Raw genomic sequence first — 115,343 nt, forward strand, 5'->3', positions numbered from 1 at the left:
AATGCCCACTGCGGGTCTTTCAGCCCGTGCCCGGTGACCGTCAGCACACACGTCGACCCTGACCGGATGTCCCCGGCTTCCGCTCGTTCCAGAAGACCGGCCACGCTGATGGCGGATGCTGGTTCAACGAAGATCCCCACTTCGCTCGAGAGGATCCGCTGGGCGCGGAGGATGTCGTCGTCGTCGATCGCTCCGAAATAGCCGCCGGTCTTCGCGCGAGCTGCCGTTGCGAGCTCCCACGACGCCGGGTTTCCGATGCGGATCGCACTGGCGATGGTCTCGGGGTTCTTCACGACGGCGCCGTTGACGATCGGCGCGCTGCCCGAAGCCTGGAAGCCCAGCATGCGCGGAAGCTTCGTCGATTCTCCGGCCGCGACCGACTCGGAGTAGCCGCGCGTGTACGCTGTGTAGTTTCCGGCATTGCCGATCGGCACAATGTGGACGTCCGGTGCGTCGCCGAGCACCTCGACGACTTCGAACGCCGCCGTCTTCTGACCCTCGATTCGATCGGGGTTGACGGAGTTCACGAGGTGCACGGGATACGTCGCCGACAGCTCGCGGGCGAGATCGAGGCAATCGTCGAACGTGCCCTGCACCTGGATGAGCTGACCGCCATGGGCGATGGCCTGGCTGAGCTTCCCCATCGCGATCTTTCCCTCAGGGACGAGCACGGCTGCCGTGATTCCCGCGTGGGCAGCGTAGGCCGCGGCTGATGCAGACGTGTTACCCGTCGACGCGCAGATCACAGCCTGGGCTCCATGTTCGATGCCCTTGGAGATCGCCATCGTCATGCCGCGGTCTTTGAACGAGCCGGTGGGGTTCATCCCCTCGTACTTGATGTACACAGACGACCCCGTACGCTTCGACAGCGCGGGCGCGGGGATCAGCGGGGTGCCGCCCTCCCCCAGCGTAATGATCGGCGTCGCGTCTGTGACGTCGAGACGATCGCGGTACTCGGCGAGGACTCCCCGCCACTGGTGTGCCATTACTGGGCTCCTTCAACGCGCAGGACGCTCACGATCCGATCCGTCGCGTCGGCGGTCTGAAGCGCCTCGACGACGGCACGCAGCGATCGCTCACGAGCACGGTGGGTTCCGATGATGAGACTGGCGAGCTTGTCTTCGTCGTCCCCGATGGACTGCTCGATCGTCTGCACAGACACCCCATGCTGCGCGAAGATGCCAGCGACTTCGGCGAGGACGCCTGGTCGATCGGTGACGCGAAGATTGATCTGTGCCTTCGTGATGACATCGTCGATCGGCAGAAGAGGCAGCGCCGCGTGGTTCGAGCCGTTCAGGCCGGGTCCTCCGGCCACATGACGGCGAGCCGCAGACACCACGTCTCCGAGGATGGCCGATGAGGTCTGGACGCCTCCCGCCCCGGCCCCATAGAACATGAGGGGCCCTGCCGCCTCAGCATCCACGAATACCGCGTTGTTCTCGGCGTACACCGAGGCAAGCGGATGCTCGCGCGGCACGAGAGCCGGGTAGACGCGCGCGGAGATCCCGTCTTCGCCGCCGGGGCCGGCGAGGCGTTCGGCAACCGCGAGAAGCTTGATCACGTAGCCCGCTGACTGCGCTGCCTGGATCTGCTCGGCCGTGATCTCGGCGATGCCCTCACGGTGCACCTTCGACGGATCGACCTGCGAGTGGAACGCGAGCCCGGCGAGGATCGTGACCTTCTGCGCCGCGTCGAAGCCGTCGACGTCGAGCGTCGGGTCCGCCTCGAGATAGCCGGCCTCGAAGGCAAGCTTCGACGCCTCTTCCATGGTCTCGCCGAAGCGGTCCATGCGATCGAGAATGAAGTTCGTCGAGCCGTTGACGATCGCCAGCACGCTCGTGATGTTGTCTCCGGCGAGGCTGTCGCGCAGAGGGCGAAGGATGGGAATGGCGGCGGCTACCGATGCCTCGTACGAGATCTCGGCGCCCACTTGCTCGGCCGCGGCGAAGAGCTCAGGCCCATGGGCGGCCAGGAGCGCCTTATTGCCCGTGACGACGTCGGCACCGGCGTTCAGCGCCGAAAGGATGTGTGACTTCGCCGGCTCGATGCCGCCCATCAGCTCGATCACAATGTCGGCGCCGAGGATCAGCGACTCGGCATCCGTCGTGAAGAGCTCGTGTGGCAGCTCGACATCGCGCTTCGCGTCGACGTCGCGGACGGCGATGCCCACCAGCTCAAGGTCAGCACCGGAACGCGCCGCGAGCTCCTGACGATTGTCAATCAGCGTGCGTGCCACCTGTGAGCCAACGGAACCTGCCCCGAGCAGGGCCACCCTGAGAGTGCGGCTGTCGATCATCGTCCATCCAATCCGGCGTCGCGCGCCATGAGGTCGGCTTCCGTCTCTCCGCGCACGATCACGCGTGCACGGCCATCGCGAACGGCCACGATGGGCGGCCGTCCCAGATAGTTGTAATTGCTGGCGAGCGACCAGCAATAGGCTCCCGTCGCGGGCACAGCGAGCACGTCACCCGGCTGTACGTCGCCCGGGAGGTAATCATCAGAGACGACGATGTCACCGGATTCGCAATGCTTGCCCGCGATGCGCACCAGTTCTGGCGCAGCATCCGATCGCCGCGACGCGATCCGCACGGAGTAGTCCGCGTCGTACAGGGCCGTCCGCGCGTTATCGCTCATGCCGCCGTCGACGCTGACGTACAGGCGGGTTCCCGAGCCGGCTTCCGAGTCAACGGAGACAGGCTTCGTGGTTCCCGCCTCATACAGCGTGATTCCGGCTCGCCCGATGATCGTGCGGCCCGGCTCGAACGCGACGTCGGGGATCGGAATCTGCAGCCTGTCGCATTCGTCTTTCACGATTCCTGCGATGGATGCTGCCAGCTCGGCGATCGGCGTCGGGTCGTCCACGCTCGTGTAGGCGATCCCGAACCCGCCACCGAGGTTGAGCTCGGGCACAGGGCCGCCGCTCAGCAGTTCCTTGTGGACGGCGAGAAGCCGCGCCGCGGACTCGGCGAAACCGCCCGCGCCGAAGATCTGCGACCCGATGTGGCAGTGCAGGCCGACGAACTCGAGTGTGTCTCGGGCGCGAATCTGCGCGACGGCATCGGTGGCGGCGTCCAGCGTCAGGCCGAATTTCTGGTCTTCGTGCGCTGTCGCGAGGAAGTCGTGCGTGTGCGCGTGCACGCCGCTGTTCACCCGCAGGCGGACCCGCTGTCGGCGTCCATGACGCTCGGCTGCCTCGGCGACGCGGTCGATCTCCTGGATGCTGTCGATGATGATCGTCCCCACGCCCGAGGAGACGGCCCTGTCGATCTCGTCACGTGACTTGTTGTTTCCGTGGAAGCCGATCGCTGCAGTGTCAACGCCAGCCGCGAGTGCAACGGCGAGCTCCCCGCCCGAGCACACGTCGATCCGGCACCCTGCCTCAACCATCCACTGCGCGACGATGCTCGTCAACAGCGCCTTCCCCGCGTAGTAAACGTGTGCCGTGGACCCGACCGCGGCGAAAGCATCCTCGAGCGCCTGACGCACTTCGGCTGCGCGGTCCCGCGCCTCGCGCTCATCGATCACATACAGGGGCGTGCCGAACTCGCGGGCAAGCTCGTCAGCGGACACGCCACCGACCTCGAGCCGCCCGGCCGCGTCGCGCACGGTGGTCCCCGGCCACAGCCCGGGCACGAGAGCGTTCGCGTCGGCGGGCGCGGTCAGCCACGCGGGGGCGAGTGGGTTATGCGTCACAGAAAGCCATTCGTGAAATGAGGGAGTGATATCGCAGGAAGTCTACCGAGAACGCATGCCCCGCACCGCATCTATCGGCTCCACCGCGTCATCCGGCGTCACAGCTTCCCCGCGAAGAGAAGTCCGGTCCGTTTCGAGGAACGTCCTGCGCCGAGAGCGTCAGAGTGAGTGCGTCCGGTGCCACAGCAATGTCATCGACGCTGATTCCCTCGGGAAGCGACGAGGCGACGCAGATGCTCACGGGCTCATCGTCGAGGAGCCGCGTGACGAGATCGGTGAGGTCGAGGCTGCCGAAGTCCGTCGACACTTCGACGTCGACCGGCTCGAGCGAGATCGAGTCGCCGTGTGCCACCGGCTCGGTCACGAGCGTGTAGCCGATGGACATTCCGAAAAAGCGTGTCGATTGCTCGTAGCTCAGTGTGCCATCGCCGAGGCTGAGGTCGGGATCCGCTCCGCCCATGACGAGCAGAGCATTCGCTGCGTCCTCTCCCCCGGTCACCCGGGCGGAGACCTCGTCGATGCGGGCGTTCTCGTCGACCGGCACCCCGTGCGCGGTCACAACGATGTCGAACGGGATGCCATCGGCCTCAGCATCCTCGGCGGTGACGGTCACCTCGTCGAAGCGTCCCGCGATCGCCTGAGGCAGAAACAACCCTCCACCGACGCGCACATCGATGTCGGCCGTGACCGAGGCGGGAAGCTTCTTCTCGATGGCGGTCTCCACGCCGTCTTGCGCGATGCCGCGCACGAGGCCGTCGACAAGCCAGGCGACGAGGGCGAGGAGCCCCACCACCACGATCACGATGATGAGGGCCGTCGCCGCCCGGCGTCCGCCGCTGCGGCGCGGGACCGGCTGTGCGTCCGGCAGCCCGGTCACATCACATCCGCTCGGGTGCTGAGACCCCGAGGAGATCGAGGCCGTTGGCGATCACCTGACGCGAGGCATCGTTGAGCCAGAGCCGGGTGTGGTGAACATCTTCAATCGGGTCATCGCCTCGCGGGATCACCCGACAGTTGTCGTACCAGCGGTGATACAGGCCGGCGATCTCTTCCAGGTACCGGGCGACGCGGTGCGGCTCGCGCAGCTCTGCTGCCTGCGCCACGACGCGGGGGAAGTCCTGCAGTGCTCCGAGGAGCGCTCCCTCGGTCTCGTGCGTGAGGGTCTCCGGCGCGAACACGCTGCGATCGACTCCCGTTTCGGCGGCGTTGCGCCGCACCGCACAGGTGCGCGCATGGGCGTACTGCACATAGAACACCGGGTTGTCGTTGGTGCGCTTGCGCAGCAGCTCGGGGTCGAGGGTCAGCGGAGAATCGGCGGGCGAGCGGCCAAGCGAGTACCGCAGTGCGTCCGTGCCGATCCAGGACTGCAGGTCGTCAAGCTCGATGATGTTGCCTGCGCGCTTCGACAGGCGGGCGCCGTTGATGCTGACGAGTTGGCCGATGAGCACCTCGATGTCGCGCTCCGGATCGTCCCCCGCGGCTCCCGCGATGGCCTTGAGGCGGTGCACATAGCCGTGGTGATCGGCACCAAGCAGATAGATCTTGTGTCGGAACCCGCGGTCGCCCTTGTTGAGGTAGTACGCGGCATCGGCGGCGAAGTAGGTGTAGACCCCGTTCCCGCGGCGGATCACGCGGTCCTTGTCGTCGCCGAATTCCGTGGTGCGCACCCAGATCGCGTCGTCTTTGTCGTACACGTGGCCCTGTTCGCGCAGACGGTCGACGGCGGCGTCGATGTCGCTGCGCCCATCATCGCCCGCCGCGTGCAGCGTGCGCTCTGAGAACCAGATGTCGAAGTGCACGTTGAACCGGGTCAATGATGCCTTGATCTCGTCAAGCTGCAGTCCGTACGCGATCTCACGCGCCGTGCGCACCGCCTCGTCCTCCGGCATCTCGGTGAGCACGGGAACCTGCTCGACGACGGCCTCGGCGAGATCAGCGATGTACGCTCCCGGGTAGCCGTCTTCCGGTGTCGGCTCACCCTTCGCTGCCGCGAGTACGGAGCGCCCGAACGTGTCCATCTGGCTGCCTGCGTCATTGATGTAGTACTCGCTGGCCACTTCGGCACCGGATGCTGTCAGAACACGCCTGATCGAGTCGCCGAGTGCTGCCCAGCGCGTGTGGCCGATGTGCAGCGGACCGACGGGGTTCGCCGACACGAACTCGAGGTTGATCGATTCACCCGCGAGGCTCGTGTTGTGGCCGTAGGCGACGCCGGCGTCGACGATCGTCTTCGCGAGCTGACCAGCGGCGGCGGCCTCGAGCCTGACGTTGATGAATCCGGGCCCTGCGACCTCGGCGGAGGCGATGCCATCCGTCTTCTGGAGCTGCTCCACGATCTCCGTCGCGAGCTCGCGTGGGTTCGCTCCGAGAGTCTTCGCCAACTTCATGGCGATGTTCGACGCCCAGTCTCCGTGGTCACGGTTCTTCGGCCGCTCGATCGTGACCATGGACTCGGTGATTTCGGCCGATGCCCCCTCGCGGCGTCGATCGGCGATGGGAGCGAGAATGCCGAACAAGACGCGCGAAAGATCAGTTGGAGTCATGGTCACCGATTCTAACGTGAGCGGGACGCTGTTCTCGCGCGCCGGCGCCCGCTGTCTCGCAGCGCTTGGTACGCTCATGTCGTCGTTGACGTGTTCGAAGGGAATCCATGTCCGCCAGCAGCTCCGCTCTCCGTCGCAGCGCCCTGATCGCCCTGGCCGCTGCAAGTCTGACGTTGACGGCGTGCGCGCCTCCCGTCGGACCTGACGGTTCGCCGTCCCCATCGGCATCGACGTCGACACCGTCTGATTCCGAGAGCGCGCCTCCGGATGAGCATCGGGAAGATCCCGGTCAGCCGACGGCTCCGCCGACGTCGACGACACGACCGGATGCGGGTGAAGACGTCGGTCTTGCCTGCGACGACGTCATCACGCTGCAGCAGATGTACGACTTCAACCCCAATGTCAGCGCGCTGGGTCAGTACACCCCGGAGGCAGGCACGCTCGGCGATACCGTTGTGTCGTACAACGGGCTCACCTGCCGGTGGAGCAACAACACGAGCGGCCGCACCATCGATGTCGCGATCGCCAAGCTCGATCCCGAAACCCTCGCCGACCTATCCGCCGACGCGGCGAAGTCCGCTGAACCCGTGTCTGTCTATGGCGACGAGGGCTACTTCGGCCAGTCATCCGGCGTAGGAACGGCCCAGATCTTCACGGGCAGCTATTGGGTTGTCCTGTCGTCGAAGGACTTCACGACAGCTCGAGGAGCCGAGCAGCTTGCCGGATATGTCGTCGGTAATCTTCCGTAGTTCATGCCCCGGCGCCTATGGGAGAACGACGGCGGAGAGCTGATCGTCGACGACCGGAGTGTCGCTCACAGCGTTGACGTCGACCGATGACAGCCGCAGCGAACCAATGTGGTTCGTGAGGAAGGCGATGTCTGAGGCGTCCCGGCCCGTCGATATACGCACGAGCGATTGCCGCGGCGCGAGGCGCGTGGCATCGACGACGTTCCACCGGCCGTCGACCCAGGCCTCGGCGACGGCGTGGAAGTCCATGGGCCAGAGACCGGGAGCGTAAACAGCGGCCACGCGGGCAGGGACGTCACATGCCCGCAGCATCGTCACGACAACGTGAGCGAAGTCGCGGCAGACCCCGTGCCCGGCAGACAGTGTCGTGCGGGCGCTGTCTGTGCCCCGACTGGAGCCGGGGACGTACTCCAGTGTCTCGTGGGTCCACGTTGCAACGGCGTTGACGAGTGCGAGCCCGGAAAGTCCGGCGAACATCGATCGTGCCTGCTGGTACAGCGCGTCAGACTCCGCGTACCGGCTGGGTCGCAGGTAGCCGACGAGGTCGATCTCGCCCACGGGTTCGATCGGGCGGGCTCCGGCCACGTGGGCGGTGTAGAACACGTCATAGTTGCCCGCGTCTCCGGTGAAGCGCAGAATCCGTGTTCCGTGCCTGTCCACGATCTCCCTGGGCAGATATACCCGGCCGTTGTTCGTGAAGGTGAACGACTCGGAGCGGATCGGGGTTCCCGCGGCCACAGCGATCTGAAACAGCAGATCGCTCTGCCCTCCGAGGCTGAATTGCAGGTGAGCCGTGACGGTGCGCTCCATGTCTTCATCCTCACACCAGTCGACGCAATTGGTCAGGGGGAGAACTCCCCTGCGCCGTCTTCACGGCTGATGCACAGCCCTCCTTCGCGTCGCTTTCCGAGTGGGGCCCGCTGGGTGCTAGCCTAGGTTCGCAGCGATGCGTGTCATCGTCTGTTTTGCCTCCGTAGCTCAGCGGATAGAGCGCCGGTTTCCGGTACCGTAGGTCGCAGGTTCGATTCCTGTCGGGGGCACAAAACTGCCATGTGGCGACGCCGGGCGCACGACGTCTCCCGCCGAATCAGACGTCGTCTGCTCAGCTCTGCGTAGTCCACGACACCGTTGACGTACCGCACTGCCGGTGTCTCGAATACGTTGCTCGAGCCGACTGCTGAGCGACCCGGGCGCGCGAGGATCGCTGATCAGGAGCTCCCTGCCGGTTCGGGCGCTGCCCGCCTCTCAGGGCGCTATTCTCTCGTTCGAGCGCTGCTTGCCCGTTCGGACCGCAGCTGGACTCAGTACGCGCCGTTGGCCCGCAGCCAGGTGAGCGGGTTCACGAGTCCGCCGTTGATGCGGATTTCGATGTGCAGGTGGTTCGCCGTCGATCGTCCCGTGCTCCCCACAAGGCCCAGCACCTGGCCGGCGCTGACGTGCTGCCCGACCGCGACGCGACGTGAACCGTATGTCATGTGCCCGTACGTCGACTTGACCGTCTGCCCGTTGATCTGGTGCTCCACGACGACGGCGACACCGTAGCCGCCGTAGCTCTCCTGCGAGACGACGACGACGCCATCGGCGACCGCGCCGATCGGTGTTCCACCGGCGATCAGGATGTCCACTCCCTCATGGGAACCGCCGCGACTCATGAAGCCGTCACCGATCGTTCCCGGGCCGGGAAGAGGCCAGCGCACTGCACCGTCGCCTGCGATGGCCGAACCGACGTCTCCGCCACCCGAATTGCTGTTCGCCGCGTCTTTCTTCGCCTGCTCAGCGGCGCGTTTGGCTGCGGCCTCGGCCTCAGCCTTCTTGCGCGCGGCGTCAAGTTCTTCCTGCGTCGTCGCGCCGTAGACATCGCGCACAAGATTCAAGGCTGGCTCGACGGCGACACCCGAGGCATCGAGGGTCTGAGCGGACGCTGTCGCGATGTCATAATTCGACAGCTCAGATCCCGCCGACTCAGGCGAGGCGTATGACGGGAGGGCCATCGTCGCGAATAGTCCGGGTACGACGAGGCCCACGATGGCCGTCGAGGCCCAGGACCGAGCAATGCTCTTTCCCGAACGCCGGGGCCGCGCAGACGTCGGCTGGGGCGCGGGCCGTGAGGCTGATGCCGTGGCGGTCGCCGACCGAACAGTGCCGCGTGCCGAGGCGCGGCGATTCTCCATCGCGCGTCGTTCGCGGCGGGTGGCGGGTGCGTTCGGAGTGTCGTCAGAGGCCTCGGGCCCCGTCTCGAACGAATCAGTCACCGGTAAATCCTCCACACATGACACCATGAGCCGCCGGTGTGAACATTAGGGAATTCACTCCGCGCGATCGGCTCCGCCATGTGGGGGTCACTGGCTGCCTGTCATGCGAACTCATCCGAGGATACGGGAAGATAACGATTTGTGCACCCTGTTTCTTGCGATTCACGCAGATTTTCAGGAAGGCTCGGTGACGAAATCAATGAGTTGTTCGACGCGGCCCAGCAGTGCGGGCTCGAGATCCGTATACCGGGACACTCTACTGAGAATCCGTTTCCACGCGCGAGCGATGTCAGCTTGGTCCTCATGCGGCCAGCCGAAGGCCTCGCAGATGCCGTGCTTCCACTCCATGCTGCGGGGAACTGTCGGCCAGGCAGAGATGCCGAGGCGTTCGGGAAGCACCGACTGCCAGATATCAATGTACGGATGCCCCACGATGAGCACGTTCGCTCCGTGAGGAGAGCGCGCGACCTGCTCGGCGATGCGGCTCTCTTTCGATCCGGAAACCAAGTGGTCGACGAGCACGCCGATGCGCGCCGTCCGTGTGGGCGCAGCATCCCGAATGATGGAATCGAGGTCATCGATACCGCCCAGATACTCGACGACGACACCTTCGGCCCGCAAGTCGTCGCCCCATACCTTCTCGACGAGCTCGGCATCGTGCCGCCCCTCGACGAAGATCCGGCTCTGCCGGGCGACGCGCGCACGCTGATCGGGGGCCGCGAACGACCCGGATGCTGTGCGAGACGGCCCCGTCGCGCGAGGCCGTGCCTTCACGAGTTCCACCGGGCGACCGTCGATCATGAAACCGCGGCCGAGGGGAAACGCCCGAACCGCTCCGGCGTAGTCCTCGAGCTCGACGGTCTGACCCTCAACACCGACGACGGCACCGCACCAACCGCTTCCGGCGTCTTCGACGACGAGTCCTGTCTCGGCCTCCACTTTCGTGTGGGTCGGTCGTCCGCGGTTCTTCCAGTCGCCCGCGAGCACATCGGTTCCATAGCGATCTTCACTCACTTGCGGAACCCTAACCGCAATCGCCTGTCGGGGCACGCAGGCACCCCGATCAGGCGGCCAGTTGCCTCAGTGCCTCTCGTTCGAGGCCGTCGAGCAGCCTTTCCAGCTGATCTGCCGGAGCCATCGGAGCCTCGGGGTGCCACTGCACGCCCGTGATGGGGAGGATCTCGTGTTCGACGGCTTCGATGTGCCCGTCGTGCGACCAACCGATCGCACGCAAGCCCGGGCCGGGTCGATCCACGACCTGGTGGTGACCGGACTGCACGGTGATGTGCTCGCCCAGGCGCAGTGCGAGGGTGCTTGACCGCTCGAGCGACACCGGATGCTCGACGAGTGTGTACTCGACAGGCAGGTCGGTGAGACGGTGTCCGGACTCCTCCATGTGCTGAACGAGTGTTCCGCCGAAGGCCACGTTGACGACTTGATGGCCGCGGCAGATTCCCAGGAGCGGGGTGGCGCGCAACGCTGCCCTGCGCACGAGCGCAAGCTGGGCAGCATCCGCTGTTCGATAGTGCTTGCCCTCGCCCTCGTATCCGGGCTGACCGTCGTAGAACTCGGGGGCGATGTCTTCACCCCCCATGATGACGATGGCGTCGGCGGATGCTGTCGCATCGAGGAGCCCCTCTGTGCCCAGCCGCTCGGCCGTATACAGGCGTGCGTCCCAGCCGAGTGCCGTCGCATCCGAGACTGTCCGTCTGGTCATGCCACGCGTGTAGGCGTCGTATGCAGGGGCGTGCGGGCGGGCGTCGGTCACTTCGACGACGGCCAGCTGCAGCGTCCGGTCTGTGGCGTCCACGGCTCCTCCTCTCGCGTCGGTCAATTCTCTCTCGCACCCGCCCGAACTGCGACCGCCAGTGTCACAGTCGGTCATACCACCCGCGAACCTCGCAGGAAATCAAAAAGTACTGGCACGTAGAATCGAGCCTGACACGAACGATGGCCGTTCCGTCGGCTGTGACGAGAGGGAGCACATGAGCAAGCAGACCATCTTCGGGCGCATCGCGCAGCTTGCCCGAGCCAACATCAATTCGATTATCGATTCTGCTGAAGATCCGCAGAAGATGCTCGATCAAATGGTTCGTGACTACACAAACAACATCGCCGAGGCCGAGAGCGCCATTGCCGAGACGATCGGGAACCTGCGCATGCTCGAGCAGGATCACAAGGAGGACGTCGACGCGGCCCGCGATTGGGGAACGAAGGCGCTTGCCGCCAGCCGGCGCGCCGATCAGATGCGCTCCGAGGGCGACACGGCGGGTGCCGACAAGTTCGACAACCTCGCGAAGGTTGCGCTCCAGCGTCAGATCGGGTCGGAGAACGAGGCACAGGCTGCCGAGCCGCAGATCGCGTCGCAGAACCAGGTCGTCGAGCAGCTCAAGAATGGCCTGAACGGCATGAAGGAGCGGCTCGAGCAGCTGAAGACGAAGCGCAATGAGCTCGTGGCACGCCAGAAGACCGCGCAGGCGCAACTCAAGGTGCACGATGCCATGAAGAGCATCGACATCATGGATCCGACGAGCGAGGTCAGCCGTTTCGACGAGAAGATTCGCCGCGAAGAGGCGAAGGTGCTCGGCCACCAGGAGCTCGCCGCGTCGAGCCTCGACGCGCAGTTCGAAGAGCTGGAGGATCTGGGCGAGCTCACCGAAGTCGAGGCACGCCTCGCGGCGCTGAAGAGTGGCGGGAATGCATCGCTTGAGTCCTGACCACGGCACGGCTGGCGGGCACCGGACTTTCCGGTGCCCGCCGTACGTTCGCGGCGGGCGAGAATTGGATGCTGTGGCCAGTGCCCCGCCGACGCATACTTGAACAATGACGGCTTTCATGGTGGTTCCGCAGTGGCAGGGTTCGTCATCGTCACGAGCGATGCAGCTGATCGACGGGGCCGAGGCAATCAGAGGCGATCTTCCCTCGCGTGCGACAACCGACATCGAGGTCCCGGCGGGAGCGGGAGATGCGCTCGACACCGGTATCAGCCGGTTCACCTCCCTCGTCACCGTACGTGAGCGGCTGCGCGAGCAACTGAGCGCAACGACCGACACGGCAGTCAGCATCGGCGGCGGCTGCGGCATCGAGGTCGCCGCCATCGACCAGGCAATGGAGCGCACGGACGAAGATCTGGCCGTGCTCTGGCTGGACGCCCACCCCGACCTGCATACTCCCGAGTCCTCCCCCACGGGTGCCTTCGACGGAATGGCCCTGCGTGCTGTGCTCGGTGAGGGGCACGACGTCCTCGCCGCATCTCACCCCATCGATCAGGAGCGCATCGTGCTTGGCGGCATCCGATCTGTCGACCCCGCCGAAGCCGAGTACCTCGACACGTCTGAGCTGCGGGCGCTGAACGCCGATGAGACGGACCGGATCGTCGACGCGCTGACCGATACCGGTGCATCACAGGTCTACGTGCATATCGACCTCGATGTGCTCGACCCGGCAGATATCGGCGGAACACACTGGGCCGAGCCCTTTGGGATTCCCCTTTCACAACTCGGCGATCTCATCGGACGTGTGCGAAACGCGTTCGCTCTCGCCGGAGCCGGGATCACCGGATTCGCCCCCGCCTCCCCCGCCGCGGCGACCGATGATCTCCCGGCGATCCTGCGCGTGCTGAGCGCCCTGACACGTCGCTGAGTCCGCCCAGGACCTGACGCGGGTAGTGTCGGATTATGAGTGAGTACGACGTCGTTGTCATTGGTGCGGGCCCCGTCGGCGAGAACGTCGCCGACTATGTGGTGCAGGCCGGTCTGACCTGCGTGATCGTGGAGCGCGAGAAGGTCGGAGGTGAATGCTCCTACCGAGCGTGCATTCCCTCGAAGGCGCTGCTGAGGCCGGGAGTGGCCCGCCAGGCCGCTCTCGACGTCGATGGTGCGGCCCAGGCTGTTACACGTGGGCTCGATGTGGCCGCTGTGCTTGCCCGGCGTGATTCGTTCACGGGGCGCGGCGACGACTCGGGTCAGGTCTCGTGGCTCGCTGACGCCGGCATCGACCTGGTGCGTGGCGCGGGGCGTCTCGTCGGCAAGCGCACCGTCGAGGTGACGAGCGCCGGGGGAACGACGACGCTCGAAGCAGGGGTGGCCGTCGCTGTCTGCACGGGATCTGACGCGCGGATCCCGGAGATTCCTGGCCTCGACGAGCTCGAGGTGTGGACGAGCCGGGACGCTACGGTCACCGAGGAGATTCCGGGCTCGCTCACGATTGTCGGAGGCGGTGTCGTGGCGTCTGAGCTCGCCACAGCGTTCGCCGCGCTCGGGTCGTCTGTCACCGTCGTCGCCCGCAACGGGCTGCTGAGCGGCCACGAGCCTCTCGCCGGTGATGCCGTCACGGCCCGGCTGCGGCACTCCGGCGTAACCGTACTGACCGCAGATGTGCAGAGCGCCGCGGCAACGCAGGACGGAGCCGAGCTGACATTGTCCACAGGCGAGACGGTCACTGCCGACCGCGTGCTGATCGCGACGGGACGCGCGCCCGGAACACGCGATCTCGGCCTCGAAACCGTCGGGCTCACACCAGGCGACTGGATCGATGTTGACGACACGATGCTCGCGACGGAGGCCTCAGCCGATTGGCTGTACGCCGTCGGAGACGTCAACAAGCGCGCACAGCTCACGCATCAGGGGAAGTATCAGGCGCGCGCGGCCGCCGCGGCCATCGTCGCGCGAGCAGCGGGAGACGTTCCCGATTCCCGAAACTGGGCACCGGCCGCAGCGACGGCCGATCACGCCGCCGTGCCGTCTGTCGTGTTCAGCAGCCCGCAGGTCGCATCGGTCGGCATCACCTCGCAGGCGGCTCAGGATGCCGGTGTGACAACGCGCACGATCGACATCGACCTGGGGTCCACCGCGGGCGGCGCGCTGCACGCCGATGGCTATGAGGGCACGTTCCGCGCGGTCATCGATCTGGAGAGGGATGTTCTGATCGGTGCCACGTTCGTCGGCGACGACGTGGCGGAGATGCTGCATGCGGCGACGATCGCCGTCGTGGGTGAGGTTCCGCTCCACCGTCTGTGGCACGCCGTGCCCGTGTTCCCCACGATGAGCGAGGCCTGGCTGCGAGTGCTTGAGGCGCTCCGGCAGCCGGAGAACTCGTGATGCGTCGCATCCTCACAAACTCTCCCCTCAGCCTGCTCGGCTACGCCTACGGCACGCTCGTTGGGCTCGTCTGGGGGTTCATCTGGTCAACGGGCCGCGTCGAACGGCGGGGCGGACTGTTCATCTTCCGAGGCATGCCGGAGTGGACGTTCGGGCGGGGTGGGGCGTGCGTAGGAGCCTGCTATCTGACGAACACGAACGTGACAGATGATGTTCTCGAGCACGAGGCCGTGCACAAGCAGCAGTGGCGCACATTCGGGCTGCTCTTTCCGATTCTCTACGCGCTTGAGGGCTTCAACCCGCTGACGAACCGGTTCGAGATCGAGGCGGGGCTTGAAAAGGGCGGCTATCTGCGGAAAACGCGAGGGTCACGCCGACAGAGCTGACCCAGCGTCGCACGTTCGTCGTCACACGGCAGCACAGCGGCGGGGACCGGGCCGGCGTCGCAAGAGCGGCATTCTCAGAGTGCGCCTTTTCGCCATTGCGACACGAGGAGCCAGCCGAGGAAGACTCCCCCGATCATCGCCGTCACAACCCCGACGGGCAACTGCTGCGGCAACGGCGAGAACTGCACGATGATGTCGGCGACGACCAGCAGGGCTGAGCCGGTGAGCCCCGCAACCACCGGAGACTGCGATCGCGCCACGACTCGCGCCAGATGCGGAGCCATCAGGGCGATGAACGCAATCGGCCCGCAGACGGCCACGCCTCCGGCGGCCAGCACGATGGCGATGATCACCGCGCCCGTCCGCGTCCGCGACGCCGAGGCGCCCACGCCATCGGCGATATCGTCCCCCATCTCAACGATGGCGAGACGCCGCGAGACCACGAGCGCTGCCGTGCCACCGACAAGGAGCACGACAGCGATGACGGCGACGTCCTGCAGATTCCGCGCCTCGAGACTGCCGTTCAGCCAGGTCGCCAGCACTGTCGCCTGCTCACGCTTGATGCGCGTCAGTACGAACTGCACAAACGACAGAGCGATGGCCTGCACACCGATGCCTGCGATGATCAGCTTGCCCGGGGACGAGAGCCCTGTGCCGGTCGCCACGGAGACGATGCCAATCGCGACGACCGCGCCGATGACTGCCCCGACAGGGAGCGGCACGATTCCCGGCCACAGTACGCCGAACCCCACAGCGCCCGCAGAAGCGCCGGCCGTCAGACCGATCACGTCGGGGCTTCCCAAAGGGTTGCGCGTCACGCGTTGAAAAAGCGAGCCGCTGACGCCGAAGGCCGCTCCCGCGCCGATGGCGACGAGCAGTCGCGGCCCGCGCAGCGTCTTCACGACAAAGCTGGCCGCACCCGAATCGGCGACGAGCGCCGACGGCAGTTCGGTCGGCGGGACCCCCAGATCTCCGAGTCCGAGCGCGAGAATGCCCAGTACGGCGATGAGCACCACGAGGACGGCCCCGACGAGGAGGGAGCGCGTGTGCAGGACCAGAGAGATTCGCGTGCCAATGCGCAGAGTGCGACGCCCCGTCATGCACGATCACCCCGCAGTCGGCGCAGGGCGATGAACAGTGCCGGTGCCCCGACGAATGCCGTCATCACGCCGACCATGATCTCGTCAGGCCGAGCGATCACTCGCCCGAGAACGTCGGAGAGCACGAGAAGCACGGGACCGAGCAGAACGCAGAGCGGGAGCAGACGGCGATGATCGGGCCCGGAGACGGAGCGGGCGATGTGAGGGACGGCGAGTCCGACGAAGAGCACAGGTCCGACGCCAGCTGTGGCTGCCCCCGCCAGAATCGCCACCGCCACACCGCTCAGCAACCGGACCACGATGGGACGCTGGCCGAGGGAGGTCGCGATGTCGTCTCCAAGAGCGAGCATGTTAAGACCGGGCGCCAGCAGGAACGCCAGCACGAGACCGACGATGATGAAGGGCAGGATCAGCCAGGCCTGGTCAAGACTGCGCCCGGCAAGCGAGCCGACGACCCAGAAGCGGTAGGCATCGAAGACCTCGGGAAGACTGAGCGATACCGCTTGCACGTAGGCCGAGAAAACGGCAGTCACGACGGCTCCGGCCAGGACGATGCGCGTCGTCGCGCTCCGGCCGTGCGCCGACCCCAGCGCGTACACAAGCACAACGGATACGACGGCACCGAGAAGCGCGAGCCAGATGTAGCCGGTGACCGTCGCCCCGAAGAACGCGATGCCCGTCACGATCGCCGCCGCCGCGCCGACATTGATGCCGAATAGGCCAGGATCCGCGAGAGGGTTGCGCGTCACGCCCTGCATGACACCGCCCGCGACAGCCAGCGCTGCGCCGACAAGCACGCCGAGCACCGTCCGCGGCACACGACTGGCCAGCACGGCGTCGACGTAGTCGTCTCCGTGCCTGGTCAGTGACGCAATGACCTGCTGCGCCTCGAGCGGCTTCGACCCGACGGCGAGGCTCAGAACAATAGCGAGGCCGAGCAGCACGACGGCGGCCGCCACGCCCCAGGCGTAGCGGCCGGCGCTGTGCCGTCGGCGCTCAGCCATCGACGTGTGAGACGCCCTCCGAGATCAACGGCAGGTACTCGTTGAGCGCCCACGGAACGCTGAGCGGAGTCAGAACGCTCGTCGCCATGCCCAGCTCTCTGTTCGAGATGAACTCGACGACGGCGCCCTGCTGCACTGCGGGAATCTGCTGCCAGAGCTCTTGGTCGACAACGCTCGCCTTCTCATCATCAGAGTTGTACCAGGTGAACAGCACATCCACATCGTCGAGCATGTCAGCGTTTTCGATCCCCAGCGTCGCCGTGAATGTTCCCTCGTCCGGCGCAAGATCGGCCACAGCGGGATCCAGTTCGAACCCGAGAGCTGTGAGAAGGTCCACACGCGGGTCCCCGTCCAGGTACACGGAGAGCTCCCCCGGCTTCCCGGCGTACACGTAGGCGAACGAGACACCGTCGAATTCTGGATGCTCGGACGCCGCGGCCGCGAGCTGGTCATCGATGTCGCCGATGAGCGTGTCAGCATCGTCGGCGCGGCCGAGCGCTGTCGCCACCGTGGAGATCTGCGTCTTCCAGTCGGTCTGCCAGGCAGCATCCGGGTAGGCGACCGTCGGGGCGAGCTCGGACAGGATGTCGTACTGATCCTGCGTCAGCCCGGACTGCGGGGCGAGGATGACATCGGGGTCTGCCGAGATGACAGCATCCATGTCGATCTCCGGGTAGACCGAGAACGTCTCGGGCACGGTGTCGCCGTTTTCTTCAATCGCGTCGCGCAACCACGGGAGGATGCCGTCGTCATCACCGGCCCAGGTGTCCTCCTCAATTGCGACGGGGGTCTCACCGAGCGCAACGACGATGTCGGGTGTTCCCCAGCCGATCGAGACGATGCGTTCCGGCTTCTCGGGGATCTCGGCTGTGCCCAGAGCACTGTCGATCGACACGGGGAACGCGCCATCACCCGAGGGGGCGTCATCGGCGGTGTCCGATGCGCTGGAGCAGCCGGTCAGGGCCAGGGCGACGACGGCGGCAGCAGCTGCGCCGCGGATCAGGCGATTCATCAGAGGTTCTCCAGTGCGTGATCGATGAGGGAGGTGTAATCGTCGAGGACCCACGGGACGCTCAACGGAGTGATGAGGCTGGCCGCCGTCACGAACTGGTGGTCGTAGATGGTGACATCCGAGCCGCGCTCGATGGCGGGAATCTGAGCGTACAGCGGCTGCGACTCGATTTCGGCCTGTGAGTCTTCATCGCTGAACCAGGTGAACAGCAGGTCCGTGTCGTCGAGAGCGTCGGCGTTCTCAAGTCCGAGTGTGCTGGATGCCGTGCCCTCGTCAACGGGCAGATCCTCGATGAACGGCGCCGGCGTGAGACCCATGAGCTCAAGAATCGCGACACGCGGCTCGTTCGGTTGGAAGACTCCGAGCGTTCCCGGCGTCGACGTGTACGTGTAGGCGAACGTGGTTCCGCTCCACTCCGGGTGTGCCTCGGCGACGGAGCCGAGGGTGTCGCGGATCTCCTGCGTGAGCGCGGCGGCCTCGTCCGCGCGTCCGAGCGATTCGCCGATGAGGCTGATCTGCTCGTCCCAGGGCGTGCTCCATGCCTGGCCGGGGTAGGCGACGGTGGGGGCGAGGTCGGACAGCACATCGTACTGATCCTGCGTCAGCCCGGACTGCGGGGCGAGAATCACGTCCGGATCCGCGGCGATGATCGTATCCATGTCGATCTCCGTTCCGGTCTCTATGAGTTCCGGAAGCGTGTCGCCGCGCTTCTCGATGGCTTCGCGCACCCAGGGCTGGTAGCCCTCGGCATCTCCGCCCCAGGGGTCGGATTCGATCGCCACCGGGGTCAGCCCGAGCGCCACGACGGTGTCTGCCGTCCCCTGCCCCAGCGTCACGATGCGTTCGGGCCGCTCGGGAATCTCAGCGGTGCCGAGGGCGCTGTCAATGCTGACGGGAAACGCTGAATCCGCGGATTCGTCCGCCGTCTTATCCGACGACGAGGCGCAGCCGGTGACGGCGGCGAGAGTGGCAGCCACGAGAAGAGCGCTGCCGAGCGCGCGCAATGAAGACACAGGTGTCCTTTCGAATGAGGGGTGTCTGGGCTCAGCCTTCGGCTTTGCCGAGCCGCCAGTAACCCATGAAGGCGACGGACCGGCGATCGAGGCCGCACTCAGAGACGAGATACCGGCGAATCGTCTTGACCGCGGAGGCCTCGCCCGCAATCCAGGCGTACATGTCCTCGGGTCCCGGCGCAGCCGTGACATCGGGAACGTCCCAGAGGATTTCGCGATTGATATCGACGTCGTCGAGGTCGACGGAGGATCCCGCCACCGCGCGCACATGCTCGCCCACCCAGTCACGGACGGCTGAGACGAGGCCGAGTCCGTAGTCACGATGCGGTGACATGCGCGGGATCCACTGGATGACCATGCCGGCCGGCGCATCGAGCGTCAAAATGTCGTCACGGCTCGGAACCTCGAGGAACACGCGCCCGACAGCTGAATCCGGAAGCTGCTCGAGAATCGCGCTGATGGCGGGAACGGCGGTTTCGTCCCCGGCGATCAGCAAGTGTCGGGCAGACCCCGGGTTCCAGGTCAAACCGGAGCCCCGCACGCTGCTGCGCGCGTCTGGTCCCACGATGATTGCGCGGTCGCCAACCGTGGCGTGCAACGCCCAACGAGAGGCTGGGCCGCCATCGCCGTGCGCGACAAAATCGACGTCGAGTTCGCGCTCGGGCACGCGGATGGCGCGAATCGAGTAGGTGCGGAAGTCGTTGCGCTCATGATCGGGCAGCGCGCGCCAGTCGGTGTACCAGTCCCGTCCCATCGGGAACGTCTCGAATCCTGTGTCAGGAAGTGGCAAGACGACTTTGATCCGCTGATCGAGGCCTTCGGTTCCGAAGTGCGCCAGATCGTCACCGGTGAATGTCACGCGCGTGAAGTGCGGGCTGAGTTCTCGAATCCTCCGGACGCGGAGGTCAAAGTTGCTGAACGCCGGGCGCTCCTGGGTCAGCTCTGCAGCATCCGTCGAGTGAGTCACCCTTCCAGTATGGGTTGCCTAACCTAAATCACGCAAGTGCGTTGGTGCTCACACGTCGCGCACATGGGGCGTCTGGCCTGCGCGCTCCCGATCCCCGCGAGCGATCGCGAGGTCTTCCGTTTGGGTCGCGGGCACCTCTCTACCGGTGACGATCGAGCGGATGCTGTCGAACATCGCCGACGCAGGACGCACGGGGTTGTCGTTCTCGAGCCGCCGCCTACGCGCGAACGCACCAGCGGCAATGTGTCGTCAGTGCTCAGAGTGACGTCAATGTTCAGTGTGACATCGGGCATCCGATGCGTCGCCAGCGCTCAGCGACTGAGTCCGTAGGCCACCGGCGCCGTGATGCTGTGGGGGTCCACGCCGAGGTCCGAGACGAGGTGCTCGTGCACAGCGGCGACGCCCCGATAGTGTCCCGCAAGCCAGATGTGCGGAGTGTCACTCGTGGCATAGAGCATCTCATCGGACCACGCGTTCACCGCTCGCCCGAGTGCTTCCCCGGCCGCGCACGCTGTGCCTGTGCCGGGAGCTCCCGATCGTGTCTGCCGAGTCAGCCAGGTGACGGTCATACGCGTCGGAACGTCGATGCTGCCAATGTCGGCACCCGATTCGACCTCAATGAACACTCGTCCGCGCGCACAGTACGGAACGGCCTGGAGTGCGGCCTCAAGCTCGGCGAGCGACGTCTCGTCTGCCGTGAGCAAGTACAGGTGCCCCAGGCCGCGAGGGTCGCGTCGCGCGTGCGCGCCGACGCCGCGTGTTCGAGTCTGCGTCATGATCTTCTTAGTATAGCCACACCTAACCTGGCTGCGGTTCGATGTCGTAGCGCCCAGTGATCGCAATGCGGTTGAACGAGTTGATCGTCACGATCACCCACACGAGGGCGGCATACTGTTCCGCGGTGAACAGCTCGGTGGCCTCGCGGTACACGTCATCGGGCAGCTGCCCGTCGTGGATGAGCGTGATCGCCTCCGTCAGCCTCAGCGCAGCGCATTCTCGCGGCGAGAACAGGCCGGCTTCCTGCCACGCAGGCAGAACGGCGACGCGCTGCGCGCTCTCGCCAAGCTTCGCGAGCGAGCGCGCGTGGACGTCAAGGCAGTACGCACATCCGTTGATCTGCGACGCCCGCATCTGAACGAGCTCGGTGAGAATCGGATCGATGCCCGCGTCAGACGCGATCGAGCCGACCGTTGTCGAGAGCTCTCTGAGCGCAGCGTATGCGTCGCGGTGCGTCCGTGACGGGTGAATGCGAGATGATGGGGCCATGCATCACTACTGTAGCCGCGTCGCGTGTGCACCGGCAGTGAAGCGTCGAGGATGTCGAGATGTGACGGGTCGGGTGCGTCATTCAACTCGACACGGGGCACAATGTTCACGAGGATGATCCCTGTGTATACGCTCGAGTCATCTCGGAGTCTCGCTCCGAACGTCACGGCTGCTCGTCGGCGCGTCGGGCACCCGGCTCCTGGGCACGACCGATGAGCCCGATCGAAAGGATCCACCGCGTATGAGAACCCTTTATGCCGCACTCGGCATTGCCGCGATCTCAGCCCTCGTGCTGAGCGGCTGCAGCGGCCAGGGCGACGAGTACAGCGGGTCAGAGGGTGAGTCTGTCACGGTCGGGCTCGTCCTCGAGCCGACTGACCTCGATATTCGGCGCACCTCCGGGGCCGCTCTCGACCAGGTTCTCATTGACAACGTGTACCAGGGACTGGTGTCGCGCACGCCGTCTGGCGATATCGTCGACACGATCGCGGCGTCGCACTCGATCAGCGATGATGGACTCACCTACACGTTTGACATCAACGACGGTGTCACGTTCCACAACGGTGATGACCTGACCGTCGACGATGTCGTGTGGTCACTCACGCAGGTGAAAGACGATGCAGAGCTGCGGGATCACGAGCTGCTGTCCGCGGTCACGAAGATCACCGCCACCGACGACGACACGGTCACCCTGACGCTCTCCGAGCCCGACTCCAATCTGCTCTGGAACCTCAGTGGACGCGCGGGACTCGTGCTCGATGAGTCAGCGGACAACGACCTGTCGACCACGGCGAACGGCACGGGCCCGTTCACACTCGAGGAGTGGAAGCAGGGTGACTCGATCACCCTCGCACGCAACGACGATTATTGGGGGGATGCCGCCAAGGTCGGCGAAGTCGTCTTCGTGTATATCGGTGACACCACTGCAGGAGTCAACGCGGCACTCGCGGGCGATCTCGATGTGCTGACGGCCGTCGACCCGAATCTGCAGACTCAGTTCGAAGGCACCGATTTCACGGTGCACGAGGGAAAGACGACGGATAAATACACACTCGCGTTCAACAACCAGCGCGAGCCTCTTGACGATGTGCGCGTGCGCGAGGCGCTGCAGCTCGCTGTCGATCACGCGGCGGTCATCGACGCAATCGGAGGAGCCGGCGTGGAGATGGGCGGCCCGATCCCGCCCCTCGACCCCGGCTATGAAGATCTCACATCGCTGCGCCCGTACAACCCCAAGAAGGCCAAGAGTCTCCTGGCCGACGCCGGAGTCGACGACCTCTCGCTGACGCTCACCGTCCCCAACATCTATGGCACAACCGTCGCCAACGTTCTCGTGTCGGCGTACAAGCAGATCGGGGTGACCCTGACCGTCGATTCCGTCGAGTTCTCGACGTGGCTCAACGACGTCTACACGAATCACGATTACGACCTGAGTTTCGTCGATCATCTGGAGCCGCGCGACTTCGGCAACTGGGCGAACCCCGACTACTATTTCGGCTACGACAACACAGACGTCCAGAAGCTTTACACCGAGTCAGTGCGCGCAACGGATCCCGAGACCGCCAACGAGAAGCTTGCCGAGGCAGCCCGCATCGTCGCTGAGGATCACGCAGCAGACTGGCTGTATAACGCCCTCACGCTGACGGCGATCCACGAGGGCATCTCGGGCTTTCCGACCGACTCCCCCAACGCCCGCCTCGATCTGAGTTCGCTGTCCGTGACCACGTGATTCGGTTCGTCATCACCCGCCTCGCCCTGCTTCTGCTGGGCCTGCTCGTCGCAAGCGCACTCATCTTCGCGACGCTCCGGATTCTGCCCGGCGACGTCGCGCAGGTGATCGCCGGTACGGACAGCACACCCGAACAGGTGGAAGCGATTCGCAGCTCAATGGGTTTCGATCAGCCGCTCCTCACTCAGTACATCGACTGGATCTCGGGCATCGTGACCGGCGACCTGGGCCATTCAATGCTCACCGGCGCCTCCGTCACATCGCAACTCGTCGAAAAAGCGCAGGTCACCTTTCCCCTGACGGTGATGTCGCTTGCGATCGCGCTGATCATCGCGGTGCCCCTCGGCATCCTGTCGGCGCTCAAACGCCGCACGTTCACGGGGTCGGCCATGAGCATGGTGTCACAGGCGATTGCCGCTGTTCCCGTGGTGTGGGCAGGGATGCTGCTCGTCGTCGTCTTCGCCGTCGGTCTCGGCTGGTTTCCACCGCAGGGCTTCCCGCGGGATGGCTGGGACGAGCCGGCGCGTGCGCTCTACGCGCTCATCCTCCCTGCGCTCACGATCGGCGTCGTCGAGGGAGCAGTGCTGCTGCGCTTCATCCGTTCGGCGGCCCTCGAAGCTCTCGGGCAGGATTACGTGCGCACCGCGGCCGCCAAAGGGTTGACGCGGACCCGCGCCCTCATCACTCACGGCATGCCCAACGTCGCGCTCACTGTCGTCTCGGTTCTCGCCCTGCAGATCGCGGGCCTCCTTGTGGGCGCTGTGATCATCGAGCAGCTCTTCACGCTGCCCGGAATTGGGCGGATGCTGGTGACCGACGTCGGCAATCGCGACCTTGAGAAGGTGCAGGGCGACGTTCTCGTGCTGACGGGCCTCGTGCTCGTCCTCGGAACCGTTGTCGACATCGTCGCCCGTCTGATCGACCCGAGGCAGCGAGAGGCGGCGGCATGACGACGACCGTTCCGATCGTGAGACAACGTGGGTGGGCGCGAACGTTCATCCGCAACCCGGCCGGAGTCTTCGGCCTGGTGACGACGGTGGCGCTCGTCTCGTGTGCCCTGCTGTCGATCGTGTGGACGCCGTATGATCCCGTGCACACAGACGTTCTCAGCAAATGGCACCCGCCCTCGTCAGCGCATCTGCTTGGCACAGACAATATCGGGCGCGACATCTTCAGCGTCCTGCTCGCCGGCTCACGAGTCACGCTGCAGGTCGCCGTCGGCTCCGCACTCGTCGCCGCCGTCGTCGGCGTCGTCTTCGCGGCGCTCGGTTCTCTCACTGCCCGCTGGTTCCGCGAGATCATCGCCGTGCTCATCGACATCCTCATCGCATTCCCGACCCTGCTCATCGCCATGATGCTCGCATCGGCGCTCGGCGGATCGATCATGGTCGTCATCGTCGCCGTCGGCATCAGCTTCGGAGTGAACGTCGGGCGGGTGTCGCGGCCGGAGATCCGACGCGTCTCGCGGTCGGAGTTCGTGACAGCGGGCATCGCCGCGGGGCTCGGCCCGGTGCGGAATCTCACACGACACACGCTGCCGAACGTCGCGCCTGTGTTCATCGTTCAGCTCTCGTGGTGCATGGCCGTCGCCGTCCTCGCTGAGACCGGGCTCTCCTATCTCGGCTATGGTGCCCCCGTCTCAACGCCGTCGTGGGGCCGCGTCCTCGCCGAGCTGCAGAGCTACATCGGCATCCACCCTCTTTCTGTCGTGTGGCCTGGGCTGGCGATCACCATCACGGTGCTGGGATTCAATCTGCTCGGCGACGGGCTGCGTGACGCAACGGATCCGCGGCTCGGTCGGCCGGAGGTGATCACCGCATGACGCTCAGGGCACGTGACCTGACGGTCAACATCGGCGGCAGGACCGTTGTCGATGCCGTTTCCTTCGATGTGGCAGACGGCGACCGGCTTGGCATCATCGGCGAGTCCGGCTCGGGCAAATCGATGACGGCACTCGCCATGCTCGGGCTGCTGCCTGACGGCGCGACGGCGACCGGCAGCATCCGGCTCGATGATCGCGAGATTCTCGGTCTGCCCGACCGTGAGCTGGCACGCCTTCGCGGCTCGCGCATCGGAATGGTGTTTCAGGAACCGCGCACCTCGCTCAACCCGATCCGTACGATCGGTCGCCAGATCATGGAACCTGTGCGCATCCACCAGCGTCTGGGCCGTGCGGAGTGCCGGTCGCGCGCGCTGGAGCTTGCGAAGCTTGTCGCGCTCAATGATCCCGAGACGTTGCTCTCGCGCTACCCCCACCAGCTCTCCGGCGGTCAGCGCCAGCGCGTCGGCATTGCCATCGCTCTCGCCGCCGAGCCGCAGCTGCTGATCGCGGACGAACCCACAACGGCGCTCGACGTGACCATCCAGGCCGAGATCCTCGAGCTGTTCGACCGCCTCGTCGATGCACTCGGCACCTCGCTCATCTTCATCACTCACGACCTCGCCGTGCTGCAGTCCATCGTCGCCCGCGCTCTCGTACTCGAACGAGGACAGGTGGCAGAATCGGGCAGCGTCGAGGATCTGCTCCGAGCACCCGCCTCCCCCATCGCCCGGCGGATCGTGGATGCTGCGCGCGCGACGAGCTGGCAGAAGCCGGAGGCCCCATGACCGCCCCACTCCTGCGTGTCTCCGAGCTGTCTCGCAACTACGCCGACAGGCGCGAGGCGCTGTTCGCGCCGCGCCGCGTCACGCACGCGCTCGAACCCACGAGCCTCGATATCCACGAGGGACGCTCACTGGGGGTCATCGGCGAATCAGGGTCGGGAAAGTCGACGCTCGTGCGGCTGATGCTCGCGCTCGACAGTCCGACGACGGGCACTGTGGAATTTCGGGGTCGGGCCGTGTCACGCGGTCGTCGCGCTGCCTGGTTCCGTCGGCAGACGGGAATCGTTTTTCAGGATCCGTACGCGTCGCTCGATCCGCGGATGACCGTCGGGCGCATCGTCTCTGAACCGCTCTGGGGCCTGCGCATTCCCGGTGACCACAGGCAACGCGTTCTCGAGGTTCTGGATCAGGTGGGCCTCGATGCCGAGATGGCGGGACGTTACCCGCACGAGTTCTCGGGCGGACAGCGCCAGCGGATTGCTCTGGCCAGGGCCATCGTGCACAAGCCGTGCATGCTCGTTGGCGATGAGCCCGTGAGCGCTCTGGACGTCACGGTGCGCGCCCAAATTCTAGAGCTGCTGGCGGGGCTGACCACCGAGCTGGGACTCACGCTCGTTCTGGTCTCGCACGACATCGGGGTGGTGCGGGATCTCTGCGAGGACGTCGCCGTCATGACCGACGGACGCATCGTGGAGCAGGGCGCGACCGCGCACGTGCTCGCTGCCCCGCAGCATCCGTACACGCGCCGGCTTCTCGACGCCGTGCCCGTCCTCGACATCCCGGATGCGCCGACGCACGAGTGATCCTCGCGGTGCCCGAGCTGTACAGGGTCATGAGTAGTTTTTGCGAGAACCGGTGAGCGTTTGTCTCATGGCATGGTCACGTGCGAAAGGGTCAGGGTTCGTGGCATGAGGTGGTCACGCGAGAGCGGGGCGGCGCTCATGCCAGCGGATGCGGCGCTCCAGCTGTGCTCCGAGCGCGAACAGCGTCGCCTCTCCACCCGGCTGACCGATCAGCTGCACACCCATCGGCAGCCCCTTGGCTGTCTGGGCAACGGGCAGCGTAATGGCGGGGAGTCCTGCGACGTTCACGAACGAGGTGTACGGCTCGTACTCGCACTGCTGGCGGAAGTTGTGCTCGGCGTCTTCCGGATCGAACCAGCCGAGCGGGCGCGGTGTGAGAGCGAGCGTCGGCGTCATCACGGCGTCGAATCGAGAGAACTGCGAGATGACGCTGCGCTCGAAAGCGTTGAGGGCGGCGAGCACGGCGATCAGCTCCCGTGCGGACATCGCGCGGCCCCGCTCCACCAGGTGGCGGGTCAGCGGCTCGAGCTCGATCAGCTGCTCGCCGTCGACCGGGAGCGACGCTGCCGACGCATGCCAGAGCGCCTGGAATCGTTCCGCGTAGCGGCCATCGTGTTCGAGCGCGAACTCCTCGACGCCGTGTCCCATATCGGAGAAGAATCGCACGGCCTCGTCAACCGCGGAATCTGCCTCCGGATCGACGACGATGTCGAGCTCGTCATCGAACGGCGTGTTCGTCATGACGCCCAGCTGAAAGCGCCCTTCGCCGCGCACCGCTGACCCGAGCAGCTCGCCCGTCACCTGCTCGGGGGCGCGCAGCGTGTCGTGATGCATGATCCGCCCGTTCACCCGACCGATCATGCCGTCGAGAAGCAGCGCCGTGTCGGCGACGGTGCGTGCCAGGGCGCCGCCCACAGACAGCCCGCCGAGGGAGGTGTTTCCGCTCGCCGCCGGGATCAGCCCGCGCGAGGGTTTGATGCCGACGAGCCCGCATGCCGCCGCCGGAATACGAATGGAGCCCCCGCCGTCGCTTCCGGGTGCGAACGGCAGAATCCGTGCGGCGACGGCCGCTGCCGCTCCCCCGCTCGACCCGCCGACGCCGAGAGAAGGATCCCACGGGTTGCGCACGGGACCGGTCGCGAGAGGCTCCGTATAGCCGGCGAGACCGAACTCGGGCGTCGCTGTCTTGCCGATGCTGACCGCGCCCGCCGCGTCGAGAACATCGACGAGTTCATCGGATGCCGCCGCCGCGACGCCCGGGAACAGCCGCGATCCGAAACCCGTCGGAACCCCGGCGCGGTTGACGAGGTCTTTGTCAGCGAGTGGGAGACCCCACAGCATCCCCGTGCTGTCCTGAGACTCTTCGACGTCTCGCGCGCGCTGCCTTGCAGCATCCGGAGTCAGTGTCGTGAGGGCGTTGATACGCGGGTTGAGACGCTCGGCTCGCTCAAGAGCGTGTTCGGCCACCGTCGTCGGCGTGGTCTCACCCCGCTGAAGCGACTGCCAGAGGTCCAGGGCTCCGAGGTCATGAAGTTCCGACATACACCGAGGCTACCCACTCCGGCTTCGCCGTGGCTCAGCCGACGCGCTGCCGTCCCTGTGACGCGCTCTGTCAGCGTTCGCACCCGGCACCGCGGTGCCCAGCCTCCCGTCGCTTGTGCGCCCCCAATGGCCATTTTCCGGTGCCACGTCGAACCGTTGGGGACGCAGGAATCAGGGGGCGACGCGCCAATCGACGTCAGCGGCGCCCTGCTGTGCGAGCAGTTCGTTCACGCGTGAGAACGGCCGCGAGCCGAAGAAGCCACGCGACGCAGACAGTGGGCTCGGGTGCGCGCTGGCAACGACGGGCGTCTGCCCCAGCATGGGCTGCAGATTCTGCGCATCGCGACCCCACAGCAACGCCACAAGCGGAGCATCGCGCTCGACGAGAACCCGAATAGCGTGTTCGGTGACGGCTTCCCACCCCTTGCCGCGATGCGACGCCGGGGACCCGGGCGTCACCGTCAGCACGCGGTTGAGCAGCATGACCCCGTTCCGCGACCACGCGGTGAGGTCGCCCGTCGCGGCTGGCGGGATGCCGAGATCGTCGTTCAGCTCACGGTAGATGTTCTGCAGACTGCGCGGAAGCGGTGACACGTCGGGGTCGACGGCGAACGAGAGCCCGATCGGGTGCCCCGGAGTCGGGTACGGGTCCTGACCGACGATCAGCACACGCACGTCGGCGAGCGGCTGCTCGAATGCTCGCAGAACCTGGCTTCCGCGCGGCAGGTAGCCGCGCCCGGCCGCGGTCTCGGCACGCAGAAAGTCCCCCATCTGCGCAATCGTGCCCGCGACAGGTGCGAGGGCCTCGGCCCAACCAGGGTCCATCGAACCGGATGCTGCCAGCTCTGGCAGCGTCATGGGGCTCACGATGCCGCCGCCGTCGACACGGTCACACCGTGCTCCCCGGGCATCACCTGCCAGATCGAGCCGGTTCCCTGCACATGCAGACCACCATCGGTCACGACAAGCGCTGTGTCCTCATCGATCGCGACGCCTCCTGAGACGAGCCCCGCTTCGGTCGCGGCGATAAGCCGTGAGACGGTGCCCCATTGAGCGGCGTGCACGTCGATCGTGATGTCGACGAGGCCGATGCCCTCGGCGATCTCGAGCTCAGCCGTGCCGTCGCCAATCTCTTCGGGAGCCACCGCGACACCACCGATGCTGTGCCCGGCGACGAGTGCTTTGTCCGCAGCAATGAGGGCGCCAGCCGACGTGCCGAAAAAGGGAGTGCCTTCGGCGACGCGACGACGAATCTCGCCGATGACGGGTTGCAGAGCGCGCAGATACTCCCGCGGATCTCCTCCCGAGACATAGATGGCATCGATGTCGACGAAGTCGGCGAGCGCTGCCTCCTGCTGCGCGTCGTACTCGCGCACAACCGGTTCGCAGGGGCCTGCGTCGCTGAGAGCATCGGCCACCTCGTCTGGAGTCGTCCGACGAAAGGCCCGCCCGGTGTAGATCACGGCGATGCGCGGCACGTCGGCGCCCCGGCGGGCGCTGCTGACCGCAGCATCCGCAATGAAATCGGCGAGCGGGGCATCGCCCCCTCCACTCAGATAGATGCTCATGCGGTGGCCTCCGCGTCATGGGCACCGGCGTTGACCGGCGGGAGCGCCGACCACGGGAACGTGATCCACTTATCGGTGCGGCGCCAGACGAAGTCCGGCTCGAGAACGGTGCGCGGCTTCGAGTAGAGGGTGACGGATCGCACGTCGGCGCCGTGCGTGCCGAGAAGCTCGACGACGAGCGCGAGTGTCTTGCCCGAGTCGGAGACGTCATCGACGAGCAGGACGCGTTTGCCGTTCAGGCTCGGCGCGTCGAGCGCGGGCGGGAGGACGACCGGTTCCGGAAGCGTCTCGTGGATGTCTGTGTAGAACTCCACGTTAATGCTTCCGCAGCTCTTCGTGCCGAGCGCATACGCGATCGAACCAGCGAGTAGCAGCCCGCCGCGCGCGACGGCGACGACGATGTCCGGTCGGTATCCGCCGTCGAGCACCTGACGAGCCAAGTCGCGTGATGCGGCACCGAAGTCGTCCCAGCTGAGTACTTCTCGTTCATCGCTCATGTGGTGACCTTCAATTCTCCTCTGACGAGTTTGTGCGGTGCCGCCTGGGCGACGGGTTTTACGGTGATCTGGTCGATGTTGACGTGTGCGGGCAGTTCGAGGGCGTGCACGATCGTCTCGGCGATGTCATCGGCGGTGAGCGGGTTCGGCACGTCGGCGTAAACAGCATCCGCCGCCTGTTTGTCGCCGCCGAGGCGCACGAGCGAGAACTCCTCGGTGTGCACGAGGCCGGGCGCTACATCGATCACCCGGATCGGCTCACCGGCGAGTTCGAGGCGCAGAGCCTGAAGCAGGGCGCGCTGCCCGAACTTGGCGGCGTTGTACCCGCCGCCCTTCTCATAAGCCACCTGCCCGGCAATCGAGGTGATGCCGAGAATGGATGCTGCGCGGCCCTGCTCGATGGAGCGACGCAGCACCGGCAGCAGCGCCGACACCACGCGCTTCGTGCCGAGGACGTTCACGTCGAACATTCGCGCCCAGTCGTCGACAGATGACTCTTCAACTGTCGCGAGCCCGAGGGCCCCACCCGCATTGCTGACGACGACGTCAGCACCGCCGGTGTCGGAGATGTAGGCGGCGAGCGCGTCGACATCCTGCTGGTTCGTGACATCGCACACGCGCACATCTGCGCCGGTCTGTCTCTTCAACTCGTCGAGCCGGTCTGCCCGCCGAGCGACGCCCACGACATCCCATCCGTGTTCAACGAGTCGGGCGACAGTCGCCCATCCGATTCCCGAGCTTGCTCCTGTAACGACGGCGCGGCGAAAGGTCATGCGTCAACCCTATTTGGTGCGGGGCGCACGCTCCACTCGCTCGCATGCCCACGCAAGCGCCGTCAGGCCCTCAGCGCGTTGGAATGCTCTGAGCGCTGGCATGAAGGGCGGAGCCGGCCGGCGTCCTTTGTCGAGAAAATGTCCGGCGAGTCCGGCGAGAACTGCGGTGATGTTCTCGACTGTGGCGTCAGCGAAGACCGGATGCTGCTCCAGCAGTGCGGCGGTATCGATACGCTCGCCGCGCATCCGTGCGTCGATCAGGTAGCCGAGGGCATCGAACCAGCCGCAGCCGATGCTCGCCCACGGCCAGTCGATGATGCGCACGGTGCCGTCCAGCTCGATGAGAATGTTGTCGTCTCTCGTGTCGACGTGCTGAAGCGACTCGCCTCGCAACGCCTCGGCCGCGCCGTCAGCACACTCAGCGAGAACCTCACGGTGCTGCTCGGCCCAGGGCGGCACGACGCCGCTCGGCGCATCGTCGAGGTGGTGCCAGCCCCGCATCGCCTCTGCCTCCGCCTCGGCGGACACCGGGAGACCGTGGTCATCGGTGAGCGGGGGCAGCGCGTGCAGAGCATCGAGCACGCGTACCGTGTCACCTGTGTGAGTGCCCGGATGGCGCCCCTCGATGTCTTCGACCACGAGAGCGAACCAGTCGGCGTCGTCCGCCGCGCCAATGAGCCGTGGAGCAACAGGGGCGAGGGGCAGCTCACGGAGGATCTCCGCTTCGCGACGATGCAGATCAACGGTGCCCGCATTCCGCCGGCGATCAGCCGCCTTGACGAAGGCCCGCCCGCCTGTCGATGTCGTCACGCGAGCAGCAACGCCTGTGGAGAAGCCTCGCGGCTGGCTTTCGGCCGAGACGACGTCGCCGATCAGAGCGCCGATACGCGTCGTGAGTGTCTCAGGCAGATCGGTCCAGAGCTGACGGGTCTGAGGTGTGGCGTCCATCGACGCATTCTACGAGAACCACGCACGCCAACATGACGTCATGTTTCAGCATCCCTTGGCCCGGGCCGCCCGGATGCGTACTCTCGGTGACAGATACCACTGGTCAAGCGACCCCACCCGACGACAGAGGAACATCATGACTGACGCACAGGCGAACTGGAAGTTCGAGACGATTCAGATTCACGCGGGGGCCGCTCCCGACCCCGTGACGAAGTCCCGCGCGACTCCGATCTACCAGACCACAAGCTACGTCTTCGACAACACGGAGCACGCGAAGAACCTCTTCGCCCTCGCCGAGTTCGGCAACATCTACACGCGCATCCAGAACCCGACGCAGGACGTCGTTGAGCAGCGCGTCGCAGCCCTCGAAGGCGGGACAGGGGCACTGTTGCTCGCGTCCGGCCAGGCCGCGTCAACGTTCTCGATCCTGAACATCGCCCAGGCGGGAGACCACGTCGTCTCGTCGTCATCGATCTACGGCGGAACGTACAACCTCTTCAAGTACACGCTCGCGAAGCTCGGCATCGAGGTGACGTTCGTCGAGGATCAGGACGACCTCGACGAGTGGCGCCGGGCCATCCGCCCCAACACGAAGGCGCTCTTCGCCGAGACCGTGGGCAACCCGCGCATCAACGTTCTCGACATTTCCGGTGTCGCAGACATCGCCCACAGCAACGACGTGCCGCTGATCGTCGACAACACGATTGCCACGCCGTACCTCATCCGCCCGCTCGACCACGGTGCCGACATCGTCGTGCACTCGGCCACGAAGTTCCTCGGCGGTCACGGCACCGTCATCGGCGGCGTCATCGTCGACGGCGGAAAGTTCGAATGGTCGAAGCACGTCGACAAGTTCCCCGGCCTCACCGAGCCGGACCCGTCGTACCACGGCGCGAGCTACACGACGGTTCTGGGCGACTCGATTGCCTACATCATCAAGGCGCGCGTGCAGCTGCTGCGCGACCTCGGTTCGGCCATCGCCCCGGCGAGCGCCTGGCAGCTCATCCAGGGCATCGAGACGCTCTCGCTGCGGATCGAGCGTCACGTGCAGAACGCGCAGGAGATCGCCGAGTGGCTTGAAGAGCACCCGGACATCGCGAGCGTCAACTACTCGGGTCTGCCGTCGAGCCCCTGGTATGAGAAGGCGAACACGTACGCACCGAAGGGCGTCGGCGCAGTTCTCTCGTTCGAGCTCAAGGGCGGCGTCGACGCGGGCCGTGCCTTCGTGAACAGCCTGCAGCTGTTCTCGCACCTGGCGAACATCGGCGATGTGCGCTCGCTCGTCATCCACCCGGCATCGACGACGCACTCGCAGCTCTCCCCCGAGCAGCAGCTCACCGCGGGCGTCACTCCCGGTCTGGTGCGCCTCTCCGTCGGCCTCGAAAACCTCGACGACCTCAAGGCAGACCTGCAGCAGGCATTCGACGCTGCGCGCGAGATCTCGCAGGCGACACGTTGACCTTCTGACGTGGTCACACGGCGGGGCGGATGCTGACAGCATCCGCCCCGCCGTCGTTGTTGACGAGTCGGTGCAAGAACCGTCGCGTAATAATGCCCGCTCATACCTCTCGTGACCGAGACAATGGCTGTATGGACTCCCAGCGACTCGACGACACCGTGCCGTGGAGCTTCATCACGGACGCAGACAGGCGCACGGTCATCGGCCGCCCACCGGCGACGGGCGCGTGGCGCGACGGCGACCCACCCGGAAGTCGCCTGTTTGCGGGCATTGGGGAGTTCACGTTCGAAGCAGGCGGACGAGTCCCGTTCGTGCGTCTCGCGTATGAGACCTGGGGAACGCTCAATGAGAACCGAGACAATGCGATCTTGATCCTCCACGCGCTCACCGGGGATTCGCATGTGCGCGGGCCAGCGGGTGCCGGTCACCCCACCGCGGGATGGTGGGAGGGCATTGTCGGCCCCGGAAAGGTGATCGATACCGATCGCTACTTCGTCGTGGCGCCGAACATGCTCGGCGGCTGCCAGGGGTCGACCGGGCCCGCCAGCTTCGCCCCGGACGGCACCGAGTGGGGATCCCGTTTCCCCTACACCACGATTCGCGATCAGGTCATCGCGCAGGCGCGCCTCGCGGATACCCTCCAGATCGACGCGTGGGCCGCCGTCGTCGGCGGCTCCATGGGCGGGATGCACGCTCTCGAGTGGGGGGCGTCGTTCCCGGAACGCGTGACACGGCTCGCCATCATCGCAGCACCGCCGGAGTCGACGGCGGATCAGATCGCTCAGAACACGGTGCAGATCGAGGCGGTCCGCACCGACCCTCACTTCAGCGGTGGCGCCTATTATGATGCGGCCGATGGGAATGGTCCGTATCGCGGGCTCGCGTTGGCACGGCGACTCGCGATGATCAACTACCGCAGCCCGCACGAGCTCAACGCTCGGTTCGCACGTTCCTGGCAGTCTGAAATCAGCCCACTCGGACGCGGCGGCCGTTTCGCCGTCGAGTCGTACATCGACTTCCACGGCAACAAGTTCACGCGGCGTTTCGATGCGAACAGCTACACCGTGCTCGTCGAGGCGATGAACTCGCACGATGTCGGCCGGGGGCGCGGTGGTGTCCAAGCAGCCTGCGCCCGCATCACGATGCCGACGCTCGTGCTCGGCATCGACAGCGACCGTCTGTTCCCCGTCGATGGCCAGGAGCTGATCGCCGCGCTGGCGCCCGGAAACATCGATGGCGACAGCCCGGCGGTCATTACCTCCGATTTCGGGCATGATGCGTTCCTCATCGAGAACGACCTCGTCTCGAGTCACGTGGCACGTCTCCTCAGCGTCTGACCAGGGAACCCATAAACTGAAGTCGCACTCGCGACGAGAGGCGAAGGGGTGAGGCGCATGGCCGTATGGCGTGAGATCGCCCCCTCGTCGCCGGGGAACCAGCAGCGCGAGTCGCTCGAGTATTTCGACACGCAACATGCCACGCTTGTCTCGACAACCGCGCTCGCGTTCAGTCTCATCGGTACGGCGATGTCGCTTTTCGCGATGCTGGTCCCCGGAACGATCGCCTCCGCGTGGGTTCCGATTGCCGTTGTCGCCCACCTGGGCCTCGCAGCGGCAGCGCTCTGGACGTGGCGTCGTCGTTCGGTGCTCACCCGCGGCTGCCTCGTCGGCGTCGGCGTCATGGTGCTGCTGATCATCACGGCTGCCGTCCCGCCACAGGGAATCAACTTCACGACGGGTGCCGCCCTCTGCGTCGTCGCAGGATGGAGCATCGGGTCACTCGCCGTTTCCTTCACCGCCAGCCGCGGGGGTGTACTCGCGATCGGCGCCGTCTTCATCACAACAGAGGCGATCTGTTATCTGCTTGCCGCCTCCATCGGACTCCCCGCGGGCAACGTCGCTGGACTCTTCGGGCTTGTCACCGTGCTCTGGCTGCTGTGTTTCGTCTTCGGCGTGTGGCTCGTCAGCAGCCGCGCTCGCGTGATCAGGCGCATCATGAGCATCGGGCGCGCACACAACATTGAACGCCGGGCAAGCGAGACAGAGGCCGCGCGCCTTCGAGATGCGCGGCTGCTCCACGATACGGCGCTCGCCACACTGTCGCTCCTCGCGCATTCCGGAGTGGGCGTGGATGCGGAGACGCTGCGGGCCCAGGCGGCAAGCGACAAAGAGCTGTTGGCGCGTCTGCGCCGGGGCGAGAGTCCCTCCCCTCGAGCATCCGGTCAGTACACGCTGACGAATACGGCCGAACTTCAGCTGGGAGAAACCCTCGAATCAGTGAAGAGTCGATTCAACGGCACCGAACTCTCAGTCATCTGGCACGGATCGGGGCAGCTGGGGCTTGAGCATACGAAGCTCGATGCTTTTATGCATGCCCTGACCGAGTGCATCGAGAACGTTCGTCGTCACGCACACGTACCCGACGCGCACGTGACGCTCAGCGACGACGGTGTCGTCGTTCGCGGTGTCGTCACCGATGCCGGTACCGGTTTTGACCCGACGCAGATTCCCGACCAGCACATGGGATTCCGCCAGTCCGTCGTCGCGCGTATCGAGGAGATCGGCGGCACAGTTCGTGTCTTCTCCTCCCCCGGCGCGGGAACAACGGTCGTGCTGGAGGTGACAAAGTGACGCTCCCCGAGCCCAGCGGCTCAGATCGCGCACGCCTCGCCGGACTGCGCGCCACGTCACAGGCCGCCCTCGGCACGGCACGGCTCGGAGTCGGTCCGGGGTTCGCCGGTGCCGTCATCGTGGTCTACTCGTTTGTTCGATTCATCAGCAACGCGGTCGCCTACCCGAACCTCGCTGTGAACATCGCCGTCTGGGGCATATTCGCCGCCACGCTCGCTGCAGCGATCTGGCATGTTCGGCGCACCGGATATCACCTCACCGCCCGCGCATTCTGGATCATCTCCCTTCCGCTGGCAGTCGTTGCCATCGTCAACGTCTCAGCCGTCTGGGGCGAGACGGAGTCCGGTATATTTCCCACCGCCGCGTGCGCGATCGGCGGAGCACTCATCGGGGCCCTGTCGCTGCGACCGATTCGAGAAGTCGTGATCTGCACGGCGGTGCTCGCCGTCATACTCATCACGGCAATCGTCTCCAGCGACCACGATCGCGCCGTCTCGCTCGGTGCCGAGCTGGTGATGTTTGCTGTCGCGATCGTTCCCCCGCTCGTCGGCTGTCTCGCAATGAACATGTACCGGTCAATCAGCCGCAAGGCGCTCGACCGGGTCATGATCCAGAGCACGGTTACGGCTCCGGCGTTCGGCCCCGAGCTGATGGTCTCAGAGCGTCTTGCCTCCGTCGATCATGAAATCGAGGTGATCTTCGACAAGGTCTCATCGGGCGAACTCGAGCTTCCGTTGTCGAGCGACGTCGCCGAGCACGCCGCCGACTTGGCCACGGAGCTGCGCACCTACTTAGTGTCCGGCAGGCAGAACACTTGGCTGCAGCACGCTGTCATGGAATCCGGCGTCCTGCGCGGCACGCTCGAACTCACCGATCCGAACGCGACAGCCGCTCTGCTTCCTGCCGCTCAGCGCGAAGGGCTGCTCTCGTCGCTGTGGCTTCTCGCGCTCTCGTCTGAGGGCCCGGCGCTTCGAACGCGGGTCACGATCGGTGACATCTACACTGTTCAACGCGAGACGGGGCCGGAGAACCGGTGTCATATTGAGATCATCGTCGATGATCTCAAACGCAGTCGTGTCGAGCCTGCCGCGTGGGCCGCCCTGCGGAGTGTCGGTGCCGTGGTCGATACTCAGACTCCACGGGGGATGCGTTTTGCCCTCGAATGTTCAACCAGCGCCGCACAGTGACTGTGGGCCGATAGACTGCGAGAGCAGAGAGGACACGTCATGACCCCCATCAAGATTCGCGTGGCGATCGTCGACGATCACCGCATGATTCTGAGTGCTTTCACACAGTGGATCACGGACAGTGCCGATGATATCGAGGTCATCACCGCAGTTCCCACCTGGCCTGAATTGCTCACGCACCCTCAGTTTCCCGTCGATGTCGTGCTTCTCGACCTCGATCTCAAAGACAACATCCCAGTGTCGCTCAAGCTCTCGACGCTCAAGACTACGGGTTCTCAAACCGTTGTCATGAGCGCCTACTCTGATCCAGGTGTTGTGCGCGAGGCGCTTGCTGCGGGCGCAGTCGGCTACCTGGTCAAGAGCGAGCCTGCTTCGGCGATGGTTGAGGCGATTCGTTGCGCCCAACGCGGCGAATCGTATATCTCGGCAGAGTTGGATGCCGCGCTCGGGCGTTCTCCCTCGGCATCACCTCGTCTCAGCGCACAGGAGCGCCGCGTGATGGCGCTTTACGCCGCCGGAGACCCGGTGAAGTCGGTGGCGTACGAGCTCAGCATCTCAGAAGAGACCGCGAAGTCGTACCTCAAGCGCATCCGCGAGAAATATCGCAGCAAGGGAATCGACGTCGGAACGAAGGTGGCCCTACGCAAGCGGGCAATTATCGACGGGATCATCGTCAACTGATCTGTCCGCCATCGCCAAGCATCTCTGATTCTCGCATGGCACCCCGTCGCCACAAGACACTATGAGGCGTCGTCGATCGCCGTCTCAAGACGCTCGACCTTACCGGTGAGCTCTCCGCTGTAGCCCGGGCGAATGTCTGCCTTGAGTACGAGTGACAGGCGTGAGCCAAACGGCGCTACTGCCTCCGTGGCGCGGCGAACAACGTCGAAGACCTCGTCCCACTCCCCTTCGATCGTCGTGAACATTGCGTCTGTGTTGTTCGGCAGACCGGACTCGCGCACGATCGTGACGGCGGCGGCGACGGCGTCGTGAACTGACGCGTCCTCGCGACCGGTTCCGCTGGGTGCGACGGAAAAAGCGACAAGCATGTGATTACCTCCCCCGTCAGTGTCTCACCGATTGCTCAGGCAGAAAATGCCGAGGCGTTCTCGTGCCGCAGCGCCGCGGATCCTGCCTGCCACGTTCTCGTCACCGCCCAGCCCAACACGATCACTGTTCCGATATTGCGCGCTGTCAGCACGATGACCATCGGCAGCCAGGTTTCGAGAAGCAGCGAGTACAGGTACGGATACACGATCTGCGTCAACGCGCAGAGCGCAAGAACGACGATGGCCGGCGGGGCGAAATCACCGCCTTGAATCAGGATCCCTGCGATCACGGGCACGACTAGCCACACCATGAACTGCGGGGAGCCGACTTTGTTGAAGACAATCAGCGTCGAGACGAGCGCGAGCATAAGAGGAGGAAGAACGGATGCCGTCGCGGCGCCGGCGCGGACGGCGCGCACACCGATCAGAACGACTGCGGCAACGCCGATGATCAGAAGCGGCGTCGCGATGGCAATCGCGGTGTCGATATTGGTGCCCGTCACCTGGAACGTGAGAATATCGCGGTCGTAGTAGACGAAGGATCCGGGAACGCCAAGCGCTGCCTGCCACAGGTAAGGGGCGGCGATCGGCGCTTCAATCTGAAGGCCTCTGCCGGTCTGCTCTGTGAGAAAGCCGGCAACGTGCCATCCGGAGCCGAGCGCGAGAGAACCGCCGACGACGGCGATGGTCACAGTCACACCCGCCATCACGACGCGCCATCGTGTGCGCAGTACGATCACGAGCGCGGCGATGAGAGCAGCAGGCCAGATCTTCATCCAGGTCGCGATGGCGAGGACCGCTCCGGCAATCGCGGGCCTGTGCAGCGCCAGCAACATCGCGAGAATCGCGAGAGGTACCGTGATCGCATCCACACGTGCGAGAGAGATCGGCCCGAGACAGACAAGCGCCCCGATCCACCACCATCCCGCCGTCTGGCGTTTCCTGCCCCCGCGGATCAACACAGCGAAGGCGATGACGTCGAGGATGCTGACGATGACGAGCCAGGCGAGACCGAAGTGCTCAAACCCGGCGACAGACGCGGCGAGCATGGGTACGATCGCCAGAATCGGATACACCCAGTCTTGATCGATTCCGACGATGAACTGCTCGTTCAGCGCCTGCCCAACCCACGGCTTGTACACGAGGGTGACGTCACCGAGCGGAAGTCCCGGGGCGTTGAGGCAGAGCCAGATCAGCCAGCCATGGGCGGCGAGGAACGCCAGCCACAGCATCGTCCGGTTTCTCACCCGTTCATCATATGAGCCGATTCGAGCACGGAACGCACCGCTGCGGGCAGAGCCTCAGCGACATCGAGCGCCGCGATCGGTCCGCCCTGCGAAGCGATGCGTGCTGCACGATCGTGAAGGAGCGCTGCCGTCGCCGCCGACGCCAGTCCCCGATCATCGCTGTCATCCGCGGTCGCGAGAAGCGCCCCGAGGATCCCTCCCAGCACATCGCCCGACCCAGCGGTCGCCAGCCACGGTGTCGCCTCGGGAACGCGCACACGGGTGCCGTCCGCCGACACGATGTGTGTCGTGTTGCCCTTCAGCAGCACGGTCACGCCGAGCTCGTCAGCGGCTGCGACCGCCCACGTCTGCGGTTCACGGCGCACGTCCTCGACGGAGACATCGCGGCCAAAGACGCTGAGCAGCCGTGACAGCTCGCCGGCGTGCGGCGTGATGACGAGGCTCGATCTGTCGCGAGCCGACCGCAGATCGGGAAGCGCTCCAGCGTCGAGCACGGCGGGCAGCCCGGAGTCGAGAGCATCCGTGATGAGTGCTGCCGCGTCGGCGCGCGCCTCGTCATCCACACCGGAGCCGATCAACCAGGCCTGAACACGGCCGGCCGCGGTCACGACCTCTGGACGGCGTCGGAGCACCTCGGTCGAGGCCGCGCGCTCTCCGAGATAGCGCACCATACCCACCCCCGTGCGCATCGCGGCCTCGACGCCCAGAACCGCGGCACCGGGGAAGGTCGCCGATCCCGTCACCACCCCAAGGACTCCCCGTGAGTACTTGTCATCGTCGCGTGACGGAATGCGGATCCGCGCTGCCGCGTCAGCGTCCGTCCATGTTGTCCACGTCATACATCCCCACGATAGATTGATTGCGTGCTCACCGCTCAGAATCCACCGTCCCTCTTCGATCCGCTGACTCTTGGGTCGCTGGCCATCCGCAATCGCGTGTGGTTGTCGCCAATGTGTCAGTATTCGTGCCCCGGCCGCGACGGCATGCCGAACAACTGGCATTTCACGCACCTCACCGGGTTTGCCGCGGGCGGGTTCGGGCTGGTCATGACGGAGGCGACAGCGGTCAGCCCCGAAGGACGCATCTCTGACCGCGATACGGGCATCTGGTCGGACGAGCAGGCAGATGCCTGGGCGCAGGTCGTCAGCGGCATCCATGAGCGCGGTGCGGCAGCAGGCATCCAGCTCGCACACGCGGGTCGCAAGGCGTCAACGTACTCGCCCTGGGGCGAGGACACCTCGGGCTCCATTCCCGCCTCCGCGGGCGGCTGGCAGACGGTGGCGCCGTCTCCGATCGCATTCGGGGACCTTCGGCCGCCGCAACAGCTCGAAGCACACGACATCGATCGCATTGTCGATGAGTTCGTGGATGCTGCGACTCGTTCAGTCGCTGCCGGGTTCGATGTTGTCGAGATCCACGCGGCCCACGGCTACCTGTTGCATCAGTTCCTCTCGCCCGCGTCGAATACTCGCACTGATGAGTACGGCGGGAGCCTGGCCAATCGTGCGCGCCTCGTGATCCGGGTCATCGAGGCCGTGCGCGCGGTGATCGGCCGGGCGACGCTGATGGTCCGCCTCTCCGGAACTGACTGGTCAACAGCTGAGGGCGATCGCTGGGACATCGATGCCTGCGAGACCGTCGCGGCCCTCGCCGAAGCAGCGGGCGCAGACGGCTTCGACATCTCGAGCGGTGGGATTCTCGAGCATCCGGCTATCCCTCTCGGACCCGGTTACCAAGTGTCCCTGGCCGCCCGCGTTCGCACCGCGGTCTCGGTTCCCGTCACCGCTGTCGGCCTGATCGACGACGCCGATTTCGCGCAGCAGATTCTCACCGAGGGCAAGGCGGATGCTGTCATGCTCGGCCGTTCAGCGCTGCGCAACCCACAGCGTGCGAACGCGTGGGCTGCGGAGCGCGGTGCGGGCACGGCGTTCGTCCCCGGCCAGTACGAGCGCGCCTACTGACGCTGCGTGGCGTCTTCGACGGTGCCCACGAGCTCCTCGATGATGTCCTCGAGGAAGAGCACGCCAGTCGTGTTACCGTCGCGGTCGAACGCCTGTGCCAGGTGTGCGCCAGACAGGCGCATGCTCGTGAGGGCATCCTCCAGATCCGTGCCGTCGAACAGCGAGACCAGCTGCCGGATGCGCTTGCCCGGGATCGGCTGATCATCACTGTCGGCGTCGTTGGAGTCGCGCAGTACGTCCTTCAGGTGAATGTACCCAGACGGCATCCCCTTGTCGTCAACGATCACGTACCGTGAGAAACCGCGCTTCGCGATGGCGCGCTGAATCTGGGCCGGTGTCGCCTCCGAGGTGAGCGTGACGAGGTCTTCCAACGGAATCGCGACGTCGCGCACTTTCTTGTTCGTGAACTCGAACGCCGCCCCCAGCGTCCCTGTCGCATCGGTGAGCACGCCTTCGCGTTGAGACTGCGACACGATCGTCGCGACCTCGTCGAGCGTGAACGTGGAGTTCGCCTCGTCCTTCGGCTCGACCCGGAAAAGTCTGAGCACCAGGTTCGCGCTGCCGTTGAGAAAGACGATCACCGGCTTGAAAACGCGGCCGATCCACACCAGCGGGCGGGCGAGGAGCAGCACGGCGGTGTCCGGCTTTGAGAACGAGATGTTCTTCGGCACCATCTCGCCGAACACGACGTGCAGATACGAGACGAGAAGCAGCGTGATCACAAACGCGATCGTGTCGACGGCTTCGACGGGCAGCCCCGTCAGCCCCAGCGGACCGGCGAGAAGATGATGGATCGCCGGTTCCGACACGTTGAGGATCATCAGCGAGCACGCTGTGATGCCCAGCTGCGTGGTCGCGAGCATGAGCGTGGCATGCTCCATGGCCCACAGCGCCACCTTCGCACTGCTCTTGCCTTTCTCGGCCAGCGGCTCGATCTGCGATCGACGTGCCGAGATGACGGCGAATTCTGCGCCGACGAAGAACGCGTTGCCCAGCAGCAGGAGGACGAGCCAGACGATTCCGAGCCAATCAGCCATGGGACACCTCCTCGCCCCGCGTGAAGCGGACTCTGTCGATGCGGCGTCCATCCATTCGCGTGACCCGCAGGACACCTTCGCTGATCTCGACCTCGTCACCGATCTCGGGCAGCCTGCCCAGCTCGCTCACGATGTACCCGGCGACCGTCTCATACGGGCCCTCATCAGAGATCTGGACGCCCGTGCGATCGCGCAGCTCGTCCGGGCGCAGACTTCCAGAAAACACCACGCCCGAGGCCGTGCGCACGACACCGGCACGGGTGCGGTCATGTTCATCTGTGACCTCGCCCACGATCTCCTCGACGAGGTCCTCCAGCGTCGCAACGCCTGCGGTTCCCCCGTATTCGTCGACGACGACGGCCATCTGATAGCCGTGTCGACGCAGTCGCGGAATGAGAGAGTCGAGGCGCATCGTCTCGGGGACGCGCACGATCTCTGACTGCAGCGCCGAGACAGGCACGTCGTCCCTGCGGTCTTTGGGGACGGCAACGGCCTTCTTCACGTGTACGAGACCGACGATGTCGTCGATGTCCTCATCCGTGACGGGAAAACGCGAGAATCCGGTGGCCCGGGTCAGGTCGATGACGCGTTGCGCGGAGTCCGTGCGGCTGACAGCGTCCACCTGCGGGCGCGGCGTCATGACATCGGATGCTGTCCGATCAGAGAACTTCAGCGTGCGATCGAGCAGGGTCGCTGTGTCGCGCTCCAGTGTGCCCGCACCGGCGCTGCGGCGCACGAGGCTGGAGAGCTCCTCGGCCGACCGTGCACCGGAGAGCTCTTCCTTGGGGTCGATGCCCATGGTGTGCAGAATCGAATTCGCGCTGCCGTTCAGCAGCAGGACGGCTGGTTTGAACACCGCGGTGAAGACCACCTGGAACGGAACCGCGATCTTCGCCGTGCCACGCGGCACCGCCAGGGCGAAGTTCTTCGGCACGAGCTCCCCGATGATCATCGACAGGAGCGTCGCGATCACGACGGCGGCTACCGTTGCGATGGGTCTCACGACAGCCTCCGGTGCACCCCACCCCACGATGGGGCCCGTGATGAGCGACGTGAACGCCGGTTCAAGCGTGTAGCCAGTGAGAAGCGTCGTCAGCGTGATGCCGAGCTGGGCACTCGACAGATGCGTCGACGTGACTTTCAACGCGGCGATCGTCATCGACAGACGCGATTCACCGCGATCACGGCGCGCTTCAAGATCGGCGCGATCAAGGTTGACGAGAGCGAACTCGCTTGCGACGAAAAGACCAGTTCCAACCGTCAGCACAAGGCCGATCGCGAGAAGGATGAGGTCAGGCACGGGCAGCCTCCTTCAGGAGGCTGGGTCTGTGAGAGTCCGATGCAGAAGCCGGTGGAGGGTCATCCATAGCGATCAGTATACGGCCAGCGAGTCCTCCGCTGGCTGACAGATCACCATGAGACCGGGAGTGCTTTCCCCTCTTCATAGCCCGCTGCGGACTGGACCCCGACGATGGCGCGGTCGTGGAACTCAGCAACGCTGCGCGCGCCCGCGTAGGTGAACGAGGACCGCAGACCAGAGGTGATCATGTCGAGAAGGTCCTCAATCGACGGCCGCTCAGGGTCGAGGTAGATCTTCGAGGACGAGATGCCCTCGGCAAACAGCATCTTCCGTGCGAGATCGTAGGGGTCGAGACGTCCGAACCGCTCCTGAACGGCCTTTGTCGAGGCCATCCCCCAGCTCTCTTTGTAGAGGCGCCCGTCAGCGTCGCTTTTGAGCGTTCCCGGCCCCTCGATTGTTCCCGCGAACCACGATCCAACCATGACGCTTGCGGCGCCGGCCGAGAGCGCGAGAGCGACGTCGCGCGGGTATCGGATGCCGCCGTCCGCCCAGACGTGCGCACCCTGTTCTTCCGCCTCTGCCGCCGTCTCGAGCACGGCTGAGAACTGCGGGCGCCCGACCGCCGTCATCATCCGGGTCGTGCACATCGCCCCGGGCCCCACGCCGACCTTGATGATCGACGCGCCCGCGTCCACGAGATCGGCGACGCCGACGGCAGTCACGACGTTCCCCGCCACGATCGGGATTCCCAGGTTCAACTGCGAGACCGCCCGCAGCGCGCCAATCATCCCCTCCTGATGCCCGTGGGCGGTGTCGACAACGAGTACGTCGACGCCGGCCGCCGCCAGCGCTCTGGCTTTCGACTGCACATCGCCGTTGATCCCGACCGCAGCGGCGACCGCCAAGCGGCCATCCGAGTCAATGGCCGGCCCGTACAAAGTCGACCGCAAAGCGCTTCGCTGGCTCAGAACGCCCGCAAGCTTTCCACGACGCAGAACGGCGGAAAAACTCATGGAGGCGTCGGCCATCAAATCAAAGGCCTGTCGACCGGTCTGAATGTCGTCAGCTTCGATCGACGCCTGCGAGCCTCTCAGCAGGTCCCCGAGACGTGCGTCGGGCAGTGCCGTGGCGAGGCGCTGAGCAGGGATGCTGCCCGCGTAGTCGTCGCCGTCCATGATCACGACGCCGTGTCCCTCGGCCGCCGGGATCTCGGCGAGTACGTCGGCGACCGTCGCCTGCGGGCCGAAGACAATCGGCGTGTCCCACAGCACGGGCTGGTCTTTCACCCAGCGAATCGCGGCATCCAGGTCCTGCAGCGGCATGTCCTGTGGCAGCACGCCGAGGCCGCCGCGACGAGCGAGGGATGCTGCGAGCCGCGGACCCGTCACCGAGTTCATGTTCGCCGACACCAGAGGGACCGTCGCCGGTGTGCCATCGTTCGGCGCGAGCGACACATCGAGTCGGCTGACGACGTCCGAACGTGAGGGAACAAGAAACACGTCCGAGTACGTCAGGTCGTGAGCCGGCACATCTCCGATGAATCGCATATCTCAAAGCTACTTGCCCTTCGCCCGCAATGCACGTCCTAGGACGTAGGCTTGGTTCTGAGCAATAGAAGAGGTTCCGCACGACCCTGGTGCGGTTCCCATGGTGGCGAACTTTTGACAGAGAAGGTGGGCGATCAACGGTGTCAGGCCAGTTGACCGGAGTCGGGGCCGAAGGCGGCGCTGCAGCAGATTTTGGGGCGAACGAATGGCTCGTCGATGAGATGTATGCGAAGTACCTCGCAGACAAGAACTCGGTCGACAAGTCCTGGTGGCCCATCCTGGAGAACTACCACCCCGTGAGCGGCGATCTCCCAGACAGTGGCGGTCAGCCTGTGACCACGCCGACGCCGGTCTCCGGCAGTCGCCCGGTGGCCCGCACGACGAGCCTTCAGCCGAAGTCCCGGCCGATCCCCGCCGACGCGCCGCAGAGCTCGCCAGACAAGTCGTCGCCGAAGACGTCGGAAGACAAGGACGAGCCGCAGGATTCGGTCACACCGCTGCGCGGGATGACCAAGGCCCTCGCCGCGAACATGGACCTCAGCCTGACTGTTCCGACGGCCACGAGCGTGCGGACCATCCCCGCGAAGTTGATGATCGACAACCGAATTGTCATCAACAACCACCTCAAGCGAGCACGCGGCGGCAAGGTCAGCTTCACCCACCTCATCGGTTGGGCACTCATTCAGGCGCTGAAAGACTTTCCGAGCCAGAACGTCTACTACGACGTCGTGAACGACAAACCGAGCGTGGTCGCCCCCGCCCACATCGGACTCGGGATCGCCATCGACCTGCCGAAGCCAGACGGCTCGCGAGCGCTCATGGTTCCGGCCATCAAGAATGCCGAATCGCTCACGTTCGGCGAGTACCTGGCCGCCTATGAGGACCTCGTCACGCGGGCCCGCGCGAACAAGCTCACGGCCGACGATTTCAAGGGCGCGAGCGTCTCGCTCACCAACCCGGGTGGAATCGGAACCGTGCACTCGGTTCCGCGGCTCATGAAGGGTCAGGGATGCATCATCGGGGCCGGTGCGCTCGAATATCCGGCCGAGTTCCAGGGTGCCTCCGAGAAGACGATCGTCGAGCTCGGCATCGGGAAGACAATCACTCTGACATCCACCTATGACCACCGGGTCATTCAGGGGGCCGGCTCTGGTGAGTTCCTCAAGAAGGTGCACGAGCTGCTGATCGGTCAGCGCGACTTCTACGAGGACATCTTCGCCGCGCTGCGCATCCCCTATGACCCCATTCACTGGGCACCGGACATCGCTGTTGACCTCAGCGACACCGTCAATAAGACGGCGCGCGTGCAAGAGCTCATTAATTCGTTCCGCGTGCGTGGTCACCTGATGGCCGACGTCGATCCGCTCGAATACGTGCAACGCGCCCACCCCGATCTCGACATCGCGTCTCACGGCTTGACCTTCTGGGATCTGGACCGCGAGTTCGTCACGGGAACGTTCACAGACAAACGCCAGATGAAGCTCCGGGACATCCTCGGCGTCCTGCGCGACTCGTACTGCCGCACCATCGGGCTCGAGTACATGCACATTCAGGATCCGGCACAGAGATCGTGGATCCAGGGCAAGGTCGAGCGGCCCTATGCCAAGCCCACGCACGATGAGCAGATGCGGATCCTCGGCAAGCTCAACGAGGCGGAAGCATTTGAGACGTTCCTGCAGACCAAGTATGTCGGGCAGAAGCGCTTCAGCCTTGAGGGCGGCGAGTCGACGATCGCGCTGCTGGATGCGATTCTTCAAGAGGCGACCGAACGCGGTCTCGACGGAGCGGCGATCGGCATGGCCCACCGTGGCCGGCTCAACGTGCTCACGAACATTGCAGGCAAGACATACGGCCAGATTTTCCAGGAGTTCGAAGGGCACCAGGACTCCAAGAACCAGGGTTCAGGCGACGTCAAGTACCACCTCGGCACCGAAGGCACATTCCGGGCGCTCGACGGAAGCGAGCTGCCGCTCTACCTCGCGGCGAACCCATCGCACCTTGAAGCCGTCGACGGCGTGCTCGAGGGCATCGTTCGTGCCAAGCACGATCGTCAGCCGATCGCCACGTTCCGCACGCTGCCGATCCTGATTCACGGTGACGCAGCCATGGCCGGACAGGGCGTGGTTCTCGAGACCATGCAGCTGTCGCAGCTGCGCGGGTACCGCACCGGCGGCTCCATCCACGTGGTTGTCAACAACCAGGTGGGCTTCACGACGACACCGGGCGAGGGCCGTTCGTCTGTCTACGCCACTGATGTCGCCAAGACGATCCAGGCTCCCGTCTGGCACGTGAACGGTGACGACCCCGAGGCCGTCACTCGCGTCGCTCAGCTGGCATTCCAGTTCCAGCAGGAGTTCCGCAAGGACGTCGTCATCGACCTGGTCTGCTACCGCAGGCGCGGTCACAACGAGGGCGACGACCCCTCGATGACGCAGCCGCTCATGTACAACCTCATCGAGGCGAAGCGCTCCGTGCGCAAGCTGTACACCGAGGCGCTCGTCGGACGCGGCGACATCACGCAGGAAGAGTACGAGTCGGCGCACAACGACTTCCAGGACCGCCTCGAGCGGGCGTTCATGGAGACGCACGCCGCACAGACGAGCTCGACACCGGTGATCCTGCCTGACACCGATGAGGACGGCTACACGGGCGAGCCAGAGACCACGGGCGTCGATGTCGAGGTCATCCACGAGATCGGCGACGCGTTCACCAACAAACCATCCGGCTTCACCGTGCACAAGAAGCTCCAGCAGCTTCTCGACAAGCGTGTCGACATGAGCCGCAACGGCGGCATCGACTGGGCGTTCGGCGAGCTCCTTGCCTTCGGTTCGCTTGTGCTCGAGGGAACCCCGGTCCGCATGAGCGGGCAGGACTCCCGGCGCGGCACCTTTGTACAGCGCCATGCCGTCCTGCACGATCGCGAGAACGGCCAGGAGTGGCTGCCGCTGACTAACGTCTCGGAAGGCCAGGCTCGATTCTGGATCTACGACTCGCTGCTCTCTGAGTACGCGGCGATGGGCTTCGAATACGGCTATTCCGTCGAGCGCCCCGATGCGCTCGTCCTCTGGGAGGCCCAGTTCGGCGACTTCGCCAATGGCGCGCAGACCATCATCGACGAGTTCGTCGCCTCGGCCGAGCAGAAGTGGGGGCAGCGCTCGAGTGTTGTCCTCCTTCTGCCCCACGGCTACGAAGGCGCCGGGCCCGACCATTCGTCGGCCCGCATCGAGCGGTTCCTGCAGCTCTGTGCGGAGAACAATATGACCGTCGCGCGGCCGTCCACGCCCGCGTCGTACTTCCATCTGCTCCGCAGGCAGGCGTACGCGCGTCCTCGCCGGCCCCTGATCGTCTTCACGCCGAAGGCCATGCTCCGCATGAAGGGGGCGACAAGCGACGTCGAGGCGTTCACCACCGGCCGGTTCCAGCCGGTCATCGACGACAACACCGTGACCGAGAAGACCGAGGTGAAGCGCGTCATCCTTCACGCGGGCAAGATCCACTGGGATCTCCGCAGCGAACTCACGAAGAACCCCGACCCGCGGATCGCCCTCGTGCGTGTCGAACAGTACTACCCGGTTCCCGGAAGTGAACTGCGCGAGGTTCTCTCGCAGTACCCCGGCGCCGAGCTCGTCTGGGTTCAGGAAGAGCCCGAGAATCAGGGCGCTTGGCCGTTTATCTCCCTCGAGCTGGCCAAGCACCTGTCGAACGACAAGATCACGGGAATCACGCGCCCGTCTGCGGCATCGCCAGCGACCGGATCGGCGAAGCGCCACGCGGCCGAGCACACCAAGCTCATCGAGCGCGCGCTCTCGATCTGACGCGTATGAGACACAGCGGTCGATGCCCCGGCATCGACCGCTGTGTCATTCCTGCCGTGGGCCGTCCCGTAAAATAAGCCCATGGAATCAGAGCTTGCCCTCCTCAGCGCGGTGGGCGTGCTCGTCATCGTGGTCGTCTCCTTCTTCGCACCGAAGCTTGGAGTCGCCGCTCCGATCGTCCTCGTCTTGATCGGCGTCGGCGCCAGTTATATTCCGGGCGCGCCCGAGTTCGAACTGCCTCACGAACTCATTCTGACCGTCGCACTCCCACCAATTCTCTATTCGGCCGCGGTCAACGTGCCGATCGTCGACTTCCGGCGCAATTTCAAGGCCATCAGCGGCCTGTCGGTGCTTCTCGTCATCGTGTCGGCGTTTGTCACGGGCTTCGTCTTCTACCTGCTTCTGCCTGATCTCTCGCTTCCGGCCGCGATCGCCCTTGGCGCCGTGATCAGCCCGCCGGATGCTGTCGCGGCGACGTCGATCGGAAAGCGTCTCGGTCTGCCTCCGCGGCTCGTCACGGTCATGGAGGGCGAGGGGCTCGTCAATGATGCAACGGCACTCGTGATGCTGCGGTCAGCGATTGCCGCTGTGGGCGGCACCGTGACTTTCTTCGGCGTTGTCGGCGACTTCCTCTTTGCCCTGTTCGTCGCGATCGCTGTCGGCGCGATCATCGGCATCGTCTCCGTCTGGGTGCGCTCGAAGCTCAACGATTCTGTTCTGACCACAGCGATCTCCTTCGCCGTGCCCTTCATCGCGTTCGTGCCGTCCGAGCAGATGGGGGCGTCCGGCGTGGTCGCCGTCGTCACAGCGGGTCTCATCACGGGACATCAGAGTGCACGGCACTTCTCTGCGCAAGACCGGATCAGCGAGCGCATCAACTGGCGCACGGCACAGTTGATCCTCGAAAACGGCGTCTTCCTGATCATGGGATACGAAGTTCACATCATCGTCGCCGAGGTCGAGAAGGGCGGCTTCAGCGTCATGAACAGCATCCTGATCGGCCTCATCGCAACGGCGATCCTGCTCGTTGTGCGCGTGCTGTTCGTGGTTCCACTGTTTGCGGCGCTCCGCGCCGACCAGCGCCGCGCCCAGCAGCAGGGAGCACGACTCAATCAGGCGCTCGAACGGCTTGCCGCGGCCCGGCCCGCCGACGTGGGGCCGTCGAAGCGCTGGAACCGCGCGACACGGCTGCTGCAACGCCGTCAGGCCGACATGGACTTCCTCGCCTCGGAGGGCCTCGGCTGGCGTGGTGCCGCCGTTCTCAGCTGGTCAGGCATGCGCGGCGTCATCACTCTCGCCGCGGCACAGTCGCTGCCGGACACCACTCCGTACGAGCCGCAGCTTGTGCTGATCGCGTTCACCGTCGCACTCGTCACACTCGTGCTCCAAGGCGGAACGCTTCCGCTTCTCATCCGCATCCTCGGCATCAAAGGTTCCAATGCGGCCGCTGACCGCACCGAGTTGGCCGTCCTCATCGACGAGATCGGATCAATCGGCGGGGCTCTCCTCGACAACCCCGAGCTGCGTCAACCGAACGGCAGCCCGTACGAGGACACGATCATCTCGCAGGTGCGCGTCGACACGGCGCGACTCTCTGAGGCGCTGTCCGAGACGCTCAACAGCGATGCACCCGGCCCTCAGGAGCAACGACGAGCCCTACGCCGCCACGTGCTGCAGGCCGAGCGCGCTGCGCTCCTCGACGCCCGGTCACGCGGTGTGTACAGCTCGCGCGTCCTGGAACGTGCTCAGGCGATCCTTGATGCTGAGGAGACACGTCTCGGGCACATGGATGACGGCGCTGCTGGCGCGCACTGACGACTGGGCGCGCCCGCCCGCACGGCGTGTTCCGCCTGGGCGTGTTCGCCGGCTGCGTCAGTGAGCTGTCGCGGTGCGCAACCGTGCGACGACCTGCGCTCGCAACTCTTCGGGCGCCGTCTCCTTGCAGGCGCGCTGCACAACCTCGGTGAGCGTGCGGGCCAGCAGCGCTTCACGTGTGCAGTCGTCACACTCGGCCAAATGCTCGCGGATATCCGCGGCATCCGTATGACAGATCTCGTTCCTCAGGAACTCTTCAAGATCCCGGCGGGCCTTCTCACAACCACAGTCAGTCATTTCGCGCTCCTCGTCGGTGAGGTGGTGATACCTCGCTCGACCGCGTAATCGGTCAAACGGTCCCGCAGCATCCGGCGGCCACGGTGCAGCCGGCTCATGACGGTTCCGATGGGGGTTTTCATGATCTCGGCGATGTCCTGATAGCTGAAGCCCTCAACATCGGCGAGGTACACGGCGAGCCGGAAGTCCTCAGGGATGTCCTGAAGCGCTTCCTTCACCGCGCTGTCGGGCATGTGGTCGATCGCTTCGCTCTCGGCCGACCTGTGTGAGCGAGCCGTCGTCGACTCCGCTCCCCCGAGCTGCCAGTCCTCAAGATCATCGATCGCGCTCTGGTACGGCTCACGCTGCTTCTTGCGGTACTGGTTGATATACGTATTCGTCAGAATGCGGTACAGCCAGGCCTTCAGGTTCGTTCCCTGGGTGAACTGGCCGAAGGCCGCATATGCCTTGACGAAGGTCTCTTGAACGAGATCCTGCGCATCGGCGGGGTTCTTGGTCATCCGCATGGCCGCTCCGTAGAGCTGGTCGAGGAACGGCAACGCCTGCTCCTCGAAGAGAGCATGGGTCTCATCCGCCGACGGCGTGGGATTCTCGGGCACAGTCATCACGGGCCAGTCTACGTCGTGCTCGATGGCACGTTCGAGAACCGGTGCGTACGTCATATGTGTCCCTCCGCAGATTTCGCCGATACATTAGATAACGATGTTCGAGTCAAAATATTCCGGTCCAGACGATCAGCTCACGGGCGATCGCCGTCAGCACGACGGCGACGTGCTCTGGCCTGCCCCGACGGCGCGCAGCTCCCTTGACGCCCGCGTCATGCTTCCCGGCTCGAAATCGCTGGTGAACCGGGAGCTCGTGCTCTCAGCCCTGGCTTCCGAGCCCAGCCGTCTGCGGGCCCCGCTGCATTCGCGTGACAGCAACAACATGGTCGCCGCTCTTCGCGCTCTCGGTGCCCGCATCGACGAGACGGACGGCGACGGCGCGTACGGCCCCGATTTCACGGTGACGCCAGGTGAGCTCGTCGGTTCGACGACGATCGACTGCGGACTTGCCGGAACCGTCATGCGCTTCGTCCCGCCCGTGGCGGCACTGGCACTCGGTCCCACGACATTCGATGCGGATGCTGCCGCTCGAGGCCGTCCAATGGACGGCGTGCTCGACGCGTTGCGGCAGATCGGGGCGGATATCGACCCCACGGTACGGTCGCTGCCGTTCACCGTGCACGGGACGGGATCTCTCGCCGGTGGCGACGCGACGATCGATGCGTCGAAGTCGAGCCAGTTCGTCTCCGCTCTTCTGCTCTCAGCCGCCCGCTTCGACGACGGCATCCTGCTGCGCCATTCAGGCGACAGGCTTCCCAGCCTTCCCCACATCGACATGACGATCGACGCTCTCGCCGAACGCGGAGTCAGCGCGTCGTCGCCCGAGACAGCCGTATGGCGAGTGGAGCCGGGGCCGATCACCGGACGCGACGTCACCATCGAGCCGGACCTGTCGAACGCCGCCCCGTTCCTGGCGGCGGCGCTCGTCGCGGGCGGATCGGTCACGATTCCGCACTGGCCTGCCGAGACGACGCAGGTGGGCGCAGAGCTGGCGACGCTGCTCCCGGAATTCGGGGCGACGGTGACCAGACACGAAAACGGCGATCTCACGGTGACTGCGGGCGAGCGCATCCGCGGCGTCGATCTGGATCTCAGCCACGCCGGCGAACTGGCGCCGGCGCTCGTCGCCCTCGCTGCGTTCGCCAACGGTCCCTCGAGGTTCCGGGGCATCGGTCACATCCGCCACCACGAAACTGACAGGCTCGCCGCGCTGGCCACGGGGCTCGGCGAACTCGGCGGCGACGTCACCGAGCACGACGACGGCGTCGCTGTGCGCCCCCGGCCGCTGCACGGGGGCATCTGGCGCACGTACAACGATCACCGCACGGCGACGGCTGGTGCCCTCATCGGGCTCGCCGTACCCGGCGTCGAGGTCGTCGACATTGCGACGACCGCCAAGACGCTTCCGCAGTTCAGTGAGCTGTGGGAGGCCCTAGCGAATTCGGGATCGACGGATACCGCACGCGCATGAGCTGGTGGAACGACGACGACACGGACGAACCAGAGTTCGATGAGTCCGATGTGCGCGTCAGGCCAAGCCGCCGCGGCTCGCGTCCGCGCACGAAGACGCGACCCAAGCACGAGGATGCTGTCACGGGAACCGTGCTCGCCGTGGACCGCGGTCGCTACACGGTGCTGCTCGACGAGGATGGCGTGAACGAACGCGACGTCACGTGCAGCAGGGCCTCGGAGCTGCGGCGTCAGCCCATCGTGAACGGCGACCGTGTCGACGTCGTGGGCGACCTCTCAGGCGAGCCGGGCACTCTCGCGCGCATCGTGCGCATCAGCGACCGTTCGACTCTTCTGCGCCGCAGCGCCGACGATACCGACGATGTCGAGCGCATCATCGTCGCGAACGCCGATCAGATGCTCATCGTCGTCGCGGCCGCCGACCCTGAGCCGCGCGCGCGACTCGTCGACCGGTACCTCGTCGCCGCGTTCGATGCCGGAATCACCCCCCTGCTCGTCGTGACGAAGACGGATCTCGCGGATCCGCACGATTTCATTTCGCTCTTCGCCGAGCTTCCGCTCACCGTTCTCACGAGCCGCACAGACGACATGCCGCTCGAGCGAATCCGTACACTGCTCGTCGGCCATACGACGGTGTTCGTCGGGCACTCCGGCGTCGGCAAATCAACGCTGGTCAATGCGCTCGTCCCCGAGGCACGGCGGTCGACGGGACACGTCAACGAAGTCACGGGCCGCGGCAGGCACACGTCGTCTTCTGCCGTCTCGTATCGGCTGCGCGACGACCAGGGCTCCGGCTGGATCATCGACACTCCCGGCGTCCGCTCCTTCGGCCTCGGGCACGTCGACACCGACAACATCCTGGGCGCGTTCCCTGACCTGAGCCAGGTCGCAGACAACTGCCCCCGCGGCTGCACACACCTGCCCGACGCCCCCGACTGCGCCCTCAACGAGGCTTCTCTCGCGGGCTCACTCAGCGCCTCGGCGGCGCAGAGACTCGAGTCCCTGCAGCGGCTGCTCACCACGTTTACCGGCTGACCGAGCAAGCGAATAGGCTGGGAGCATGACCGATTACCCTCGCCTCTCCGCCGGTGACGAGGCTCCCGCCTTCACCCTCACCGACCAGCACGGCACGCCGGTCTCGCTGTCAGACTTTTCTGGCGAGAACGTGATCGTGTACTTCTACCCCGCGGCCATGACGCCGGGATGCACGACTCAGGCGTGCGATTTTCGCGACAGCCTCACGGCGCTCCAGTCCGCCGGCTACCGAGTCGTTGGCGTGTCGAAAGACACCCCGGAGAAGCTCGCACAGTTCGCCGAGCGAGATGCACTGACCTTTCCGCTGCTGTCTGACCCCGAGCTCACCGTCCATAAGGCATACGGGGCTTATGGCGAGAAGAACAGCTACGGGCGCGTCCTGACGGGAACGCTGCGCTCCACCATCGTCATCGACGGCTCAGGGCGCGTGACGCTCGCGCTGTACAACGTCAAGGCGACGGGCCACGTGGGGATGCTGCGCCGCAAGCTCGGCATCTCCGAATAGTTCAGGAGCTCGTCTGCTCCGGCCGGCGCGAGTGGTCGACGACGGATCGCGTCATCAGCAGGATGATGACGGCAACGGCCGGAGCAAGCAGCGCCCACCCGATCGCTGGCTGCGCGAAAATCCCCTGAAACACCCCGATGGCCACGGCCCCCTGAAGCACCTGCCAGGTCACAGCCGCCGCACGTGACCACGGCTGGCCGCGCCAGAAGGCGACGGTCACCGCGATCATCCAGATCGCGGCAAGAGCCGCGAGCACCGTGAGGGCAATTGCCGACGGATAGCTGTCGGGACGCAGGGTGAACAGGTCCATCACAAGAGTTCCGACGACAACGACCAGGGCGACAGCCTCGAGTCCGATCAACGCCGCGGTCAGCAGGACAGCGCGCGTTCTCTTACCCGATTCCGGTGACGACACGGTGTCGAAACGGTTACTCACAGAAATATCCCATACAAAACTATTGATCGATTCTGGCGGATATGCGACCATTGTGCAGGCCGAGTTTTTCGTTCACAGGGTTGTGAGCAGGCCCCAATCGGCGGGCCTCCCCCTCAACTCGGCTTTCCCTCTGGTCACTATTGACCAATTCTCGCACGATATAAGGAGCATACCCATGGACTGGCGCGACAAGGCCGCCTGCCTCACAGCTGACCCGGAGCTTTTCTTCCCTGTAGGCAACACGGGCCCGGCCGTCGACCAGATCGAGAAGGCGAAAGCCGTGTGTGCCACGTGCACCGTCACCGAAGTCTGCCTGCAGTACGCTCTCGAGACCAGCCAGGACTCCGGCGTCTGGGGCGGCCTCAGCGAAGACGAGCGCCGTGCGCTCAAGCGTCGGGCCGCCCGCGCCCGCCGTGCCTCCTAGCGCCTCCCGAGGAACGGGGCCGGATGCTCAGCATCCGGCCCCGTTTTCGCGTTAAGCGGAGGTCTCGCTCTCGATGAACCGCAGCGGAACCTCGATCGTGACCTCTGTGCCCTCGCCGACGACCGTGTGCCAGTCGATCGTTCCGCCGAGCTCACCCTGAATCAGGGTGCGAACGATCTGGGTTCCCAGACCCTGGCCGACTCGCCCCTCGGGCAATCCGATCCCGTTATCGCGCACCGTGACAGAGAGCGCCTCGTCTGAGCGCTCCGCGTGGATCTCCACCTCGCCCGAGCGACCCGCGAGGCCGTGCTCGACGGCGTTGGTGACGAGCTCGGTGAGGGCCAACGCGAGCGGGGTCGCATATTCGCTGGGAAGAACGCCGAAGTCACCGGTCTTTGTCGGCCGGACCGTCGTGTTGTGTGTTGATGCCACCTCGGCAATCAGCATGAGCACACGCTCGAAGACGTCGTCGAAGTCGACGTCCTGCGAGAGACCTTCCGACAGCGTGTCGTGCACGACAGCGATCGCGGTCACGCGACGCATCGCCTGGGTGAGGGCGTTGCTTGCGTCATCGGAGTGCGCTCGACGGGCTTGGATGCGCAGGAGCGATGCCACAGTCTGAAGGTTGTTCTTCACACGGTGATGAATCTCGCGGATCGTTGCGTCCTTCGTGAGGAGCTCACGTTCACGATGCCGAAGCTCGGTGACGTCTCGGCAGAGGATGATCGCCCCGACGCGTTCGCTCTCCACTCGCAACGGGATGGACCGTAGGGCGATCGTGACGCCCTTCGACTCTACGTCGGTGCGCCAGGGAGCACGTCCGGTCACGACGAGGGGCAGTGACTCGTCGATCTCCTGCTGGTCGCCGAGGATCTCCGTCGTCACGTCGGCGAGCGATTCACCCTCGAGCTCATCTTCGAAGCCCATGCGGTTGAACGCGGACAGCGCATTTGGGCTCGCGAAGGTGGTCGTTCCCTCCATGTCGATGCGGAGGAGGCCGTCTGAGGCTCGTGGCGCACCTCGCCGCGGCCCCGTCGGGGCCGAGAGGTCAGGAAAGTCACCACACGCAATCATTCCGAACAGATCGGCGGCACATTGGTTGAATGTCAGCTCCTGACGGCTCGGGGACCGCGTCTCACTGAGGTTCGTGTGCCTGGTGAGCACAGCAATCGGCCCCGGAGTCGTGTCAGAGCTGTCGGAGGTGAGCCGCCGGATGACCGGAACGGCCACCACTCGGGTGGGGGTCTCCTCGTACCAGTCCGGTGCCGAGGAATCGATGATCTTCCCCGTCGAGAAGGCCTCGGTCACCTGTGCCCTCCACTGCTGCTTGACCCTCTGACCCACAAAGTCGCGGTAGAACAGGGTCGCCGCACTCGACGGCCTGTAGTGAGAGACGGCGATGAAGCTGTCGTCGGCCGTGGGAACCCACAACACGATGTCAGCGAAAGCCAGATCGGCCAGAAGCTGCGCATCATCCACAAGCATGTGCAGCCACTCCACGTCCGCTTCATCCGAGCGGCCCTGAGCGAGAATCAGTTCACTGAGCGTCGACATTGCACCAGTTTATGGTGATGTGCGAGCTCTCCCCGACAGCCGCCACGCGCGCGTGTTCTCTTTCACGGCCGCCTGAGCCCGACGCTCCCTTCGCGTTGCCGGCAACGCGGCCTCGGGAACCATCCCGCGAGCGAGCCCGCGAATTGCCGCAGCGACGGGCGACCGCGGAGAGACTTCGCGGATCGTGCGGCCTTCGAGAAGTGCGGCATCGGCCGCTCGTTCATCGTGCGCGATGAGCGTCGGCTTGTCGATGCCGCCGAACCGTTGGAGCGTGGACGTGATCTGACTCGGCGCGGCGACACCAATGGGACCGGAACGTACTCGGTTCATGACTGTATGCACCGGGATGCCGCCGACGACCTCGAGCAGTTCGGGGTGCACACGGAGGTATCGGGTGACCCCGATGGGGTCGGCTCGACCAACAGCCAGGATCCGATCCGAGGCACGCAGTGCCGCCAACGTCGCTGCGTTGCGTCGGGGCGAGAACACGTCGCTTGAGATCTCCTCGTCGCTTTCCAGGCTGAATCCGGTGTCGACAATCACGTGGTCGGCCCAACGGCGACAGAGAGCGATGGTATCGGTCACCCGCGACGTCGTGAGTTCCGGCCACCGTGCCGAACGGGTCAGGCCAGTGAGCACCGAGAGAGATCCTCGCGGCACCGGATAACTCTCGCTGATGCGCTCGACCTCGTCATAAGTGAGCGCATCCTGCCCTGCGAGTCGACACGCGGCTGCGAAACCGGGCGACTCATCGAGCATGCCGAGCATCTGCGCGACCGAGGCGCCCCAGATATCCGCGTCGATGAGACACACGCGGGCACCCAGCGCCGCAAGCTCGACGCTAAGACTTGTCGCAACAGTGGTGCGCCCCGGGGCCCCTGCAGGGCCCCACACAGCTGTGACGCGACCGGTGCTCGCTTCGTCGGGGTCCGTGCCGAGCTCCGGGCCGGAGAGGACCTTCTCGATCTGCGCGACGCCGGCGTACTCGTCAACCATGTCGCGAAGGCCGATGTGCGCCGCATGGCGGCGCTGCGTCTCGTCTGCGCACACGGCGACGACGCGGCATCCTTCATCGTCGCAGTGGACCAGAAGATCCTCCGTTATGACGTCGCCATCCGCCAAGAGCGCCTCAGGGTGCGTCCTTGTCACAATTTCAGCGATGTCATCGAGGGGCCCCAACCGGGCGAGAATGTCGTGTCCCCGTTCAAGAAGCGGCTCAAGAATACGCTCTTCTGTGGCGCGTGCAACGGCGAGCACGAGGCGGGTCACGAGACGCTCGATTCTGGCACGAGCGAGAGGGCGTGGCCGTTGGCCAGTGCGCTGAGCACCGTGGCAACATCGCCCTTGGGAACAAGAATTTCGACGCTGGTGCTCGCCTGCCCGACCATGGCGTCGTTGTCGCTGATGTGCGCGACCACGGCGCTGTCTACGATCACTGTCGGCTGCCCGAAGCCCGTGTCGTCGTCATTGGGCGCAGCCGCCCACACGTCCACACGCGTGCCGATATCCACTGATGCAGGAAGCTCACCTGGTATCTCGACGACAACGGCCGTCACCGCGCTCTCAGAGGCAGCGGCCACGGCGGACGCGGGGATCAGCTCGCCGTCTCCGACAGTGCGCGTCACGACGAGATCGCCTGCGGGCAGCTCGCCCTCGCGCACGTACTCGCCATCGACGCCGCCGAGGCTGACCCGCGTCACGGCCAGCTCATCGGCGGATATGTGCACACCCGCCGGGAGCGTCGACGGCGCCGCATAGACGGGAACCGTGCTGTCATTCGCGTCGACAACGAGCCACACGCCCGTGACCGAAACCAGCACCAGCACGACACCAATGATGAAACGCGGATCCAGCCAGAACCGGCGGCGTGCCGTCCGCGGTGAGGTTATTGATTCCTTCGGCATGCACACAATGGTGCCAATTTCGGCGATGATTCAAGAAAGTTATCCACAGGCCACGATTCACTCAGCTCGAGTGACCATAATCGATAGGTATGGACCAGATTTCACCAGAATCGATCGGGCGCTTTCTCACGGTGGCCGATGCGTCGGAGATCCTGAATATCTCGGTCGACGAGGTCCACGAGCTGATCGACTCAGCGGAGCTTCCCGCAATCAGCGTCGGCTCGCCCGGTCGTTGGCGCATTGAACGACGTGTTCTTGAGGACTATATTCAGGAGAAATACGAAGAGACTCGCCGCATGAGTCTCTGGCGGGAGGCAAACGCCGCAAGCGTTCAGGACATCGGAGACTCACCAGCATCCCGCCGGTGACCCCGTCACAGTTCAACAAGATCGAGCTGTGACAGAGCTACCAGTTGCACGTGTGTCACCTCGCGCGCACGCCGAGCGGTACCCCGTGGGTGCCGGGCGATGTCGAGATGATCGCGTGCCACACGGTCGATCGTTCCGCCAAGCACGTCGACGGCTGTTGCCGTGGTGATGCTCACGTAACTGCGACGCCTGCAGAGATCCCGCAGAACGAAGGGCAGCCCGATGCGATCCGTGATTTGAGGATCGTGTGAAGAAACGGGGCTCTCCGCGATGCTCTCCTCGGCTTCAGACGGGCGAAGCTGGATGCTGGCGATGGCATCCACCGCAATGAGGCATGCCCCGTTGCCGCCGTGTTGCCTGACGAGGTCGGCAGCAAGCCAGTCTCGCCCGTAGGTGCGCGGAACGATCGCGATCTCACGCCCGCACCGCAGGCTCACGCGGATGCTTGTCGGATCGTCACGGCGCTCGATGTTCTCGCGCCCGAGCGTGATGAGCCTCTCCCTGAGGCTCAGTCGGCTGATGCGCAGGCGTTCGTCCTCGGCGCGCCGCTCGCTGTCATCGGCTCCCCATGCCGAGTCCAGCTGCCCCTCAAGATCGTCGAACAGGCTGTCCCATCTCATGGTGCCCGAGACTAACGGTTTCCTGCGCACCGGCGTCGAGTTATCCACAGTTTCGGCGAAGTGCTTTACAAGATCGCCGCTTTCCTGGTTGAGTAGCTAACCATGAGTCCCGGCCCCCAAGCGAGGGTCAGGACGCTGGTGGGTTCATCATGAACCCGCTACGGCAACGCGGCCCAGGCAGGGACGCGTCCATCGTCCGGGCGGAGAAAAGATGACGGAAAGCAATGTCGCACACAGTTACGAGCATTCACACGCTCCCCCTGCTCTTCCCGCCCGATGCGGCATTGCCGATCCCGATAGCGAATTCACGTTTCTCCGTACAAGCGCATCCGAGCTCCCGGACCCCGAGCCTCTGCTCATCAACTTGACGCGAAGCGTCATCGAGGTCATCGCAGGTGCCCGCGACCTGGAACAGCTGTCTCGCTGGATCAGCGAGGACGTGTACCGCGCGCTCGTCAAGCAGGCAGTGATCAGCGCGCGAGCCCGGTCGTTGAAGAATCAGAACGCTGTGCGCCCGATCGTCCATGTGGGGACCGTGCACGTCCAGATGCCCGTCGACGACGTATGCGAGGCCGTGATCATGGTGCAGGTTGGCCGCACACGGGCGCGTGCCGTCGCCATCCGCCTCGAAGGTATTGACCACCGCTGGCGGGCAACCTCCATCGGCGTTCTCTGAGGGCCGACTATTTCTTCTTTTGCGCCCTTCGTTGAGCGCGATTCACCGGCGCGGGCTTCTCATCATTCAGAGTGCTCTGGCCGAATGCCCCGCGCTGAACAGGTTTCTTCGGCTGCGCGGCGGCCGGGCGTCCCGCCCCCGGCCGCGGCGACTGCCGTGGAGCGGAAGCGCCGCTCGGTGTGCGAGCAGCCCGCTGGGCCTTACCCGTCGCACCTTTCTCGATCTGCCCGCGCTGGTTGCGCACTTCGACGTCACCCTCTTCGTTGGCCGCCGTGTAGCTGAGCTTCTCTGTCTCGCCGTCCGGACGCGCGAGGCCTTTCGCCACGATCACGGGGCCTACCTCACCTTCGGCGTCATCGGGACGGGTGACTTCGACGTCCAGATTGAACAGATAGCCGATCGACTCTTCGCGAATCTGCCCCATCATCTGTTGGAACAGCGAGAAGCCCTCGCGCTGGTATTCGACGAGCGGGTCACGCTGTGCCATCGCGCGCAGTCCGATGCCGTCTTTCAGGTAATCCATCTCATACAGGTGGTCACGCCAGCGGCGATCGATCACCTGCAGCACGACGCGGCGCTCGAGCTCGCGCATTGCATCCTCGCCCAGCGTCTCTTCCCGACGCTCGTAGGCAAGTTTTGCATCCGAGAGGATCTCCCGTTGCACGAACGCCCGGTTCACACGCCCCTTCGACCCGGCCTCCTGCACAACCTCATCGATGGTCAGGCCGATCGGATACAGAGTCTTGAGCTCCGCCCAGAGAGCATCGAAGTCCCAATCATCACCGTTGCCCTCGCCGATGTGCTCGTCCAGTACTTCCGTGATCACATCGGTCAGGAAGACCCTGACGCGCTCCTGAAGATCGTCGCCCTCAAGAATCTGCCGCCGGTCGTTGTAGACCGTCTCGCGTTGGCGATTAAGAACGTCATCGTACTTCAGAACGTTCTTGCGGATCTCGGCGTTGCGGGATTCCACCTGCGACTGGGCCGAGCGAATCGCTCTGCTGACGACCTTCGACTCAATGGCGACGTCGTCTGGCACGCCGCGAGACATGAGACTCTCTGCCGCTCCCGAGTTGAACAGTCGCATCAAGTCGTCCTGGAGCGAGAGGTAGAACCGGCTCTCCCCCGGGTCACCCTGACGGCCGGAACGCCCGCGCAGCTGGTTGTCGATGCGGCGCGATTCGTGTCGCTCGGTGCCCAGAACGTAGAGGCCACCGGCCTCAATCACCTTGTCGGCTTCGGTCTGGACCTCTTCCTTGACGGCCTCGTATACGTCGTCCCACTTCTCTTCATACTCGTCAGGCGTCTCGGTCGTCGAGAGGCCGAGCTCTTCCATCTTCTGGACGGCAAGGAATTCGGCGTTACCGCCGAGCATGATGTCCGTTCCACGACCGGCCATGTTCGTGGCCACGGTCACCGCGCCCAGACGCCCGGCCTGCGCAACGATCGTCGCCTCACGCGCGTGGTTCTTCGCGTTCAGGACCTCGTGCCTGATGCCCTTTTTCGCCAGGAGCCGCGAGAGATACTCGCTCTTCTCGACGCTCGTCGTTCCGACGAGCACGGGCTGACCCTTTTCATTGCGTTCCACGATGTCATCGACGACATGCGCGAACTTCGCCTCTTCTGTCTTGTAGACGAGGTCAGACCGATCCTCACGCTGCATCGGCTTGTTCGTCGGGATCGCCACGACACCGAGTTTGTACGTCGACATGAACTCGGCCGCCTCGGTCTCAGCCGTACCCGTCATGCCGGCGAGCTTGTCGTACATGCGGAAGTAATTCTGAAGCGTCACTGTGGCAAGAGTCTGGTTCTCGGCCTTGACCGAGACCCCTTCCTTCGCCTCGATCGCCTGGTGGACACCTTCGTTGTATCGACGGCCGACAAGGATACGCCCGGTGTGCTCGTCGACGATCATGACCTCGCCGTTCATGACGACGTAGTCTTTGTCTTTCTTGAACAGCGCTGCCGCTTTGATTGCGTTGTTGAGGAAGGAGATCAGCGGCGTGTTCGCGGCCTCGTAGAGGTTGTCGATGCCGAGGTGGTCCTCGACTTTCTCGATCCCGGGCTCCAGCACGCCGACTGTGCGCTTCTTCTCGTCGACTTCGTAGTCTTCACCGGCGACGAGGCTCTGAGAAATACGCGCAAACTCTGTGAACCATCGGTTCGCCTCGCCTGATGACGGTCCCGAAATGATCAGCGGCGTGCGAGCCTCGTCAATGAGGATCGAGTCAACCTCGTCGATGATCACGAAGTAGTGATCGCGCTGCACCATGCCGTCCATCTGCCAGGCCATGTTGTCGCGCAGATAGTCGAAACCAAACTCGTTGTTGGTTCCGTACGTGATATCGGCTTCATACTGTTTGCGCCGGATATCCGGGGTCTGTCCCGAAACCACGACACCCGTTGTCATCCCGAGTGCGCGGAAGACACGACCCATGAGCTCTGACTGGTACGACGCCAGGTAGTCGTTCACCGTAATGATGTGCACGCCTCGACCGGTGATGGCGTTGAGGTACGCCGGCAGCGTTGCCACGAGCGTCTTTCCTTCACCGGTTTTCATCTCGGCGATATTGCCCAGGTGCAGCGCCGCACCACCCATCAGCTGAACATCGAAGTGACGCATTCCGAGTGTGCGTTTTGATGCTTCCCTGACCGCGGCGAAAGCTTCGGGAAGCAGATGGTCCAGCTTCTCGCCACCCTCGTAGCGTTCACGCAGTTCGGTGGTCTCGTTCTTGAGTTCTTCGTCGCTGAGCTCCGCGAAATCATCCTCAAGCGCGTTGACGGCCTTCGCATAGTTCTTCAGACGCCTGAGGGTGCGTCCCTCGCCGACGCGAAGGGCTTTTTCCAATACTGAGGCCACGAATGCACTCCACTTTGTTCACGGCGCCGGTGGCGCCAGGTCCCGCTTCGTTCGATGCGGGCCGGGGTCGATCGTACCCATGTTAGCGACTTGGCGCTTGACGCAGGCTGAAGAACGACGGCCAGGCGCACGCTGTCCGCGAAACGCCTGGCCGTCGTTCGGTGTCTCAGGAGCCCGTCGCCTCGGCCTCAGCTTCCTCCGACAGCTCAATCACACCGTAGTCCCATCCTTTGCGCCGGTAGACAACGCTCGGGCGATCCGTGCGGGCATCGATGAAGAGAAAGAAGTCGTGCCCGACCAGTTCCATCCGGTCAACCGCATCGTCAACGGTCATCCATTCGGCGGGGAATGTTTTCTGCCTGATCACGACAGGCGAATACGCGTCTTCGTCCTCAACATCGTCAACGGGGGATTCGCCGGCGCGCACGCGATCGATGACCTCGGCCGGGGCCGGCTGAATCCCGACAGCTGCGAACTCATTGGTCGCCGCCGCGTGCAGCGATGTGCGCTTCTTTCCGCGCCGCGCTTGTCTGCGCTCTTTCGCCCGGCGTATTCGCTCGAGCAGTTTGTCGATCGCGATGTCGAACGCGCTGTACTTATCTCCGCCCGTCGCTTCAGCTCGCACCAAGGGGCCCGGCCCGACTAGCGTCAGCTCGACGCGATCGTCACCGTTCCTCCCGCTCTTGTCATTGTGGCGGCTGACCTTGACCTCGAATGCGATCATGCGGTCCGTGATGTGGGTGATCTTCTCCGACTTCTCTTCCACGTAATCACGGAATCGATCGGTGATTCCCAGGCCAATTCCGACGATGTTGGTTTCCACGGCGACCTCCGGATCCGGCGTGCGGCCGCCTGGTTTTCCGGGCGATCCTTTCACGCCTTTTCATACACCGTAGCCCCAGCGACCGGGGTTGTCACGCACTGTTTCTCTGTCGGCGTGGCTGTGTGCTTCGGCGTCGATGCGACGGTTGCACACGCAACGATTTCGGCTCCCGCCTGTCGCAGAGCACGTATGCACTCATCGAGCGTCGCCCCTGTGGTGACGACATCGTCGACGATGATGAACCGTCGTCGGGCCGCGCCGCGCGCCGTCACCGCCCCCGTGAGGTTCTCACGTCTCTCGACACGCCCCAGACCGATCTGGTCACGCGGTCGGCGAGCCCACGACAACACGCGCGGCGCAGTGAACCCGGCTCGGCGCACGATCAGGTGCACGGGTACGAAGCCGCGCGTCCGTCGCGACGCCCGCGAGGCAGGAACCGCCGCCAGTTCGATGCTCTCACCCGTCGCGTCATCGAGCGCCGCTTCGACAGCATCCGAAAGCCACCCGCCGAGCACGGGAGCAGCGTCGACCCGCCCGTCGCGCTTCAGGGCGAGCAGCATTCGCTTGGCTGTCCCCGCGTACGGCACCGCACTATAGACCGTTACCCCCGAGACGGTTCGGGTCAGGATGCTGCCGGGCAGCGCTGTGCGACACGACGCGCAGACGCTCACATCTGGTTCGCCGCATCCGGCACACGCAACCGGAGCGAGAAACGCGAGCGTCTCACGGACAGCGTCGCGGATCAGTCCCACACAGTGGTCCATCAATGCGGGTCCCCAGGCTCTGCCGCGGTGACGTGCCATCAACCGATCCTCGCCCACGATCGTCGTGTCCGCGTGGGAGCGAGCATCATCTGTGGAGAACACAGACGCCGCACTCTGCTGTGGACGACGTCAGGCCCGTGGCACCGCCGAGCGCCGAGCGCCCCGAGCGCACTTACCGGTTCGCCGTCCGGTCAGGTGGCAGGCGACCCGATCTGCGTAGCGATGAAGGTTACCCCTTCGCGAGAGACCTGCCAGCCGGATCCCCGGCGCGAGAGCAGATCCCCGTCCGCTGAGACCGCTTTGATCTCTTCAATGCTGTTGCCCCCCACGATCTGCACGGCGGAGTCGATGGGTCCGATGTTCGTCGAGGGGCCGCCCAGTTCGATCAGCTGCACCTGGTCGGTGTCGCCGCTTGTGAGGACGGCAACGGTATGGTCGTCGACCCAGGTAGCCGAGACGGGCGTACCTCCGGCTATGGGGAACCGCACGGTCTCTCCAATCGTCGTGGGAACGCCGTCCGAGCCTCGCTTCACCCCGGCAAGCAGCACCTGGGAATCACCACCCGACTCGATGAGCGCGATGATTCGCGTGCCGTCTCGCGACATCTCGAGAGAGGCGATCGTCGAGGCCTCGGGCCACGACGTCTGCAGCTCGAATGCAGCTCCCGACGCGTCGTGCACGCGCACGGCACCGGGTTTCGAGGCGGGAACCGTCCAGATATATCCCTCGTCGTCAATCGTGGGCGCGATGAGGTTGTCACGTCCGTCGACGAGAACGGGAGTGTCACCCGCGAGAACGGAATACACACCACCCGGTGCTCGCACGGCGATGTGTGTGTTCTCACTGTTGATCTCGGCACCCGTCGCCTTGAGACCCTCGACGGCGTCAGAGAGCCCAGGAATCCTCTCAATTCCGTCGCCAGCGGAATACCCGAATCCGTCGTCAGTCATAATCAGGGCTCGTGAGTCGACGCGCGGCTCACGGACGGTGAGAGTGGGCACGTCGATCGGCTGCCCGTCGAACATGAGTGAGACCATGCCTGCACCCGCGACGTTCTCCAGACTCGCAATAAGCTGCGCCTTCATCCGTTTACGCGCGGACTGGTCCGCCGTGAGCGCCTCCCTGCTGAGATCCACTTGCGCCTCGCCGTCGGCGACAGGGACCGAGCTTCGGGCCAGGCGCGTCCCGTCGGGAAACGCGGTGGTCACCGCCGGCGCGAGCCATTCGCTTGGCCCCTTCAGCAGCTCTGTCACGACGCGTGTCGCCGACGAGCTGCCCGAGGGAAACCAGCGCATATCCGGGACGAGCGCTGACCAGTCGGGCGCATAGAACTGCAGGGCATGCTGGTCGAAAACCGTCTCGAACAAGGACTGCTCGAGCAGAATGCCGTCCGGTGCCTTGGCGATCCGCCACTCTCCGCTCACCTTGGTGAAGGAGTAACTCTGGCTCACGACGCCACCCGCCACACGCTCGGAGTAGACGCCGGAGCTGTCCAGCACGGCGACCGGCGAGACGTTGACCTTGATCTCGGAGTCCGAGATCCGGTTCAGGATTCTTTCGCCGGGATCATCCAGTGTCACCGAGGCATCGGGATTCCAGTCGAGTCGTATGGCGGGGGCGAGGAACTCCCGCGCGACGGCATAGTTGTTGAGAGGGCTGGATGCTGCGGCGATGAAGCCCTTGAGCAGGTCCTCCTGCGACGCTCCGGGCACGGGCGCGTCGGCGATCAGCGTCACGTCGTCAGCGCTGTTCTCGTCATCTCCCGCGTCGTTTCCTTCGTGGACGCTTCCGCTCCGTGGGATCCCCGCGCAGCCGGTGAGCAGTGCGAGGATCAGCGTGAGCGAGATGACCGCGAGCAGACGCTTCATGACTCCTCTCCCTTCCGTACCGGTGTGGTGCCATCGGCATCAGCGGGCACACGGCTGAGAGGATACGTCGTCAGCGGCCCGCCGGCGACGCGCGGCAGGGTGAGACGGAAGCTGCTGCCCTCGGCTGGGCGCGACCAGACATCGAGAACACCGCCGTGAAGGGCCGCGTCCTCTGTCGAAATAGCGAGCCCGAGCCCCGTGCCCCCGATCGTGCGTCGTCGGGACGGATCGGCGCGCCAGAACCTATCGAACACATGCTCCTGGTCGCTCTCACTCATACCGAGTCCGTAATCGCGGACCGAGAGCGCGACAGCGTCCGCGTTGCTGTCGACGGTGACGACAATTGGTCGTCCTTCCCCATGCTCGATCGCGTTGCCGATCAGGTTGCGAACAATCCGGCGGATGCGACGAGGGTCGATCTCGACGTCGCCGTGACCGCCGGGGGCGACGAGCCGGATATCCGAGCCGCGCTCAGCGGCGAGCGCCTCCATACCGTCGATGCAGTCCTGCGCGAGAGAGGCGAGGTTCGTCGGTTCCAGTTCAAGCTGAACCGAACCAGCGTCATAGCGGCTGATCTCGAGCAGGTCGTCGAGGAGCACCTCGAAACGCTCAACCTGGGTGTGCAGCAGTTCAGCCGTACGCGTCGTAGCCGGTGGAAACGTGTGACGCTGGTCGTAGATCACGTCATCGGCAAGGCGGATGGTGGTCAGCGGGGTGCGCAGCTCGTGCGAAACGTCAGAGACGAACCTCTGCTGCACGAGCGACAGCTCCGCGAGTTCGCGAATGCGCTGCTGGAGTGTGTCGGCCATGCCGTTGAACGATCGCGCGAGCGTCGCCAGCTCGTCGGCACCGGTCTCTCTGATCCGCACGCCCAGATCGCCATCAGCCAACCGCTGACTCGTTTCGGCAGCAATCGTGATCGGTTCCACGACGAGGCGTACGACGACCCAGGCGACGGCACCGACGAGCAACAGCAGGGCGAGCCCGACGATCAGCATCGTCTGCTGCAGAAATTGCAATGTCTGTTCTGAATCGCTCAGGTCGAAGGCGATATAGAACTCATATTGCCCGGCACCCGGAACGTCAACGAGCTGACCGACGACGACTCCGGGCACATCGCCGTCTTGCGTCGTGAGTGTCACGGACTGCCACCACTGCTCGCCCAGGTTGTCCTGCACGGTATGGCGCAGGTCCGTCGACAGCACCCCTCCGGCGAGCTCTGAACTTCTGAACCCCTGTGGAGCGTACGGGTTGTACTCCTGCCCGGGTGCGCGGTACCCCGCGATGAGCTGGCTCGATGACGTGGCCGCCATCTGATTGCGGACGGTGTTCATGACCGTCGTGATGGCCACGCGATCGCTGATATCGGCCGACTCGAACAGGCGCTGAACCGAGTTCATTGTGCGGCTGGAGTCATCGAGCACCTGATTCAGCCGAGACGAGAACAGGTCGTTGCGCACGCTGATCGACATGTACAGCCCAGAGGCGAGCACGGCGACGAGCGTCAGCGCCACGGTGATCGACACGGTTCTGAAACGCAGCGAGCGTCGCCACAGAGCCCGTATGCGACGTGGCCAGGTGCGCACCTGTGAGAGCCCGAGCTCTGCGACCGACAGCGGTGAGCTCATGTTCTAGGAGCCCGAGGCGCCCGCCCGATAGCCGACTCCGCGCACCGTCGTCACGATGCGTGGGTTGTCGGGGTCGTGCTCGATCTTCGCCCGCAGACGCTGCACGTGCACATTCACGAGTCGCGTGTCTGCCTTGTAGTGGTAGCCCCACACCTGCTCAAGGAGCATCTCGCGTGTGAACACCTGCTGCGGTTTCGACGCGAGAGTGAGCAGTAGATCGAATTCGAGAGGCGTCAGATTGATCTTCTTGTCTCCGCGCCGCACTTCATGACCCGCGACGTCGACGCTGAGGTCGGCGATCTCCAGGGTCTCCTGCGTCGTCTCGGATGCTGGTCGAAGCCGGGTCCGGATGCGCGCGACGAGCTCTTTGGGGTTGAAGGGCTTCACGATGTAATCGTCAGCTCCAGACTCGAGGCCGCGCACCACATCCGCTGTGTCCGACTTCGCCGTCAACATGATGATTGGGATGCCTGATTCCTGGCGGATCTGCGTGCAGACTTCGATTCCGTCGATTCCGGGAAGCATGAGATCGAGCAGCACCAGGTCGGGTTTCTCCTGTTTGAACTCGGCGAGCGCTGCCGCACCGTCAGCGCAGAAAACCGGCTCGAACCCTTCGGTTCGCAACACGATGCCGATCATCTCCGCGAGTGCTGTGTCATCGTCGACAACAAGAATTCGTGGGTTCATTTCGTCTCGTACTCGTTTCTCTGTCCGCGTGCGGCGTCCCGACGCGCGTGTGTACAGGCTATCTGACGTGCGGCCGTGAGCATGGTGCCGAAACGCGCGGGGGCCGTACGGCGTGTGACAGAGTAGAAACCGCACGGTTTCTCAAAGCGGCTGAAGGGGTGCAGACGAGTGAGTGACAACGGGCACTGGCATTCTCCATCGGGCGAGCCCTCGTCAGGGCGTTCTCACGACGACCGACGGACCGGTGACAACTCGACGTCTGCCGATAACGGCGACGCGCAGCAGCAGCCTGCCGCTTCACCTCGGGACGGGCAACCGCCACAGGGTGGGCAACCGCCACAGGGAGGACTCCCCCCGCAGGGCGGCCAGCCGCCTCAGGCAGGTCAGCCGCCTCACGGTGGGCAACCGCCGCAAGCGGGACAGCCACTGTACGGCCAGCCAGCAGCGCCTCCTGGGCAGTACGGGCAGCCATATGGCGGTCAGCCACCCGCTGGCCCACCTCCTCAGGATCAGCCGCGGTACGGCCAGTACGCGCCCCCGCACGCCGGGCAACAGCCGTACGGGCAGCCATTTGGCCAGCAGCCGTACGGGCCCCCATACGGCCAGCCCGGGCCCGGGCACTACGGTCAGCCCCAGCAACCATTCGGCGCTCCGTCGGGCTGGGCCCCTCCGCCCAAGCCCGGTTTGATCCCACTGCGTCCGCTGAGCTTCGGCAGTCTTCTCACAGCACCGTTCAATGAGCTTCGCCACAATCCGAAGGCGACGGTCGGCAGTGCGTTGATCCTGCAGGGCATCACCGTCGTCCTCACCGTCATCATCACGGGCATCGTCACGTTCGTCATGCTCGGGCGCATTGATCAAGCATCTGCCGCTGACCAGGACGAAATCGCCGCGGGTGCCGTGCTGGCGATCCTCCTGTCGATGACCGTCCCCATGCTGGTCTCGATCGTCGGCTCCGCCTTCCTCCAGGGAATCGTTGTCACCGACACCTCCCGGGCTGTCATCGGCGAGAAGCTCAGCCTGCGTGCGGTATGGAAGGCGACCTGGCCCCGGTTCTGGACACTTCTGGGCTGGACATTCCTCGTGCTCGCAGCGGTGCTTGTCGTGCTCGGCATCGTCGGCGGCTTCGGAGCGCTCTTCATCGTCCAAGGCGGTGCGGGGATCGCCATCGGCGTCCTTGTGATCATCTTCGGCTCGGCAGGATTCGCCGCGCTCGCCATCTGGATCTTCACCAAGCTCGCGATCGTGCCAAGCGTGATCGTGATGGAGCGCGCAAAGCTCGCGCAGGCGATATCTCGCTCGTGGCACCTCACGACGGGGAGCTTCTGGAAGACCTTCGGCGTCATCTTCCTCATTTCGATGATTCTGAATATCGCTGCGCAGATCATCACAACGCCGCTGTCATTCGTCTTCGGCATCGTTCCCGGTCTTCTCGATCCCACCGGGTCCGATGTGACCGCAACGCTCATCTTCCTGCTGATCGCCGAGGTGGTTCTCGTTCTCATCACGGTCGTCTTGAGCGCCATCATGTCTGTTGTGCAATCGGGCGCCATCGCCCTCATCTATGTCGATCTGCGGATGCGTCGCGAGGGACTCGACATTGAGCTCATCAGGTTCGTGGAGGCCCGCCAGGTCGGTGACGCGTCTGTGCCTGATCCGTTCGCTCCCTCGGAGCGCCCGTGAACGGCATCCTGCCGATCGGCGACGTCCCACCCCTCACACCAGACAGGGACGAAGCCTACGACTGGCTTGTGCGTGAACTCTCGAAGCCGGAATACACGGCTGCACAGCCTACGCTGATCGATCGCATCGCGTCGGCCATCAGAGACTGGTTCATGTCGCTCGTCATCCCGAGCGACGGCACGTTTGCCGCCTGGGTTCCCGTGATCATCGTCGTGCTCGTGATTGCGGCAATCGTCGCTGCCATTCTGATCTGGGGGGTGCCGCGGCGCAATCGCACCGGAGAGCGCAACGCACCGCTGTTCGGCGAGAGCGACACACGCACTGCTCGAGAGCTTCGTGACGCCGCTCGTGTCGCGGCGCGAGCCGAGGACTGGGACACGGCGGTGCTCGAGTCGTTCCGCGCGCTGGCTCGTGGCCTCGACGAGCGCACGATCATCACGGTGCTTCCCGGAACGACGGCAAGTGGATGCGCACGAGCCGCGTCCGCCGCTTTTCCCGCATACGCCGATGGGCTGCGCGCCGCAGCATCCGATTTCGACTCCGTCCGCTACCTCGACGGGCACACGACGAGCCGACAGTACGCCGCGATCGCTGAGCTTGACGACAGCATCTCGCGCGCCGCGCCAGAACGCCATGACGCGGAGGTCATCGCACCGTGACCGTCACCGAGACCCTCACCCCGAACGTCAGAACCCGTCTACGTCGCAGCCTCTTCTGGATCGTCTGCACCGTTGGAGCGCTGATCGTCGCCCTCATCGCGATCGCGCTGTCCGGAGGCAACCAGGCACAGAGTCGTCCGCTGCAGGCGGACAGCGCAACGCCCACAGGAGCGAAGGGGGTCGTCACCGTGCTCGAAGACCACGGTGTGTCCGTCACAGCTGCAGACAGCGCAACGGATGCTGCCGATTCGCTCAACGGCGACGTCACGCTGTTCGTCTACGACGCCGAGGGGTTCCTCGAGACATCGAATCTCGCTGACCTCGCGGCTCAGGCATCCGACGTCGTCGTGCTGACTCCCGATTTCCAGACGCTGCGCGCGCTCGCTCCGGGGGTCCTCGCTGGCGGTACCGAAGCGACCGACGCCGATCCCGTCAGCGCCCGCTGCGATATCGCCGCGGCAGAGCGGGCAGAGACGGCCGAGGTTCTCTACACGTACCGCATCACCGATGCTCCGAATGCCACGGGCTGCTTCCCCGTCTCTGACGGCCGCTTCGGCCTCATCTCGCTTCCCCAGGACGACGGCACGCTGACCGTGCTCGGCAATCCGGGCGCTCTCAGCAACGAGAAGATCCTGCACGGCGGCAATGCGGCTCTCGCCCTCTCTCTGCTCGGTCAGAACGACGAGCTTGTCTGGTATCTGCCGACGATCGCTGACGTCCAGGCGCATCAACCGCCGACGCTCGGGGAACTCACTCCCCCGTGGGTTGTTCCGTTCACGACACTGCTGGCCGTCACGGCTCTCGCCGCGATGTTCTGGCGCGGTCGTCGGCTGGGGCCGGTCGTCGTCGAGAAGATGCCTGTACACGTGCCGGCGCGAGAGACCGTCGAGGGTCGCGCGCGGCTCTACGAACGGGGCAACGCGCGGGAGCACGCGATCGATGCTCTCCGGATCGGCGCGATCTCGCGCATTGCCCGGCTGCTCGGACTGCCAGCCGGAGCCACCGCGTTGCAGGTGGCCGACGCCGCGGCATCCGTTCTCGGGCACGACGTTCACGACGTGCGTGCCGCACTGGTCGAGGAGCAGCCGGCCTCGGATCAACAGCTCATGGCGATTTCGAGCGCGGTGAGCGACATCGAAAAGCGTGTTCGCGCGACACTCGACGAGACAGGAAGAATGTGACGATGACCACTCCGAATGATGATCAGCAGAACGCTCACGCAGACGAGACGGCCACGGCAGACCACGATGAGCTCCGTGAGCGCTTCGCCGGCGTCCGCACCGAGGTCGGCAAGGCGGTCGTGGGTCAGGACGCGGCGGTCACCGGTCTCGTGGTGTCACTGCTCGCCCGCGGGCATGCGCTTCTCGAGGGGGTCCCCGGCGTGGCGAAGACACTGCTCGTGCGGTCGCTCAGCAGATCGCTGTCCCTCGATTCGAAGCGCGTGCAGTTCACACCCGATCTCATGCCCGGGGACGTGACCGGATCACTTGTGTACGACACGAAAGCCGGCGAGTTCGAGTTCCGCGAGGGCCCGGTCTTCACGAACATCATGCTTGCCGACGAGATCAACCGCACGCCGCCGAAGACACAGTCGTCGCTGCTCGAGGCGATGGAAGAGCGTCAGGTCTCCGCAGACGGCGTCACGCGGCCGCTCCCGTCACCGTTCATGGTGGCGGCCACAATGAACCCCATCGAGTACGAGGGCACGTACACGCTGCCCGAGGCGCAGCTCGACCGTTTCCTCGTCAAACTGGTCCTCGACGTGCCCGAGCGCGAGACCGAGGTAGAGGTGCTGCGTCGCCATGCCGAGGGATTCGATCCGCGCGACCTCGCCTCGGCGGGCGTGACTCCCGTGGTGACCGCGCGTGACATCACGGCGGCTCAGGATGCTGTCGCGAACATCGGCGTCACCGACGCTGTCCTGGCGTACCTCGTCGATCTCGCACGCGCAACGCGCCAGAGCCCGTCGGTGCGCATCGGTGTGAGCCCTCGCGGCACAACGGCGCTTCTCGCCGCGACGAAAGCCTGGACGTGGCTCACCGGATATTCGTCCATCACCCCCGACCATGTGCAGGCGATGCTCGTCCCCGTCTGGCGTCATCGCGTGCAGCTGCGCCCCGAGGCGGAGCTTGAGGGCGTATCCGTCGACGCGATTCTCACCTCCGTCATGCAGCAGGTGCAGGTGCCGTTCTAACCATGGCTGTCACCGGCTGGTTCGTCGCACTTGTCGCGCTCGGCGTCGTCCCCGTTGTCGCCGTCGGGCAGGCGACGGGCTCCGCGTGGCCTGTCCTGGCCGCGTGGCTCGCGCTCTGCCTCGTGCTGCTCGTATTCGACGTCGTACTCGCGGGCTCGCCGCGTCGGCTCAGCGTCGAGCGTTCGCTCCCCGACCGTGTGCGCCTCGGCGAAAGCGTGACAAGCACGCTGCTCATCACGAACCGGGGTCGCCGCACCGTGCGCGCTCTCGTTCGCGATGCCTGGCAGCCGTCAGCCCGCGCGTCGCTGCCCCGGCAGCGCCTCGTCATCCCACCCGCCGAGCGTCGGGCTGTGTCACAGCAGCTCCAACCGTTCCGCCGCGGTGACCGCATGAGCGCGCAGGTGATTGTTCGCGCGTTTGGTCCGCTGCGTCTCGGGGCACGTCAGGCCGCTCTGTCTGCGCCGGGGCGCCTGCGTGTGCTCCCGCCGTTCAACGCACGCAAGCATCTTCCCAGCAGGCTGGCGCGGCTGCGCGAACTCGACGGATCCAGTGCCGTCATGGTGCGTGGTCAGGGCACAGAGTTCGATTCGCTCCGCGAGTACGTCCGCGGAGACGATGTGCGCTCCATCGACTGGCGTGCAACGGCGCGGCGCCAAGATCTCGTCGTGCGCACGTGGCGCCCCGAACGCGATCGCCGCGTCGTGATCGTCATCGACACCGGCCGGACGTCAGCTGCGCGCATCGATAACGAGCCACGCATTGATACGTCGTTCGAAGCATCGCTGCTTCTCGCCGCCCTCGCCACGCGCGCTGGCGACCGCGTCGACGTTGTCGCGTTCGACCGCCGTGTCCGGGGCCGTGTGCAGGGCGCCAACGGCCCCACGCTGCTGTCGCGCATGGTCGACACCCTCGCCGCGGTTGATCCCGAACTCATCGAGATGGACTGGGATGCTGTCCCGGGCCAGGTACGCGATATCACGGCGCATCGCGCGCTGGTAGTGCTGCTCACCTCGATCGATGCGCCCGGTGCTTCTCAGGGTCTGCTCTCGGTGCTCCCCCAGCTGACGCAGAAGCACCTGGTCGTCGTGGCCAGCGTTACGGACCCGGACGTCGTCGCTGCAGTGTCGCAGCGGGATCGCCGTGACGACGTCTACCGGGCTGCGTCGGCCGAGCGTTCCCTACTCGACATCACCCGCGTCTCGGCCGCCATCCGCCACCAGGGGGCGGACGTCGTGACGGGCGCTCCCGCTGATCTGCCGCCGGCGCTCAGCGACCACTACATCGCGCTGAAGGCTGCGGGCAGACTGTAGCCTCACCCGGCGGGGCGACGCACGTCTTCGAACTATGACCAGAGAGCCCCGCCATGCAAACGCCCGAGGGCCGAAGCCCCCGGGCGTTTGTGCGGCTGCTCAGTGACGTCAGGCTGCCGACTCGGTGTCTGCGCCGTTCGCGACAGCGGCTCCCGCCGCTCCCGCGGCCAGACGCTCGGCAAGTGCGGCGCCGAGATCGGCATCGACGTTCGTCCAGTACTGAATCGCGCGGGCACGAATGTCGTCGTTGCGCACGGCTCCGACGTGCCCGGTGATGGTGTCGAGGAACCGGGCCTTGGCCGCGTCGTCCATGACGTCGCGGTAGAGCGTTCCGGCCTGGCCGAAGTCGGAGTCGTCGCTGCGCAGGGCCTGAGCGGTGCGCACGAGCTCACCGTCGCTGGCGAATCCGGCATCGTCGCCTGCCGCCGCCGGGTCGCCGTGCGGTCCGCCGAACGAGTTCGGCGCGTACACGGGACGGTCGGCCGGCGGGAACGAGAAGCGGCTCTGACCGTCCTTCGCGTACGAATTCACCTCGACCCGGGGCGCATTCACGGGCAGCTGCGCGTGGTTGGTGCCGACGCGGTAGCGATGAGCGTCTGCGTAGCTGAAGATGCGCGCCTGCAGCATCCGATCGGGGCTTGCCGCGATGCCCGGCACGAAGTTCGAGGGCGCGAAGGCGGCCTGCTCGATCTGCGCAAAGTAGTTCTCGGCGTTGCGGTTAAGCGTCATCGTGCCGACCTTGATCAGCGGGTAGTCCGCCTGCGGCCACACCTTGGTGACGTCGAACGGGTTGAACCGGTACGTCTTGGCATCTTCGTACGGCATGATCTGCACGTGCAGCGTCCACGACGGGAAGTCTCCGCGCTCGATCGCCTCGTAGAGGTCGCGCTGGTGGTAGTCGGCGTCCTGCCCGGCTAGCTGCTCGCCCTCCTCGTTCGTGAGGTTTTTGATGCCCTGGTCGGTCTTGAAGTGGTACTTCACCCAGAAGCGCTCGCCCTCGGCGTTGATCCACTGGTAGGTGTGCGAGCCGAAGCCGTCCATCGTGCGCCAGGATGCTGGAAGGCCGCGGTCACCGAGCACCCAGGTCACCTGGTGCGCCGACTCGGGCGAGTTCGTCCAGAAGTCCCACTGCATGTCGTTGTCACGCGTGTTGATGCCGGGCAGACGCTTCTGCGAGTGAATGAAGTCGGGAAACTTGATGCCGTCGCGGATGAAGAACACCGGGGTGTTGTTTCCGACGAGGTCGTAGTTGCCCTCTGACGTGTAGAACTTGAGGGCGAAGCCGCGCGGATCGCGCCAGGTGTCGGGTGAGCCCTGTTCCCCGGCGACGGTGGAGAAGCGCGCGAGCATGTCTGTCGACGTGCCCCTCTGGAAGAGCGCGGCACGCGTGTACGGACTCATGTCCTCCGTCGTCTCGAACGTGCCGAACGCGCCGCCGCCCTTCGCGTGGACGACGCGCTCCGGAACGCGCTCGCGGTTGAACTGCGCGAGCTTCTCGACGAGGTAGTGGTCGGTGAGGGCGATCGAGCCCTCACTGCCGACGGTCTGCGAATAGCCGTCGGCGGCCACGGGCGCTCCGGTTGTCGTTGTCGTCGTAGGTGTTTCAGACATACTTCTCCTTGATTTCGGGCATGGGTGATGACGCGATCGGTGATCGCGATCCACGGGTGAAAGCTAGGCGCTGGCCGCTTGGCAGTCGGGGCACACACCCCAGAAGGTGACGTCGGCGGTTTCAATGCTGAAGCCCGCCGTGTTCGAGGGTGTGAGGCACGGGGCCTCGCCGATGACACAGTCGACGTCGTGCACGGCACCACACTGGGTGCACACCACGTGATGGTGGTTGTCGCCGATGCGCCGCTCGTACAGCGCGGGCGATCCGGCGGGCTCGATGCGCCTCACGAGGCCCACATCGGTCAGAGCCGCGAGCACACCGTAGACAGCCTGCAGCGAGGTGTCGGGCAGGTCAGGACGTACGGCTTCGAAGATCGCCGCAGCATCGGCGTGCTGGTGGGTTTCCAGCACACGCAGCACGCTCCGCCTCGGGGCAGTGGCCTTCAGCCCCGCGTCGCGCAGCGCTGTGCTGAACTCGGCGTCGGTGGTTGTCTGCATAACTTCACTGTATCATTTGTTTTGACTGAGTCAAAAGAACCGGATGCTGTGCGACACAGCGCGTCACGCGGCTGTGAGTTCCGTCGCTCCCGATTCGAAGGCGTCGAGGTCTCCGGTCTCTCCCCGGCGCGCGGCTCGGCGGCCCACGACGAGCATGTAGGCGAGGAACGCGGCAAGGGCGACTGACCCGATGCCGATCTTGATCGTCCACCCGAGAGCTGGTGCGAGCTGTTCCTGCAGCGGCCACGGTGTGACGAATCCCTCGATGATGCCGGAGATGAAGAGCGCGATGATCAGCCCAACCACGACGGTGATGAGGCTGCGGCCCTCGTGGGCAATGGAGTCGAGTCTCGTGCGCCGACCTGGAGCCACCCAAGACCAGAAGATGCGCAGGCCTGCGGCGGCAGCGACGAAGATGCAGGTCATCTCGAGCTGTCCGTGCGGGGCGATGAAGAGGAAGAACACGTCGCCCTTGTCGTAGGCGAACATCACGGCACCCGTAATTCCCAGATTCTGCGCGTTCTGCAGCACGACGTAGGGAACCCAGACCCCGGTGATTCCAAATGCAATGCACTGGGCGGCGATCCAGGCGTTGTTCGTCCACACGCGCCCGGCGAACGACGCGGCTGGATTCTCGGAGTAGTACGACACGAATTGATCGTGTGCGAGGTTCGAGAGCTCGGAGTCGCTGCCCAGGTTCGCGAGCACGCGGGGGTCCTGGGACGCCCACACGCCGAAGGCCAGCGCAATCAACACGGTGGCGATCGTCACGGCGAGCGTGAGCCAGCGCAGTCGGTACAGCGCCGCAGGCAGCTGCAGCACAAAGAAGCGCGGCAGCTGCGCCAGCACGTTCCCCGACGCCGCCGTGAATCGCTGGCGAACCCGAGAGAGCAGAACACTGAGTCGATCGCCGACGACGGTCGAGCCCGCCGTCGTCTTGATCGCCGAGAGCTGGCTGGCTGCAGCCTGGTACCGGGTGATCAGCTCGTCAGACTGCTCACCCGTCAGCCGAGGCGTCCGGGCCAGCTCGTCGAGCCGCTCCCATTCGTCACGGTGAGCTGCGGTGTAGGCATCAAGGTCCATCTGATTAGATGATACCCATGACCGAAGCCGTCACCTTCTCGCGCGACACCGAGGAGTTCATCACGGGCGAAGCCGTCGCCCTTGACGTGCGCTCCACGAGCTTCCTTCTGCGCGCGGCCGGTGCGCTGATCGATGCACTCGTATCGGTCATCGCCGCGGGTCTCCTCGCGCTGCTCCTCGTCGCGGCAGCGGCGCAGACCGGAATGGATCAGGCGGCGATACAGGCGTTTCTGATCACGATCATCGTCGTGTCGACGATCGTCATCCCCACGGCCGTGGAACTGTTGACCCGAGGCCGCTCACTCGGGAAGCTCGCAGTCGGCGCCCGAGTCGTTCGTGACGACGGCGGCGCCATCGGGTTCAGACACGCGTTCATTCGCGCCCTCGTCGGCTTCTTCGAGATCTATATGACGCTGGGCGGAGGGGCAGCGCTCGTCGGCCTTCTGAACACACGCGCCAAACGAATCGGCGATATGCTCGCGGGTACCTACTCGCAGCACGAGCGCGTTCCCCGTCTCACGTCAACGACCTACCCACTCCCGCCCCAGTTGTCCGGATGGGCGCAGATCGCTGATGTCGGCCGCCTCCCTGATCGCCTGGCCCGCCGCGTCGCCCACTTCGTCGGGCAGGCGGGCAGCATGACGCCAGAGTCACGCATGCGCCTGGCCACCGAGCTGGCCGCCGAGACCGCGCAGCACGTGTCTCCGCTCCCACCCGTCGATGCGCTGACATTCCTCTACGCCGTTGCCGCGCTGAGGCGCGACCGCAGCTACCGAGCGCTGATGATCGAACGGGAGCGCCTCGCCGCGCTGAAGCCGCTTCTCACCGGGCAGCCGCACGCGTTCCCGCGCGGCGACGCGCAACAGCATCCGGTCTCGCCTGAGGACGAAATCACTCGTCAGTACCGGTAGTGGTCGAGCTTGAACGGTCCGTCCACAGGGACGCCGATGTACGACGCCTGCTCTGCTGAGAGCGTCGTGAGCTCCACGCCCAGCGCGTCGAGGTGAAGGCGAGCCACCTTCTCGTCAAGCCGCTTCGGAAGAACATGCACGTCCGTCGCGTACTCATCGCCGCGGGTGTGCAGCTCGATCTGCGCGAGAACCTGATTCGCGAATGAGTTGCTCATCACGAACGAGGGGTGCCCCGTCGCATTGCCGAGGTTCATCAACCGCCCCTCGCTGAGCACGAGGATGGACCGGCCGGTCGGCAGGCGCCACTCATGCACCTGCGGCTTGATCTCGATCTTCTCGACGCCGTCGATCGCAGCGAGCCCGGCCATATCGATCTCGTTGTCGAAGTGTCCGACGTTCGCAACAATCGCGAGGTGCTTGAGAGCGAGCATGTGCTCGGCGCGGACGACCGAGGCATTCCCCGTGCAGGTGACGACGATGTCCACCTGGTCGATGACGGACTCGAGGCGCGCCACCTGGTAGCCGTCCATCGCGGCCTGCAGCGCGCAGATGGGGTCGACTTCCGAGACGATCACACGGGCGCCCTGGCCGCGCAGGGCCTCGGCGGCTCCCTTGCCGACATCGCCGTAGCCGACGACGAACGCGACCTTGCCCCCGATGAGCACGTCAGTGGCGCGGTTGAGGCCGTCGGGCAGCGAATGCCGGATGCCGTAGCGGTTGTCGAACTTCGACTTCGTCACCGAGTCGTTGACGTTGATTGCCGGGAAGAGCAGATCGCCCGTGCGCGCCAGCTCGTACAGCCGGTGCACGCCTGTCGTGGTCTCCTCCGTCACCCCTTCAAGCTCGGCGGCGATGCGTGTCCAGCGGTCGCCGGATGCTGCGAGAGAACGACGCAGCACGTCGAGGATGCACGCGTATTCGGCACTGTCGTCCGCCGTGGCATCGGGCACGGTGCCCGCCGCCTCGAAGTCACGTCCCGTGTGAACGAGCAGCGTCGCATCTCCGCCGTCATCGAGAATGAGGTTCGGGCCGATCCACTCGGCGCCAGCGGCCTCCGCTTCGCTGCTCCAGTCGAAGATGCGGTCAGTGCACGACCAGTATTCGGCGAGCGTCTCACCCTTCCACGCGAAGACCGGGACGCCGGCGGGCGCGTCGACGGTGCCCTGCGGGCCCACGACGACGGCCGCCGCTGCCTCGTTCTGGGTCGAGTAGATGTTGCAGCTCGCCCAGCGCACCTGCGCGCCGAGCGTCACGAGCGTCTCGATCAGCACCGCTGTCTGCACGGTCATATGCAGCGACCCGGCGATACGGGCGCCGGCGAGGGGCTGCGTCTCTCCATACTCTTCGCGCAGAGCCATGAGGCCCGGCATCTCGTTCTCGGCGAGGCGGAGCTGGTGGCGGCCGGCCTCGGCTAGCGTGATGTCGGCGATCTGGTAGTCGAACGGTGCAGGCGTTGTCATGTCACCATTCTTTCACGCGCATTAGGCCCGGATCAGCGCGAGGACCTCATCGCGGACGGCCTCCATGGTCACGGCGTCCTCCCCTTCGACGTTCAGGCGCAGCAGGGGTTCTGTGTTCGAGGGGCGCACATTGAACCACCAGAACGGCTCACCGGCCGGAGTGATCCCGGTCGCCGTCAGGCCGTCCATCTCGTCGAATTCGGCACGCGTCTGGAATGCGTCGACGATGCGCGCGAGCGCGAGGGGCACATCATCGACGCTTGAGTTGATCTCCCCCGACTGCATGTAGGGGCTGAACTCGGCGGCGAACTCAGACAGCGTGAGCGGTTGGGAGCCGAGCTCGGCGAGAACATGCATCGCAGCGAGCATTCCGTTGTCGGCGCTCCAGAAGTCGCGGAAGTAATAGTGCGCCGAGTGCTCGCCACCGAAGATCGCCCCGGTCTGCCGCATCTCTGCCTTGATGAGGGAGTGCCCGACGCGGGTGCGCACCGGCACAGCGCCGTGATCCGCAATCACCTCGGGGACGAACCGTGATGTGATGAGGTTGTGCAGCACCTGGATTTGAGAATCGTCACCGTTCTCGCGTTCACGGGCGATCTCGCGCACCGCAACGATCGCGGTGACGGCTGACGGGCTGACCGGGTTGCCGTTCTCGTCGACGACGAAGCAGCGGTCAGCGTCGCCGTCGAATGCCAGACCGGCATCCGCACCGTGCTCGACGACTGCCCGGGTGAGATCAACAAGATTGGCCGGATCCAGCGGATTCGCCTCGTGGTTCGGGAACGTGCCATCGAGTTCGAAGTACATCGGGATGATCTCGACGGGCAGCTTCTCGAGGCCCGCAGCGTCTCCCAGCACCGCGGGAACCGTCATGCCGCCCATACCGTTTCCCGCATCCACGACGATGCGCAGCGGCCTGATCTGCTCAAGAGGGACGAATCCGCGCAGCGCACGCGCGTAGTCGGCGAGAACGTCGACGGTTCTCTCGGTACCGCCTGCCTCAGCCGCGGGGATCCCCGCCGTCAGGAAGGCGATCGCGCGGTCCCTGATGGCTCCGAGACCGGTGTCGAACGACAGCGACTGCGCACCGGGGCGCGAGAGTTTGATGCCGTTGTACGCCGACGGGTTGTGGCTTGCCGTGAACATGGCGGCGGCAGCATCCATCGATCCTGAGGCGAAGTAACTTTCATCCGTCGAGCAGAGCCCGATCGAGATGACATTCCCTCCGCGTGCTCGCACGCCCGCTCCGAATGCCGCGGCGAAGCGCGGCGATGAGTCGCGCATATCGTGGCCGACGACGACGTCGGCGCCGGCTGCGCCGAGCTCGTCAACGAATGCCGCGCCGATCGCTTCAACGATCTGATCCGTCAGGTCGACGTCGACGAGCCCTCGGATGTCATAGGACTTGACGGCCGCTGTCAGCCGGTCTGCGGCAGAACGCCCGTGCTTCGAATCCACTATGCCTCCGTCTGGCTCACGTGTCTGATGATCTGCCATCCCTGTGGCGTCGAGAGTCGCTCAGCGTGCAGAGCGCACAGGTCATAGCTGTGCGGCTCGCGGGACAGCCCCAGGGGGCCGAGCACGGCCATCTGGTCTGCGTAGTCGTATGTGAGCGTTGACACAGCCTCGCGGCTGCACCCGACGCGGGTACAGATTCTCTCATCCATCGTGACCAGTTTACGGCGACTTCTCTCGCCCGCTCGACACCCCGTGCGAGGCACGTCGTGGCCTACGATGGAGCCATGGGCAGACGCATCTCGGGGAGAGGACGACGCGAGATGTTCGTCCGCCGCGCCGATCGTCATGATCGCCACGGCCGCGCGGGGCGCAGTTCGGTTCTGCGCCCGCCGCTGCGACCCCTGTCTGCCCGCGCGGATCTATTCTCAGTCTCCGTCGCCGCCGCCGCCGACTACCTGCGCGGAGCGTACCCGCACGAGCTCGGGGATGTCTCGTTCCTGCTGGCGTCAATGCCGGTGGACATGCAGCACGGCGACGGTATCGACCGCTGGAGCATTGACCGGTCCGCACGCACGATCGTGATCTATCGCGTTCCCGTGCAACGGTTAACCTCGCTGCACATCAACGACGACCTCCACCGGCGCATGGCGGCAGAGAGTTGCACGTTCCAGGCCGCCGCCGAGTATCTCGGCATGGATCCCTGGGACCTCGACCTCGGCGGACACTCGCCGTACTGACTCAGCGAAGTACTGACTCAGCGAAGTACTGACTCAGCGAACAGTGACGTCAATCGGCTCGGAGGCAGGCTTCGGAGCGGTCACAACGTATGCCGACACCGCGCTCGAGCCCGTATAGTTCACAGCCGCCGTCACGGGCGCATCGGGAGTGACAGTCACGGGTCCCTTCAGCTGGTGCGTCTTGGAGGCGCCCGGGTCGATCGTCACCTCGTCGTCTCCGATGGTCACCGTCGCGGCGTCCGTACCGGGATTGTGCACGACAAGCGTGCGGCCGGGGCCGGATGCCGCGTCGACGACGAATGGCGCGTCGAGTGTGTCGGCGGCGGCGAACCAAGCGAAGTCACCGCTCTTGTCAGCGGCGACGCTCGTGCGAGCAGCGGCGACGACGGGGCCAGAGGCCTCAATCTGGATGCTGTAGCGGCCGGGCTTCACGTCGGCCAGCGGATATTCTCCGACCGCTCCGGCGGCAACGTCGACGACGATCGTCGAGACCTCATCGCCCGCCTCGTCTCTCACTGTCGCAGTCACGTGTGTGGCGGTGTCTCCGGGCGCGTAGAGGCGCAGCGACGGCCGTCTGTCGTCGTATTCTTGGGTGTCGATCTCGGGCTGACCCTTGTAAACCTGAACACCGGGGATCGTGACGTTCTCAGACGGCGCGGCGCTTCGGCCAGCCACCTCGACGCCTGCCGGCACCAGTCCCCGGATCGACGACTGCTGCACCCACGCCTGAATGTCAGTTCCCGTGCTCGTGACGTGAACGACGGGCGTGACGGTGTTTGGCGCGATCCCGGCGAGCGAGACGGCCTTCTGCGTGCCGGCCTCGACAAGGACGTCGAGCCCCGTCTGACTGTCGACGGCACCGTTCTCACCGGCGACCTCGATGTCGACCGTCGCATCGACACCTGTCGGGTTGTTGAGCATGACGAGGCTCGTACGCCCGACGTCCGTCGATCCCGCGACAAACCACATGTCCGAGCTCGATTCCTGGCATTCCGCGGCGGCGAGACCGGCAATGGTGTCGGTGCCGACGGACTGGATCTGGCTCGCTCCCATCGTGCCGGTGCCTGCCGGAAGCGTGAGCACGGTGGGGCCCGACGCATCCGGTCCGACATCGGGTGCCGTCAGCGAGGTGTCCTCGATCGATTCGCCATCTGAGGTCGAGGAAGCGATGGTCGCCGTTCCCAGCTCAGTGAGCGCCGTCGCGGCGCTGGCATCCTGCCCGACCTCGAGCAGGCTTCCGGGACACACCCGCACCTGATCAGCGGCCTCGGGCGTGACAGAGACCGGATCGGCAATGGCTCGATAGCTCGGCGGCTCGACGAGCAGCGCGGCGGACACGACAGCGGCGAGACCCACAACGGTCACGCCACCCGCCGCCATTCGGATGCCGAATCGCATCTGCCTATTCACGGGCGTCCTCCTCACGATCGGCGGTGTCTTCGGGCTCGCTGCTCGGAACCTCGCTCACGGGATCGACGCCCGGCAACGAGACCACGTCTGCCCACTCCGGCTCCGCCTCGGCATCGGGGTCCGCAAGGAACCCGTGGTCATCGGGGACGTCCCGCACGACCATCCCCTCGCGCGCATAGCGGCTCCCCACCGTGCGCGGACTCATGCGGGCCGCTTCACGCGAACTCGTCGTGGGAATCGCGACGAGAAGCGCGATCAACGTCATGAGGATCAGCGCGGCAAGCGAGAGCACGGTGCCTGCGGAACGCACGTCCCCCGGCTCACGGCCATCGACAGCATCCGCCGTCCGCCACAGGGTACCGACATCGGTGACGCCGACGTTTTCAAGCTCGTCGTTGGCGTCCAGCGCCGTCTCTGCGCGCGCGGCTACCGCTTTTGCCTCATCGCTCGCCGAGTCCGGCGTGGGCGCGAGAAGAACGAATTCGATCCCCTGCTTCTGCAAGTCGGGCGCGAATGCGTGCCCGCTCACCGAAACGATATTGCCTGTGAGCTGCGCAAGGTCGCCATTTTCGTCCGCCAGAAGCGAGCCGGTATTCACGAGTGTCGACTGACGGTCGAGAAACTCCCCATCCCCGCGGATGACGGTGGCGACGATCGCTCCGTCGTCTCCCGGAGTGATGCGCAGGGTGCCCAGTCCCGGTTCATCGGCCGCGGCGGCTGTGACGTAGGCGGGCAGCGTGCGGCCGTCGCTCGAGGTCACCGCACCATGACCCAGCGGAACCATCAGCACGGCGGGTGCAGCGACGACAGCGACGGCAACACCGGCGACGATCGCGGGGATCCAGCCGCGCGTACGCAGGCTGTCACACGCCGACACAGCTGCCCCGACGAGGCCGAGCCAGACGAGGCTGAGTGCCGTCCCCGGCCAGACCGTCGTCGCCTCAGCGCCGACAAATGTCACGGCGATATGCGTGTCGACCACTGCCGTCGCAAAGCCGAGTGCGGCGATCGCCCACAGCCCAATGCCGCGCCGCGCTCCAGGCAGGAAGAGCCCGACAAGCCCCACAAGGGCGACGAGCCCGACGAGAACGGGAACGCCGTTCGTCACCCACAGGGACGCCAGCCCCAGATCCGACGCGGTCTCCTGCCAACCGCCGTAACCCGACTGCGGAAGACCAAGCAGCAGGTCGGTCACGGTGACGTCGGGCGATGCAAGCGGTTTACCCGGGTCAGCGAGGAGCGCAAACCAGCGTCCGCCCTCCACGCCCTGCTGCCAGACGAGCGGTCCGAAGAGCGCGATTAACGGCGCAGGAATGAACAGCACACGACCGAACCGCGCCCGGGAAGCCACGAGTGCGACGAGCCAGAGCACGAGGAGTGCCGGCACAAGGGACGGCGCGCAGGCTGCGACCAGGGCAAGCAACAGGGATGCTGCGGCGGCAGCGCCCCATGAGCGAGACGCCACGACGCCCGCCGAGAAGAGCAGGGGCAGCAGAATATGGGCGATCACTGCGGCGGGCCGTCCCTCAGCAAGAGCGATGAGGAACGTCGGCGAGAGAGTCCACGCGATAGCTGCGAGATTGCGGTAGCCACTGCGTTCTGTGAGCCGCGTCGCCGCGAACCAGCCGGTCAAGGCTGCGAAAGGAAGCGCCAGAATCCAGAGAATGACGATTGCGGACGAGGGGTGCCAGAACGTGAGGGTTCCCATCAGAGCCAGCACGACGGCAAACGGGTCGGCCGCCCCCACGAACCCGTCCCCGACGCTGCGCCAGCCATAGCCGATGTTCTGCCACAGCTCCCGCACGTCGCCGCTCAACGGGAGGAGTCCGCCACCGGCGAGCGTCGAAGCGGGAACGAACTTCACGAAGAGGATGCCGCCAACGACGAGGGCGGCGAGGATGATCCATGCTCCTCCCCCGGTAAAGAAGCGCAGATCGCCGCGCTCGACGGATCCGATGGGCACGCCATCTTCGCGCTCCAGGCGCTTGCGCCGCGCGAGTTCGCGCCCGGACATCTTGAGGTTCGCTAGAGACGACCAGCCCACCTCCTTCGCTGCTGCTAACCGGCGTCGTGCGGTGACGACCCGGGTACCGCCGAAAGCCACCCAGGCGGCTGCACGAAACTCTGCAGCGATCAGCTCGGGCTGCTTGCGGATGAGCAGGCCCACCGAGCGGACGATCGCGAGCGGCACCAGAAGCAGCCAGTGCAGAACCATCCATACACGCGGGGCATAGACGAGTCGGCGATGCAGCTCCGCCGTTCTCGCGAGTCGAGCGCGGCGCTGTTTGACTCTCCAGCGCCGGGAGCGAGGGGCACCAGCGATGCCGTCCCCGGACACCGCGACAACAGCACCCGGTGCGAGCACAACGCGTTTTCCCGTGAGGCGGGCGCGGATGCAGAAGTCGAGGCCGTCGTCGATCGGGCCGAGCGCCGGGTCAAAGCCTCCCACGTCACGCCACACGGTGCGGCGCACGAGCATGCCAGGCGAGCCGACGGCCAGAACATCGCTCAACGTGTCATATTGCCCCTGGTCCAGCTGGTCTTCGACGAACGGAACAGTCGTGCCCCGCGTCGTCACGGTCTCGCCGATCCCCCTCAGCCGCGAGTCATCGTTCCAATCGACGAGTTTGGGGCCGGCGACGGCAGCCGAGGGAGCTGTCTCGAACCGCGCGAGCAACAGGCCAAGAGCGTCCTCGCGGGGTGCGTTGTCTTGGGCCAGGAGCCAGAGGAAGTCGTCGTCGCCCCGGGGATCATCGAGCGTGCGCTCACCCTCGGCGAGCGCACCGCCGAACGTCAGTTGCTCTCTCGTCGTCACGAGCCGGTCAACGTGTCGCTCCTCAAAGAGCTGCCTGACCTCGTCTGAGGCATCGAACGCTATCGCGACGACAGCGTCAGCACGACGGGTCTGCGCGTCGAGCGCGTCGAGCGTGCGTCGCAGGTGCTCGACGTCACGATGTGCGACGACGAGTGCAGTGACTCGTGTATCCATATGGGCTCAGCTTATGTTGCCCGGTGCGCGAGACCGGTGCGGCACGCCCACGCGCAGATGCGAAACGCCGACGAGCACTGTGCAACGTCGGCGTCACGCTCCGCAATGGCCGAACGTGTCAGCTTGCCCGCTTCTTCAGCCGTCGGCGTTCGCGTTCGGACAGACCGCCCCAGATGCCGAAGCGCTCGTCGTTCATGAGCGCATACTCAAGACACTGTGACCGCACCTCGCAGCTGTCGCAGATGCGCTTCGCGTCGCGCGTTGAGCCGCCCTTTTCAGGAAAGAACGCCTCTGGATCTGTCTGCGCGCACAGCGCATCTGCCTGCCATGCCAACGGATTGTCATCATCGACGTCCCGTCGAACTCCAGGGACCCCCAACTGAATCGGGTCAACGAACCAGTCATCGGGAACTCCGGAACGATATTCTGGCATTGCCATATCGTCTCCCCACCTTGTGTTACCCGCAACACGCCGTTTGGCGCGTTCAATAAATTACACCCCTGTAATTCGATTCGGTCAAGTCGCAGATGGTAAACCCTCAACCCTCCCTCGAGGGTTTACGACTCACCGCGAGTTCTCTCACTGCGCTGTACGGCGGGCACTCCAGGCGCTCTCGACCATCTCGGCGAGGCTGTGCCGCATGACCCAGTCGAGGTCACGGGCCGCGCGCTCGCCCGTCGAAACGATCCGTGCGGGGTCTCCTGCGCGACGGGGAGCGATCTCCGGGGTGAAGTCGATGCCCGTCACCTCGGCGACTGTCGACATGATCTCGCCGACGGAGACGCCGTCCCCCGATCCGAGATTGTACACGGGCTCAATCGTGTCACCGGCGTCGAGCCGTGCGGCGGCGGCCACGTGGGAGGTCGCCAGGTCGGCGACGTGGATGTAGTCGCGCACGCACGTGCCATCAGGCGTCGGGTAGTCGTCGCCGTTGATGCGCGGGGTCTGCTCGCCGAGCAGCGCATCGAAGACCAGAGGGAACAGATTGTGCGGGCTGGTGTCATACACGTCGTCGTAGCCGGAGCCGACAACGTTGAAGTAGCGCAGTGACGTGTGGGCGAGGCCTGTCGCGATCGCCTGGTCTCGCAGCATCCATTCACCGATGAGCTTGGATTCCCCGTAGGGCGACTCGGGTGCCTTGGGCGTGTCTTCGGTCACGATGTCGACGTCGGGAGTGCCGTAGACGGCGGCGCTCGATGAGAAGACGATCTTGCCGACGCCGGCATTCTGCATGGCCTGGAGGAGGACGGCTGTGCCCGTCACGTTCTGCTCGTACGTGTGCAGCGGCTTCTGCACCGACACCCCGGCATACTTGAAGCCGGCAACGTGCACAACGCCGGTGATGCCATGCGTGGCGAACGTGCCCTCGAGAAGGTCCTGGTCGAGAATGGACCCGTTCACGAATGGCACGTCGTCGGGGACGAACGTGTCTCGGCCGCTGGAGAGATTGTCGAGAACCACAACGTCGATTCCCTCGGCGATGAACGCCCGCACGACGTGCGCCCCGATATATCCGGCGCCTCCAGTGACCAGCCAGGCCATATGTCCTCCTTCGAATTCGTCCGGGGCCGATGCCCCGCAACGAGCATAGCGACGTCGGGGTTCCGCAGCCACACGCCGTAGACTGGAGAGCTATGTCGTTTTCGATCTCGTACCCGCCCGAGCTGCCCGTCAGCCAGATGCGCGACGACATTCAGGCAGCGATCAGGGATCACCAGGTGGTGATCGTCGCCGGAGCGACGGGATCGGGCAAGACCACCCAGCTTCCCAAGATCTGCCTCGAGCTCGGCCGCACGTCGATCGGCCACACCCAACCGCGTCGGCTGGCCGCACGCACGATCGCCGAGCGAGTCGCCGACGAGCTCGGCACCGACATCGGGCAAACCGTCGGCTACCAGGTGCGGTTCACCGACCGGGTCTCGAAGGACACGCGCATCAAACTGATGACGGACGGCATCCTGCTCAATGAGATCCACCGCGACCGGATGCTGCGTGGCTACGACACGATCATCATCGACGAGGCGCACGAGCGCAGTCTCAACATCGACTTCCTGCTCGGCTATCTGAAACGGCTCCTCCCGAAGCGCCCCGACCTCAAGCTCATCATCACCTCGGCGACCATCGATCCGGAGAGCTTCTCACGGCACTTCGATGACGCACCGATCATCGAGGTCTCGGGGCGCACCTACCCCGTCGAGATCCGGTATCGCCCGCTCGTCGCGGATGGCGACGGCGAAGACGAGGCAGAGGATGAGGACGACGATGACGCACACTCATCGACAGACGAGCGGACCGTCGTCGACGGCATCACTGATGCCCTCGACGAGTTGTCCCGCGAGTCGAACGGCGATGTTCTGGTCTTCCTCAGTGGCGAAGCCGAGATCCGGGATGCTGCTGACGCGCTGCGCTCCCGGTATGCGGACGAACGCGGCGGCACCACCGAGGTGCTCCCCCTGTACGGGCGGTTGAGCTCGGCCGACCAGCACAAGGTCTTCCAGCCCTCGCAGCTCGCGGGCGTGAAGCGGCGGATCGTCCTCGCCACGAACGTCGCCGAGACGAGTCTGACCGTCCCCGGCATCCGCTATGTCATCGACGCCGGGACCGCCCGCATCTCCCGCTACAGCGTCCGGTCGAAAGTCCAGCGGCTGCCCATCGAGGCAATCTCGCAGGCCTCGGCCAATCAGCGCTCCGGACGTTCGGGCCGCACGAGCCCCGGCATCGCGATCCGCCTGTATTCCGAGACCGATTTCGACAGGCGCCCGGAGTTCACGGAACCCGAGATCCTGCGCACGAACCTCGCCGCGGTCATTCTGCAGATGGTCTCGCTCGGGCTCGGTGAGATTACCGCGTTCCCGTTCCTCCAACCGCCGGATTCGCGCGGCATCAAGGACGGCACCGACCTGCTGACCGAGCTGGGCGCGCTGAAGCGCGCTTCCGGCGATGACCTGACGCTCACCAAGATCGGTCGTGATCTCGCGCGGCTGCCGATCGACCCACGATTCGCTCGTATGGTCGTCGAGTCGAAGCGGTGGAGCACGTCACGCGAGGTTCTGGCGATCGTCGCAGCACTCACGATTCAAGACCCACGCGAGCGCCCGCTCGAGAAACGCCAACAGGCCGACGAGCTGCACGCGCGGTTCACTGACTCGACGAGCGACTTTCTCACCCTGCTCAACCTCTGGAACTATCTCGAGGGCACGCAGCGAGAGCTCTCGTCGAGCGCATTCCGGCGCATGTGCAAACGGGAGTTCCTGAACTATCTGCGCGTGCGAGAGTGGCAGGACGTGTATCGCCAGCTGAAGCGCATGGCCCGGCCTCTGGGCCTCACGATCGGCGAGCCGGCTGTGAATCCTGACGGCATCCACCGGTCGCTTCTGGCGGGACTGCTCTCGCACATCGGCCTGAAGGATGCCGCGGCAGCTTCCGCGCGGGCGTCGAAATCGAAGAAGAGCACGCAGGGTCCGCCCAAGAAAGGCGATTACATCGGTGCGCGAGGCACCCGTTTCGTGATCTTCCCCGGTTCCGCGCTTGTCAAGAAGCAGCCCACCGCCATCATGAGCGCCGAACTCGTCGAGACGAGCAGGCTCTTCGCACGCACGAACGCGGCGATCGACCCGGCCTGGGCTGAGAAGATCGCGGGGGACCTTTGCAAACGCACTTATTCCGAACCGCACTGGGAGAAGAAGCAGGGTGCCGTCGTCGCGTACGAGAAGGTGACGCTTTTCGGCGTGCCCATCGTGCCGAGGCGCCGGATGCAGTATGCCCGCGTCGACGCGGCGCTCTGCCGTGAACTGTTCATCAGGCACGCGCTCGTCGAGGGCGAGTGGGACTCCCCGCAGCGTTTCGACGAGGCGAACACGGCGCTGCGTCACGAGCTCGCGCAGGTCGAGGAACGCACACGCCGGCGCGACATCCTGTTCGACGATGAGGCGGTCTTCGAGTTCTACGACGCCCGCATCCCGTCAGATGTCGTGTCGACGCGCACGTTCGAAGGCTGGTGGCGGAAGACCAGGCAGAGCACACCGGATCTGCTGACGATGAGGCCGGACGACCTGCTTCCGCAGGACGTCGCGACGGTTGACGAGACGGCATTTCCCCCGACGTGGCGGCAGGGCGACCAGACGCTGTCGCTCAGCTACCGATTCGAACCAGGCAGCGACGACGACGGCGTCACCGTGACCGTTCCGCTCGCGCTCCTCCCCCGGCTCTCACCCGCTGGCTTCGACTGGCAGGTGCCCGGCCTGCGCCACGAGCTCGTGACGGCGCTGATCAAGTCGCTCCCCAAGGCGCTGCGGCGCAACATTGTGCCGGCAGCCGATTGGGCGTCGAAGCTTCTCGACGAACTCCCCGAGGCTCCGCCCGAACCCGAGTCGACGGATGCTGACACGCTCACCGCATCGCTCGCGATCGCCGTGAAGCGTCTGGCGTACATGCCGATCGAGGCGAGCGACTTCGATATCGATCGGGTGCCAGCGCACCTGACGATGACGTTCCGCGTCGTCGACGAGAAGGGACGGCATGTCGCATCGTCGAAAGATCTTCGCCGGTTGCAGAAGCGGCTCGGCTCGCGCATGCGCGCCAGCGTCGCCCGGGCGGCGACGACGCACGCACCGAACCGCATGGAACGGTCGGGACTGACCACCTGGGATCTCGACGAGCTGCCACGCTACATCGACACCACGCAGCCGGCCGGCGTGATCCGCGGGTATCCGGCGCTCGTTGACGACGGCAACAGCGTCTCGATTCGCATCCATGCGTCCGAGACCGACCAGCGCAGGGCGATGCCGGGCGGAATCCGAAGGCTACTCACGTTGGCCACGCCCAACCCGGCGTCCTACGTGCAGTCGCACCTGACGGCCGCCGAAAAGCTCACCTTGGGCGCGAGCCCGTATCCGTCGACGCAGAAGCTCTTCGATGACTGCCTGCTCGCGGTGATCGACGATGTGCTCGTGCGCATGCATCCAGACCGCATGATGTTCTCGAAGGCGCAGTTCGAGGCCGTGCGCGATCGCGTGTCTGCCTCGGTGATGGACGCCATGTTCGACACCGTCTCGTTGACGGCGCGCACGCTTGCCGCCGCGCGCGACGCTCAGAAGGCGCTTTCGCGGGCGACAAGCATGACGGTTCTGCCGGCGATCAGCGATGCCAAGGCGCAGCTTGACGGTCTGGTCTTCGACGGGTTCGTCTCCCGGACGGGCCGGGAGCAGCTGCAGCATCTGCCGCGCTATCTCGCGGCGATCGCGTATCGCGCGCAGAAACTGCCGGACAGCCCGAACCGCGATCGCACCTGGATGCTCGACGTGCAGAGAGCAGCCGAGAAGTTCGAGAAGGCCGGCGGCAGCATCCCGCTCTCCCCTGATGCCCCGGCCCGGATCGTTCAGGCCCGATGGATGCTGGAGGAGCTGCGTGTCAGCATGTTCGCACAGCACCTCGGCACGGCGTATACGGTGTCACCTCAGCGCATCCAGAAGGTTCTTGCGGGCTAGTCCCCCGTGGCGACCGGGCGATCCGCGTGGTTCGACCACTGGCTCCAGGATCCGGGATAGACAGCGGCCGGCACACCGATCTCGTGTAGCGCCAGCGCCGTGTGTGCCGCTGTCACCCCCGAGCCGCAGTAGGTGCCCACCTCGGCACCGGGTTCGACGCCAGAGCGGTGGAACACGTTCTTCAGCTCGTCCACGTCTGCAATGCGTCCGTCCCGAAGGTAGGCGGCGGCGGGAATGTTGCGGGCGCCGGGGATGTGCCCGGCCCGCGGGTCGAGGGGCTCGGTCTCGCCGCGAAAGCGCTCGGGTGCTCGTGAGTCGATCAGCATCCCGTCGGCGCCGAGGGCTGCCGCGTCCGCCATCGTCAGGGTCGGACGATGCCCCGCGCTGAGAGTCACATCGCCCGCTTCGACGGTCACCGTGCCGGTCTCGAGCGGGTAGCCAGCCGCCTGCCAGGCATCGAGGCCACCGTTCAGCACCCGTACATCACCGAGCCCTGCCCAGCCGAGCACCCACCAGGCGCGAGCAGCCCCCATGGTGTTCCACGCGTCATACGCGACGACGGTGTCTCCCGAATGGATTCCCAGGCGTCGCGCCGTGCGCTGCAGGTCGTCAATGTCTGGCAGCGGGTGCCGTCCCTCTGTCGCAGGGCGTCCGGAAGCGGCCAGATCCGTGTCGAGGTCGACGTACACCGCTCCGGGCAGGTGACCGCGCAGATAATCGTCCCGTCCATCGGGCTTCGCCAGACTCCAGCGCACATCGAGCAGCCTGACGGGGCTCTCGCCCGCACAAAGCCCTTGCAACTCGTCAGCATTCAGAAGTGCCGAAGTCATTCGTGCCTGCCTTTCACGTGCCGTTCGTGCGGCCCTCAGCGCCGCCGCAACGTCAGAATCTGCTCGGCTCTCGCGAACGGCCCGGCCTCATCGTTCAGAATGCTCGAGGTGAGCCCGACCCCGTCTGGACCGTACTGCTGCACACCGTCGATGCCGAGCCAATCGCCCCGCGGCAGCCGGTGCACGTGGATCTGCAGGTCCACGTTGGGAAACAGGACAGTCTGCGGATCCGCGCGTGCCGAGAGCCCGTTCGCGGAATCCGTGAGACGCACGAGGTGAGCCAATGGTGACACCTCACCCGAATCGACAAGCGGATGCTGCGACCGCAGCCAGGCCTGCCGCGCACCGGGCCGCGGCTCACCTACCGTGTAAAACTCGAGGGACGCAATATACCCGCCCGGCCACGGCGCCATGCCGTCCCACGCAGAGGCCTCGGCGACGGGAGGCAGCGGAGCATCCTCCGTCCCGGCGATGTCCGCGGTGTCTGATGTCGCGAGCAACCACGCCCGCGCTGAGATCGCTGTGCGATCGCCGCAGAACATGTCCGCCTGCACGAGCTCGATGGTGCGTCCGGGCCGCAGCACTTGCGTGCGCACCTCGAACGCCCCGCCGTGGATGATGCCGTAGATCTCGAAGCTCAGGCGTGCGATGCGCATGCCCTCACGTCCGAACTCCCTGTCGATCACGTGGGTGAGCAGCGCAGACGCCGGTGCCATGTGCTGCTCGTGCTCGTTCCAGGCACCTTGCGCGTGGATCGTCGATTCGAATGTCAACCCGCCGAGGTCGCGGTAGTACGGCTCTGTCATCGGTGTCAGTCTGCCACGTTCCCCGCATGACGCGGGCGGATGCTGTCGTGCATGCGACAGCATCCGCCCATATTCGCTCCTGGCGTCCTGGTCTCTTAGAAGTCCCAGTCCTCGTCTTCCGTCGACACGGCCTTGCCGATCACGTACGACGATCCCGAGCCCGAGAAGAAGTCGTGGTTCTCGTCGGCGTTCGGCGACAGGGCCGAGAGAATCGACGGGTTCACGTCGGTCGCCGTCTTGGGGAACATCGGCTCGTATCCAAGGTTCATCAGCGCCTTGTTGGCGTTGTAATGCAAGAACTTCTTGACGTCCTCGGTCAGGCCGACGCCGTCGTAGAGGTCTTGCGTGTACTGCACCTCGTTCTCGTAGAGCTCGTACATCAGGTTGAAGGTGTAGTCCTTCAGCTCCTGCTGCTCGGCCGCTCCGAGCTTCTCGACGCCCAGCTGGTACTTGTAGCCGATGTAGTAGCCGTGCACGGCCTCATCGCGGATGATCAGGCGAATGAGATCCGCCGTGTTGGTGAGCTTGGCACGGCTCGACCAGTACATCGGCAGATAGAAGCCCGAGTAGAACAGGAACGACTCGAGCAGCGTCGAGGCGACCTTGCGCTTGAGCGGTTCGTCGCCACGGTAGTAGTCCATGATGATCGCCGCCTTGCGCTGGAGGTTCTCGTTCTCCACAGACCAGCGGAACGCCTCGTCGATCTCCTTGGTCGAGCACAGGGTCGAGAAGATCGACGAGTAGCTCTTCGCGTGGACGGACTCCATGAAGGCGATGTTCGTGTACACCGCTTCCTCGTGCGGCGTCACGGCGTCGGGGATGAGCGAGACGGCGCCGACGGTGCCCTGAATGGTGTCCAGGAGCGTCAGGCCGGTGAACACACGCATCGTGAGCACCTGCTCCTGCTCGTTGAGGGTGTTCCACGACTGTACGTCGTTCGACAGCGGCACCTTCTCGGGGAGCCAGAAGTTTCCGGTGAGACGGTGCCACACCTCGACGTCTTTCTCGTCCTCGATGCGGTTCCAGTTGATGGCCTGCACCTGGTCGACCAACTTCAACTTCTCGGGAGGGGTCACGGGTTTTTACTACCTTTCAGAGATAACGGGCTGATCACAACATGCAGGAGACGCACTCGGAAACGTCGGTGCCCTCCAGAGCCAGCTGACGCAGGCGGATGTAGTAGATCGTCTTGATGCCCTTGCGCCATGCGTAGATCTGCGCGCGGTTGATGTCGCGGGTCGTCGCCGTGTCCTTGAAGAACAGCGTCAGGGACAGCCCCTGGTCTACGTGCTGGGTCGCGGCGGCATACGTGTCGATGATCTTCTCGTAGCCGATCTCGTACGCGTCGGTGTAGTACTCCAGGTTGTCGTTCGTCATGAACGGAGCCGGGTAGTACACGCGGCCGATCTTGCCTTCCTTGCGGATCTCAATCTTCGAAGCGATTGGGTGGATGGATGATGTGGAGTTGTTGATGTACGAGATTGACCCCGTCGGCGGGACCGCCTGGAGGTTCTGGTTGTAGATCCCGTGCTCCTGCACGTCAGCCTTGAGTGAGAGCCAGTCTTCCTGCGTGGGAATGTGCACGTCGGCGAAGAGCTCGCGCACGCGCTCGGTCTGAGGCTCCCACACATGCTCGGTGTACTTGTCGAAGAACTCGCCCGAGGCGTATGTCGAGTCGGCGAATCCGTCGAATGTCTCGCCGCGCTCCTTCGCGATCGCGTTCGATGCGCGGAGCGCGTGGAACAGGACCGTGTAGAAGTAGATGTTTGTGAAGTCGATGCCCTCGTCGCTGCCGTAGTGCACGTGCTCGCGGGCAAGGTAGCCGTGCAGGTTCATCTGGCCGAGGCCGATGGCGTGCGAGCGGTCGTTGCCGTCTTCGATGGAACGCACAGAGCTGATGTGGCTCTGGTCAGACACAGACGTGAGCCCGCGGATCGCCGTCTCGATGCTCTTGCCGAAGTCAGGCGAGTCCATCGTGAGCGCAATGTTCTGCGACCCGAGGTTGCACGAGATGTCTTTTCCGATCTGGTTGTACGACAGATCGCTGTTGTACGTCGTCGGCGTGTTGACCTGCAGGATCTCCGAGCACAGGTTCGACATGTTGATGCGGCCCTTGATGGGGTTCGCCTTGTTCACCGTGTCTTCGAAAACGACGTACGGGTAGCCCGACTCGAACTGAATCTCGGCGATGGTCTGGAAGAACTCGCGCGCATTGATCTTCGTCTTCTTGATGCGCGAGTCGTCGACCATCTCCTGGTACTTCTCACTCACCGAGATATCGCCGAACGGCACACCGTATACCCGCTCGACGTCGTACGGCGAGAACAGGTACATGTCCTCACCCTTCTTCGCGAGATCGAATGTGATGTCGGGGATCACGACGCCGAGGGAAAGAGTCTTGATCCGGATCTTCTCGTCAGCGTTCTCGCGCTTGGTGTCGAGGAAGCGCAGGATGTCCGGGTGATGCGCGTTGAGATACACGGCGCCGGCACCCTGACGAGCGCCAAGCTGGTTCGCGTAGCTGAACGAGTCCTCGAGGAGCTTCATCACGGGGATGATGCCGGACGACTGGTTTTCGATCTGCTTGATCGGCGCGCCAGACTCGCGGATGTTCGACAGCAGTAGAGCAACGCCTCCACCACGCTTCGACAGCTGCAGTGACGAGTTGATGCCGCGCGAGATCGACTCCATGTTGTCTTCGATGCGCAGCAGGAAGCACGACACGAGTTCGCCGCGCTGGGCCTTACCCGTGTTGAGGAATGTCGGCGTCGCGGGCTGGAACCGGCCGGAGATGATCTCTTCGACCAGGTCGATGGCCAACTTCTCGTCGCCCTGGGCGAGACCGAGCGCCGTCATCACGACGCGGTCCTCGAAACGTTCGAGGTAACGCTTGCCGTCGAAGGTTTTGAGCGTGTACGAGGTGTAGTACTTGAACGCGCCGAGGAAGGTCTGGAACCGGAACTTCTTCGAGTAGGCGAGGTCGTTGAGCTTCTGGATGAACTCAAATGAGTACTGGTCCAGAACCGCCTTCTCGTAGTATTCCTTCTCGACCAGGTAGTCGAGCCGTTCTTTCAGCGAGTGGAAGAAGACGGTGTTCTGGTTGACATGCTGCAGGAAGAACTCGCGGGCGGCTTCTTTGTCCTTGTCGAACTGAATCTCACCGTCCGGCCCGTACAGGTTGAGCATGGCGTTGAGCGCGTGGTAGTCCATTCCGCTCTCCGTCGGGATCGCGTCGGTCAGTGTGCTTTCCAAAATTGGTCCAATCCATCGTGAACGACGTTCACGTCGTCCTGTGTTCCGAAGAGTTCGAAGCGATACAGCGTCGGCACTTTGCATTTGGCCGAGATGATGTCGCCGGCCAGGCAGTACGCCTCGCCGAAATTCGTGTTTCCCGCCGCGATGACGCCCCGGAGAAGGCCCCGATTCTCCTCGTCGTTGAGGAATCGGATGACCTGCTTCGGAACGGCGCCTCGGCCGTTTCCTCCGCCGTAGGTCGGCGTCACGAGCACGAAAGGCTCGTCAGCGTTCAGCGCGGGTTCCTTCGCGTACAGCGGTATGCGTGCGGCGGGTGCCCCGAGCTTCTCGACAAAGCGGTGCGTATTCCCCGAGATGCTTGAGAAATAGACCAGCCGAGTCATTGTGCGTCACCTCCCATGACGATGTGGGCGCGACGGCCGTCTGGTGCCGCCACGCGATGCACGGCACCGACGGGACGATTAGCCGAGGCGCTCGGCGAGCTCGCTGATCTTGTCGGGGCGAAACCCTGACCAGTGCTCGTCATCGGCGATCACGACGGGTGCCTGAAGGTAGCCGAGAGCCTTGACCTGCTCAAGAGCCGATTCGTCTTCGGAGAGGTCGTGAACCTCGTACTCGAGGCCCTTGCTGTCGAGCGCTCGGTAGGTTGCCGTGCACTGAACGCATGAAGGCTTGGTGTAGACCGTGATTGCCATGTTTGAAGACCTTTCCCTACCTAAAAATCTCGTTGTTTCCCGGCATTCCCCCGCCGGGCTTCCAATACTACATATAGTTCTCTGTTTTGAGCAGAACCCCTAGGGCTAGTAGTTACAGGTGTGTAGTTTTCCACCGAACTTTCCACCGATTTCGACGAGTTATCCACCGTTTATCCACGGATCGTCCCTCACCGAATACAACGCTGAAATGCGCGAATACCTGCCCTTTCTCCCCTGGGAATCTGCTCACCATCCACAAGTTAAAAATTAAGCCCACCCACTGACATTCTTTGGGCGTGTCGGCGTGTCGCGAGACACCACCATGTGTCGCTCGCAATCAACTTCCGAGCCGCTGAAACACCGTGGCGCGGGGTGCCTCATCGGCTCACCGCTGGTCGCGCGATTCTGAGGCGGGATGCTGCCGCTGGAGCTGACCTCTCTTGAGCACCAGACGCAGCGTCACGCAAACACGGGGCACACCTTCGCCACGTCACGTATCGGCCGGAGACGCATTCCTCCACGCCACGACACCTTCGGGGGCGCCGGGACACAGCCGAGGGGATCGCGACTCAGGACAGGGTCGCGACTGCACACCCGTGAACCACTCGCGCCCTGCGCCCTCCGGTTGCTGCTGCCAGGCTTTCGCGGGTGTGATGCGTTCTCAATACCCGACACAGAGCAGGTACGGATTCTCTGGCTTCAGATCAGGCGACGCCTTCGACGGCGAGCCGCGATGGCGCAGCCCCGCGGGCCGGACGCAGCTCGCTGATCATCCGTTCGCATGCCCTGCTGCTCTGTTGGTCTTCGGAGAAATCGAAGCCGTGAACTCGAGCGTCGGCATCCTCGATGGCAAGGAGCGGGTGCACGACGTCCATTCCTCGAGCGTGTAACGAGCGACGAAGCCGCCGGGTGAGCCTCTTGGCCTGCCTGCCGTATGTCACGAGGCCTGTGCGCTTGCCGTTCCACTCGCTGCTGAGGTAGTCGATGGCATTCCGCACGACGGGCGAAAACCCGTCGCCGTACGCAGGGGCTACGAAGATGACAGCGTCCGCGGCAATGACGCGCTCGCTCCATGCCCGAGAATGCGCATGAACGTAACCTTGACGGGGATGCGGCTCGTTCATGAACGGCAGAGCCTCTTCCATCAGATCGACGAAGTCGACGGTGACATCGGGAGCGTCCGAGAGGACGTCATTTACCCAGAGGGTGATCGGGAGGGCGACACGGCCCGGCCGTGCGCTACCAAGGATGAGCATGATGCGGCGGGAGCGCTCGCGGGGGTATTCGGATGGGGTCGACATTGTCTCACTCTTCTGAAGAGATGATGTGGGAAGGAACTGGGGCTACCGGCTAGGGACCGGCATCTACCATTCTGGGATGATCGCCGTCAAATTTCTCACCCCAGTAATGGGGGAAACTGAGCTTTCTTCAGGTATATGACGGAGAAGCTCCCACTCCGGATGCTGTCCCCGAGTGCGAGCATGGGACTGTGGTGTCGGTGCCACCATCTCGCCCATCACGACCGAGGAGGTTCCCTATGAATGATCTGCTGCCCGATGCACTGCTTGAGCGCGTCCGATCACGTGCGGCCGACTATGACAGAAACAACGAGTTTTTCGACGACGACCTGGTCGACCTGGTCGATGCGGGATACCTGAAAGCCTTCGTACCGCACGAGTACGGCGGGCCAGGCCTCACGCTCGTCGAGGTGTCACGGCTGCAACGCCGCCTGGCCGCCGCCGCACCGGCCACGGCACTTGCCGTCAACATGCATCTCATCTGGACAGGCGTCGCCCGCCAGCTCCATGACAGCGGCGATGCTTCTCTCGACTTCGTCCTCGAGGGAGCCGCGCACGGTGAGATCTACGCGTTCGGCATCAGCGAGGCGGGGAACGATCTTGTCCTCGTCGGATCCAGCTCCGACGCCAGGCCGGACGGTGACGGCGGCTATGCGTTCTACGGCACGAAGATCTTCACTTCACTAGCACCCGCCTGGACGGTTCTGGGAACGATGGGTCTCGACACGACATCGGCAGACGCGCCCAAGGTCGTCTACGGCTTCGTCCGCCGCGAGAACGGCGGTTTCACGATCAAGGACGATTGGGACACGGTCGGCATGCGGGCGTCGCAGAGCCGCACGACAGTGCTGGAGGGTGCGCACGCACCAGCGGATCGCATCGTTCGTCGTCTCACCCCGGGCCCGAACCCGGATCCGCTCATCTTCGGAATCTCGTCGAACTTCCAGCTCCTCGTCGCCAGTGTGTACACGGGCATCGCCGAGCGCGCCCTCGAACTCGCCATCGAGACGGCGCAAAAACGCACATCACGGCAGGCCGGCGGAGCCGCCTACTCGGACGATCCGGTCATTCGCTGGCGCGTCGCCGACGCATGGATGGCCATCGACGCCATTCCCGCGCAGATCGAACGTGCCGCAACGGATATCGCCGAGGGCGTCGACCACGGAGCGTTCTGGTCTCCCAAGCTCTCGGCGGTCAAGGTGCGCGCGACAACCATGGCACGGGAGGTCGTCGACCAGGCGATCACAATATCCGGAGGGGGAAGCTACTTCTCACGGAGCGAACTCGGTCGCCTGTACCGGGACGTGCTGGCAGGAATCTTCCACCCGTCGAACTCGGATGCCGCCCACAAGGCGGCTGCGGGTGCGCTGCTCGGCCCCGTCTCGGACGGGTGAGTCCGTCGGCCCACCATCTTGACCAGCGCCTCGCGCAATCGCACGATAGAGCTATGGGCGACGAAGAGCAGACGGGCGGCGACCCGGCATGCTGGCTGAGCAATGTATGCACCGAGTGCGGCGCGTTCAACGACGACGAGTCAGAGACGTGCTGGCGCTGCGGCGCTGAACGCCTGGACGCCTGACAAGACGACGATCCGTCAGCGCTTGGAGAGGATGTGCGCCGGGATGCCGAACGAGAGGCAGACCAGCAAGATGCCCGCAAAGAAGATCGCTGCTTGGAACGCAGCGGCGTTGAAGGCCACACCGAAGAGGAAGAGCCCGACGACGAAGAGCAGGAACGAAATGATGAAGCCCATATGCATCATCATATCGGAGCACGGTCGCCCTCGAAGCCACAGCGGGGCGCGGAAGCATTTTCTCGACGCAAATGAGTGACAAATAGCTCTGATCGGAGCAAGATGGGCCCACTGCCACTCATATGCAGAGGGGGGACGCATGTCAACGTCATCGAATGCCGGGGAAAACAGCGAACCAGCCGCCGAGTACGCCGCACCAAGCGTCGAGTCGCCCGAGGGCCGCAAGACGATCAGGCGGGCCATCGCGGCATCCGCCATTGGAAACGCCACTGAATGGTATGACTACGGTGTCTATGCGGTCGCCGTCACGTACATCACGGCGAACTTCTTTACGGGCGGAACTGTCTGGGCACTGGCGACGTTCGCGATCTCATTCCTGGTCAGACCTCTCGGGGGCCTGGTCTGGGGTCCCCTCGGTGACCGCCTCGGGCGCAAGGCCGTTCTCGCACTCACCATCATCATGATGGCCGGTTCGACGACAGTGATCGGCCTGCTGCCGAACGTCGATACGATCGGCATGTGGGCACCGGGGCTGCTGATCTTCCTGCGCATGGTTCAAGGGTTCTCCACGGGCGGCGAATACGGAGGCGCCGCAACGTTCATGGCCGAGTACTCGCCAGACAAAAAGCGGGGATTCTTCGGCAGCTTCCTCGAGTTCGGCACCCTCTTCGGGTACGCGCTCGGATCTGCGTTCGTCCTGGTGCTGAGCCTCATCGTCGGCGAAGACGCGATGATGGAATGGGGCTGGCGCATCCCCTTCCTCCTAGCTGCGCCCATGGGACTCATCGGCGTGTATCTGCGCAGCAAGATGGAAGACACCCCTGTGTTCCGGGAGATGGAGAACGCTGAGCAGCTCGAAGGTTCTGCGATGCGCGACCTCAAGGCGCTCGTCCTCGATTACTGGCGTCCGCTCCTGACGATGGGTGGCCTGGTCATCGCCCTCAACGTCACAAACTACACGCTGCTCACCTACATGCCGACGTACCTCGAGACGCAGATCGATATGAGCAAGGATGGTTCGCTCATCCTGATCATCATTGGCGAGGTGTGCATGATGGCGATCATTCCGTTCTCCGGCCGAATCTCCGACACCGTCGGTCGACGACCGATGTGGGCGGTGTCGCTCATCGGGCTCATCGTCGCTGCCATACCGATGTACATGCTCATGGGGACCGGGTTCGCGGGCGCACTCGTCGGCTTCGGCGTCCTCGGCATCCTGTACGTGATCCAGTTGTCGACGATTTCGGCAACGTTCCCGGCGATGTTCCCCACACAGGTGCGCTATGCGGGCTTCGCCATCACCTACAACGTGGCGACGGCTCTCTTCGGTGGCACCGCCCCCGCCGTCAATGAGGCGCTCATCGATTCGACGGGCAACCTACTCGTTCCCGCGTTCTACATGATGGCGGCGTGTGCTGTTGGATTGGTCGCCCTGAAGTTCGTGCCCGAGACGGCCGGGGCGTCGATCAGAGGTACTGAGATTCCGACCACAGAGGTTACGGTGATCAACGACTCGGGGTCCTCGACCTCCTGACGGCGTCAGCGGCGGCACCCGGGCTCGGGGGCCGCCGCTGTCCGTTCCTTCAGGCTACGCCGAGACGTCGTCGCGGTGTCGGGCGCTCACGATGAGTTCACCGTCGTGCACGGTCACACTGATACTCGCCCCGTCACTCAGCGAATCGGCGACGAGTAGTTCGGCAATGCGGTCGTCGACCTGTCGCTGGATGAGGCGCTTCAGCGGGCGAGCCCCGTACTCGGGCTCATATCCCCGTTCGGCGATCCAAGCGACAGCGGCATCGTCGATCTCGAAGCCGAGTCCCTGACCAGCCACGCGCTCCTCCGTGCGCACGAGGAGCAATCGCGTGATCTCGTGAAGCTGCTCGGGCTCGAGCTTATGGAAGAGCACGATCTCGTCGATGCGGTTAAGGAACTCGGGCCGCATCGACTCGCGCAGACGGCCCATGACCCGCGCTCGCACGTCAACCTCCTCATGACCGTCGGCCACGAAGCCGATCGCCCCGTTCCTTGTCGACAGAAACTCAGAGCCGAGGTTTGACGTCATGATGATCACGGTGTGACGGAAGTCGACGGTCCGACCCTGTCCGTCTGTCAGCCGCCCATCATCCAGCACCTGCAGCAGCAGGTTGAAGACATCCGGATGCGCCTTCTCGATCTCGTCGAGCAGGATGACCGAGTAGGGGCGCCGGCGGACGCGCTCGGTGAGCTGACCCGCCTCGTCGTACCCGACGTATCCTGGCGGGGCGCCGACAAGTCGCGAGACGGTGTGGCGTTCGCCGAATTCGCTCATATCGAACCGCACCATGGCGTCGTCTGTACCGAAGAGAGATGATGCCAGTGCCTTCGCCAGCTCGGTCTTCCCCACGCCGGTCGGGCCGAGGAAGAGGAAGCTGCCGACGGGTCGACGCTCGTCGCCCATGCCGGTGCGGCTGCGTCGCACGGCGCGCGCGACAACCTCAACAGCATCCCGCTGCCCGACGACACGCTCGTGAAGTTCGTCTTCAAGATGTGACAGCCTGACCCGGTCGTCGTCGCTCACGCGGCTGACCGGAATGCCCGTCGCACGCGAGATCACGTCGGCGATGTCTGCCTCGCTGATCGTCGGCTTCGCGGATGCTGTCGCATCGTCGATCGTCGCCACGGTCTCGGCGATCTGATCGCGGATGCGCGACGCCGACTCGTAGTCTTCGCTTTCAACAGCCTCGCCCTTCGCCGCTTCGAGCTCGCCCAGCTGGGTTCTCAGTGCGTCGATATCCACGACTCCCCCACCCGCGAGCCTCTTGCGCGCACCCGCCTGATCCATGAGGTCGATCGCCTTGTCCGGCAGGAACCGGTCGGTGACGTAGCGGGCCGAGAGCTCAACGGCGGAGCGTACGGCCTCGTCCGTATATGTCACGGCGTGGAAACGTTCGTACGCGGGTTTGAGCCCCTCGAGGATCGCCACGGTGTCGTCAATGCTGGGCTCACCGACGGTGACCGGCTGGAATCGGCGTGAGAACGCGGCGTCCTTTTCGATCGTGCGGTACTCGCTCAGTGTCGTCGCACCAATCAGGTGCAGATCACCGCGAGCCAGACGCGGCTTCAGGATGTTACCGGCATCCATTCCACCGTCTCCGCCTCCCCCGGCACCGACCACCGTGTGCAGTTCGTCGATGAACACGATCAACTCGTCACTGCGCTCGCTGATTTCGTCCATCACCGTCGTCAGGCGCTCTTCGAAATCGCCGCGGTAGCGGGTTCCACTGAGCATCGCCGCCACGTCGAGCTCGACAACGCTCTTGCCGCGCAACTGCACCGGCACATCATCAGCGGCGATCTTCTGGGCGAGGCCCTCCGCGACGGCTGTCTTCCCGACTCCCGCCTCCCCGATCAGCACCGGGTTGTTCTTCGTGCGCCGTGACAGGATCTCCACGGTCTGCTCGATCTCCTCGTGGCGCCCGATCACGGGGTCGAGCCTGCCGTCGCGCGCCTCGGCCGTCAGATCCCTGCCGAACTTCTCAAGCATGGGGCTCTGCGAAGAGCCGGTGTCCTCTGTCGATGTCTGAGCGGGAGCCTCGCCATTGGCGACAGCCTGCAGCGCGGCTGGCGTCACACCGGCCTTCTGCAGGATCGCACCGGCCGGGGAGTCCTCCCCGAGCACGAACGCAAGGAACAGGTGTTCAGGGTCGACGTATGTTGAGCCGAACCCGCGTGCCACCTGGTAGCCGTCGATGAGCAGTCGCCGAGCGGAGGCCGTCAACGACGGCAACTGCTCCGCCGTTGTCTCGTGCGAGGCCGGCATGCCCTGCTCGGCTGCCTGTGCGATCGCCTCCGGGTTGGCACCCGCACCGCGGATCGCGTCTGCCGCCGGAGATTCCTCAGCCATGACCCGCAAGATATGCAGGCCATCCACCTCGGAGTGCCCGTGTTCCATGGCGAAGCGCGCCGCAGCGTTGAGGACGTCGTGCGTGCGTCGACTGAGAAGCCGGGTGATATCGATCGAGCGGCTGGATTGCGCGGCTTGCTGCCCGCGAATGTATCGCGCCACAAACTCATCGAACGAGCGCGGGTCCGAGCCGATGGGGCCGAAGTATGCAGCCAATGTGCTGACCTCCAGGTTGAAACTTGAGTGCCTTTGACTCAATTTAACGCGTCGGCATCCGATTCATTCCCGCTCCCGGAACCTTTTTCCCGACTCGGCGTGACAACGATAAACTGGACGCTCATTCGTGCCCAGCATCCGGGCCCCGACTCCCCGCACACGCAGTCCCACAAGGAGGACGGTGACGACCACGCACGCCTCAGACCGATTGGGAACGGACGCCCGAATCGCCGCGCGCGCCGCTGAGCGTGACGGGGCACGCGCGTCGATCGCCCGCTATTACTCGCTCACCAAGCCGCGAGTCCTCTTTGCGAATGCTCTGACGGCTGTCGCCGGGTACTTCCTCGCATCGGCGGGTCGATTCGATCTCTGGGTGTTCGCCAGCGTGACGGTCGGGAGCACACTAATGATCGCCTCCGCCTGCGTTCTCAACAATGTTCTCGATCGCGACATTGACGCGATCATGCAGCGCACTCGAGCGCGGGCAACGGTCAGCGGAAGCGTGAGTGCTGTGCGCGCCGTCGTCTTCTCGGTCGTTCTCGGTGCTCTCGGCATGGCCGCACTCGCGATCGGCACAAACGGCGCCGTCATGCTGGCCGGCGCCATCGGCTTCGTCACATACGTGGTTCTTTACGGGATGCTGTCGAAGAGGCTGTCCGTCCACGGCACCCTCGTCGGCAGCGTTTCCGGGGCGATTCCGATCCTCTCCGGATATCTCGCGGCGTCCGGGCGTCTCGATGTCGGAGCGGTCATCGCCTTCGCAATTCTCTTCCTCTGGCAGATGCCGGCCTTCTACTCGATCTCGGTCTACCGGCGCGATGAATATGCCCGCGCGGGAATACCCGTGATCTCGGTGGCGAGGGGCATCCGCGCCACGATCTTTCAGATTCTGATCTACACTGTGGCGTTCGTCGTCGTCACCCTGCTTCTGCCACTGTCCGGCCTGGTCGGCATCGTCTACTCGGCGGTGATGGGTGTGCTCGGACTCGGGTGGATCTGGCTGGGCATTCGAGGCCTGCGCGCCCGCACACCCGAGGTCTGGGCGCGTCAGATGTTCCGCTTCTCGATGATCATGGTGTTGGCGATCTGTCTCATGGTTTCGGTCGGCCCGCTCCTCCCCTAAGAGATGATGCCGGCAGCCCGCGCCGGTTCTGCGTAGGCCCGGGCAAGACTCGCGACGGTCTCGTGCGCATTGAGTCCGCTCGGGTTGGGAAGCACCCACAGCTCCGCCCCCGCAATCGTCTCATCCTGCTTGCCCGCCCGCGCCTTCGGGCGCGCGAAGCCCTGCCGATACGCCGTAAGGCCGACGATCGCCACGACACGGGGACTCCACCCCAAGACCCGCTTCTCCAGTGCTCGTGCGCCGTCGCGCAGTTCGGCGCGTGAGAGCTCATCCGCTCGGATCGTCGCGCGATTGACGAGATTGGAGACTCCAAGCCCGGCCTGCGTGAAGCGCCTCCGATCGCCGGCATCGAAACCGTCTGAAAATGTTGGGCACGCGTCGAAGATCCCCGCTTCGCGGAGGGCGGGATAGAACCGATTGCCGGGGTGCGCGAATGGCGTCTGCGTTGCCGCCGTCCACAGTCCGGGGTTGATGCCGACGAAAAGCAGCCGGATGCTGTCGCCGACGAGATCGGGGACGGCGGCGTCCCGGAAAGATTCGAGCGTGTCGCGATCAATCCCCATCCTCGTATTCTCCCGTACTCCGTCAACGTGCCAGCACGAGATGCGCGGGGCCCTGCCGCGCGCAAAGAACACGGCGCTCACATTCACTATTGGTATTGATTCTCATTTTCAGTATAGAATCGCGTCATGCTCCTGCACGACCGAGAGATCGCGACAGCACAGTGGCCGGCCGAGCCACCGGCGACTGCACGGATCCTTCGCATCGGCTCCCCCATCGCCGCGTCACTCGGCCTGATGCTGATCGTGCTTCTCGCCGTGTCGATCGGCCCGGTTTCGCTCTCGCCCGGCACCGTTCTTCACGCGCTCGGCGGGCTCGTTGTGCCGTCAGCATCCGCGCCCGCGGCATCCGACCTTCTGGTCAGCGAGGTGCGGCTACCCCGCGTCGTTCTTGCGGGGCTCGTGGGTGCCGGTCTGTCTGTCGCCGGGGTCGTCATGCAGGCGCTCTTCCGTAATCCCCTTGCAGAACCAGGCATCACCGGGGTCTCCAGCGGTGCCGCGGCCGCAGCCGTCATCGCTATCGTCACGGGGATCAGCGCTCTTGCCTGGTGGATGCTGCCTCTCGCGGCTTTCGTCGGGGCCCTCGTCTGCACAGCCATTGTCCACGCAATCAGCAGTGTCAGCAGAGGGCGCAGCTCCACGATCATTCTCGTGGGCATTGCGGCAAATGCCTTTCTCGGCGCTCTCGTCTCCGCCGTCCTCGCAAACGCACCAGATGCCGCTGACGTGCAACGCGTCACGTTCTGGCTGAACGGCGATTTGACGGCAGCGACCTGGAGCGACGTGGCCATCGCCGCGATCGGGATTCCCCTCGGCGCGATCATTCTGCTCGCTCTTGCACGCTCTTTCGACCTCATGAGCCTTTCGGATGCCCAAGCGGCCAGCACCGGAGTGAATGTCGGTCTCGTGCGGCAGTCGGCCCTCGCCCTCGCCGCGCTGGTCACCGCCGCGGCTGTCTGCGTCACCGGCGTCATTTCGTTCGTCGGGCTCGTCGTGCCACACCTCGTGCGGCTGCTCGTCGGACCTCGGCACACGCGTCTGATGTGGCTCTCCGCACTGAGCGGAGCGGCATTCCTGATCATCGCCGATCTCGTCGCCCGGATGCTGTTCACACCCGTCGTGCTGCAGACGGGCACCGTCACTGCGTTCGTGGGCGCTCCCGCACTTCTGCTGCTTGTGCTGCGATCACGGAGGAGTCTGCAATGACGACGCTCGACATGGCTGTCGCGTCTGCGATGAGGACTCGTCGCGACCTGCGCGGCACCGACCTCACCGCCCAGTATGCGAAGCATCCGGTGTTCTCAGACGTCTCCATCCGGCTGAAGCCTGCTGCCATTCACGCTGTCATCGGGCCGAACGGAGCGGGAAAGACGACTCTTCTCGCCACACTCGCGGTGCTGCACCGGGGCGCATCAGGCACAGTCATGATCGGCGATGAGCGGGTGGCCGACAGCTCCCCGCGTGACCGTGCGCACATCCGTGCACTCGTGCCGCAGGATCACGATCGCCACTCGGGGTTCACCGTGCGCGAGCTCGTTGAGCTGGGACGATTCGCTCACAGGCGCCCGTTCTCCGCCCTCACTGACGACGACCGCGACGCCGTTGACACGGCGCTCGCGCAGACCCGCCTCTCACCACTCGCTCACCGATCGCTCGACACGCTCTCCGGCGGGCAACGTCAGCTCGCGTTCATCGCGAAAGCCTTAGCCCAGCGTTCCGAATATCTGCTGCTCGACGAGCCGCTCTCCGCCCTCGACCCGCGGCACCAGCTCGACGTGATCTCGACGCTCCAGACCTGTGCCGCAGACGGAATCGGCATCGCAGTCGTCCTCCATGACCTCACACTGGCTGCGCGCATCAGTGACACGCTCACCGTCGTCGCCGGCGGACGCGTCTATGACAGCGGTGACCCGGCAGAGGTCCTCACGCCCGACATGCTCGCGGACGTTTATGGCGTCCGCGCCGCCGTGCACATCGACCCAGACACGGGGACGCCCAGCGTCACACTCCTCGGCGCAATATCGAGCTGACTCAGCATCCGATTTCAGCCGTTTCAACCCATCACCCGCAATAGACAAGGAATCACACTGTGAATCACCGGCTCACTCGAGCGGGCGTCGCTCTCTGCGCTCTCGCCGCACTCACGCTCTCCGCCTGCAGCGCTCCCACGGAAGCCACGCCCGCGCCAACATCAGCGACGGGCTCATGGCCGCGCACCGTCACGGTGGACGACCAGACGGTCACGATCGATGAGGCGCCGCAGCGCATCGTCGCTCTGTCAACGGAGACCGGGGATATCGCTCTCGAGCTCGTCGGCCACGAACGTGTCGCCGCGGTATCGCACGGCAGCGTCACCGAGGGCGCCGGAAACCAGATCGCCGAAGCGGAACTCGTCGACACCGCGCTCCCGGCGGGGACGAATCCGGATCCCGAGCAGATTCTCGCACTCGACCCGGATCTGGTGCTCATGACAAGTCGACACGAGGGCGAGCAGGATGCCGCCGATGTGCTGTCGAAGGCGGGAGTCCCGTCACTCATCTTCGATTCGTCAAACTTTGAGAGCATCGACACGGTCATGACCGCTGTCGAGACGATCGGACAGGCCATCGGCGCCGAGTCGACCGCCGCAGACATCGTCACGTCGATGACGGAACAGCAGGCGCGGGTTCTCGCTGCGATCAGCGACGACCCGATCGACACGACGGTGCTGCTGCTGATGTCGCGAGGCGGGCGACAGTTTGTCCAGTCCGCGTCGTCAGCCATGTCGACGCTGGTCGAGCAAGCCGGTGGAACCGTCGTCGGGGCATCCGAGGGCGCCGTGCCCGCGGGGCCCGAGGCGATCATCGCGGCGAACCCCGACGTCATCATCGTCGAAGACTTTCAGGGCGAGGGCATCACGCCGTTTACGGACCTGCTCGACGCGGGCGCCCTCGCGGACGTCCCCGCGATCGCCAGCGAGCAGACGGCCACGGTGAGCGCTTCGATCGCCTCGGGAACGTCAGGCACTCGCACCGTCGAAGGGCTCACGGCCATCGCGTCGATCTTGCATCCCGATGCAGATCTCTAGACTCCGGCGTCTCGCGCGCGACACCCCGCCGCGCGGATGGGGCATCGTCGCGGCCAGCGCAGTGCGCGCCGTGCTCTCGGCGAGCGCATTCCTCGCGATCGGAGCTGTGGTCGACACGATCCTCTCCGGCGGCGACGCTCAACCGTTTCTCCTTGTCGCTGGAGCCTGCGCAATTGGAGCCGCGGTGTGCGCTGGCGTCGAATCGCTGCTGCCGTCACATCAGCAGCCGGTTGAAGAACAATTCTGGCGCGGCAGGCTCGCCACTCGAATGTTGACGACGCCGATAGACGGACGTGAAGAGCCGGGTGACACGGTGAGCGGGCTCACGGATGCTGTCGAGCGCATTGCCGCTTACCGGTCGACGTTTGTCGGCCGCTTTCTCGGGGCGCTGATCGTACCGGTCGCCGTCCTGGCGGTGATTGCGGTCTCGCACGGCGTGTTCGTTTCGGCGGTGCTTGCCGTGTGCATTGCGCTGGCCCCGCCGCTGCTTGGTGCCGCCATGGCCAGGGTCCGCAGGCCCACCCGCGCTCACAGCGCCGCGTCGGCGTCGCTCGCAGCAGAATTCACCGAGACCGTGCGCGCACTCGGAACGATCGCGATGCTCGGAGCCGGGCCGCAACGTCGGGAGCGGTTTGCGCGCCGTGCCGAGACGGCTCGTGTCGAGGTGATGAGGATGCTGCGGCGCAACCAGCTGGTACTGCTCGCGACCGACGGCTTCTTTGGGCTTCTCGTGACCGCCGCGAGTGGCGTCGCCGCGATGATCGGCCTCGCCGCCGGTGCGTTCACGGCGGGCCAGGCTCTCGCGCTGGTGCTGTTGGGTCGGCTCCTTCTCGAGCCCGTCGACCATGTGGGCCGCGAGTTCTATGTCGGCATGGCCGGGCAGGCACGGCAGGATGCCGCACACCGCGCCCTGTCCACGGCGTCCTCGCGCGATCTCCCGTCTCCGACGGTCAGCACGCAGGCATCAGCTCTGCCTACGTGTGTCCGGCTGGAGCAGGTGAGCATCGTCCGTGGATGCCGCGCAACTGTCAGGGAGGTGACCCTCGATCTTCCGTCGAGAACGATCACGGCGCTGATCGGCCCGAGCGGATCGGGGAAGACAAGCCTCGCCCTGGCCCTCGCGGGGCTGCTCCCCACAGCATCCGGCACCATCACGATCAACGGCACCGCGTGCGATGCATCGGCGCGCACTGCAGCAGTCGCCTTCGTTCCCCAGCGCACGACACTGTTCACCGGAACCGTCGCCGACAACCTGCGCCTGGGCGCGCCGGGGGCGTCAGACGACCGACTCGTCTGGGCGCTCGACTGCGTCGGACTCACCTGCGAACTCTCCAACGGCGGCAGTGCGCTGAATCGCCCTCTCACCACCGACGGCGCGACGATCTCGGGCGGGCAGGCTCAGCGCCTCAGCATTGCCCGTGCACTCGTCTGCGGGTCGCCGATTCTGGTGCTCGACGAGCCGACGTCGAATCTCGACCAGGAATCGGCCGAGCGAGTGCTGCGCGCCGTGTCCGAGGTGGTTCAGATCTCCACGGTTCTGCTGATCACACATCGGCATGACGAACTCGCTTGGGCTGACCGCATTGCCGTCATGACCGACGGCGTGCTTTCGACTACGACCAGAGAGGCACTTGCGTGATCACTCGTCTTCTGCGGACCGCCGCGCCGAGCAGCGGGTGGCTCGCCGCGTCCCTCGTCTTCCGCCTGGCGGGAGCGGCCTGCGGCATCGGTCTCATCGCGCTGCCCGCGTTCTGGATCATGTCGTCAGATGTGCCAGTTCGCCCCGGCATCGGAACGGTCGCGACAGTTCTCGTCGCCCTCGCGCTCATCAAGGCGCTGGCCCGATACCTCGAGCAGTACACGGGCCACCACGCGGCGTTCGACCTGCTGAAGGCGATGCGCCTGCGCCTTCTCGATGCCCTCCTCCCGCAGGCCCCCGGCGTCGTCACGCACGTCGGAGCCGGACGGCTGCTTCAGGTGGCCACGCGCGATATCGACCGCATTGAAGTGTTCTTCGCTCACACGATCGTTCCGACTCTTGCCGGGATTCTCGTTCCGACCGGCGCCGCGACAGCTATCGTGATGATCGCGGGACCGTCAGCGCTGCTCGTCGCCAGCGTGGGATTCCTCGTCGGCACCCTCGTCGTCCCGCTCATCGCCCGCCGCACATCGTCGCAGAGCGCCCGAGACACGTCGAGACTCCGCACATCGCTTACGCAGCACATCACCGAGAGCGTCGTCGGTCTGCTTGAGATTCGCTCTCTCCGGGCTGAGGCTCAGCGCCTCGACACGATGCGAACGCTCGAGGGTTCCGTTGCCCACCAGCTGCGACGCGCCGGCACGGCATTCGCCTCACGCACAATAGCCGGCACACTGTGGCCTGCGTTCACCATTCTGGGGCTTCTCGCTCTCGCAGCATCCGGCGTCAGCGACCTGCCGGGCGCCGTTGCGTCGTGTGCGATCGTGTGGGCGGTAGTGCCCCAGCTCGAGTCGATCCAACGTTTCACACGAAGCCTGCCCGCAGCCGTCGCCGCGGCCGAGCGCTACTTCGCTCTGCTGGAGCGCCGACCGGCTGTCGAGGATGTCGAATCAACCGAGGCAGTCGTGCCCGCGGCCGCTCCCGCCGTCAGGCTCGAGGCTGTGTCCGTGGTGTTTCCGGGTGGTGATGCTCCCGTACTCGACAAGCTCGACCAGGTGTTTCCCGCCGGTGCCCATACCGCGCTCATCGGGCCGAGCGGAGCCGGAAAGTCGACGATCGCACGGCTCCTCGTCCGTGAGCTCGATCCGGAGGAGGGTCGCGTGCTGCTGGGAGACGTCGATGTGCGCAGCATCCCACTCGCACGCCTGCGTGCCCTGGTGACGATCGTCGAGCAGAAAGCGACGCTGCTGTCGGGGAGCGTCTTCGAGAATCTGCGACTGGGGCGACCAGAGCTGACGCAAGGCGACGCGTGGCGCGCTCTGCGCATGGCGCACCTCGATCGAGAGATTCGAGCGCTGGATGAAGGCATCGACACGCAGATCGGAACAGACGGCGACACGCTCTCGGGTGGTCAGCGGCAGCGTCTCGCTCTCGCACGTGCACTCGCCCGGCGCCCGCGCGTACTCGTCCTCGATGAGGCCACGTCACATCAGGACCCGCAGACGCAGATCGCTATTCGCGACGCCGTCGCCGACGTGACGGAGTGCACGGTCATCGTGATCGCTCATCGCTCCGACGCGATCAGTGGCATCGACAACCACGTCGTCCTGTCTAAACCACAGTGACGGACGATCTCTCTATAACACCGTCTCCGTGTTTCCCCCACAGCGTGCTTTCCGGACTCAGTCAGAGAACACACGAGCTTGCGGCATAGCGTGGCGACGTGACGTTGAAAAAGAGTCTTCTCTGGTCTTCCCTCACTGGAATCGCGAGTGCCGCCGCAGGCCTTGCCATCGCGGAAGTCATTGCAGTTTTCGTTGCGCCGCCCAGCAGTCCCCTCGTCGCCACCGGATCGCTCGTGATCGACCTGGCCCCGTCATGGGCGAAGGACTTCGCGATCGCCGTGTTCGGCACGAATGACAAGCTCTTCCTCCTGACGCTTCTGGGCATTCTGCTGGCGATTCTCGCCGCGAGCGCTGGCATTCTCGAGTTGCGAAAAGCACCGTGGGGAATCGTCATTTTCGCTCTCATCGCCGGTGTGGCGACGCTCGCCGTGACGACGCGGGAACAGTCAACCGGCTCCTGGGCTATCCCCAGCGTCGTCGGGATGCTGGGAGCCGTACTCATGCTCTACCGAATCACACGGCAGCTGAAGCTCTGGGCCGAGAACTCAGCAACGCCCCGGGGCGCCGTCGAACAGCGCGCCATCGGACTCTCGCGACGCGACTTCTTCATCTACATCGCGAGCACTGCTGTCGGAGCCGCGGTCATCGGCATCGGAGCGCGCGCCATCAACGCCGGAGCCCAGGCCGCGTCAGCCGTCCGCAAGGCGCTCACATTGCCAGAGCCCGCGATCGCGGCCCCGCCAATCCCTGAGGGAGCCGCCCTCGACGTCAACGGCATCACCCCGCTCGTCACGCCGAACGCCGACTTCTACCGCATTGACACTGCCCTCCAGGTCCCCGTTGTCGACCCGTCGAACTGGAGCCTACGCATCACGGGCATGGTCGACAATCCTGTCACAATCACCTTCGATGAGCTCCTCGATCTGCCGTTGACCGAGCGCAATATCACGCTCATGTGCGTCTCCAACGAGATCGGCGGCAACCTTACGGGAAACGCCACCTGGCTCGGATACCCCATCCATAAGCTCCTCAAGAAGGCACGGCCTCAGGCGGGCGCCGACATGGTGCTGTCGCGCAGTATCGATGGTTTCACGGCGGGCACTCCCCTGGAGGTCCTTCAGGAGGAGGATCGTGACTGTCTGCTGGCCGTCGGGATGAACGGCGAACCGCTCCCTCAGGAACACGGCTTCCCTGTGCGCATGGTCGTTCCCGGGCTGTACGGTTACGTCTCTGCCACCAAATGGGTGGTCGAGATGGAGGTGACGACGTACGACCGTTCGAGCGCGTACTGGACCGACCGTGGCTGGTCGGCGAAAGGTCCCGTCAAAACCTGCTCCCGCATTGACGTGCCAACGGGTCTCGAGACGCTTCAACCTGGCACGGTGCCTATCGCCGGCATTGCCTGGGCCCAGCACACGGGAATCGAGAGTGTCGAGGTGCGCGTTGATGAGGGCGAATGGATGCCGGCGCGCCTCGCTGCGCCGATTTCAGCCGACACCTGGGTGCAGTGGGTCTTCGAGTGGGATGCCCCCTCGGGAACGCACGTCATCGAGGCGCGAGCCATCGACGAATCCGGAACGGTGCAGAGTGGCGAATACGCACCGGTCGTTCCCAACGGCGCCGAGGGCTGGCACGCGATCCGCGTCGAGGTCGCGTAGGGCTTCAGTCAATCGATTGAGCGCCGCCGAAGCTGGTCGCTGAGACCGTCGATGAGCACGCGCAATGAGTCCGTGAATGCTTGTCGCTGATCGTCACCCCAATCACCGATCACGTCGTCGAGGAGCCCAAATAGTGCTTCCTGATACTTCTCGGCAACCACCGTGCCTTCGTCGGTCAGATCCACCAAACGCGCTCGCGCGTCCGAGGAATCGACGACTCGCTCAACCAAGCCACGCTGCAGAAGATTGTTGACGTGTCGCGTGACGTGGGGGCCCTCGACCCCCATCTGATGGGCAATATCGCCGACACGCATCGCCTGCCCTCC

General features: G+C 65.1%; 104 protein-coding genes and 1 tRNA gene (2 of these 105 running past the window's edge). 43 read left to right on the forward strand and 62 right to left on the reverse strand.

From position 1 onward, the window contains the following. The 5 genes from thrC to argS all read right to left on the reverse strand — a co-directional run. Positions 1-986, reverse strand: the 5' portion of a protein-coding gene (gene thrC, locus OK352_RS08975; RefSeq protein WP_265141133.1) for a threonine synthase. It extends 97 nt beyond the left edge of the window; 986 of the gene's 1,083 nt are visible here — the first part of the coding sequence; its start codon is at positions 984-986; the stop codon falls past the left edge of the window. Continuing rightward, positions 986-2,296 carry a homoserine dehydrogenase gene (locus tag OK352_RS08980; protein ID WP_265141134.1) on the reverse strand — a complete coding sequence of 437 codons (1,311 nt, stop codon included), beginning with the start codon at positions 2,294-2,296 and terminating at the stop codon, positions 986-988. The genes thrC and OK352_RS08980 overlap by 1 nt, the downstream gene beginning before the upstream one ends. Beyond that, positions 2,293-3,693 carry a diaminopimelate decarboxylase gene (lysA, locus tag OK352_RS08985; protein WP_265141135.1) on the reverse strand — a complete coding sequence of 467 codons (1,401 nt, stop codon included), beginning with the start codon at positions 3,691-3,693 and terminating at the stop codon, positions 2,293-2,295. The genes OK352_RS08980 and lysA overlap by 4 nt, the downstream gene beginning before the upstream one ends. A gap of 88 nt (positions 3,694-3,781) precedes the next feature. Further along, positions 3,782-4,570, reverse strand: coding sequence for an LmeA family phospholipid-binding protein (locus tag OK352_RS08990; RefSeq protein WP_265141136.1), 789 nt, complete (start codon positions 4,568-4,570; stop codon positions 3,782-3,784). Position 4,571: 1 nt separating this feature from the next. Next, entirely contained in the window at positions 4,572-6,236 is a 1,665-nt protein-coding gene (gene argS / locus OK352_RS08995; protein ID WP_265141137.1) for an arginine--tRNA ligase, read from the reverse strand. A gap of 107 nt (positions 6,237-6,343) precedes the next feature. On the opposite strand from argS, the gene OK352_RS09000 reads away from it, so the two are divergent. Next, a complete protein-coding gene (locus OK352_RS09000; protein WP_265141138.1) occupies positions 6,344-6,985 on the forward strand; it encodes an arginyl-tRNA synthetase in 642 nt (213 codons plus the stop codon). 15 nt (positions 6,986-7,000) lie between these two features. Here OK352_RS09000 and OK352_RS09005 read toward each other — a convergent pair whose 3' ends face one another. Next, a complete protein-coding gene (locus OK352_RS09005) occupies positions 7,001-7,795 on the reverse strand; it encodes a transglutaminase-like domain-containing protein (RefSeq protein ID WP_265141139.1) in 795 nt (264 codons plus the stop codon). 157 nt (positions 7,796-7,952) lie between these two features. Between OK352_RS09005 and OK352_RS09010 the strand changes: the two genes are divergently transcribed. Beyond that, positions 7,953-8,025 (forward strand) — tRNA-Arg (locus tag OK352_RS09010). A 261-nt stretch (positions 8,026-8,286) separates the two neighbouring features. On the opposite strand, the gene OK352_RS09015 is transcribed toward OK352_RS09010, so the two are convergent. From OK352_RS09015 to OK352_RS09025, 3 genes are all read right to left on the reverse strand, one after another. Then, positions 8,287-9,237, reverse strand: coding sequence for a M23 family metallopeptidase (locus tag OK352_RS09015; protein ID WP_265141140.1), 951 nt, complete (start codon positions 9,235-9,237; stop codon positions 8,287-8,289). A 174-nt stretch (positions 9,238-9,411) separates the two neighbouring features. Beyond that, positions 9,412-10,251, reverse strand: a complete 840-nt coding sequence (locus tag OK352_RS09020; RefSeq protein WP_265141141.1) for a DUF3097 domain-containing protein — start codon at positions 10,249-10,251, stop codon at positions 9,412-9,414. 49 nt (positions 10,252-10,300) lie between these two features. After that, on the reverse strand, positions 10,301-11,047 hold the full coding sequence (locus tag OK352_RS09025; RefSeq protein ID WP_265141142.1) for a gamma-glutamyl-gamma-aminobutyrate hydrolase family protein: 747 nt from the start codon (positions 11,045-11,047) through the stop codon (positions 10,301-10,303). A gap of 175 nt (positions 11,048-11,222) precedes the next feature. On the opposite strand from OK352_RS09025, the gene OK352_RS09030 reads away from it, so the two are divergent. From OK352_RS09030 to OK352_RS09045, 4 genes are all read left to right on the forward strand, one after another. Beyond that, the gene (locus OK352_RS09030) at positions 11,223-11,954 is read left to right on the forward strand and encodes a PspA/IM30 family protein (protein WP_265141143.1); all 732 of its coding nucleotides are present in this window, start codon (positions 11,223-11,225) and stop codon (positions 11,952-11,954) included. A 106-nt stretch (positions 11,955-12,060) separates the two neighbouring features. Continuing rightward, positions 12,061-12,879: an arginase family protein gene (locus tag OK352_RS09035; RefSeq protein WP_265141144.1), complete on the forward strand. Its 819-nt coding sequence runs from the start codon at positions 12,061-12,063 to the stop codon at positions 12,877-12,879. A gap of 35 nt (positions 12,880-12,914) precedes the next feature. Continuing rightward, positions 12,915-14,336, forward strand: coding sequence for a dihydrolipoyl dehydrogenase family protein (locus OK352_RS09040; RefSeq protein ID WP_265141145.1), 1,422 nt, complete (start codon positions 12,915-12,917; stop codon positions 14,334-14,336). Continuing rightward, a complete protein-coding gene (locus tag OK352_RS09045; protein ID WP_265141518.1) occupies positions 14,336-14,722 on the forward strand; it encodes a Fe-S oxidoreductase in 387 nt (128 codons plus the stop codon). The genes OK352_RS09040 and OK352_RS09045 overlap by 1 nt, the downstream gene beginning before the upstream one ends. A 74-nt stretch (positions 14,723-14,796) precedes the next feature. On the opposite strand, the gene OK352_RS09050 is transcribed toward OK352_RS09045, so the two are convergent. From OK352_RS09050 to OK352_RS09080, 7 genes are all read right to left on the reverse strand, one after another. Next, positions 14,797-15,822, reverse strand: coding sequence for a FecCD family ABC transporter permease (locus OK352_RS09050; protein ID WP_265141146.1), 1,026 nt, complete (start codon positions 15,820-15,822; stop codon positions 14,797-14,799). Then, positions 15,819-16,826: a FecCD family ABC transporter permease gene (locus OK352_RS09055; RefSeq protein WP_265141147.1), complete on the reverse strand. Its 1,008-nt coding sequence runs from the start codon at positions 16,824-16,826 to the stop codon at positions 15,819-15,821. Before OK352_RS09055 ends, OK352_RS09050 begins: the two co-directional genes overlap by 4 nt. Next, a complete protein-coding gene (locus OK352_RS09060; RefSeq protein ID WP_265141148.1) occupies positions 16,819-17,838 on the reverse strand; it encodes an iron-siderophore ABC transporter substrate-binding protein in 1,020 nt (339 codons plus the stop codon). The genes OK352_RS09055 and OK352_RS09060 overlap by 8 nt, the downstream gene beginning before the upstream one ends. Continuing rightward, positions 17,838-18,851: an iron-siderophore ABC transporter substrate-binding protein gene (locus OK352_RS09065; protein ID WP_265141149.1), complete on the reverse strand. Its 1,014-nt coding sequence runs from the start codon at positions 18,849-18,851 to the stop codon at positions 17,838-17,840. Before OK352_RS09065 ends, OK352_RS09060 begins: the two co-directional genes overlap by 1 nt. Positions 18,852-18,882: 31 nt before the next feature. Next, a complete protein-coding gene (locus OK352_RS09070) occupies positions 18,883-19,818 on the reverse strand; it encodes a siderophore-interacting protein (RefSeq protein WP_265141150.1) in 936 nt (311 codons plus the stop codon). Between the two features lie 311 nt (positions 19,819-20,129). Beyond that, a complete protein-coding gene (locus tag OK352_RS09075) occupies positions 20,130-20,594 on the reverse strand; it encodes a siderophore-interacting protein (protein ID WP_265141151.1) in 465 nt (154 codons plus the stop codon). 22 nt (positions 20,595-20,616) lie between these two features. Next, on the reverse strand, positions 20,617-21,084 hold the full coding sequence (locus tag OK352_RS09080) for a carboxymuconolactone decarboxylase family protein (RefSeq protein WP_265141152.1): 468 nt from the start codon (positions 21,082-21,084) through the stop codon (positions 20,617-20,619). 241 nt (positions 21,085-21,325) lie between these two features. On the opposite strand from OK352_RS09080, the gene OK352_RS09085 reads away from it, so the two are divergent. From OK352_RS09085 to OK352_RS09105, 5 genes are read left to right on the forward strand one after another with little or no spacing between them, the layout of a single operon-like run. Continuing rightward, a complete protein-coding gene (locus OK352_RS09085) occupies positions 21,326-22,813 on the forward strand; it encodes an ABC transporter substrate-binding protein (protein WP_265141153.1) in 1,488 nt (495 codons plus the stop codon). Further along, positions 22,810-23,763: an ABC transporter permease gene (locus OK352_RS09090; RefSeq protein ID WP_265141154.1), complete on the forward strand. Its 954-nt coding sequence runs from the start codon at positions 22,810-22,812 to the stop codon at positions 23,761-23,763. The genes OK352_RS09085 and OK352_RS09090 overlap by 4 nt, the downstream gene beginning before the upstream one ends. Then, complete coding sequence (locus OK352_RS09095) at positions 23,760-24,635, forward strand: ABC transporter permease (protein ID WP_265141155.1); 876 nt, start codon at positions 23,760-23,762, stop codon at positions 24,633-24,635. Before OK352_RS09090 ends, OK352_RS09095 begins: the two co-directional genes overlap by 4 nt. Further along, entirely contained in the window at positions 24,632-25,420 is a 789-nt protein-coding gene (locus OK352_RS09100; RefSeq protein WP_265141156.1) for an ABC transporter ATP-binding protein, read from the forward strand. The genes OK352_RS09095 and OK352_RS09100 overlap by 4 nt, the downstream gene beginning before the upstream one ends. After that, entirely contained in the window at positions 25,417-26,220 is an 804-nt protein-coding gene (locus OK352_RS09105; RefSeq protein WP_265141157.1) for an ABC transporter ATP-binding protein, read from the forward strand. Before OK352_RS09100 ends, OK352_RS09105 begins: the two co-directional genes overlap by 4 nt. A gap of 114 nt (positions 26,221-26,334) precedes the next feature. On the opposite strand, the gene OK352_RS09110 is transcribed toward OK352_RS09105, so the two are convergent. The 6 genes from OK352_RS09110 to OK352_RS09135 all read right to left on the reverse strand — a co-directional run bounded on the left by OK352_RS09110 (position 26,335) and on the right by OK352_RS09135 (position 31,548). Beyond that, on the reverse strand, positions 26,335-27,762 hold the full coding sequence (locus tag OK352_RS09110) for an amidase (RefSeq protein ID WP_265141158.1): 1,428 nt from the start codon (positions 27,760-27,762) through the stop codon (positions 26,335-26,337). A 171-nt stretch (positions 27,763-27,933) separates the two neighbouring features. Continuing rightward, positions 27,934-28,620 carry a uracil-DNA glycosylase gene (locus OK352_RS09115; RefSeq protein WP_265141159.1) on the reverse strand — a complete coding sequence of 229 codons (687 nt, stop codon included), beginning with the start codon at positions 28,618-28,620 and terminating at the stop codon, positions 27,934-27,936. A 5-nt stretch (positions 28,621-28,625) separates the two neighbouring features. Next, positions 28,626-29,330 (reverse strand): Type 1 glutamine amidotransferase-like domain-containing protein, encoded by a 705-nt coding sequence (locus OK352_RS09120; RefSeq protein ID WP_265141160.1) that lies wholly within the window; start codon positions 29,328-29,330, stop codon positions 28,626-28,628. Further along, on the reverse strand, positions 29,327-29,827 hold the full coding sequence (locus OK352_RS09125; RefSeq protein WP_265141161.1) for a phosphoribosyltransferase: 501 nt from the start codon (positions 29,825-29,827) through the stop codon (positions 29,327-29,329). Before OK352_RS09125 ends, OK352_RS09120 begins: the two co-directional genes overlap by 4 nt. Next, on the reverse strand, positions 29,824-30,600 hold the full coding sequence (locus tag OK352_RS09130) for an SDR family oxidoreductase (protein ID WP_265141162.1): 777 nt from the start codon (positions 30,598-30,600) through the stop codon (positions 29,824-29,826). Before OK352_RS09130 ends, OK352_RS09125 begins: the two co-directional genes overlap by 4 nt. A gap of 9 nt (positions 30,601-30,609) precedes the next feature. Further along, positions 30,610-31,548, reverse strand: coding sequence for a phosphotransferase family protein (locus OK352_RS09135; protein WP_265141163.1), 939 nt, complete (start codon positions 31,546-31,548; stop codon positions 30,610-30,612). A 136-nt stretch (positions 31,549-31,684) separates the two neighbouring features. Between OK352_RS09135 and OK352_RS09140 the strand changes: the two genes are divergently transcribed. From OK352_RS09140 to OK352_RS09160, 5 genes are all read left to right on the forward strand, one after another. Continuing rightward, positions 31,685-33,007 carry a bifunctional o-acetylhomoserine/o-acetylserine sulfhydrylase gene (locus tag OK352_RS09140; RefSeq protein WP_265141164.1) on the forward strand — a complete coding sequence of 441 codons (1,323 nt, stop codon included), beginning with the start codon at positions 31,685-31,687 and terminating at the stop codon, positions 33,005-33,007. Between the two features lie 131 nt (positions 33,008-33,138). Beyond that, entirely contained in the window at positions 33,139-34,344 is a 1,206-nt protein-coding gene (locus OK352_RS09145; protein WP_265141165.1) for a homoserine O-acetyltransferase MetX, read from the forward strand. 57 nt (positions 34,345-34,401) lie between these two features. After that, the gene (locus OK352_RS09150; RefSeq protein WP_265141166.1) at positions 34,402-35,637 is read left to right on the forward strand and encodes a sensor histidine kinase; all 1,236 of its coding nucleotides are present in this window, start codon (positions 34,402-34,404) and stop codon (positions 35,635-35,637) included. Next, on the forward strand, positions 35,634-36,824 hold the full coding sequence (locus OK352_RS09155) for a hypothetical protein (protein WP_265141167.1): 1,191 nt from the start codon (positions 35,634-35,636) through the stop codon (positions 36,822-36,824). Before OK352_RS09150 ends, OK352_RS09155 begins: the two co-directional genes overlap by 4 nt. A gap of 39 nt (positions 36,825-36,863) precedes the next feature. Further along, positions 36,864-37,505, forward strand: coding sequence for a response regulator transcription factor (locus OK352_RS09160; protein ID WP_265141168.1), 642 nt, complete (start codon positions 36,864-36,866; stop codon positions 37,503-37,505). Between the two features lie 59 nt (positions 37,506-37,564). Here the strand turns inward: OK352_RS09160 and OK352_RS09165 are convergent, their stop codons facing one another. From OK352_RS09165 to OK352_RS09175, 3 genes are read right to left on the reverse strand one after another with little or no spacing between them, the layout of a single operon-like run. Further along, the gene (locus tag OK352_RS09165; RefSeq protein WP_265141169.1) at positions 37,565-37,873 is read right to left on the reverse strand and encodes a thiamine-binding protein; all 309 of its coding nucleotides are present in this window, start codon (positions 37,871-37,873) and stop codon (positions 37,565-37,567) included. Between the two features lie 35 nt (positions 37,874-37,908). Continuing rightward, on the reverse strand, positions 37,909-39,120 hold the full coding sequence (locus OK352_RS09170) for a glycosyltransferase 87 family protein (RefSeq protein ID WP_265141170.1): 1,212 nt from the start codon (positions 39,118-39,120) through the stop codon (positions 37,909-37,911). Continuing rightward, complete coding sequence (locus OK352_RS09175; protein ID WP_265141171.1) at positions 39,117-39,959, reverse strand: ADP-dependent NAD(P)H-hydrate dehydratase; 843 nt, start codon at positions 39,957-39,959, stop codon at positions 39,117-39,119. Before OK352_RS09175 ends, OK352_RS09170 begins: the two co-directional genes overlap by 4 nt. A 24-nt stretch (positions 39,960-39,983) precedes the next feature. Between OK352_RS09175 and OK352_RS09180 the strand changes: the two genes are divergently transcribed. After that, positions 39,984-41,081, forward strand: coding sequence for an NADH:flavin oxidoreductase/NADH oxidase (locus OK352_RS09180; protein WP_265141172.1), 1,098 nt, complete (start codon positions 39,984-39,986; stop codon positions 41,079-41,081). On the opposite strand, the gene OK352_RS09185 is transcribed toward OK352_RS09180, so the two are convergent. From OK352_RS09185 to OK352_RS09195, 3 genes are all read right to left on the reverse strand, one after another. Further along, the gene (locus tag OK352_RS09185) at positions 41,075-42,118 is read right to left on the reverse strand and encodes a hemolysin family protein (RefSeq protein ID WP_265141173.1); all 1,044 of its coding nucleotides are present in this window, start codon (positions 42,116-42,118) and stop codon (positions 41,075-41,077) included. The two genes, OK352_RS09180 and OK352_RS09185, sit on opposite strands and share 7 nt — an antisense overlap. Further along, positions 42,111-43,418, reverse strand: coding sequence for a hemolysin family protein (locus tag OK352_RS09190; RefSeq protein WP_265141174.1), 1,308 nt, complete (start codon positions 43,416-43,418; stop codon positions 42,111-42,113). The genes OK352_RS09185 and OK352_RS09190 overlap by 8 nt, the downstream gene beginning before the upstream one ends. A gap of 110 nt (positions 43,419-43,528) precedes the next feature. Continuing rightward, on the reverse strand, positions 43,529-44,965 hold the full coding sequence (locus OK352_RS09195; protein ID WP_265141175.1) for a GMP reductase: 1,437 nt from the start codon (positions 44,963-44,965) through the stop codon (positions 43,529-43,531). 140 nt (positions 44,966-45,105) lie between these two features. On the opposite strand from OK352_RS09195, the gene OK352_RS09200 reads away from it, so the two are divergent. Both OK352_RS09200 and OK352_RS09205 read left to right on the forward strand, forming a co-directional pair. Further along, the gene (locus OK352_RS09200; protein WP_265141176.1) at positions 45,106-48,780 is read left to right on the forward strand and encodes a multifunctional oxoglutarate decarboxylase/oxoglutarate dehydrogenase thiamine pyrophosphate-binding subunit/dihydrolipoyllysine-residue succinyltransferase subunit; all 3,675 of its coding nucleotides are present in this window, start codon (positions 45,106-45,108) and stop codon (positions 48,778-48,780) included. Between the two features lie 81 nt (positions 48,781-48,861). Further along, positions 48,862-50,595, forward strand: a complete 1,734-nt coding sequence (locus tag OK352_RS09205; RefSeq protein ID WP_265141177.1) for a cation:proton antiporter — start codon at positions 48,862-48,864, stop codon at positions 50,593-50,595. A 57-nt stretch (positions 50,596-50,652) separates the two neighbouring features. Here the strand turns inward: OK352_RS09205 and OK352_RS09210 are convergent, their stop codons facing one another. Both OK352_RS09210 and OK352_RS09215 read right to left on the reverse strand, forming a co-directional pair. Further along, on the reverse strand, positions 50,653-50,892 hold the full coding sequence (locus tag OK352_RS09210; protein ID WP_265141178.1) for a zf-HC2 domain-containing protein: 240 nt from the start codon (positions 50,890-50,892) through the stop codon (positions 50,653-50,655). After that, positions 50,889-51,497: a sigma-70 family RNA polymerase sigma factor gene (locus tag OK352_RS09215; protein ID WP_265141519.1), complete on the reverse strand. Its 609-nt coding sequence runs from the start codon at positions 51,495-51,497 to the stop codon at positions 50,889-50,891. Before OK352_RS09215 ends, OK352_RS09210 begins: the two co-directional genes overlap by 4 nt. Positions 51,498-51,594: 97 nt before the next feature. Between OK352_RS09215 and aroA the strand changes: the two genes are divergently transcribed. From aroA to bcp, 3 genes are read left to right on the forward strand one after another with little or no spacing between them, the layout of a single operon-like run. After that, on the forward strand, positions 51,595-52,968 hold the full coding sequence (aroA, locus tag OK352_RS09220; protein ID WP_265141179.1) for a 3-phosphoshikimate 1-carboxyvinyltransferase: 1,374 nt from the start codon (positions 51,595-51,597) through the stop codon (positions 52,966-52,968). Next, complete coding sequence (rsgA, locus tag OK352_RS09225; RefSeq protein WP_265141180.1) at positions 52,965-54,002, forward strand: ribosome small subunit-dependent GTPase A; 1,038 nt, start codon at positions 52,965-52,967, stop codon at positions 54,000-54,002. Before aroA ends, rsgA begins: the two co-directional genes overlap by 4 nt. A gap of 25 nt (positions 54,003-54,027) precedes the next feature. Continuing rightward, positions 54,028-54,507 (forward strand): thioredoxin-dependent thiol peroxidase, encoded by a 480-nt coding sequence (gene bcp, locus OK352_RS09230; protein WP_265141181.1) that lies wholly within the window; start codon positions 54,028-54,030, stop codon positions 54,505-54,507. Between the two features lies 1 nt (position 54,508). Here bcp and OK352_RS09235 read toward each other — a convergent pair whose 3' ends face one another. Next, positions 54,509-54,943, reverse strand: coding sequence for a hypothetical protein (locus tag OK352_RS09235; protein ID WP_265141182.1), 435 nt, complete (start codon positions 54,941-54,943; stop codon positions 54,509-54,511). Positions 54,944-55,118: 175 nt separating this feature from the next. On the opposite strand from OK352_RS09235, the gene OK352_RS09240 reads away from it, so the two are divergent. Next, positions 55,119-55,367, forward strand: coding sequence for a WhiB family transcriptional regulator (locus tag OK352_RS09240; RefSeq protein WP_166981129.1), 249 nt, complete (start codon positions 55,119-55,121; stop codon positions 55,365-55,367). Positions 55,368-55,418: 51 nt separating this feature from the next. Here the strand turns inward: OK352_RS09240 and OK352_RS09245 are convergent, their stop codons facing one another. Genes OK352_RS09245 through OK352_RS09255 form a run of 3 tightly spaced genes read right to left on the reverse strand, consistent with a single transcriptional unit; the run spans position 55,419 to position 58,825 of the window. Then, positions 55,419-56,921: a sensor histidine kinase gene (locus OK352_RS09245; protein WP_265141183.1), complete on the reverse strand. Its 1,503-nt coding sequence runs from the start codon at positions 56,919-56,921 to the stop codon at positions 55,419-55,421. Between the two features lie 9 nt (positions 56,922-56,930). After that, entirely contained in the window at positions 56,931-58,190 is a 1,260-nt protein-coding gene (locus tag OK352_RS09250) for a CpaE/TadZ family protein (protein ID WP_265141184.1), read from the reverse strand. Continuing rightward, on the reverse strand, positions 58,187-58,825 hold the full coding sequence (locus OK352_RS09255) for a hypothetical protein (RefSeq protein ID WP_265141185.1): 639 nt from the start codon (positions 58,823-58,825) through the stop codon (positions 58,187-58,189). The genes OK352_RS09250 and OK352_RS09255 overlap by 4 nt, the downstream gene beginning before the upstream one ends. An 89-nt stretch (positions 58,826-58,914) precedes the next feature. Here OK352_RS09255 and OK352_RS09260 point away from each other — a divergent pair, with 89 nt between their 5' ends. Beyond that, a complete protein-coding gene (locus OK352_RS09260; RefSeq protein WP_265141186.1) occupies positions 58,915-59,193 on the forward strand; it encodes a helix-turn-helix domain-containing protein in 279 nt (92 codons plus the stop codon). A gap of 5 nt (positions 59,194-59,198) precedes the next feature. Here OK352_RS09260 and OK352_RS09265 read toward each other — a convergent pair whose 3' ends face one another. After that, entirely contained in the window at positions 59,199-59,813 is a 615-nt protein-coding gene (locus OK352_RS09265; protein ID WP_265141187.1) for a hypothetical protein, read from the reverse strand. A gap of 211 nt (positions 59,814-60,024) precedes the next feature. Between OK352_RS09265 and OK352_RS09270 the strand changes: the two genes are divergently transcribed. Further along, the gene (locus tag OK352_RS09270) at positions 60,025-60,489 is read left to right on the forward strand and encodes an Rv3235 family protein (RefSeq protein ID WP_265141188.1); all 465 of its coding nucleotides are present in this window, start codon (positions 60,025-60,027) and stop codon (positions 60,487-60,489) included. 7 nt (positions 60,490-60,496) lie between these two features. Here OK352_RS09270 and secA read toward each other — a convergent pair whose 3' ends face one another. The 6 genes from secA to mtrA form a co-directional block, all read right to left on the reverse strand. After that, positions 60,497-63,349 (reverse strand): preprotein translocase subunit SecA, encoded by a 2,853-nt coding sequence (secA, locus tag OK352_RS09275; RefSeq protein ID WP_265141189.1) that lies wholly within the window; start codon positions 63,347-63,349, stop codon positions 60,497-60,499. 166 nt (positions 63,350-63,515) lie between these two features. Next, positions 63,516-64,172 carry a ribosome hibernation-promoting factor, HPF/YfiA family gene (gene hpf / locus OK352_RS09280; RefSeq protein ID WP_265141190.1) on the reverse strand — a complete coding sequence of 219 codons (657 nt, stop codon included), beginning with the start codon at positions 64,170-64,172 and terminating at the stop codon, positions 63,516-63,518. Positions 64,173-64,222: 50 nt separating this feature from the next. Continuing rightward, entirely contained in the window at positions 64,223-64,924 is a 702-nt protein-coding gene (locus OK352_RS09285) for a ComF family protein (RefSeq protein ID WP_265141191.1), read from the reverse strand. 203 nt (positions 64,925-65,127) lie between these two features. Further along, positions 65,128-66,804: an LpqB family beta-propeller domain-containing protein gene (locus OK352_RS09290; RefSeq protein ID WP_265141192.1), complete on the reverse strand. Its 1,677-nt coding sequence runs from the start codon at positions 66,802-66,804 to the stop codon at positions 65,128-65,130. Continuing rightward, entirely contained in the window at positions 66,801-68,432 is a 1,632-nt protein-coding gene (mtrB, locus tag OK352_RS09295) for an MtrAB system histidine kinase MtrB (RefSeq protein WP_265141193.1), read from the reverse strand. The genes OK352_RS09290 and mtrB overlap by 4 nt, the downstream gene beginning before the upstream one ends. Positions 68,433-68,435: 3 nt before the next feature. Next, on the reverse strand, positions 68,436-69,119 hold the full coding sequence (gene mtrA / locus OK352_RS09300; RefSeq protein ID WP_265141194.1) for an MtrAB system response regulator MtrA: 684 nt from the start codon (positions 69,117-69,119) through the stop codon (positions 68,436-68,438). Positions 69,120-69,287: 168 nt separating this feature from the next. Between mtrA and OK352_RS09305 the strand changes: the two genes are divergently transcribed. From OK352_RS09305 to OK352_RS09325, 5 genes are read left to right on the forward strand one after another with little or no spacing between them, the layout of a single operon-like run. Beyond that, the gene (locus tag OK352_RS09305) at positions 69,288-70,802 is read left to right on the forward strand and encodes a hypothetical protein (protein ID WP_265141195.1); all 1,515 of its coding nucleotides are present in this window, start codon (positions 69,288-69,290) and stop codon (positions 70,800-70,802) included. Beyond that, positions 70,799-71,461, forward strand: a complete 663-nt coding sequence (locus OK352_RS09310) for a DUF4129 domain-containing protein (RefSeq protein ID WP_265141196.1) — start codon at positions 70,799-70,801, stop codon at positions 71,459-71,461. The genes OK352_RS09305 and OK352_RS09310 overlap by 4 nt, the downstream gene beginning before the upstream one ends. Further along, entirely contained in the window at positions 71,458-72,642 is a 1,185-nt protein-coding gene (locus tag OK352_RS09315) for a DUF4350 domain-containing protein (RefSeq protein ID WP_265141197.1), read from the forward strand. The genes OK352_RS09310 and OK352_RS09315 overlap by 4 nt, the downstream gene beginning before the upstream one ends. A gap of 2 nt (positions 72,643-72,644) precedes the next feature. Next, positions 72,645-73,655: an AAA family ATPase gene (locus tag OK352_RS09320; protein WP_265141198.1), complete on the forward strand. Its 1,011-nt coding sequence runs from the start codon at positions 72,645-72,647 to the stop codon at positions 73,653-73,655. 2 nt (positions 73,656-73,657) lie between these two features. Further along, on the forward strand, positions 73,658-74,965 hold the full coding sequence (locus tag OK352_RS09325; RefSeq protein WP_265141199.1) for a DUF58 domain-containing protein: 1,308 nt from the start codon (positions 73,658-73,660) through the stop codon (positions 74,963-74,965). 108 nt (positions 74,966-75,073) lie between these two features. On the opposite strand, the gene OK352_RS09330 is transcribed toward OK352_RS09325, so the two are convergent. From OK352_RS09330 to OK352_RS09340, 3 genes are all read right to left on the reverse strand, one after another. Next, positions 75,074-76,576: a catalase gene (locus tag OK352_RS09330; protein ID WP_265141200.1), complete on the reverse strand. Its 1,503-nt coding sequence runs from the start codon at positions 76,574-76,576 to the stop codon at positions 75,074-75,076. Between the two features lie 63 nt (positions 76,577-76,639). Further along, positions 76,640-77,074 carry a Fur family transcriptional regulator gene (locus OK352_RS09335; protein WP_265141201.1) on the reverse strand — a complete coding sequence of 145 codons (435 nt, stop codon included), beginning with the start codon at positions 77,072-77,074 and terminating at the stop codon, positions 76,640-76,642. A 63-nt stretch (positions 77,075-77,137) separates the two neighbouring features. Next, the gene (locus OK352_RS09340; protein WP_265141202.1) at positions 77,138-78,157 is read right to left on the reverse strand and encodes a stage II sporulation protein M; all 1,020 of its coding nucleotides are present in this window, start codon (positions 78,155-78,157) and stop codon (positions 77,138-77,140) included. Between the two features lie 17 nt (positions 78,158-78,174). On the opposite strand from OK352_RS09340, the gene OK352_RS09345 reads away from it, so the two are divergent. Then, complete coding sequence (locus tag OK352_RS09345; protein WP_265141203.1) at positions 78,175-79,068, forward strand: RDD family protein; 894 nt, start codon at positions 78,175-78,177, stop codon at positions 79,066-79,068. On the opposite strand, the gene ahcY is transcribed toward OK352_RS09345, so the two are convergent. The 3 genes from ahcY to OK352_RS09360 are packed head-to-tail and all read right to left on the reverse strand — an operon-like array spanning position 79,056 to position 82,195. Continuing rightward, the gene (gene ahcY / locus OK352_RS09350) at positions 79,056-80,528 is read right to left on the reverse strand and encodes an adenosylhomocysteinase (RefSeq protein ID WP_265141204.1); all 1,473 of its coding nucleotides are present in this window, start codon (positions 80,526-80,528) and stop codon (positions 79,056-79,058) included. The genes OK352_RS09345 and ahcY overlap by 13 nt on opposite strands. 21 nt (positions 80,529-80,549) lie before the next feature. After that, positions 80,550-81,989: a phosphomannomutase/phosphoglucomutase gene (locus OK352_RS09355; RefSeq protein ID WP_372338098.1), complete on the reverse strand. Its 1,440-nt coding sequence runs from the start codon at positions 81,987-81,989 to the stop codon at positions 80,550-80,552. Beyond that, positions 81,986-82,195, reverse strand: coding sequence for a DUF3499 family protein (locus OK352_RS09360; protein ID WP_265141206.1), 210 nt, complete (start codon positions 82,193-82,195; stop codon positions 81,986-81,988). Before OK352_RS09360 ends, OK352_RS09355 begins: the two co-directional genes overlap by 4 nt. Before the next feature lie 75 nt (positions 82,196-82,270). Between OK352_RS09360 and OK352_RS09365 the strand changes: the two genes are divergently transcribed. Next, complete coding sequence (locus OK352_RS09365; protein WP_265141207.1) at positions 82,271-82,723, forward strand: hypothetical protein; 453 nt, start codon at positions 82,271-82,273, stop codon at positions 82,721-82,723. Between the two features lie 33 nt (positions 82,724-82,756). Here OK352_RS09365 and OK352_RS09370 read toward each other — a convergent pair whose 3' ends face one another. The 4 genes from OK352_RS09370 to galE all read right to left on the reverse strand — a co-directional run bounded on the left by OK352_RS09370 (position 82,757) and on the right by galE (position 88,665). After that, positions 82,757-84,133, reverse strand: coding sequence for a DUF5719 family protein (locus tag OK352_RS09370; protein WP_265141208.1), 1,377 nt, complete (start codon positions 84,131-84,133; stop codon positions 82,757-82,759). Then, positions 84,126-87,122, reverse strand: a complete 2,997-nt coding sequence (locus OK352_RS09375; RefSeq protein WP_265141209.1) for a glycosyltransferase family 2 protein — start codon at positions 87,120-87,122, stop codon at positions 84,126-84,128. The genes OK352_RS09370 and OK352_RS09375 overlap by 8 nt, the downstream gene beginning before the upstream one ends. Before the next feature lie 118 nt (positions 87,123-87,240). Next, entirely contained in the window at positions 87,241-87,561 is a 321-nt protein-coding gene (locus tag OK352_RS09380; RefSeq protein ID WP_265141210.1) for a WhiB family transcriptional regulator, read from the reverse strand. A gap of 141 nt (positions 87,562-87,702) precedes the next feature. Then, positions 87,703-88,665, reverse strand: coding sequence for a UDP-glucose 4-epimerase GalE (galE, locus tag OK352_RS09385; RefSeq protein WP_265141211.1), 963 nt, complete (start codon positions 88,663-88,665; stop codon positions 87,703-87,705). A gap of 92 nt (positions 88,666-88,757) precedes the next feature. Here galE and hrpA point away from each other — a divergent pair, with 92 nt between their 5' ends. Then, entirely contained in the window at positions 88,758-92,609 is a 3,852-nt protein-coding gene (hrpA, locus tag OK352_RS09390; protein WP_265141212.1) for an ATP-dependent RNA helicase HrpA, read from the forward strand. On the opposite strand, the gene OK352_RS09395 is transcribed toward hrpA, so the two are convergent. The 7 genes from OK352_RS09395 to OK352_RS09425 form a co-directional block, all read right to left on the reverse strand. Beyond that, positions 92,606-93,439, reverse strand: coding sequence for a sulfurtransferase (locus OK352_RS09395; protein WP_265141213.1), 834 nt, complete (start codon positions 93,437-93,439; stop codon positions 92,606-92,608). The genes hrpA and OK352_RS09395 overlap by 4 nt on opposite strands. A gap of 35 nt (positions 93,440-93,474) precedes the next feature. Beyond that, complete coding sequence (locus OK352_RS09400; protein ID WP_265141214.1) at positions 93,475-94,245, reverse strand: thioesterase family protein; 771 nt, start codon at positions 94,243-94,245, stop codon at positions 93,475-93,477. Positions 94,246-94,340: 95 nt separating this feature from the next. After that, positions 94,341-95,321, reverse strand: a complete 981-nt coding sequence (nrdF, locus tag OK352_RS09405; protein ID WP_265141215.1) for a class 1b ribonucleoside-diphosphate reductase subunit beta — start codon at positions 95,319-95,321, stop codon at positions 94,341-94,343. 34 nt (positions 95,322-95,355) lie between these two features. Next, positions 95,356-97,455, reverse strand: coding sequence for a class 1b ribonucleoside-diphosphate reductase subunit alpha (gene nrdE / locus OK352_RS09410; protein ID WP_265141216.1), 2,100 nt, complete (start codon positions 97,453-97,455; stop codon positions 95,356-95,358). A 26-nt stretch (positions 97,456-97,481) separates the two neighbouring features. Next, complete coding sequence (nrdI, locus tag OK352_RS09415) at positions 97,482-97,883, reverse strand: class Ib ribonucleoside-diphosphate reductase assembly flavoprotein NrdI (protein ID WP_265141217.1); 402 nt, start codon at positions 97,881-97,883, stop codon at positions 97,482-97,484. A 78-nt stretch (positions 97,884-97,961) separates the two neighbouring features. Continuing rightward, positions 97,962-98,195 carry a glutaredoxin-like protein NrdH gene (gene nrdH / locus OK352_RS09420; protein ID WP_166981061.1) on the reverse strand — a complete coding sequence of 78 codons (234 nt, stop codon included), beginning with the start codon at positions 98,193-98,195 and terminating at the stop codon, positions 97,962-97,964. Between the two features lie 704 nt (positions 98,196-98,899). Beyond that, entirely contained in the window at positions 98,900-99,496 is a 597-nt protein-coding gene (locus OK352_RS09425; RefSeq protein ID WP_265141218.1) for an NADPH-dependent FMN reductase, read from the reverse strand. Positions 99,497-99,732: 236 nt separating this feature from the next. Between OK352_RS09425 and OK352_RS09430 the strand changes: the two genes are divergently transcribed. Both OK352_RS09430 and OK352_RS09435 read left to right on the forward strand, forming a co-directional pair. After that, positions 99,733-100,887 (forward strand): acyl-CoA dehydrogenase family protein, encoded by a 1,155-nt coding sequence (locus OK352_RS09430; protein ID WP_265141219.1) that lies wholly within the window; start codon positions 99,733-99,735, stop codon positions 100,885-100,887. Positions 100,888-100,940: 53 nt separating this feature from the next. Further along, the gene (locus OK352_RS09435) at positions 100,941-101,072 is read left to right on the forward strand and encodes a hypothetical protein (RefSeq protein WP_265141220.1); all 132 of its coding nucleotides are present in this window, start codon (positions 100,941-100,943) and stop codon (positions 101,070-101,072) included. 15 nt (positions 101,073-101,087) lie between these two features. Here OK352_RS09435 and OK352_RS09440 read toward each other — a convergent pair whose 3' ends face one another. Continuing rightward, positions 101,088-101,246 carry a hypothetical protein gene (locus tag OK352_RS09440; protein WP_166981055.1) on the reverse strand — a complete coding sequence of 53 codons (159 nt, stop codon included), beginning with the start codon at positions 101,244-101,246 and terminating at the stop codon, positions 101,088-101,090. A gap of 139 nt (positions 101,247-101,385) precedes the next feature. Between OK352_RS09440 and OK352_RS09445 the strand changes: the two genes are divergently transcribed. Then, entirely contained in the window at positions 101,386-102,780 is a 1,395-nt protein-coding gene (locus OK352_RS09445; RefSeq protein WP_265141221.1) for an MFS transporter, read from the forward strand. A 54-nt stretch (positions 102,781-102,834) separates the two neighbouring features. Here the strand turns inward: OK352_RS09445 and OK352_RS09450 are convergent, their stop codons facing one another. Beyond that, positions 102,835-105,345, reverse strand: coding sequence for an ATP-dependent Clp protease ATP-binding subunit (locus OK352_RS09450; protein ID WP_265141222.1), 2,511 nt, complete (start codon positions 105,343-105,345; stop codon positions 102,835-102,837). A 181-nt stretch (positions 105,346-105,526) separates the two neighbouring features. Here OK352_RS09450 and cyoE point away from each other — a divergent pair, with 181 nt between their 5' ends. Further along, positions 105,527-106,468 carry a heme o synthase gene (gene cyoE, locus OK352_RS09455; protein WP_265141223.1) on the forward strand — a complete coding sequence of 314 codons (942 nt, stop codon included), beginning with the start codon at positions 105,527-105,529 and terminating at the stop codon, positions 106,466-106,468. Here the strand turns inward: cyoE and OK352_RS09460 are convergent. Beyond that, on the reverse strand, positions 106,465-107,031 hold the full coding sequence (locus tag OK352_RS09460; RefSeq protein WP_265141224.1) for a mismatch-specific DNA-glycosylase: 567 nt from the start codon (positions 107,029-107,031) through the stop codon (positions 106,465-106,467). The genes cyoE and OK352_RS09460 overlap by 4 nt on opposite strands. 126 nt (positions 107,032-107,157) lie before the next feature. On the opposite strand from OK352_RS09460, the gene OK352_RS09465 reads away from it, so the two are divergent. From OK352_RS09465 to OK352_RS09490, 6 genes are all read left to right on the forward strand, one after another. Further along, a complete protein-coding gene (locus OK352_RS09465; protein WP_265141225.1) occupies positions 107,158-108,234 on the forward strand; it encodes a FecCD family ABC transporter permease in 1,077 nt (358 codons plus the stop codon). Then, positions 108,231-109,058: an ABC transporter ATP-binding protein gene (locus OK352_RS09470; protein ID WP_265141226.1), complete on the forward strand. Its 828-nt coding sequence runs from the start codon at positions 108,231-108,233 to the stop codon at positions 109,056-109,058. Before OK352_RS09465 ends, OK352_RS09470 begins: the two co-directional genes overlap by 4 nt. 59 nt (positions 109,059-109,117) lie before the next feature. Next, entirely contained in the window at positions 109,118-110,095 is a 978-nt protein-coding gene (locus tag OK352_RS09475) for an ABC transporter substrate-binding protein (RefSeq protein ID WP_265141227.1), read from the forward strand. Further along, positions 110,082-111,734, forward strand: coding sequence for an ATP-binding cassette domain-containing protein (locus OK352_RS09480; protein ID WP_265141228.1), 1,653 nt, complete (start codon positions 110,082-110,084; stop codon positions 111,732-111,734). Before OK352_RS09475 ends, OK352_RS09480 begins: the two co-directional genes overlap by 14 nt. Further along, positions 111,731-113,359: an ABC transporter ATP-binding protein gene (locus tag OK352_RS09485; protein WP_265141229.1), complete on the forward strand. Its 1,629-nt coding sequence runs from the start codon at positions 111,731-111,733 to the stop codon at positions 113,357-113,359. The genes OK352_RS09480 and OK352_RS09485 overlap by 4 nt, the downstream gene beginning before the upstream one ends. A gap of 98 nt (positions 113,360-113,457) precedes the next feature. Beyond that, on the forward strand, positions 113,458-115,017 hold the full coding sequence (locus OK352_RS09490; RefSeq protein ID WP_265141230.1) for a molybdopterin-dependent oxidoreductase: 1,560 nt from the start codon (positions 113,458-113,460) through the stop codon (positions 115,015-115,017). A gap of 8 nt (positions 115,018-115,025) precedes the next feature. Here OK352_RS09490 and OK352_RS09495 read toward each other — a convergent pair whose 3' ends face one another. Then, positions 115,026-115,343: the 3' portion of a MarR family winged helix-turn-helix transcriptional regulator gene (locus OK352_RS09495; protein ID WP_265141231.1), read on the reverse strand. 150 nt of this gene lie beyond the right edge of the window; only the last 318 of its 468 coding nucleotides appear in the window; the start codon falls outside the window, past its right edge; its stop codon occupies positions 115,026-115,028.

It is taken from the genome of Microbacterium sp. MPKO10 (assembly GCF_026107415.2).
Taxonomy (GTDB): domain Bacteria; phylum Actinomycetota; class Actinomycetes; order Actinomycetales; family Microbacteriaceae; genus Paramicrobacterium.

Excerpts from the sequence above, each read along its gene's own strand:
- mtrB (WP_265141193.1), bottom strand. The coding sequence starts at position 68,432 with ATGAGCTCACCGCTGTCGGTCGCAGAGCTCGGGCTCTCACAGGTGCGC.
- rsgA (WP_265141180.1), top strand. The coding sequence starts at position 52,965 with ATGAGCTGGTGGAACGACGACGACACGGACGAACCAGAGTTCGATGAG.
- OK352_RS09085 (WP_265141153.1), top strand. The coding sequence starts at position 21,326 with ATGAGAACCCTTTATGCCGCACTCGGCATTGCCGCGATCTCAGCCCTC.
- OK352_RS09160 (WP_265141168.1), top strand. The coding sequence starts at position 36,864 with ATGACCCCCATCAAGATTCGCGTGGCGATCGTCGACGATCACCGCATG.
- OK352_RS09000 (WP_265141138.1), top strand. The coding sequence starts at position 6,344 with ATGTCCGCCAGCAGCTCCGCTCTCCGTCGCAGCGCCCTGATCGCCCTG.
- OK352_RS09040 (WP_265141145.1), top strand. The coding sequence starts at position 12,915 with ATGAGTGAGTACGACGTCGTTGTCATTGGTGCGGGCCCCGTCGGCGAG.
- OK352_RS09150 (WP_265141166.1), top strand. The coding sequence starts at position 34,402 with ATGGCCGTATGGCGTGAGATCGCCCCCTCGTCGCCGGGGAACCAGCAG.
- OK352_RS09240 (WP_166981129.1), top strand. The coding sequence starts at position 55,119 with ATGGACTGGCGCGACAAGGCCGCCTGCCTCACAGCTGACCCGGAGCTT.
- OK352_RS09165 (WP_265141169.1), bottom strand. The coding sequence starts at position 37,873 with ATGCTTGTCGCTTTTTCCGTCGCACCCAGCGGAACCGGTCGCGAGGAC.
- OK352_RS09035 (WP_265141144.1), top strand. The coding sequence starts at position 12,061 with ATGACGGCTTTCATGGTGGTTCCGCAGTGGCAGGGTTCGTCATCGTCA.
- OK352_RS09400 (WP_265141214.1), bottom strand. The coding sequence starts at position 94,245 with ATGACAGAGCCGTACTACCGCGACCTCGGCGGGTTGACATTCGAATCG.
- OK352_RS09135 (WP_265141163.1), bottom strand. The coding sequence starts at position 31,548 with ATGGACGCCACACCTCAGACCCGTCAGCTCTGGACCGATCTGCCTGAG.
- OK352_RS09110 (WP_265141158.1), bottom strand. The coding sequence starts at position 27,762 with ATGTCGGAACTTCATGACCTCGGAGCCCTGGACCTCTGGCAGTCGCTT.
- OK352_RS09340 (WP_265141202.1), bottom strand. The coding sequence starts at position 78,157 with ATGGACCTTGATGCCTACACCGCAGCTCACCGTGACGAATGGGAGCGG.
- OK352_RS09290 (WP_265141192.1), bottom strand. The coding sequence starts at position 66,804 with ATGAAGCGTCTGCTCGCGGTCATCTCGCTCACGCTGATCCTCGCACTG.
- OK352_RS09345 (WP_265141203.1), top strand. The coding sequence starts at position 78,175 with ATGACCGAAGCCGTCACCTTCTCGCGCGACACCGAGGAGTTCATCACG.
- OK352_RS09205 (WP_265141177.1), top strand. The coding sequence starts at position 48,862 with ATGGAATCAGAGCTTGCCCTCCTCAGCGCGGTGGGCGTGCTCGTCATC.
- OK352_RS09175 (WP_265141171.1), bottom strand. The coding sequence starts at position 39,959 with ATGACGTGGACAACATGGACGGACGCTGACGCGGCAGCGCGGATCCGC.
- OK352_RS09120 (WP_265141160.1), bottom strand. The coding sequence starts at position 29,330 with ATGAGCATCTATCTGAGTGGAGGGGGCGATGCCCCGCTCGCCGATTTC.
- OK352_RS09330 (WP_265141200.1), bottom strand. The coding sequence starts at position 76,576 with ATGTCTGAAACACCTACGACGACAACGACAACCGGAGCGCCCGTGGCC.
- OK352_RS09100 (WP_265141156.1), top strand. The coding sequence starts at position 24,632 with ATGACGCTCAGGGCACGTGACCTGACGGTCAACATCGGCGGCAGGACC.
- bcp (WP_265141181.1), top strand. The coding sequence starts at position 54,028 with ATGACCGATTACCCTCGCCTCTCCGCCGGTGACGAGGCTCCCGCCTTC.
- OK352_RS09080 (WP_265141152.1), bottom strand. The coding sequence starts at position 21,084 with ATGGCCCCATCATCTCGCATTCACCCGTCACGGACGCACCGCGACGCA.
- OK352_RS09130 (WP_265141162.1), bottom strand. The coding sequence starts at position 30,600 with ATGACCTTTCGCCGCGCCGTCGTTACAGGAGCAAGCTCGGGAATCGGA.
- OK352_RS09140 (WP_265141164.1), top strand. The coding sequence starts at position 31,685 with ATGACTGACGCACAGGCGAACTGGAAGTTCGAGACGATTCAGATTCAC.
- aroA (WP_265141179.1), top strand. The coding sequence starts at position 51,595 with ATGTTCGAGTCAAAATATTCCGGTCCAGACGATCAGCTCACGGGCGAT.
- OK352_RS09325 (WP_265141199.1), top strand. The coding sequence starts at position 73,658 with ATGGCTGTCACCGGCTGGTTCGTCGCACTTGTCGCGCTCGGCGTCGTC.
- OK352_RS09095 (WP_265141155.1), top strand. The coding sequence starts at position 23,760 with ATGACGACGACCGTTCCGATCGTGAGACAACGTGGGTGGGCGCGAACG.
- OK352_RS09215 (WP_265141519.1), bottom strand. The coding sequence starts at position 51,497 with ATGACTGTGCCCGAGAATCCCACGCCGTCGGCGGATGAGACCCATGCT.
- OK352_RS09055 (WP_265141147.1), bottom strand. The coding sequence starts at position 16,826 with ATGGCTGAGCGCCGACGGCACAGCGCCGGCCGCTACGCCTGGGGCGTG.
- galE (WP_265141211.1), bottom strand. The coding sequence starts at position 88,665 with ATGGCCTGGCTGGTCACTGGAGGCGCCGGATATATCGGGGCGCACGTC.
- OK352_RS09050 (WP_265141146.1), bottom strand. The coding sequence starts at position 15,822 with ATGACGGGGCGTCGCACTCTGCGCATTGGCACGCGAATCTCTCTGGTC.
- OK352_RS09380 (WP_265141210.1), bottom strand. The coding sequence starts at position 87,561 with ATGGCAATGCCAGAATATCGTTCCGGAGTTCCCGATGACTGGTTCGTT.
- OK352_RS09255 (WP_265141185.1), bottom strand. The coding sequence starts at position 58,825 with ATGCCGAAGGAATCAATAACCTCACCGCGGACGGCACGCCGCCGGTTC.
- OK352_RS09375 (WP_265141209.1), bottom strand. The coding sequence starts at position 87,122 with ATGGATACACGAGTCACTGCACTCGTCGTCGCACATCGTGACGTCGAG.
- OK352_RS09320 (WP_265141198.1), top strand. The coding sequence starts at position 72,645 with ATGACCACTCCGAATGATGATCAGCAGAACGCTCACGCAGACGAGACG.
- OK352_RS09210 (WP_265141178.1), bottom strand. The coding sequence starts at position 50,892 with ATGACTGACTGTGGTTGTGAGAAGGCCCGCCGGGATCTTGAAGAGTTC.
- OK352_RS09265 (WP_265141187.1), bottom strand. The coding sequence starts at position 59,813 with ATGAGATGGGACAGCCTGTTCGACGATCTTGAGGGGCAGCTGGACTCG.
- OK352_RS09195 (WP_265141175.1), bottom strand. The coding sequence starts at position 44,965 with ATGCGATTCATCGGAGATGTGCCGGCTCACGACCTGACGTACTCGGAC.
- nrdI (WP_265141217.1), bottom strand. The coding sequence starts at position 97,883 with ATGACTCGGCTGGTCTATTTCTCAAGCATCTCGGGGAATACGCACCGC.
- OK352_RS09005 (WP_265141139.1), bottom strand. The coding sequence starts at position 7,795 with ATGGAGCGCACCGTCACGGCTCACCTGCAATTCAGCCTCGGAGGGCAG.
- OK352_RS08980 (WP_265141134.1), bottom strand. The coding sequence starts at position 2,296 with ATGATCGACAGCCGCACTCTCAGGGTGGCCCTGCTCGGGGCAGGTTCC.
- OK352_RS09075 (WP_265141151.1), bottom strand. The coding sequence starts at position 20,594 with ATGACGCAGACTCGAACACGCGGCGTCGGCGCGCACGCGCGACGCGAC.
- OK352_RS09060 (WP_265141148.1), bottom strand. The coding sequence starts at position 17,838 with ATGAATCGCCTGATCCGCGGCGCAGCTGCTGCCGCCGTCGTCGCCCTG.
- OK352_RS09245 (WP_265141183.1), bottom strand. The coding sequence starts at position 56,921 with ATGTCGACGCTCAGTGAACTGATTCTCGCTCAGGGCCGCTCGGATGAA.
- OK352_RS09365 (WP_265141207.1), top strand. The coding sequence starts at position 82,271 with ATGGGCAGACGCATCTCGGGGAGAGGACGACGCGAGATGTTCGTCCGC.
- OK352_RS09470 (WP_265141226.1), top strand. The coding sequence starts at position 108,231 with ATGACGACGCTCGACATGGCTGTCGCGTCTGCGATGAGGACTCGTCGC.
- OK352_RS09435 (WP_265141220.1), top strand. The coding sequence starts at position 100,941 with ATGGGCGACGAAGAGCAGACGGGCGGCGACCCGGCATGCTGGCTGAGC.
- OK352_RS09465 (WP_265141225.1), top strand. The coding sequence starts at position 107,158 with ATGCTCCTGCACGACCGAGAGATCGCGACAGCACAGTGGCCGGCCGAG.
- OK352_RS09045 (WP_265141518.1), top strand. The coding sequence starts at position 14,336 with ATGCGTCGCATCCTCACAAACTCTCCCCTCAGCCTGCTCGGCTACGCC.
- OK352_RS09445 (WP_265141221.1), top strand. The coding sequence starts at position 101,386 with ATGTCAACGTCATCGAATGCCGGGGAAAACAGCGAACCAGCCGCCGAG.
- OK352_RS09185 (WP_265141173.1), bottom strand. The coding sequence starts at position 42,118 with ATGGCTGATTGGCTCGGAATCGTCTGGCTCGTCCTCCTGCTGCTGGGC.
- OK352_RS09440 (WP_166981055.1), bottom strand. The coding sequence starts at position 101,246 with ATGGGCTTCATCATTTCGTTCCTGCTCTTCGTCGTCGGGCTCTTCCTC.
- OK352_RS09105 (WP_265141157.1), top strand. The coding sequence starts at position 25,417 with ATGACCGCCCCACTCCTGCGTGTCTCCGAGCTGTCTCGCAACTACGCC.
- OK352_RS09425 (WP_265141218.1), bottom strand. The coding sequence starts at position 99,496 with ATGTCGACCCCATCCGAATACCCCCGCGAGCGCTCCCGCCGCATCATG.
- OK352_RS09145 (WP_265141165.1), top strand. The coding sequence starts at position 33,139 with ATGGACTCCCAGCGACTCGACGACACCGTGCCGTGGAGCTTCATCACG.
- ahcY (WP_265141204.1), bottom strand. The coding sequence starts at position 80,528 with ATGACAACGCCTGCACCGTTCGACTACCAGATCGCCGACATCACGCTA.
- OK352_RS09335 (WP_265141201.1), bottom strand. The coding sequence starts at position 77,074 with ATGCAGACAACCACCGACGCCGAGTTCAGCACAGCGCTGCGCGACGCG.
- argS (WP_265141137.1), bottom strand. The coding sequence starts at position 6,236 with ATGACTCCAACTGATCTTTCGCGCGTCTTGTTCGGCATTCTCGCTCCC.
- OK352_RS09260 (WP_265141186.1), top strand. The coding sequence starts at position 58,915 with ATGGACCAGATTTCACCAGAATCGATCGGGCGCTTTCTCACGGTGGCC.
- OK352_RS09480 (WP_265141228.1), top strand. The coding sequence starts at position 110,082 with ATGCAGATCTCTAGACTCCGGCGTCTCGCGCGCGACACCCCGCCGCGC.
- nrdH (WP_166981061.1), bottom strand. The coding sequence starts at position 98,195 with ATGGCAATCACGGTCTACACCAAGCCTTCATGCGTTCAGTGCACGGCA.
- OK352_RS09460 (WP_265141224.1), bottom strand. The coding sequence starts at position 107,031 with ATGGGGATTGATCGCGACACGCTCGAATCTTTCCGGGACGCCGCCGTC.
- mtrA (WP_265141194.1), bottom strand. The coding sequence starts at position 69,119 with ATGAACCCACGAATTCTTGTTGTCGACGATGACACAGCACTCGCGGAG.
- OK352_RS09030 (WP_265141143.1), top strand. The coding sequence starts at position 11,223 with ATGAGCAAGCAGACCATCTTCGGGCGCATCGCGCAGCTTGCCCGAGCC.
- OK352_RS09360 (WP_265141206.1), bottom strand. The coding sequence starts at position 82,195 with ATGGATGAGAGAATCTGTACCCGCGTCGGGTGCAGCCGCGAGGCTGTG.
- nrdE (WP_265141216.1), bottom strand. The coding sequence starts at position 97,455 with ATGGACTACCACGCGCTCAACGCCATGCTCAACCTGTACGGGCCGGAC.
- OK352_RS09270 (WP_265141188.1), top strand. The coding sequence starts at position 60,025 with ATGACGGAAAGCAATGTCGCACACAGTTACGAGCATTCACACGCTCCC.
- OK352_RS09430 (WP_265141219.1), top strand. The coding sequence starts at position 99,733 with ATGAATGATCTGCTGCCCGATGCACTGCTTGAGCGCGTCCGATCACGT.
- OK352_RS09125 (WP_265141161.1), bottom strand. The coding sequence starts at position 29,827 with ATGAGCGATGAACGAGAAGTACTCAGCTGGGACGACTTCGGTGCCGCA.
- hrpA (WP_265141212.1), top strand. The coding sequence starts at position 88,758 with ATGTCGTTTTCGATCTCGTACCCGCCCGAGCTGCCCGTCAGCCAGATG.
- OK352_RS09395 (WP_265141213.1), bottom strand. The coding sequence starts at position 93,439 with ATGACTTCGGCACTTCTGAATGCTGACGAGTTGCAAGGGCTTTGTGCG.
- OK352_RS09115 (WP_265141159.1), bottom strand. The coding sequence starts at position 28,620 with ATGACGCTGCCAGAGCTGGCAGCATCCGGTTCGATGGACCCTGGTTGG.